The sequence below is a fragment of the Hymenobacter humi genome, assembly GCF_042665855.1.
GTDB classification, from domain to species: Bacteria; Bacteroidota; Bacteroidia; order Cytophagales; family Hymenobacteraceae; genus Hymenobacter; species Hymenobacter humi.
The window spans coordinates 170915-284838 of record NZ_JBHTEK010000001.1 but is presented as its reverse complement, the minus strand read 5'-3'; the positions used below and the strand labels follow the sequence as shown (position 1 = coordinate 284838).

Genomic DNA, 113924 nt, shown 5'->3' with positions numbered 1-113924 from the left:
GGCTATGAGAATAAGAAAGCCAGCCGCAGCAAAGCCATAGCATAACCGTCATTTGCAGCATACCAATGCTGCAAATCCTCAAAAAGCATCCTTCCCAATTTCTAACTTTGCCTCAATGGAAGTAAAGCAATACCCCATCGCGGGGCTGGTCGAGTTCGTTCCCCGTCTGTTTGCCGACGACCGGGGCTTCTTTTTCGAAACCTTCAGCGCCCGCCTCATGGCGCAAGCCGGCGCCACCGCCGAGTGGGTGCAGGACAATCAGTCGAACTCCAAAAAAGGCGTATTGCGTGGCCTGCATTTCCAGCGTCCGCCCCACGCCCAGGCCAAGCTGGTGCGCGTAGGCCAGGGCCGCGCCCTCGACGTAGCCGTTGATTTACGCAAAAACTCGCCCACCTTCGGCCAGCACCAAATGGTTGAGCTGACAGCCGAGCGCGGCAACATGTTCTACATCCCGGCAGGCTTTGCCCATGGCTTCATGGCCCTGGAAGACAACACCATCTTCCTCTACAAATGCAGCGACTACTACGCCCCCAGCGCCGAAGGCGGCCTGCGCTGGGACGACGCGGACCTGGGCATCAACTGGGGCACCGAAGTAGCGCCCCTGGTGTCAGGTAAAGACGAAGAACTGCCCAGGCTGAGGGACTTTGATAGTCCGTTCTAGCAACCTGTTCAGAACAAAAAAACTCCCCTCCTCAGCTGAGGAGGGGACGCTGGCGCGAAGTGCCGCCTGGGGTGGTTGACCTCGTTGAACGATGCCCGAAAGACTGGCGGCAGAACGGCGCAGGTAGCATCGCTCTATCATCGTTCAACAGCTCAACCACCCCGTTCGCGCTGAAGCGCGAACATTCCCTCCTTGGTAATAAGGGGAGCTTTACCAACGCTACAGCAGCTCCACCAGCGTCTCCAATGCCATGCCGCGGCTGCCTTTTACCAGCACTTGCTGGCCGCGCACGGGGTGTTGCTTGAGCCATTCAGCCGCCTCGGCTTTGGTGGCGAAATGTTGAGCACCGCCGGCTACGGCTGCCGCTGCGCTCATCTCCGGGCCGATTAGCAGCACGGTGGGCAACTTGAGCTCTGCCAATAGCTGGCCCAGCCTGCTGGTGCTCGGCGGGGCTGTCCTGGCCTAGCTCAAACATGTCGCCGAGGACGGCCAGCTTGGTTTGGCCGGCTGCTACCGGGCGGGCGGCAAAGCTGCGTAGGGCCGCCGCCATGCTGCTTGGGTTGGCATTATAGGCATCGAGTAGGAGGTCGTTGTGGGCCGTGCGTACCAGCTGCGAGCGGTTGTTTTGCGGGTTGTACTGGGCCAGCGCCGTGGCTACTTTATCAGTCGAGATGCCAAAGTGCAGGCCCACGGCCGCTGCCGCCGCCAGGTTGGGGAAGTTGTAGTCGCCAGTGAGTTGCGCGGCTACGTCGGTGCCGTCGGCCAGGCGCAGGGCCACAGCGGGGTCGGCAGCCAGCAGGGTGGCGGGGTAGGTGTCGGTTGGGCTGGGGTAGGTGAGGCGCGTGGGCACGGCGGCGGCCAGCCTGGGCAGTTTACTATCCAGGGTGTTGACGAAAGCGGTGCCGCCGGTGCGGGCCAGGTAGTCGAACAGCTCGCCCTTGCCCAGGGCCACGCCTTCGGGCCCGCCAAAGCCTTCGAGGTGGGCTTTGCCGATGTTGGTGATGAGGCCGTGGGTGGGCAGGGCCCATTCGCAGTAGGCAGCTATTTCGCCGCGGTGGTTGGCGCCCATCTCAATCACGGCGAAGTCGTGCTCGCCGGCCCGCAGGCGCAGCAGCGTGAGCGGCACCCCGATGTGGTTGTTGAGGTTGCCAATGGTGGCCAGCACTTGGAATTTCTGAGCCAGAACGGCCGTCAGCAATTCCTTGGTGGTGGTTTTGCCGTTGGAGCCCGTCACGGCGAGCACCGGGATGTCGAACTGCTGGCGGTGGTGCCGGGCCAGCTCCTGCAGGGCCACCAGCGGGTCGGGCGCGAAGGTGTAGCGGTCGGGTTCCGCCGCGGCCAGGGCGGCATCGTCTACCACAGCGTGGTGCGCGCCTTTGGCCAGCGCCTGCGGGGCAAAATCGGCGCCGCGGAAGCTGGGACCATTCAGCGCAAAGAACAGCGTGCCGGGCTGGGGCTGGCGCGAATCGGTGCTGACCTGGCCGTGGGCCGCCAAATAATGGGAGTAGAGCAACATGGGAGTGAGCGGTGAGGGCAAACCGGGTGTAAATTGCTGCAAAGGTGGGCGTGATTTTTCTTCCCATTCGCAAAATCTTACCCGAACCGTCTGCCCCAATTCGTGCCCATGCTTCGTACTTATACTTTTCTGCTGGTGCTGCTGGCGTTTTCCGGGTTTGCCCGCGCTCAGTCGGGGGCCGGGTTTGGGTTCGAGTACCGGCCGGCGGCCCCGGTGGTGCACGGCACCGATACCCTCCGCCACGCCTGGGCGGGCGGCCTCAACACCCCGCAGTTCAGCACCCTCGACCTGAATAACGACGGGCAGAACGACCTGTTTGCCTTCGACCGCGAAAGCAGCCGCACCTATACCTTCCTAAGCGTGCCCGCGCCGGGCACTGCCGCCGCCCGCCGCTGGGAATACGCCCCGCAGTACGAGTCGCTGTTTCCGGCTGACCTGTTGGGCTGGGCCCTGTTGCGCGACTACGACTGCGACGGCCGCCCCGACCTCTTTACCTACGTCAACAGCGGCGAAATTCGGGTGTTTCGCAACGTGCTGGCCAATGGCCGGCCCAGCTTCCAGCTCACCACCAATCAGATTCGCTTTTCGGGCTCTTTTTCGGGCACGGCCAACCTCACGGTGGGCGGCTACAACATGCCCGCCATCCAGGACGTGAACGGCGACGGCAAGCTCGACATCATGAGCTACGATTTCAGCAGCGCGTCGTTTATTGAGCTGTACCTCAACACCAGCCCGGGCACCTGCGGCAATGCCCTCACCTTCAGCCTAACCACCGACAACTGGGGCGGCATCCAGGCCTGCGGGGGCTGCGCGAGCTACATGTTCAACGGCCAGCCGTGTTTCCAGGCGCGGCCAAACCACACCGGCGGCCACAGCCTGCTGCTGCTCGACCTTGACGGCGACGGCGACCAGGACCTGCTCGACGGCCGCGACAACTGCGCCGAGCTCACGCGCCTGCTCAACCAGGGCACCGCCGCGGCGCCGGTGCTCACGCAGGCGGGCATCAGCACCAGTTTTCCGTCGGCGGCCACGCCGGTGCGCGTGCCGGTCTTTCCGGCTGGCTATTCTTTTGATGCCAACTTCGACGGCCGCCCCGACCTGGTGGTGGCGCCCAACATGCTCAGCAATGGCGAAGACCAGGTGAGTCTGCGCAACCACCTGCAGCTGTTTGAAAACACGGCCGCCAGCGGGGCGCCCGCTTTCACCTACAACCCCGGCGGCTTCCTGCAAAATGATATGATAGACGTGAGCGAAGGCGCCGCGCCCACTTTCGGCGACCTCGACGGCGACGGCCTGCCCGATATGCTCATCGGCAACCACGCCGACCGGGTCAGCAACGTGTACCGCGCCACCCTCACGCACTACCGCAACGTGGGCACCCGCACCCGCCCGGTGTTTCGGCTCATCACCGATGATTACCTGGGCCTGGCTGCGAAAAACCTCGAAGGCCTCAAGCCCGTGCTGATTGACCTGAACCGCGACGGCGCCCTCGACCTGGCTTACAGCGCCTGGGACCGCGCGGCCAGTACCAACACGCTGTACTACATCCTGAACACGGCCCCGGCCGGCCAGGCAGCGGCCTTCAGCATCGCCAATGCCGGGAGCTTCAAGCCCCAGGGCGCAGCCGCCTCCGGCGTGCTGCCCGCCACCCGCGCCGACATGCCCTGCTTTACCGATGTGGACAACGACGGCTACGTCGACCTGTTGCTGGGCACCAACGACACCCGCGAGCCCGGCATGAGTTTGCGCTACTTCCGCAACCGGGGCACGGGGCCGCTGGAAAATGCCTTTGTGCTGGCTAACGACGACTTCGGGCGCATCCGGACGGCCAGCGGCGCGCGGCCCGACAACCTGAGCGTCGTCGTGGCCGATATGAACGGCGACGGCCAGCCTGACCTTCTCACCGCCGATGCCAGCGGCCTGCTGCGCTTGTTCTCCAACTACCGCGCCCAGACCGGCCTTTTTCGGAGCGCACCGAACTGCTGTACAACCCCTCACCGGCCAGTACGAGCCCACCCGCCTGGGTTTGAACGCCCGCGCGCACTACGGCCTGGCCACCGCCGACCTGAGCGGGGACGGCGCCCCCGAGCTTTTGCGGGCACCCAGGCCGGGGGCATCTTGAGCTACGGCCCGCGCAACCGCACCGCCACGGCGGCCCAACCACAAGCAGCCCGCGCTCTTGCCCTGAGCGTTTACCCCAACCCCGCCATCGCCACTGCCACCGTCGAAACTGCCCAGCCCACGCGCTTTACCTTGTTCGACCTCACCGGCCGCGTGGTGCAAACCGCGGGCACCGCCCAGCGCCGCCACGCGGTAAATCTGGCTGGCCTGGCGCCGGGCGTGTACCTCGTGCAGGCCACGGGCGCTGATGGCGCTGCGGCTGTGCAGCGGCTGCTGGTGCGTTAGAGCTGTTTAGCATTACCGCTGGAGCTAGGCTGAGTCACCTCTAGGTGAACTTGATGCAGTGGTTAGGAAGTGTTAACAGTCACGGAGCCACAAAACGGTCGCCGCCAAATGAACAAAGGCCAAGAAATGCGCATCGAGCTTGTCGTAACGGGTGGCCACGCGGCGAAACTGCTTGAGGCGGCTGAAGAGTCGCTCGACGGGGTGGCGCTGGGCGTAGCGGGCCGCGTCGTAAGCCCGCGGGGTGCGGCGCTTGCACCGGGGCGGAATCACGGCGCAGGTGCCGCGGGCGGCGAGCGCGGCCACGAGCGGGTCGGAATCGTAGCCGCGGTCGGCGACGAGGTGCGTCGGGGCCAGCCCCTCGAGCAGCGGCAAGGCCTGCGGGGCGTCGTGGCGCTGGCCGGCTGTCAGCCGGCAGCGCACAAGCCGCCCCTGCGCATCGGCGGCCACGTGCAGCTTGCTGGTCAAGCCGCCGCGGCTGCGCCCGAGGGCTTGCGGTCCGTTTTTGCGCGCGCCGCTCGCGTGCTGGTGGGCCCGCACGGTGGTCGAATCGACCAGCAGCGTGTGCAGCGCGTCGTCCTGCTGCACGGCCGCCAGCACCCGGGCCCACACGCCGGACGCGGCCCAGCGCTGGAAGCGCGTGTACGTCGTGTGCCAGTTGCCCCATTCGGCCGGCAAGGCCCGCCAGCGGCAACCGTTGCGCGTCAACCAGAGCACCGCCTCCACGAAACGCCGGTTGTCGTGGCCCCGGCCCCCGCTCGTGCCTTCTCGACCCGGCAGCAGGGGCGCGATGCGTGCCCACTGCGCTTCCGTTAGCAGAAAATCCATGCTCCAATTTACTTCTCACTGTTAACACTTCCTAGCCCCATCAAATCTGCCAAGCAGAAGGCTCGGATTCTATCTTTCTTTGGTCCATGCTCCTGCCACCCATGCTACCCTGTTGCCTCCTGAACTTGGTGGCTGCCGCCATTGTCCCCACACTTCCCTTGCGTGCCCATACCGGACAGACCCCTCTGCAAGCCGCTCCGGCATCGAAGCGGCCGCCGTTCGGTATCGGAGACACCGTCTACGTGGCAACTCGCTTCCTAAATGTTCGACCACGCCCGCGCGCCGAGGGACCCGGAAACCCCAAGCTTTACGTGGGCCGCAACACCATGGGGACCGTTGTCGCCTTGCCCAACCGTAACTGGGCCCAGGTGGTGTTCATGAGCGAAGACGTGGGCATAGAAGGCTATGTATCGCAGTGGTACCTCGCCAAAGAGAAAACAAAATCAGGTAGGTAATAGGCACCTTTCCCTGAGCTACGAAACAACACGCGCTTCGACCCGGCCGAAGCTCCCTACGGGGGCAAACCGACTCGGTGGAGTTCACGAAACCCGTTCACGTTTCAAAGTTCACAGAATGCTACTTTTGGATGAGTTTCCTGAACTCTCCCACACATGAAGATTGGCTACGCCCGCGTTTCGACCCGCTACCAGAATTTAGCATTGCAACTCGACGTCTTAACCCAAGCCGGGTACACCCTCACTTACCAAGGACTGTTCAAAATTCGTAGTTCGTGCAAAAGTTAATCTTAGCGGTTGCGCTGGCCGTAATGGCGCATTCGGCCCAGGCTCAGGTAGCGGAAGCGCCTCAGGCAAAATCGAGCTACCTCGGGCTGGGGCTGACCAGCCTGAGCGGCTACTACACCGGTCCCAACGAATCGGCCGATGACATCGCCTTCGCCCCAACCGCGCTGGGCAGCCTGGGCTTGAGCCCAGCCGTGGCCGTGCGCGGGAGCGTGGCCTACCGGCGCAACCGGGTAGACCGGGACGAGAGCAGCGCAACGCAGCGCTTCGTGCAGCACCAGACGACGAATAACGTGGTAGTGCCGGTGCTGCTGCAGGTCACCCTCAACCCGGCCGCTTCCCGTTTTCATGCGGCATTAATCGGTGGCCTTACCTTCTGGCATATCAACCAGCAGGGCCAGCAAACGTACTATTATTACTACCCTTCCCAGCCTGCAACGGCGGTGCCCCAAAACCTGGACCAGCAGCGTTTGGATACTTTTCTGACCGGGGGCCTCAACGCCAGCTACCAGCTCACCCCGCAGTGGGTAGCCCTGGCCGACCTGACGATAAACGGCCGCATCGGAGGCGAGAAGAAGATGTACTACGAGTACCTGCCCAGCGCCGGGCTGATGATTGGAGCCGGCTACAAGTTTGGGCAAAGCCAAGTAGCCCCGCGCGCCGCCGCAAACCGCTAAAGCAAACATCAAGGGACCGGGCTTCTTTCGCAGGGTATTGCCTAGGCTTGGTCCCATTAAGTTGAAGCGGTTTGGAAATTCCAGAGAACGTCGTGCCGAACCAAAGGAGTTTGAGTACACCTGGAGCTAAAACGGGCTATTTGCGGTAGGTGCTATGCCTGTTCAGCGAAACGGTGGTGGCTGTTGCAGAACTCGCTGGAAGAGTGCTGTAACAGCCACGGTGGTTTAGGCAAGAAGGCAAGCCGTTTTACACGCTGCAAACGATGACCGTTTAAACTTGTAGGAACCACTCGCCCTGTTGGCGGGCTGAGCACGCTACTCCCCGCGAAGCTCAAACGCATCGCCGTCGTTCAACGCCGTGAACTTGGCGCGGAACTCGTCCAGTTCAGCGCGGCTCAGGGTGTGCGTGAACACGCCGGCGTGGTCCCCGGCTTCTACCAGGTAGTTGCCGCGGGCGTCGAGCAGGGCCGAGTCGCCGGCGTACTCGTGGCCCAGGCCGTCATGGCCGATGCGGTTTACGCCCAGGGCGCAGGCCACGTTCTCGATGGCGCGGGCGCGGAGCAGGGTCGACCAGGCGGTGCGGCGCACGGCGGGCCAGTTGGCCACGTACAGCAGCAGGTCGTAGGGCTCCACGGGCTGGTTGCGGCTCCATACGGGGAAGCGCAGGTCGTAGCACACCAGCGGGCAGATGCGCCAGCCGTGCCATTCCTCCACGAGGCGGGTACGGCCGGGCGTGTAGGTGTGCTGCTCGCCGGCCAGCGTGAAGAGGTGGCGCTTGTCGTAGTAGCTCAGGCTGCCATCGGGGCGCACCCAGAGCAGGCGGTTGTGGTACGCGCCGTTTTCTTCCACGATAATGCTGCCGGTTACTACGGCATTGTGGGTGGCGGCGTGCGCCCGCATCCACGCCACAGTAGGGCCGTCCATGGGCTCGGCCAGGGCCGGGGCGTCCATGCTGAAGCCGGTGCTGAACATTTCGGGCAGCACAATCAGGTCGGTGGGCCGGGCCAGCCCGGCCAGGGCTACATCCAGGGCCACGTCGAGGGTGGCGCGGTTGGCGGCAGGCTCTTCCCAGTGCAGCTTGGTTTGGACGAAGGAAACGGTGAGGTCAGACATGAGCGGTGTGGATAACTTTACTTCAAAGAACGTCATGCCGGGCGCAGGCGAGGCATCTGGCGTTGGGTGGTAATAACTCAATCGTCTATCACTAATCGTCTGTCATTAATCGACTGTCATGCTGAGGCACGAAGCATCTTATCGCCACGGAACGAGTCGTTGAGCCGTGATAAGATGCTTCCTTCGTCAGCATGACAGACGGCGCACGCGAGATGCCTCGGCTGCGCCCGGCATGACGTTTCTTGTTTTTCCGTTACCGCAGGCGGGCCGCGGCTTCGGTGAGCGTGGAGGGCTGTTTCGCAAAGCAAAACCGAATCAGGCCCTCGTCAAATCCATCGTGGTAAAAGGCCGACACCGGCACCACGGCCACGCCTTTCTCGCGGGCCAGAAATTGAGCAAAAGCCAGGTCCTTCTGCGGCGAAAATGCATCGTAGCGGGCCAGCTGGAAATAGCCGCCGGGCACGGGCAGCAGCTCCCAGCCGGCGCCCTCCAGCAAGTTGCGAAACGCGTCGCGCTTTTCCTGGTAAAATTGAGCCAGGCCGCGGGCGTGCGCATCGGCGGTATCGGCCTCGAGCACATCTGCCAGGGCGTGCTGGGTGGGCGTGCTCACGGCAAAGGTGAGGAACTGGTGCACGCGGCGCACCTCGGCGGTGAGGGCCGGCGGCGCGATGCAGTAGCCCACCTTCCAGCCGGTGGCGTGGTAGGTTTTGCCGAAGGACGAGAGCACGAAGCTGCGCTCGCGCAGCTCCGGTGCCGGCGGGCGCTCATGTGGGGCATCCCGTCGAACACGAGGTGCTCGTACACTTCGTCGCTGAGCACCAGGGCATCGGTGCCGGACAGCAGGCGGGCCAGGCTCGTTCCAGTCGTCGGCCGTGAACACGGCGCCGCTGGGGTTGTGGGGCGTGTTCACGAGCACCAGCCTGGTGCGGGGCGACACCACCCGGCGCACGGCTTCCCAATCGGGGCGGAAGTGCGGGGCGGGCAGGCGCACGTAGCGCGGCACGCCGCCCTGCAGCCGAATGGCCGGGCCGTAGAGGTCGTAGGCTGGCTCAAATACCAGCACCTCGTCGCCGGGGCGCACCACGGCGGCCAGCACGGCATACAGCGCCTCGGTGGCCCCGGCCGTCACGGTGATTTCGGTGGCCGGGTCGGGCACGGGCGCATCGGCGTGGAGGCGGCCTATCTGGGCGGCAATGGCTTCGCGCAGCCGCGGCAGGCCCGGCATGGGGGCGTACTGGTGGTGGCCGGGCGTGCGGGCGTGCTGGGCCAGCGCTTCGAGCAGCTCCTGCGGCGGGTCGTAATCAGGAAAGCCCTGCGCGAGGTTGATGGCGCCGGTTTCCTGGGCCAGCAGGGTCATTTGGGTAAAGATGCTGACGCCGACGTCGGGAAGTTTGGAGAGGAGCAAAGCGGTAGCCGAATGGGGTTGTTAAAGAAGGCGAAAGAGAAAAAACTCCCCTCCTTTTTTAAGGAGGGGATGTTTAAGCTTCAGCTTAAACGGGGTGGTGAAGTCGTTGAACGATACCCGAACGACCAGCGGCAGGACGGCGCAGTAATCCTCATTCGCCCATCGTTCAACGAATGCAACCACCCCAGTGTCCGCTGCGCGGCCACATCCCCTCCTTAAAAAAGGAGGGGATGTGGCTGTTCTTCTTCTGAATTACCTACAAATAAATCTGAAACGTGGTGCCTTCGTCAATCGCGCTGCTGACTTCCAGCCGGCCGCCGTGGTTCTGCACGATGCGGTTCACCAGGTACAGGCCCATGCCCGTGCCGTCGACGTGGGTGTGGAAGCGGCGGAACAGCTGGAACAGCTGCGGGCCGAAGCGCTCCATGTCGATGCCGATGCCGTTGTCCTGCACCGTAAGAATGGGGCGGCCGCTCACCGCATCGGGCGCGCTGCGGATGCGGATGCACGGCGGCCGGCCGGGCGCGGCGTACTTAAGCGAGTTGCTGATGAGGTTGAAGAGCAGGCTCTGCAGGTTGGGCCGCACAAAAGTGACCACGGGGCAGGTGGCAAAATCCAGCTCAAACGTGGCGTCGGCCTGCCGGGCCTGTTCCTGCAGGCTGCCGATGATTTCGGAAACCAGCGGCGCCAGCGCCACGTCTTCGGCGGGAATTTCCTGCTGCTCGCGCTGCCCGCGCACAATGGCGCTCAGGTCGTCGATGGTTTTAAAAATCTGGGCCAGCGACCGTTCAAAGTAGCTGATGAGCTTGATGGCTTCGGGGTCGCGGAAGTAGGCCGTGCGCGTGAGCTCCTCAAAGATGCCCGCCATGTTGTGGATGGGCTGCTTGAGGTCGTGCGAGGCCGTGTACACGAAGTTGTCGAGGTCCTCGTTGGTGCGTACCAGACGTTTGTTCTGGGCTTCGAGCCTGCTGCTGTACCTGCTTGAACTCGTGCACGTCGGTATGGGCACCCACCCAGAGCGACACCGCACCGGTATGGTCCCGGATGGCCTCGCCCCGTACCAGAAACCAGCGGTAATTGCCGTGCTGGTCGCGCCACCGGGTTTCGTCGGCGAAGGCGTCGCCGGTCGCCAGGCTGGCTTTCCAGTTGCGCATGGTGGTGAACAAGTCGTCGGGGTGCACAAACGGTTCCCAGCCCAACTCCTCCATCCCTTGGGGCGTTACGCCGGTGTAGTCGTGCCAGCGCTGGCTGAAATACGTGGCGATGCCGTCGGGGCTGGCCGTCCAGGTCATCTGGGGCAGGGTTTCGAGCAGCTGCTGGAAGCGGGCCTGGCTGGCAAGCAGCTGCTCCTGCAGCACGCGCTGCTGGTGCACGTCGGTGTTGGTGCCATACCACTTCAGCACCGCGCCGCCGGGCGCGCGGCGGGCCTGGGCCTGGCCCAAAACCAATGGTACTCGCCGTCGTAGCGGCGCAGGCGGAACTCGGCCTCGAAGTAGCGCTGGCTGGCAATGGCCTGCTGCCAGCGGGCCTGCATGGGGGCAAGGTCGTCGGGGTGCACAAAGTTGAGCCAGTGCGCGGCCCCGTTCTTCTCCATCGATTCGCCCACGTAGGCAGCCATGCGGTGGTTGAAGAAGTCCACGGTGCCATCGGGCCGGGCCGTCCATACCTGCTGCGGAATGCTTTCGGCCTGAATGCGCAGCTCTTCTTCGCTGGCGCTGAGCTGGGTCTGGAGCTGGCGCAGCTCGGTCACATCGGTGTTGGTACCAAACCAGCGCACCACCTCGCCGGTAGCCTCGTCGCGAATGGGCCGGGCCCGGCTCAGAAACCAGCGGAACTGCCCGTCGGCGCGCCGCAGCGGGAACGTGTCTTCCCAGAGCTGGCCCGCCGCAATGCTGGCGAGGTAGCGCTCGCGCACGCCCTCCACAAAGGCGGGGTCGTGCACCTGCTGCCAGCCCCAGCCCAGCATGGTTTCCAGGGTGGTGCCGGTGTAGTCGTACCACTGCTGGTTGTACCAGAAAATGGCGCCCGTAGGGTCGGCCATCCAGGCCAGCCTGGGCAATGTTGTCGGCCAGGGCGGCAAAGTCGGCGCGGCTGCGGGCCACTCCTCGGTGCGCTCGTGCAGCTCGTGGATTTTGATGGTGGCCGCGCTGAAGCCCGCCAGGTGGCCCGCCGCGTCGTAATAGGGCTGCACTTTGGTTTGGAACCAGCGCAGGCTCGCCGTCGCGGCGCCGGCACCGGAAGGTAGCCTCCCACGGCTCTCCGGCGGCCATGGCCGTTTGGGCCACCGCGCCCACCCGGGCCAGGTCTTCGGGCGATAGCGCGTTCCATGCGTCGTCGAGAGGGCCCGCGGGGTTCAGGCCGGTGTACTCGTAGAAGTACGGGTTGGTGTAGGTGATGTGGCCGTCCGGGCTGAAGTTGAAGATGAACACCGGCACCGACGCCGTAATGGTGCGCACCTGCTCGTCGCGGCGGTACATCTCGGCGGCCAGGCTCCTCGGCCTGCTGGCGGGCGCGCACCCGCTCGGTCACGTCCAGCGCAAAGCTCAGAATGCCGTTGATTTCCCCGTCCTCGTCGCGAAGCGCGATGTAGGAATGGTCTACGTACCGCAGGTCGGCATCTGTCGCCGCGTGCTGCAGGCGAATGGGGACCTCTTGCCCGGTATACGTTTCCCCGGTTTGGTACACCCGGTCGAGCAGGTCGATAAAGCCCTGGCTTACGACCTCCGGCAGCACCTGGGCCATGGGTTCGCCCAGGCGGATGCGCTGCCCTGCAACTTCATGGTACAGGGAATTGAAGAACGTGTAGCGGTGCTCCGGGCCCGCCAGCGTGGCCACCAGCGCCGGCGCCTGGTCCAGAATCTGGCTCAACTGCCGGTCCTTGGCCTCGAGGCGGCGCTGGGTGTCGCGCAGGCTCGTGCACATCAAGCATGAAGCCGTAGCGCTGGCGCAGGCTGGCCGGCGGCGTTGAGCTCCGGCACGGCCTCGGTCAGAAACCACCGGTACTGGCCGTTGGCCCCGCGCAGGCGCACTTCCACCCGGCCCAACTGGGCAAAGTCGATGCTTTTCTGAATGTGGTACGTGGCTTTTTCCCGGTCGTCGGGGTGCAGGCGCTCGGCCCACACGGCGTCCACTTCCTCCCAGGACCCGCCGGGCTTTTGCCCCGTAAACGCGTACCACTGCGGGCTCATGTACGTGGTGCGGCCCGTGTGGTCGGTGGTGAAGGTGATGATGGGCAGCACCTCGGCCTGGCGGCGCAGGCGGTCGTCGGCGGCGCGCACTTCGCCCTGCAGCACTTCGGTTTCGCGGCGGGCCAGCACCTGCTGGGTCACGTCGACCCCAAACGCCAGGATGCCCGTGGGCTGCCCCTGGTGGTCGTGCTGAAGCTGGTAGGTAAAATCGAGGTAGCGCTGCTGGCGCTGGCCGGTAGCGGCGTCGAGCAGGCTCGATGGGCAGGGCCTGGCCCACAAATGGCTTGCCAGTGCGGTACACCATGTCGAGCAGCGCCACAAAGCCTTGCTCGGCTACTTCGGGCAGGCATTGGGCGGCCGGCGCGCCCAGGCGGGGCGGTGCCCCATCAGGCTCGTTGTAGGCGGCGTTGGTGAAGGTGAAGCGGTGGTCGGGGCCGGCCACGGTGGCAATCAGGGCCGGGCTCTGGCTCAGAATCTGGCTGAGCTGCTGGTCTTTGGCTTCGAGGCGGCGCTGGGTTTCGCGCAGGCTCGTGAATGTCGAGGTCCGAGCCGAACCACTGGCGGGAGCGGCCCGCGGCCCGGGCTTCTTCCAGGGCTCGGGCACGCCCTGGCTTGTAAACCAGCGGTACTCGCCGTCGTGGCGGCGCAGGCGCAGGCTCGTAGCGCCAGGGCGTGCCGCTGGCCAGCGCGGCGGCGTAGTCCTGCCGCACCCGGGCCGCGTCGTCGGGGTGCACCCGGTCCTGCCACACGCGGTCGAGGTCATCGGCCGCGGTGGTGCCGGTGTAGGCGTACCACTGCGGGCTGACGTAGAGCACCTGGCCCTCCTGGTTGCTGATGAAGGTGATGGACGGCAGGCTTTCGGTGACGTGGCGCAGGCGCTGGTCGGCGGCCTGCGCTTCGGCCGCCAGGGCTTCGTTGCGCAGGCGGGCCTGCACCTGCTCGGTCACGTTCAGGCCGTAGGCTAGCACGCCCGGCCCTGATTCGCCCTGCAGGGGCAGGTACCCAAAGTTGTGGTAGTGCTCCTGCAGCTCGCCACTTTCCGGGTCCTGGATTTCGGTGCGCTCTTCGTGGCCAAAGTGGGCTTGGCCGCTGTCGCGGACTTGCTGCAGAAACTGCAGGTAGCCCTGGGCAGTGATTTCGGGCAGGCTTTCGGCCACGGTGCGGCCCAGGGCCACGCGCGGCCCCATTGCCTTGCGGGCCCGGTCCGACAGGAAGGTGAAGGTGAGGTCGGGCCCTTCCATCGTAGAGATGGTGAGCGGCAGCTGGTCCAGGATGCGCTGCGTGTGCTGTTGCTGCCGGGCCAGGCGCTGCTCCTGGCGGCGCTGCGGCTCGTCGAGGCCAAGCAGGTGCAGCAGGATGTAGCGCAGGCTCGCCGGTGCCCGGGGCGCTCACGGGCTGCAGCTTGGCTTCCCAGGCGCTCATCGTAAGCGCCGCGGCCGCAGCGGGCGGTGGTGTGGTCCAGTCGGGCGCGAGGACCTGGGCGGTGCCGGCCTGGGCGGCCCGCAGCCCGGCTGTCCAGGCGTCGGGCGGGGCCAGGGAGTGGCCTGCGGCGGTCAGGGCCCCGCGCAGCGCGCCGGCTGGCTGGCCTGGCAAAGTTGCTCGCTCGCCCGGATTCAGCAGCGCAGCCAGGGCCGCGTTTAGCGCCAGTACGGTGCCATCGGGCGCCAGCGCGGCAAAGGGCGCTGGCAGTGCTGCAAACAGCAGTTCAAAATCCAGAGCGGGCAGGGCAGGGGCAGGCATAAGGGGCAATGACATCGATACGCAACCAGACGCAAACCGCTTGCTGTATCAAAGATAAGCGGAAGCATGAAACGCCTCGGATGTAACCAAGAGAAAGCCCCGGCCAGGGTGGCCGGGGCTCGGGTGCTGCCAAAATCACGGCTGCGCGGCGCTTAGCGCGGCGTCTTCAGCTCCTTGGGAAAGGCTTTTTGCACGTGCTCCACTTTAGGCGCCGAGACGTGGGCGAGGTAGGGGTTTTCGGGGTGCAGGCGGTAGTAGCCCTGGTGGTAGGCTTCGGCGGGCCAGAACTTGCGGAACGGCACCACCTCCGTCACGATTTTGCTGCCGTATTGCTTCGAGGCGTTCACCCGGGCAATGGTGGCTTTCAGAATCTCCTTTTCCTCGGGCGTGCGGTAAAAGGCCGCCGAGCGGTACTCGGGGCCCGCGTCGGGGCCCTGGCGGTTGAGCTGAGTGGGGTCGTGCGAAGCCGTGAAGAAGATGTCGGCCAGCTTCTGGTAGCTGATGACCTTGGGGTCGTAGTAAATCTGCACCGTTTCGGTGTGGCCGGTGGTTTTGTCGGCTACTTCCTCGTAGGTCGGGTTGGCTTTGGTGCCGCCGGCGTAGCCGCTCACCACTTGCTTCACGCCCCTGAGCTGCTCAAAAGCTTCCTCCTGGGCCCAGAAGCAGCCGCCGGCAAACGTGGCCACGGCCAGGCCGCTCAGGTTGGCCGGGGCAAAGCCGGCGGTGGAGCGCGGCGGGTTCTGGGCATCGGCCGGCTGCTGCGTGCCGCAGGCAAACGTGAAAGCCAGCAAACTCAGGCTGAACAGGGATTTCAATCGGTTTTTCATGGACGAAGTAGGTTGAAGCGAAGGCCGGTGTCGGCAGACTGGTCCAGCCAGAAGCCGCCGGGGCGCAGGCCCCAAACCGGCGCCGGTGCCCTCGGGCTTACATACGAAGTAGGACTCCGTCTGGCTTTTCGGACTTGCAGCTCCACAAGCCGGAGGGCCCCGGTAAAGTTCGGCCTGGGCCACGGCAGGGCTTTGCGGGTAGCGCCCTTTGGCGGGCTGCCGGGGCCGCGTTACGTATTTGTTCAAAAACAATAAAGTGTACTAAAATGATTTGAGTCCGGTATTGGCTCAGAATACGTGCCGGGCCCGTATCCTTTTCTACGTACTTGACGTAGCAGCCCGCACTGCCTGCCCACCCAAGCTATGTCTCTGCAAACGTTACTCGAAACCCCCATGTTACCATTTCCTACGACCACCTGAACGAATGGCTGCACGCCGACTGGCACGGCAACCAGGACCTGGCAAGTGTGCAGCACGGATGCGGTGAAATGCTGCGGTTGATGGTGTTGCATCGCAGCCAGAAGGTGTTGAATGACAACACCCGCGTAACCAGCATGTGGAGCGAAGCCGCCGAATGGTGCGGCAACAAGTGGTTTCCGGACATGACCGCCGCCGGCCTCGCGTACTTTGCCTGGGTGTATTCGCCCAATGTGTACAGCCGTTTGTCTACCGACCTCACGCTGCAGTTTACGGTGAGCAGCCCGGTAGTGGCCACGTTCGACGACATGGAAACGGCCAAGGCCTGGCTGAAGCAGATGTAGCTTCCGGCAGCAGCCCGGCTGAACCTAATTGCTGTATTTTTGTCTGAATGCCTACGCGCGGCGCCGTTGCCGGGCACGTTTTCAGCTTGTTATGGCCCCAGCTCCTACCGCGTTTACCGTTGCCACGGCGGCCGAGCCGCACCGCGGGCGTACCCGCCATATCATTCGGGCTCATCCCGAAGTGAAGCAGCTGATGACGCGCAACCCCGCCACATTCCTCATCGGGGTGGGCTGCGTGGCGGCCCAGGTGGCGCTGGCCTACCTGCTCCGTAATCAAGCCTGGTACTGGACCATTCCGGTGGCCTACCTGGTGGGGGCGTTTTTCTCGCACACGCTGTTTGTGGTGATTCACGAAGCGGCCCACAATTTGGTCTTTCGGAAGCTGTGGCAGAACGTGGCCACCGGCATCCTGGCCAACTTCCCGTCGGTGTTTCCCACGGCCATCAGCTTCAAGAACTTCCACATCAAGCACCACGTGTTTCAGGGCGTGCACGAGCTCGACGCCGACCTGCCCGACTGGTACGAGGCCAAGCTGATTCACAACTACAGCATCGGCAAGGCCATCTGGCTGTTTTTCTTTCCGCTGTTTCAGGTCATCCGCACGGCGCGCTGTCGCGAGGTGGCCACCATCGACCGCTACGTGGTGGCCAACATCGTGGCTCAACTGGCCTTCGACGTGGCCGTGGTGTACTTCCTGGGCTGGACGGCCCTGCTCTACCTGTTTCTGAGCTTCTGGTTTTCGGTGGGGCTGCACCCGCTCGGGGCCCGCTGGATTCAGGAGCACTACCTCACCCTCAGCCCCGAGCAGGAAACCTATTCCTACTACGGCCGGCTCAACGGCATTAACCTGAATGTGGGCTTCCACAACGAGCACCACGACATGCCCAGCATTCCGTGGAACAACCTGCCCAAGCTCAAGCGCGTGGCCCCCGAGTTCTACGAGCCGCTGCTGGCCCACACCAGCTACACCAGGCTGTTTTTCCGGTTTCTGTTCGACCAGGAAATCAGCCTCTATTCCCGCATCATGCGCAAGGAGCGGGGCACCGCCACGCTCAAGGACCAGAGCGTGCCGGACAAGGACTTGCTCTCGGCTCAATAAACTGAATGGGAATGCAAAAAGGGGCTGCTTCGCGAGAAGCAGCCCCTTTTGCTGGAAAGCTGGATGGGGCCCAACGTTAAACGCCACGGGTGCCCGAGGCTTGATGGAGGTTAAGTCCCCGATTTTGATGGGCTTGCCGCTGTCGATGCTGTGGCGGGCGGCGATGCCCACGAGGCAGGCCATGGCGCCATCGCGGGTGCCGGCGGCTTGGCGCCAGGGGTCCTGGCCGTCGGAGGCGAAGATTTGCTTGCGCAGGCGCAGGTCGCCGCCGCCGTGGCCGGGCTCGTTGTTGGGCAGGCGGAAGAGCTCGCGCTTGCCGAAGTTGGTGGTGAGCTGGATTTCGTCGAAGGCTTCTTCCTCCCACGGCTGCCGCTCCTTTATCCAGGCCTCGATGCGGCCCTTGGTGCCGTTGAAGGCAATGCGGTAGCCTTCGTAGGGCGAGTAAGTGGTGAGCGAGTAGCTTACCTGCACCTGGTTGGCGTACTTGATTTGCACGGCCATCTTGTCGAAGATGTCGATGTCTTCTTCCACACGCAGCCGTCGCGCAGGTAGCCGTCGTACTTTTCGTTGTCGGCATAAATGGCCATCAGCCGCTTGTCCTGGGTCATGTCCCAGTAGAAGGCGCACTTGTCTTTGTGCGGGCAGGGGCGGCAGTGGGTGTGCCGGAACGAGTTGTTCTTGCCGTAGAAATTGAGCTGCCCGTTGGCGTACACTTCCTCGGGGTCCGATTCCAGCCACCAGTTCAGCAAGTCGAAGTGGTGGGTGGCTTTGTGCACCAGGAGCGAGCCGCTGTGCTCGCGCAGGCGGTGCCAACGGCGGAAGTAGTCGGCGCCGTGGTGCACGTCGAGGTACCAATGGAAATCGGCGGAGGTCACGTTGCCAATCACGCCGCTGCGCAGCAGCTCGTAAATCTTTTGGCGGTGCGGCGAGTAGCGGTAGTTGAACGTGACTTTGACCTTCTTGCCGGTGCGCTGCTCAACGTCGAGAATCTGCTGGCACTTCTTCTCGTCGGTGGTCATCGGCTTCTCGGTCACGATGTCGGCCCCGTACTCCAGGCCCTTCACGATGAATTCGTTGTGGGTGTCATCCACCGTAGTCACGATGAGGATGTCGGGCTTGGTCTCCCGCATCATCTTGTCGAAGTTGGTGTAGGTAGGGCACTTCACGCCCAGCATCTTTTTGCCGGTGGCCACGCGGCCGGGGTTGATGTCGCAAAGGCCCACAAACTCCAGCCGGTCGCCGTGTTCTTTCAGTACTTCGACGCCCCACATGCCCAGGCCGCGGTGTCCGGTGCCCACCATGGCCACGCGCTTCTTCTTAGCGGGGGCCAGGGCCGAGGCCAGTACGTTGTTGGTGAGCAGGGAGCCGGCCAGGGCCGTGCCGGTGAGCTGCGCGAAAGTGCGACGTTCCATAGCGTGGGAATTGGGGTGGATTTCAGCTGTAAGTTGGCCGCACTCGGGAAGAATACGAGCACAACTGGCGGACTTTAATTGCGCAATCGTTCCCGGCGAGCGGGTGAAACATCAGGCAGCAGGTCATGCGGCGCTAAGCCGGGACCTCACCCCCGACCCCACTCCCGCGGAGAGGGGAGCCACGGAGGCACGAACGTAGCGTGGACTTTTGGTCCGCGCCTGTACGTACGGGGTTGAATCGAGCGACTCGCGGACTTAAAGTCCGCGCTACAATCGTCAGGCTCTCCTCTCCGCGGGAGAGGGGCCGGGGTGAGGTCCCGGCTTAGCGCCGCATGCCGTTCTTTAGTGTTTAGTTTACTTGAGCAAAGGCTACTAGAAATACTTCATGCGTCGTTTGTTGCTGTGCGGGCTGCTGGGCCTGCCGGGATTGAGCCATATTCAAGCCCAAAGCCTTCCCGTCTTGAGCCAAAACCCGCCCGCCCTGCGCTGGCAGGAGGTAAGCACGCCACACTTTCGGGTGCTGTATTCGGGCGCGCTCGACTCGGCGGCGCAGCGCACGGCGGCGCGGCTCGAGCAACTGCACGGGCCCAACGTGGCCACCCTAGGCGTGAGCCCGCGCCCCATCAGCGTGGTGCTGCAAAGCCAGACCACCGTCAGCAACGGCTTTGTGACGTTTTTGCCCCGACACGCCGAGTTTTTCACCACGCCCCAGCAGGGGCTGGACCTGGGCACCGTGGACTGGCTCGACGGGCTGGCCGTGCACGAGTACCGGCACGTGGGGCAGTTCGACAAGGCCCGGCAGGGGATAGGCCGGGTGCTGGGCCCGCTGCTCGGCGATGGCGCGCTGGGCGTGGCCGCCGTGGGCGTGCCGCAGTGGTTCTTTGAGGGCGACGCCGTGGGCACCGAAACGGCCCTCACCCGCAGCGGCCGCGGGCGCATCCCCAGCTTCAACGTGAGGCTGCGGGCCAACCTGCTCGGCGGCCGGCGCTACTCCTACCAAAAGGCCGTGAACGGCTCCCTGCGCGACCACGTGCCCAACTGGTACGTGCTGGGCTACTTCATGACGTCGTATCTGAAAACGCACCACGGACCGTCCGCCTGGGCGTCGGTGCTGGACAGATACTACCGCTTTCCATTCTATCCGTTTTCGTTTTCCAACGGCATTCGGCGCAGCACCGGGCTCACGGTGGAGCAGCTGTACGACCGCAGCATGAGCGAAATCGACTCGACGTGGCGGGCGCAGCAGGCGGCCCTGCCCGCCGCCACGCCGGTGCGCGAGCCTGCGGGCTTCGGCTTCCGAAAAAGTATTCACCCAATACGAATACCCGCAGTACGTGACCGACAGCACGGTCCTGGCTCTAAAAACCGGGCTGGATAATATTCCCCAACTAGTGCTGCTCAGCCGGCACGGTGCTGAGCGGCGCGTGTTCGTGCCCGGCCAGCTCAATATCCCCGAAATGCTGTCGGTGAACGGCGGCAAGGTAGTGTGGCCCGAGTTTCAGCAGAACGCGCGTTGGCAGCAGCAGGTGGCCTCGGAGCTCAAGGTGCTCAACCTGGCTACAGGCCACCACGCGCCTAGGCAAAGGGGCGCGCTACAGCGCCGCGGCGCTCTCGCCCGATGGCCAGCGCCTGGTGGCCACGCGCACCGATGCCAATTACCACCACGCCCTGGTGCTGCTCGATGCCCAGACCGGCGCCGAAATCCAGACCCTGCCCAACCCGCAAAACGACTTTTACCAGCAGCCCCGCTGGCACCCCGACGGCCGCCGCGTGGTGGCCGTGAGCCTGCGCCAAGCCGGCAAAACCATTGTCGTCATCGACCTGGCCACCGGCACAACCCAGGACCTGCTGCCCGTAGCCAACGTGAACTTGGCCAACCCGCTGCCGTGGCGCGGCTTTGTGCTGTACAATTCTTCGCAATCGGGCATCGACAACCTCTACGCCGTGAGTGCCCGCACCGGCCAGACGTACCGGGTGACCTCGCGGCCGTTGGGCGCCTACCATGCCGCGGTGGCGCCCGACGGCCGCACGCTGGCTTTCCACGATTACCGGGCCACCGGGGCGCGGGTGGTCGAAATGCCGCTCGATACCACGGCCTGGATGCCCATTGCCACCGCTAAGGCCGACATTCCCGGCCCGTACGCGGCGGCCCTCACGGCTCGGGAACCTGCCGGCGAGCTGCTCACGCAACTCACGCAGCCCGAGGCAGCGGCGCCGCGCTACGGCGTGCAGCGGTACTCGCCGCTGCGGCACGCGTTCAACGTGTTCAGCTACGGCGTGGTGCAAAGCCCGATGGGCAACGCCGTGAGTCTGGGCATCCGCTCTCAGGATTTGCTGAACACTACCCAGGTGTTTGCCGGCGTGGGCTACGACCAGGTGGAGCGCACGGCCAGCGTGGTGGGTGCCCTCAGCTACCAGGCCCTGTACCCGGTGCTGGATGTGGACGTGACCTACGGCGGGCGCGACGCGGCCATCATTTTCCGGGGTCAGACCCTGCGTGACCAGTGGCAGTACACCCGCCTGTCGGCGGGCCTGCGCCTGCCGCTCAACCTCACGCATTCCAAGTATTTCCAAGGGCTTACCATCGGCACCTACTTTCTGCATGAGAAGGTATTCGACTACAACCTGCCCGTGCGTCGGCGCACCGAAACGGGCCCCAATAGCCCACTGAATGCCGTGCAAACCACCGTCAGCTACGCCTCGCAGCTCAAGCGCAGCGCCCGCGACGTGGCTCCGCGCTGGGGCAGCTCTTTCCTAGGCACGTGGCGCACCACGCCCTTCGGCAGCGGCCTGGAAGCCACGCAGTGGGCGCGCAGGGTAGTGTGTTTTTGCCGGGGGTGGGCCGCCACCATGCGGTGCGGCTGCGGGGCGGCTACCAGCGGCAAGACCAGGCGCAGTACCAGTTTGCACCGGCCGTGTCGTTTCCGCGGGGCGAGGGCTACGTGAGCTTCGACCGCCTGCGCGTGGCTAGCCTCGACTACCACCTGCCGCTGGCTTTCACGCACTGGGAGCTGGGCCGCTGGCTGTATGTGCAGCGCCTGCGCGCCACCGTGTTCGGCGATGCCGCGCAGGGCCAGAACACCCAGGGAACCGGCGTGCGCAACTACCGCAACGTAGGCCTCGATGCGCTGGTGCTGTTCAACGTGCTGCGCCTGCGCACGCCCATCGAAGCCGGCGTGCGGGTGGTGTACAACACCACCGTGCGGCAATGGGTAATTGAGCCGCTGGCGTTCGATATTCGGCTGTAAGGGCGCTGGGCAATTCTGAAGGGCAAAATCGGCTCCTTACCCCACGCCTTGGGCCCAGACCACAACGCCCGGCCAAAATGGCCGGGCGATGGTTTTTGCAGACGGAAAGGGGAAATGCCTTTATTGCGGGCCAGTCTTCCCGCAGGCGGTGGCCGAGATGTTGCTGAGCACCAGGCGCGGCACGGGGAGCGGAAAGGTATTGGCGGTGCAGAAGCGGGCGGCACTTTGCCGCGCGGGGTCGTTGCGGGAAGTGAAGTACACGCGTTGGCCCACTTGGTTTAGGCTGGCTAAGTCGGCAAAATTGACGGCGGCAATGACGTTGTCATGTCTTCCGGTGGGCTTGCCAATGGGGAAGGCCGCGTCCACGTCAATCAGCACGCCGTCGAGGCAGGCATCGCCCACCACCACGCCGGAGAGGCAGGGAGGCTGGGGCTGAGGTTCGTCGATGCAGGTTGTGGTGCCGCAGCTTGCCACGGTGAGCGAGAGCAAGGCAAGACCGAGGGTAGCGAGTAAGCGCATAACCAGAACAAAAGGTGGAAGAGGATGGACGAGGCGTTGTGTATTCTTGACCGACGACGGGAAGCAATGGTTGCGTCCGTAACAATGGTTTTTGGGTGCATTATTCAATTGCACAAGCAAAGCCAAAGCCAGCGGTGAGGTTGAGCCAGCTCAATATTTTCACACCACAGCCTTTTCGGCCACTTCCTGCTCGCGCACCGGCGTTTTGCTCTTGCCGATAATATAGCGCAAGCCCTTGTCCTGGGTGACGTAATTCCAGCCCCAGGTGAAGAACACCGAAAGGCGATTGCGGAAGCCCACCAGGGAAATGACGTGAATGAAACTCCAGGCCAGCCAGGCCAGAAAGCCCGTCAGGTGGAATTCCTGGCCGAAAAGCTTCACGTCGGCCACGGCGTGGTTGCGGCCGATGGTGGCCATGGCGCCCTTGTCGTCGTACGTGAACGGCAGCGGGTCCTGGCCGTTGAGCAGGCGCGCGATGTTTTGGCCCAGCAGGCGGCCCTGCTGCAGGGCGGGCTGCGCCACCATGGGGTGGCCGTCGGGGTAGGCGGGGCTTTGCATGGCGGCAATGTCGCCGATGGCAAACACCCGGTCGTAGCCCACCACGCGGCTGCACGCGTCCACGCAGTAGCGGTTGCCGGGCAGCAGGCAGGTGGGGCGCAGGCCCCCGATGGGCGCCCCTTCGACCCCAGCGGCCCAGATGAGCGTGCGCGTGATAAGCTTCTGGCCGGTGTTGAGCGTGACGGTGTAGCCGTCGTAGGACTTCACGCGGGCTTCCAGCCACACCTGCACTCCGAATTTGCGCAGCGACTCCAGGGCATGCTGCGAGGCGTGGGCCGACATGCCCTTGAGCAGCACCGGCCCGCTCTGAATCAGGTGGATGTCCATTTCCTTGAAGTTGAGCTCGCGGTAATCCTTGGGAAACACGTGCTTGCGCAGCTCGCTCAGGGCCCCGGCTATCTCCACGCCGGTGGGGCCGCCGCCCACAATCACGAAGTCGAGCAGGCTGTTGATTTGCTCCATGTCGCCGAGCTGCAGGGCCTGCTCGAAGTTGGAGAGCACGGTGTTGCGCAGCTCAATGGCGTCTTCCACGCTTTTCAGGGCAATGGAATTTTTGGCCATCTGGGCATCGCCAAAGTAGTTGGGCTCGGCGCCGGTGGCCAGCACCAGGTAGTCGTAGCGCACCCGCCCGATGGAGGTTTCCACCACGCGGCTCACCTCGTCGATGCCCTGCACCTCAGCCAGCCGGAAGTAGAAGTTCGTCTGCCCGTTCAGGATTTTGCGAAACGGCGACACCACCGAGTCGGCATCGAGCCCGGCCGTGGCCACCTGGTAGAGCAGGGGCTGAAAGGCGTGGTAGTTCTGCCGGTCGATGAGCACCACCTGCACCGGCACGTCGGCCAGGGCCTTGGCCAGCTCCAGCCCGGCAAAGCCACCGCCCACAATTACCACGCGTGGCTTGCCGAGGTCGTCTATTTTGGTTAAGCCTTCCATGCGGTAAAGATGCGGGGTAAAGCGAAGAATTCTTATGCTTGGGCTTTGCCTTGGGCCACGCCCAAAGCTGGGCAAAGCCGAACTCTTTCCAGCCCCGGCCGCGTTGGGCCCGTACTCTCTGGTATTCCACGTCTCTAACACCCTGGCTTATGAAGATGCTGTCGATTTGCTCGTTATTGATTGGTAGCAGCCTGTTGGGCGCTGCCACTCCGGCCGGCGAAACCGCCGCTGTCACGGTGGTCGTGTCGTCGCTGGTGTCCACCACGTCCACCGTCAAGCTGTATTTCTACAACACCCGCGACGGGTTTCTGAAAAGCGGCAAATGGGCGTTTTCGAAGGCCGTGAAGCCCGAAGGCAAGAACGAGTTTACGCTGCCCATCGACCTTCCTAAAGGCGAGTGGGCCGTGGCCATCACCCAGGATTTGAACAACAACGACAAGCTCGACAAGAACTTTATCGGCATTCCCACCGAGCCCTTCGCCTTTTCCAACAACATCCGCCCCACCGTGGCCGCGCCCGATTTCAACGAGTGCAAATTCACCGTAGACGGCCCCGGCACAGTGGTGAACATCGTGCTGAAAGATTAGAGCGGGGCAACTGAAGTAACCCGGCTGTATAGAATGACTTTGTAGAACGTCATGCTGAGCGTCGGCACCTCACCCCCGGCCCCTCTCCAAAAGAGAGGGGAGCTACGGCACAAGGGCTAGCTCAATTAATTGTTAAAACAGAAAGCCCCGGCTCAATTTAGAGCTGGGGCTTTTTCATGGAACGAACGTCAGGCTCCCCTCTCCGCAGGAGAGGGGCCGGGGGTGAGGTGCCGACGCTCAGCATGACGGGCTTTTTTACAGACTGTTTTTTAGAAGCATTACCTCTCAGTCACCCCGAAACGGGTGCAGCCCCCGTCCCAGGCGCTCAGCCAACTGCACGGCGCGGCGCACGCGGGTTTCGTGCTGCTTGGCCTCGTCTACCAGCCGGGCCATGGCGCGGCGGTGCGCGCCGCTGTACGCGTGAAAAGCCGTTTCGGCCTCGGGCCAGGCGGCGAGGGCTTCGGCTAATTCATCAGGTAGGTCTACGTGGTCCGGGTTGGGGTCGGGTGCAATGTCAATCGCCAGTTCCTGGCCCAACTCTATGCCCACGGCGCGGCACACGTCTTTGTTGAGCATGAGGTAGCGCCCGCCGCCTTCAAGCGGTAATAGGCCAAGGCGCAGCGCGTGCCCGTGAATGGTGCAGACGACGCGTTTTACTGCCTTGCCGCCTAGCTGCTCCAGCACCTCGGCCGGCACTACAAGGATTTGCGTGGGCATGAAGCTGGGGCCGCCCGGCTCGAGCGTGGCCCGGAAAGTAATGGAAGTCTCCATGTTTTTACGACGTTCTGATGTGGCCATCGCCGCGCACCAGCCACTTGTAGCTGGTCAGTTCCTGCAGGCCCATGGGGCCGCGGGCGTGCAGCTTTTGGGTACTGATACCAATTTCGGCCCCCAGCCCAAACTGGGCGCCGTCGGTGAAAGCGGTGGAGGCGTTGGCGTACACGGCGGCCGCGTCCACGGTGCGCAGGAACGTGTCGATGTGCGCAGCATCTTCCGAAACAATGGCTTCGCTGTGGCGCGAGCCGTGCTGGGCTATGTGGTCCATGGCCTCCTCGAGTGAGGCCATGGTTTTTACTGCCATTTTCAGCGACAAGAATTCCGTTCCGTAATGCTCCTCCGAAGCGAGGCTGAGCAGGGCCGCCGGGTAGTGCACCGCCAGCGCGGCGTGGGCCGGCGCATCGGCAAACAGCTCAACCCCGGCCGCTGCTAGCGGGGCGAGCAGCTCAGGCAAATCCGCGAGCCGGCTGGCGTGCAGGAGCAGGCAGTCGAGCGAGTTGCACACGCTCACACGGCGGGTTTTGGCATTGTGGATGATGGCCTGGCCCTTGCTCAAGTCGCCGGTTTCGTCGAAATAGGTGTGCACGATGCCGGCTCCGGTTTCAATCACCGGCACGCGCGCATTTTCCCGCACGTAGTTGATGAGTTGCTGGCTGCCGCGCGGAATCAGCACGTCGACGTAGCCCACCGCGGCGAGCAGGGCGGCCGTAGCGGCGCGGTCGGGCGGTAGCAGCGTGGCCACGGCGGCAGGCAGGCCGTGGCGTTCCAGCATGGGCCGGGCCACCTCCAGCAGGGCGGCGTTGGAAAAAGCCGCGTCGGAGCCGCCCTTGAGCAGGCAGGCGTTGCCGGTTTTCAGGCACAGCGCCAAGCTGTCGAAGGTCACGTTGGGCCGGGCTTCGTAGACGATGCCCACCACGCCGAGGGGCACGCGCACCTTGGTCAGGTGCAGGCCGTTGGGCCGGTCGGTTTCGGAAATAATCTGTCCCAATGGGGTGGGCAGGCCGGCTACGTTGCGCAGGTCGTCGGCCATGCCGCGCAGGCGCTCGGCGGTGAGGCGCAGGCGGTCGTGGCGCGGGTCGGTGGCGGGCATCTGGGCCAGGTCGCGGGCGTTTTCGCCCAGCAGGAACGGCGTTTGGGCTTCGGTGGCGTCGGCCAGGTCGCGGAGCAGGGCGTCGGTGGCGGCCGGCGCAAAGGCCGCCAGCGCACGGCTGGCCTGGCGGGTGGCTTCAAAATCGGGCGCAGCTCCACGGTCAGGCAAGGGTAGGGGTGAGAAACAAATAGTCGTAGTGCACCAGCGGCCGTTGGTGCTGCTGGCCCAAGCGTTCGAGGGCTTTGTCTGAGCCATATTCAGCAATGCCCAGGCCTAGTAAGTGGCCCTTTTCATCGGTGAGGCGGATGATGTCACCCTTGCGAAAGGTGCCTTCGATGGCCAGCACGCCCACTGGCAGCAGGCTGACGGCCTTGCCCGCAGCGGTGAGGGCCGCCACCGCGCCGGCATTCACTTGCACTGCCGCCTTGGCCGAGTCCTGGGAGTTGGCCAGCCACTTCTTTTGCCCGAGGCCGTTTTGCTGGGCCGGAACCAGGTGTGGGCCGCAGTCTCAGCCAGCACGGCGGGCAGGATGTCGGCCGTCTTGCCATTCGCAATGTGTACGCTGATGCCCAGCTTGGCTACTTTGTGTGCCATGTGGCACTTGGTGAGCATGCCGCCGCGCCCAAACTGCGAGCGTTGAGCCGTCACGAAGTTGGCAAAGCCCGTGGCCGTAGGCGCAATCTCGCGCAGGAGCCTGGGACGTTGGCAAGCGCGGGTCGCCGTCAAAAATCCCGTCCACGTTGGTCAGGATTACCAAGGCATCGGCGTCGAGCCTGCGCGGCAATCAGGCCGGCCAGTTCGTCGTTGTCGGTAAACATCAGCTCCGTCACCGCGATGACGTCATTCTCGTTCACAATCGGGATTACCTTGCGCTGCAGCAGCTCCTGGAAGCAATTACGCATGTTTAGGTAGTGCTGCCGGTCGCGGAAGTCTTCCTTGGTCACCAGCACCTGGGCGCACAGCAAGCCGTGCCGGCCAAATAGCTCAGCGTAGGTGCTCAGCAGCTTCACCTGGCCCACGGCGGCCAGCGCTGGCGCCCGCGCACGGCATCGGTCTTAGCCGGCACCGTGATAAGGCTGCGCCCGGCCGCCACCGCCCCCGACGACACCACAATCACTTCCCGCCCCTGCGCCTTGAGGGCCGCTACTTGGGCCACTAGCTGCTCCATTCGGGCCAAGTCGGGCAGGCCACTGTCCTGGGTCAGGACGTTGGAACCGATTTTAACGACAAGGCGGCGGTAGGCAAGGGGCATATCCCAAATATATAGCCGCCAGTTGGCGGGCCCTCTTGCATGCGCATTCTGAGAGGTGAAAAGACGTTATGCCGAGTGCGGCGAAGCATCTTTCCTCAATACTCCCCAGCTCTCTATAACAGGCATATGTCATGCTTATCTGGCGTCCGCCTGCGAAGCATCTTCTCAGGTCAGCACGACTCGTTCATCGGTGAGAAGATGCTTCCTTCGTCAGCATGACAGATGGAGCAGGCGGGATGTTGGTGTGAGTACTGACCTATCTCCATCCCGCAAGCCACATTACGCCGACGCGGGCTGCAGCACCACCAGCTGTTTGTTGATGAAATCAATCTCTTCAAACGACAGCTGCAGGTCGATGGCCCGGGCGTTCTGCACGGCCTGCTCGGGGTTGCGGGCGCCCACCAGCGCCACCGTAATGCCGGGCTGCGTCAGCGTCCAGCGCAGTACAAGCTGGCCCAACGTGGCGTTTTTGGTTTCGGCCAGCGGCCGGATTTTGTTTAGCATAGCATTCACCTGGGTCACGAATTCCGGGGTGAAGAAGCGGTGGCCGGCGCGCAGGTCGCCCTCGCCAAACGCCTGGTCGGGCTTGATTTTGCCCGTGAGCAAGCCCAATTGCAGGGGCTGTACACCAGAATGGCCTTGTGGTGGGCGAGGCAGTACGGCACCACATCGGCCTCGATGTCTCGCCGCACCATGCTGTAGGGCACCTGGTTCGATACAAGGTTGAGCGTTTTTTCGGCTTCCTGCATTTGGGCTACCGAGTAGTTGCTCACGCCGGCGGCGCGCACCTTGCCCTGCTCGATGAGGCGCGTCACGGCCTCCATCGTTTCGTCGATGGGGGTGGTGATATCGGGCCAGTGCTGCTGGTAGAGGTCGATGTAGTCGGTGCCGAGGCGGCGCAGGCTGTCCTCGCACTCCTTGATGATGCTGTCGCGGCCGGCGTATTTGTACACGTCGAGGTCGTGGCCGTCGTTGTCCTTGGTTTTCATGGCAAAGTCGCCCTGGGCCAGGTCCCAGCGCATGCCGAATTTGGTGAGGATTTGGACCTTGTCGCGCGGCAGACTTTTGATGGCTTCGACCACGATTTTCTCGCTGAAGCCCATGCCGTAGACCGGTGCCGTGTCGATGCTGGTCACGCCCAGGTCGTAGCTGGCCTGAATGGCGCCCACGGCGTCGTTCTGCTCGGTGCCGCCCCACATCCAGCCGCCGGCCGCCCAGCTGCCAAAGGTGATGCGCGAAACGATAACGCCGGAGCTGCCTAATTCTCGGTATTCCATAAGGAAAGGGGGATGTCAATGGGGAGGGAAGGGCCGCGCCGGTCGGGGAGCAGCCAGCGCAGCTAACTGCCGTTTCGAACCGAATGTTACGCCCCGGCGCGGAAGCTGAGCCGTAGCCGCGCCCCAAGCTGTACCGCAAGCAGAAAATAATTCTGACACCCAAAGCCTAAGAAAAAGGCCTTCAACCTGAGAATTGAGCTGTCGTAGGTTAGGGAGTCGCCGCGCTAACAAACAGGCTATTAACCCCCACAAAAGATTAACAGCTTCGGCGACTTGCCGTCCGGCGAAATGCAGGCCACGTGACACGTCATAAAGCTGGTGAACTGCCGGGCCGGCGCGCCCAGACACTGGCCGGGTTGTCACCTTTATTCAGCAGCCTTTCCCATTTTCCACCCTTATATACTTTGCCATGAATCAATTGCGAACCATGCGCGACCTGCTCGTGCACGACATTCAGATGATGTACAGCGCCGAAGAGTTGGGCCTGGAAGGCTTGGCTACCCTGGTCGAAAACGTGAGCGACGCCCGGCTGCGGGCTGCCTTCGAAAAGCACGGCGTCGAAACCAAGCGGCAGGTGGCCCGGCTCGAGCAAATCATGGAGCTGATGGAAATCAAGCCCAGCCGCGAAGTCTGCTCGGCCATGAAGGGCCTGCTGACGGATGCCGAAAAGCTGATGCGCAAAGAGTCGACGCCCCAGGTGCTCGACGCCATGCTGCTCGCGGCCGCGCAGAAAATGGAGCACTACGAAATCGCCTGCTACGGCACGGCCGTGCAAATGACCGAAGACCTGGGCATGACCCAGGCCGCCGAACTGCTGCGCCAGACGCTGGACGAGGAAAAGAGAACCGACGAAATCCTCACCGAGCTGGCCAAGCAGCGCGTCAATGTGAAAGCCGAGGTGCTGTAAGCGCAGGAATTGAGCTGGTTAAGACGGTACCGGACCGGGGGTTAAACTTTTTAGCGGGCCTCGATTGTTGTACCTACATCAATCCACTAGGATACCCTACTATGAAAGTTGAAATCTGGTCCGATATTGTTTGCCCGTTCTGCTACATCGGCAAGCGCCGCTTTGAGGAGGCCCTCGAAAAATTCCCGCACGCCGACCAGGTAGAAGTGGTGTGGCGCAGCTTCGAACTGACCCCCGACTACCAGCCCGTGCCCGGCCGCAGCGTGTACGAGTCGCTGGCCGAGAAAAAGGCATTCCCGTGGCGCAGGCGCAGGAAATGAGCGACTACATGGCCGGCATGGCCAAGGAAGTTGGGCTGACCTACGACTTCGACAATGCTGTGCCCACCAACACATTCCTGGGCCACCAGGCTCATCCATTTGGCGGCCAAGCACGGCAAGCAAGGCGAGGCCAAGGAGCGCCTCATGGCCGGCTACTACCTCCAGGGCCAGAACCTGAACGACCTCGACACGCTGGTGAAGCTGGCCACCGAAATCGGCCTCGACGCCGAAGAAGCCCGCACCGCCCTCACCAATGGCACCTATGCGGAGGCCGTGCGCTACGATGAGTACCAGGCCCAGCAAATCAACGTGCGCGGCGTGCCCTTCTTCGTGTTCGAAGACAAGTACGCCGTGTCGGGCGCCCAGCCCACCGAGCTATTCAACGAAGTGCTGGACAAAGTGTGGGACGAAACCAAGCCCGCTAAACCTGCCCCGGTAATGGTAGCCGACGGCCCCGCCTGTGGGCCCGATGGCTGCGAGATTTAAGCAATTAGCTTAGACCTCAGCTGACCTTAATAATAAGACCGTCATGCTGAGTGAAGTCGAAGCATCTCGCGTGCAGTCACTAATCCAATCGATTGAGTTACTGCCGCACGCGAGATGCTTCGACTTCGCTCAGCATGACGGTCTTTTTCCGGCGTTTTGGTTTAAGTAGCCCAAACGCTTCAGGCCCGCACCATGGGCATGTGCGGTATGCCGTCTTCTAGGTAGCCTTCGCCGCTCTGCACAAAGCCGAAGCTTTGGTAAAACCGCTCGAGGTACTGCTGGGCCCCAATCTTGATGGGCTGGGCCCCATACAGCACTTCGCAGTAGGCAATGGCCTGCTGCATAAGCTCCTGGCCCAAGCCCTTGCCGCGGTGGGCCGGCGACACGGCCACCCGCCCAATGGCCACCTCCTCGTAGCTGATGCCGGCGTCAAAGAGGCGCGCGTAAGCCCCGAGCTCGTCGTCTTCGGTGTAGCCCAATAAGTGATAGGCTTTATCGTCTTGCCGGTCAAGGTCCTGAAACGGGCAGTTTTGCTCCACCACAAACACTTCGATGCGCAGCCGCAGCAACTCGTATAGTTCGGTGAGGGTGAGCTCTTCGTAGGGTTTAACGGTCCAGTGGAGGGTCATAACGGCGGATTAATTTTTGGGCATGCGGGCCACGTCTTTCAGCGTAAGCACGCGGTAGGGAATGCCTAGAATGGCAGCATTTTGCTCCACGGTGGTCGAGAATCCGGCCTTCCGGCGGCGCTCGTTCACGCCGGCCGCATCCTTGATGGGCCACACAAACGGCGGCTGGGGCTCGCGCCGGCCGGTGGCGTGGTTGGTGGTGTTGTAGCCCATGGCCTGCGTGCCGTAGAGCTGCTCTTTGCCCTGGCGCATGAGCTCGCGGTCCAGCATTTGGGCGTATAGCCGGAAGGGCAGCTCGCCCTTTTTGGCCGCTTTTTTACGAGGGGCAAGTATTTTGTGATGTTGTCGGAATGCTGGATGACGTACCACGCGGCCTCGTTGGTGGGCTCGCCCACGAGCGTCTTACCGGGGTAGCCGTACTGCTTCAGAATGGCCCGCACCCGTACTTGGTTAGAGGAATCTGTGCGGAGCATTTGCTGGGCCAAATAATTGCCGAGCGCATCTTTCCTCACTCCCAAGGTTGTGGCCAACGAATCGGTTTTGTGCTCGGTGCGCGGGGAGAAGAGCAAGCTTCGCCACTTTTGGTCGACTACATAAATGCTATCCAATTCTTGCTTCAAGGCAGGATTGAAACGCGTTTGACCCACGGCGGAAAAAGCCATGGCCAAGAATAACAACGCAAGCACAATGTTTTTCATAAGCAAACGAAAAATGCACAACCCCCAACGGGCAAAAATAAACCCGGCCCGGTGCAGTTGCGCCGGGCCGGGTTTGCTTCAGGGAGTAGCCGCCGCTTATTTCTTGGGTTTGGGGCCGGCGGGTTCGGTTTTGCTCATGCTTTCGATGTTGCCGCTGCCGGTGGGCTTGCTCTGCCCGCGGGTTTTGGTGCCGGAGCTCGAGCGCGAAGCCCGGGTGGGGCCCGTGGCGGGAGTGGTATCGGTTTTGCGGCCGGTGCGCGTGCCTTTGCCTGCCGAGTAGTTGGGCGACACAGTAGTGGGGCTGGCCGGTGGGCTGGCCGAAGTACGGCCCGATTCACGCTCGGTGGCCGAGTGGGACCCGGCGCGGGACCGCGGCGTCTGGGCCGAAGCCGTGGTAATGCTAGCAGCCAATACGGCCAGAACAAGGAGCTCTTTCATAAAAACGGATAGGAGTGGAAATGCGAAAAGATTACTGAGTCTTACGGCATTCCGGCTCAACTGTTGGTAAAAATCCTGCCGCTCAGCTTACGCCGCTACGGCCTCCTCACTGCCCAGCTCACTGAGCACACGCTTGGCCTGCTGAATGGAGCGCACTTCATCAAACGTGACGATGAGCCTGCTCCTTTTTCTCCTTCAGGCTGGCCGTGCGCGAGTGCGTCTGCACGTAGTTGAGGATGGTGCCGCGTGGGACTAGTTACATAGTTCAGGTTGCATATAAAAGAGGCGTGAATTAAATTTAATAGGGGCTCTGCGATTGGAGATAGGTAATGCTTATTAGTATATTATCATGGTTCAGTCTTTCCTTCGTGCGTTGGTTGCCGGCGGTTGGCGCCTGGCTTTTTGTGTACTGCTGGGGCTGGCGGCAATTGGAAGGGCGAAGGGGCAGGCTGCTCCGGCTTGGCAAACGGCAGTCGGCTTCCCGGCTAGCACGATGGCTACGGCTGTCGATGATAACGGCAATGTGTACGTGGCGGGGTTCTTCCAGGGCACGGCCAGTTTTGGCAGCATTACCCTGACCAGCCAGACCGATGCCCCGGATGTTTTTGTGGCCAAGTGGAGTCCCTTCACAAATGCCTTTATCTGGGCCCAGCGGGCGGGTGGTGCCCATGCTGAGCGAGCCATGGCAATAGCTGTGAGTGGAACGAACGTGTACGTATTTGGTGAGTTTCTGAGCCCAACAGCCAGTTTTGGGGCCACGACTCTATTTAACAGCAGCAGCATTGTGCCTGGCTCAACGAGCTCCGATTTATTCGTGGCGAAACTCACGGACGAGGGTTCTACGTCCAGCTTTGTCTGGGCTCAGCGCGCCGGTAGTGCCTGGGGAGACTTTGCCACGGCAATGGCCGTGAGCGGGAGTAGCATTTACATCACGGGGTACTTCGAAGGCATTTACACGCTGCTGGGAACCAACCGTTTTCTAAACTTCGGCCCTGACAACACAACGGATGCATTCGTAGCCAAGCTCACCGATTCCGGGAGCAGTGCCAGCGTGGTTTGGGCCCAGCACATAAGGGGAGCTGCGGGTAGCGAGCAGAGCCTTGCGCTGGCAGCAAGCGGCAACAGCATATATGTAGCGGGGTGGTTCGGTGGCCCAACGGTGAATCTTGAGAGCCAAGGCCTCGCCAATGGCGGCGGCGCTGATGGCTTTGTGGGCAAGATTACGGATGCGGGAACCAGTGCCACCTTCGCATGGGCCCAGCGCATCAGCGGCTCCAGAGATGAGTTGGTCTCGGCGCTGGCGGTCAACGGAACCAACGTGTATGTGACGGGCTTTTTTAATACGGACATTCTACCACTTGGCAGCACCACCCTCGCCAATGCCGGCATTGGCACGGATGTGTTCGTAACCAAGCTTACCGACACCGGTAATTTCGTCTGGGGCCAGCACGCCGGCGGAACCGCCAACGATTATGCCCGGAGCATAGCCGTAAGAGGGACGGATGTGTACGTGGCGGGAGATTTCAGCAGCGACACGGCCAGGTTTGGCAGCACGACCCTTATCAATACCGGCAGTGGTACCCCCTGGCTCCGATGTCTTTGTAACCAAGCTTACCGACACCGGCAATTTCGCCTGGGCGCTGCGTGCCGGGAGCAATGGCAATGACGTGGGCATGGCCGTTGCCGCTACCAAGGCGCGCGTATATGTAAGCGGCAATGTGGGTGCACCGGCTGCCAGGTTTGGCGAGCTCACGCTTCCCGGTTCCGGTGGCTTCCTCGCAGCCCTGGCCGACCCTGTGCTGACCAGCTCAACTGCTGCCAGTCCGCTGCCGGGCGTGATGCTATACCCCAACCCGGCCCATTCGAGCACAACGGTTGTGGTACCGCCCGTTCCAGGCACTTCGCAGGCTACGCTTGTCCTCCGTGATGCAATGGGCCGGCTCGTGCGCTTTCGCGCCATTACACTGCCGGCAGCTGAAGCCCTGCGCCACGAGCTTTCGTTGGCTGGACTAGCTCCCGGCTTGTATGTGCTGCAAGTTCAGGCCGGGGCACGACGGGCCATAAGGCAGTTAGCTGTTTTTTAGCTCAGGTCGCCCGTCTGGCTCTCAACCAGCACATCCTTCAACGCTCAGGTTATACCGCTACGGCCTCCTCACTGCCCAGCTCACTGAGCACACGCTTGGCCTGCTGGATGGAGCGCACCTCCTCAAACGTCACAATCAGCTGCTCCTTTTTCTCCTTCAGACTGGCCGTGCGCGAGTGCGTTTGCACGTAGTTGAGGATGGTGCCGAACTGCTCGCCCTGGAAATAGGCTTTGTGGTCGTCGTCAGCCGGCAGGAAGCCTTTCAGCGTGTCGCGCTTGAGGGTGATTTTCGTGAAGCCCACGTGGCAGGCCTGCCAGCGCAGCCGCACGATGTCGGCCAGCCTGCTCCACTTCGGGCGGTAGCGGCCCAAACCGGTCCACCATGCTGGTGAGCAGCTTGCGCAGCTCCTCGGGCTTCTGGGCGCGGTCGAGCTTGGCGTAGAGCTGCAGGCGCTCCGACACGTTGCTCACGTACTTCTCCGGGATGAGCACCTGCTGGTCGGTCTCCACGTTGCATTCCTGAATGCGGCCCGCGCCGGCGGCCTGCTGCAGGCGCTGGTTGGAGTCGCCGAGGAACAAATCGCGGAACTCGGTTTCCTTGAGTTCCTGCACCGCCTCGTCCAGAATCTGGTGGTAGGTCTCGTAGCCCAAATCGTTGATGAAGCCGCTTTGTTCGCCGCCGAGCAGGTTGCCGGCACCGCGAATGTCGAGGTCGCGCATGGCCACGTTGAAGCCCGCGCCTAGGTCCGAAAACTCTTCCAGCGTACTCAGGCGCTTGCGGGCGTCGGCCGGAAGTTGAGCCACGGGCGGTGTGAGCAGGTAGCAGTAGGCCTTGCGGTTGGAGCGGCCCACGCGGCCGCGCATCTGGTGCAGGTCGGAGAGGCCGGCCAGGTGGGCGCGGTTGATAATGATTGTGTTGGCGTTGGGGATGTCGAGCCCGCTTTCGATGATGTTGGTGGATACCAGCACGTCGTACTCGCCTTCCACGAACTTCATCATGCGCTTTTCCAGCATCTCGCCCTCCATCTGCCCGTGGGCGTAGGTGATTTTGGCATCGGGCACGAGCCGCAGGATGGTGTTGGCCATTTCCTCAATGTCCTTCACGCGGTTGTGCACGAAAAACACCTGCCCGCCGCGCTTGAGCTCCCGCGACACCGCGTCGCGAATCAGGATTTCGTCATACACGTGCAGCTCCGTGCTCACCGGCTGGCGGTTGGGCGGCGGCGTGGCAATCACGCTCAAATCGCGGGCACCCATCAGCGAGAAGTGCAGCGTGCGCGGAATCGGCGTGGCCGAAAGCGTGAGCGTGTCCACGTTCACTTTCAGCTCCTTGAGCTTGTCCTTGGTTTTCACGCCGAACTTCTGCTCTTCGTCAATAATGAGCAGGCCCAGGTCCTTGAACTTGATGTCCTTGTTGGTGAGTCGGTGCGTGCCGATGAGAATGTCGGTTTTGCCCTCGGCTACGCGCTGCAGGGTTTCCTTTATCTGCTTGGTCGACTTAAACCGGTTGATGTACTCCACCGTCACGGGCAGGGTCGCCAGCCGGTCCCGGAAGGTCTTGTAGTGCTGCATGGCCAGGATGGTGGTCGGCACCAGCACGGCGGCCTGCTTGCCATCGGCCACGGCTTTAAAGGCCGCCCGGATGGCGATTTCCGTCTTGCCAAAACCCACGTCGCCGCAGATAAGCCGGTCCATGGGGTGGGGCTGCTGCATGTCCTGTTTCACGTCCTCGGTGGCCTTGGCCTGGTCGGGCGTGTCCTCATAAATGAAGCTCGATTCCAGCTCGGCCTGCATAAAGCCATCGGGCGAAAACGCGAAGCCCGGCGCGGTCTTGCGCTTGGCATACAGCCGGATGAGGTCGGCCGCGATGTCCTTGACCTTCTTCTTAACCGACCGTTTCTTGTTCTCCCACTCCGGCGAGCCCAATTTGCTCATGGTCGGCGGGGAGCCCTCGGCGCCGCTGTACTTGGCAATCTTGTGCAGCGAGTGAATGCTTACCGTGAGCAAGTCGTCGTCGCGGTATACCAGCCGAATGGCTTCCTGAATCTGCCCGTTGATTTCCACCTGCGTCAGCCCTGCGAAGCGCGCGATGCCGTAGTCCTGGTGCGTCACGTAGTCGCCGGGCTGCAACGTCTTCAGCTCGCGCAGCGTCAGCGCTTTCTTCTTGGAGAACTTCCGCGTTTCCTGGGCCCGGTAGTAGCGCTCAAACAGCTGGTGGTCGGTGTACACGGCCAGCTCAAGCTGCTCATCAATAAAGCCTTCGCGCAAGGCCAGCAGCAGGTGCTGAAACTTGACGTTGTTGTCGAGCCTCGTCGAAAATGGTCCGGAGCCGGTCGGCCTGGCGTACCGTGTCGGCGGTGATGATGGTGGTGAAGCCGCGGAGCTGGTTCTCCTTCAGGTTCTTCACCATCCGCTCAAACTCCTTATTGAAACTGGGCTGGGGCTTGGCCGAAAACTGAAAGGTCTCGGCGTTTTTGAAGTGAAAGCGCTTGCCAAATTCCACTACCGCGAATTCATCGAGTAGCTTCTTGAAATTCTTGCCCGACTCGAATAAGTCGGATGGCTTGCTCACGATTTGCATGCCGCCGGCCTCGCTCAGCATCTGCTGGAAGTTGGCCTCGGATTTTTCGTACAGTTCCGTCACCACGTCCAGCGTCTGGCGCACGTCTTTGGCCCAAATACAGGCCGTACGGGGCAGGAATTCGAAGAAGGCCTCCCGCGTTTCGGTCAGCATCTTGGTTTGTACGTTCGGGATGATGCTGATGCTGGGCCGCGGCTCCACCGAGAGCTGCGTCTCGGGATTGAACGTGCGGATGCTCTCGATTTCATCGCCGAATAGCTCAAGTCGAAACGGCAACTCATTGGCGTAGCTGAACACGTCCACAATGCCGCCGCGCACGGCGTATTGACCGGCTTCATACACAAAATCCGTCTTCTCGAAGTCGTATTCGCCCAGCAGCTCGCCCAGGAAATTCACGTCCAGCTTGTCGCCCACCTTGGCGTTGAAGGTATTCTTCACCAAGCTCTGCCGGTTGATAACCTTCTCGGTCAGCGCCTCGGGGTACGTCACAATGAACACGCTGTTGCCCGTGGCGGCCGCGCGGGTCGTGTTGAGCCGGTTCAGGGCCTCCGCGCGCATCAGCACGTTGGCGTTTTCGGTCTCGTCGAACTGGTACGGGCGCTTGTAGGAGCTGGGAAACAGCAGCGCCTCGGGCCCCTCCGGCAGCAGGTGCTGCAAATCGGACAGGAAATAGGCCGCCTCGTCTTTGTCGTGCAGCACGAACACGTGCGGGTGCTGGGCGTGGGCCACGGCCGCCGCCACTACCGCATCCTGGCTGCCCACCAAGCCGCGCAGGTGCAGGCGCACGCTGCCGGGGTCGGGCTTGGCGGCCGCGCGCAGGCGCGAAGCCAGGGTTTGCAGCTCCGGGGAAAGACGGTAGAGGCGAAGAAAGTCAGCTACTTGCACAGAATATAGGGACTGGTGCGGGACAAATAGAGTAGCCCGGCCAGGAGAAGTTCCGGTCGGGCTGCGGGGAGAATACAGCAGAGCCGCAACGAAGGTTTCCCCACTTGAGCTGGCTCGCCCGGCAAAGCTAAGAATCTTGGGAATCCCTGGTGCCCACCGTTCCGTTCGCCGGGCGCCGCGCTGCGTGCCGTGGGCTGGCTACCGCGGGCAGTAGCTTCGTATTCGTATTAGCTCAACTGTTTCCCTTTCATGCGCGGCTCTTCTCACCTGGCCATTGGCCTCATTACCGGCGTGGCCGTTGCGGGGCTGGTGCCCGGCATTCCGTTTTCGCTGCCCGGCATTGCCCTGGCTGGCTTTTCCAGCCTGGCCCCCGACCTCGACCACCCCGACAGCCGCCTAAGCAAGCGCCTGGGCTTTACTCAGAACTACGTGCGCTGGGCCTTTGCCGCCGGGGCGCTGCTGCTGGCCGCCTACGCCTACCTGCAGCTACGGCCGGGCTCCGAGCAGCGGTTGTACTATACCGTGGCGCTGGCCTTTGGACTAATCGGGGTGGGCATGCAGGGCGGCTCGGCCCGGCGGCTGGCGCTGCTGTTCACCGGGTTGGGCACCGTGGTAGCCGGCCTCTACACCGAGCAATTGTGGCTTAGTTTGCTGGGAACGTTTGTGGCGCTGGCGCCCTTCACGTCGCACCGCTCCTGGACGCACACCATCTGGGCCACGGCCCTCTGGACGTACATCGGCTACCTGGCCGACCAGCACCTCGGCTGGCACGGCGTGGCCTTGTTCGCCGGCAGCGGGTACGCATCTCACTTAGTGGCCGATAGTCTCACTAAAGCCGGGGTTAGATGGTTTTTGCCGCTGTGGGACTATTCGTTTAAAATTCCCCTTATCAGCACCGGCTCGGCTACCGGGAATATGCTGGAAATCGCCATTTGCGCCGGCTACGGACTGTTGGTCCTGGGTCTGGTAATCGGCCGGATGGGGTTTTAAGCGGCCGTGCCGTGGCGGTAGCACCGTATTGCACTCTTGCCTGAAGGGGCGTACTGTTGCATAAGTCAGCCAATACCATTAGCTTCGCAGCAGATATGCCAGTTTATTAAGGTAGTGTTAGTATTGATTCGGGTTATTATCCAGCGTATTCAATCAGCTAAGCCATCTGGCATTCAATAAGGTCAGCAATTAACGTAACATACCCCGGGAACTGCCACGCCATTAAGGCTGCGTTGCCGTCGAAGATAGTCCTATTCCGATTGTCATGAGCTTGAAATAGATGCAATTGCATCGTGGTTTCGTGTCGATTCTACCCATCCATCCTGTTTGTCCAACCTAAAACACTTTTCTAACTTTACTTACAACCATTACCATGAATCAGATGAACAGCCCCTTAATTCGGGTTGGTGTCTTCTATGACGGCAACTATTTCTTAAAAATTAGCGACTATTATTATTTCCAGCACGAACGCAAGGCCCGCATCAGCCTGGAAGGATTACACGAGTATATACGCCATCAAGTAGCTGAGGAAGAGGATGTGGACGTGCGCCTGGCGCAGATTACCGATGCCCATTTCTTCCGCGGCCGCCTCTCCGCCACCGAAGCCCGCGACAAGGACCGCCTGTTCCACGACCGCCTGCTCGACGACATTCTGATGAACCTGGGCGTGCAAACGCACTACATGGCCCTGAAAACCCGCGACGGCCGCCTGCAGGAAAAAGGCATCGACGTGTGGCTCTCCCTGGAGGCACTTGAGCTAGCTCTGCACAAAACCCTCGACGTAGTGGTGCTCATCGCCGGCGACAGCGACTACGTGCCCCTCATCCGCAAGCTCAACACCGTGGGCACCCGCGTGATGCTGCTCAACTGGGATTTCAAGTACGAAGACTTCAAAGGCGAAACCCGCGTAACGCGCGCCTCGCAGCAGCTTTTGGAGCAGGTAACCTACCCGGTGGCCATGCACGACGTCATCGACCGCGGCTTGCAGGCCCAGGACGAAGTAGTGGAAGCCCTGTTCGTGAACCAGTCCGAGCCGGCCGCTTTTGCCCCGAGCACGCCTTCGGCCCCCAAACTCGTGCGGCCCACCGGCCCCACCGCCGCCGGCCCCGTGGGCACCATGGGCATGAGCACCATCAAAAACCTGAAAAACGGTTTTGGCTTCGTAGTAATGCCCCCCAACAACCTGTTCTTCAGCTACGCCGACCTCACCGAGGGCGACTTCAACGACCTGCGCGAAGGCGACTGGGTGGAGTTCACCGTGGGCCGCAACCACCGCGACGAAGACTGCGCCCGCAACGTACGCAAAGTCACCGCGCCGCAGCTCAGCGACATTGAAGACGAGTACGAGCCCGTAAGCGTGCACGCCGCCACCGCGGAACTGTAAGTACCGCTACAATTTGATGAATGTAAAAGCCCGGCTCCTGATGGAGCCGGGCTTTTTTGTGGTCTGTGCAAATAGCTCAGCTTGAGCTACTGCTGCATCACCAGCTTGGCGAAGTCGCGCTTGTTGGCTGGGTAGCGGTTGAAGGTGCCCAGGCCGCGGGCCACGGCCACGTCGGCTTTGCCTTCGGCCACCCGGTAAATCACGCAGCTGCTCACCACCAGCTTGTTGCCGGCGTGGTCGACCAGAGCTTTGGCCACCAGTACATCGTGCAGATGCACGGCGTGCAGGTAATTCATTTTGAATTCAACCGTAGAGACGAACTCCAGGCTGGTGAAGGCCAGCGAGAGGGCCGCCGCGCCCAGGGCCGCGTCCATAAGGCCCGCGAGCACGCCGCCGTGGCAGGTGTTGGGCGAGGACAGGTGCTCGTCGCGGATGGTCATGCGGTACTCGGCCTGGCCGGCATCTTGCACGGTCAGGGTCATGCCGTTGACGCGGCCGTAGCTGTTCATTTGGTTGTAGGCCGCCACCATGGTAGCGAGTTCGGGCAGGGGGCGGGCAGAGGGTGGGGTTTCGGGCACGGGTGCGGGCTGAAAGGACTAAATGCCGGGTTGGGCTGGCAAGTTTGGTAAAAATCGGTGCCAATCCCCGAACTTGGGCCAGGCGCGGCCGGCCGTGCCGTTTATCCACCGCTTTTTGTTCTCTGCCATGTCTGCTTTGCCGCTCACTTTCGCCGAGTTTTATCCGCGCTACTTGCGCGAGCACAGCCGGCGCGGCACGCGGGTGCTGCACTTTGTGGGCACCACGCTGTTTCTGATTTGCCTGGTCATGCTGGTGGTTACCGGGCGGTGGGGCTGGCTGCCGGCGGGCATCGTGGCGGCATATGGCCTGGCCTGGGTGGGGCACTTCTTCGTGGAGCACAACCGGCCGGCTACGTTCCAGCACCCGTGGTTTTCGTTGCTTGGCGACTTTCGCCTCTACGCCGACCTGTGGCTGGGCCGCGAGAAGTTCTAGAAAGGAGTTTCAGAACGAGGTAGAGACGCATACTTGCGTCTCGTCGTCCGCGCCGTACGGGTATCATCTGGCCGTCATCGTTCAACGCCGAGACGCAAGTATGCGTCTCTACATTGTTCTTCCCGTCATAGCTGCTTGCGCATGAGAAAATGCGGAATCACGCCGAACAACGTGTGCGACGGCTCCACCACCGTGTAGCCCAACCGCTGGTAGAACCCTACGGCTGCCTCCCGCGAGTGCAGCACAATCTCGGTAAGGCCCGCCGCCCGCGCCTGAGCTTCCAGCGCGGCCATTATCCGGCGGCCCAGGCCCGTGCCGGCCGCCTCCGGCGCCACCGCCATAAAGCGCACCTGGCCCTGGTTGGCCGTGGTGGGCTGCAGCATGCCCACGGCCAGGGCTACCGGAGGCTCAGCGGCCTCGTTGGCCAGTAGCAGGGCGTGGATGGTACCGGGCTCATCATCGGCCGGCACGCGCTCCGAGCCCCGGGGCTGCTGCCACGGCTGGCGCAGCACGGCGTAGCGCAGGCTGGTAGTAGGCGTCCCACTCGGCGGGGGTACGGGGCGGGCGAACGGGGGCGGGTGCAGGCATGCGCAAGGAGATAGGGCCGTGACGCAACTCTGGTGGGAGCGGGGCGTTTACCTTTACGCCCCGGCCCACGCCGGTTACTCATTCCAAAACTACGCCCCACCCCGCTATGGCATCCTTCGACATCGTGAGCAAAGTAGACCCGCAAACCTTGGAAAACGCGGTGAATACGGCCCAAAAAGAATTGCAAACCCGCTACGACCTGCGCGACACCAAAGGCGGTATTGAGCTGAATAAGAAGGAAAACACTATCCTGCTATCCTCCGAAAACTCTATGCGCCTCAAGGCCCTGGAGGATATTCTGCTGGGCCGTGTGGTGAAGCAGGGCATCGACGGCACCAGCCTCGACTTCTCGGCCGACGAGCAAGCCAGCGGCACCCTGGTAAAGAAAACCATCAAGGTGCGTGCCGGCGTCGACAAAGAGTTTGGTCGCAAAATCATCAAGGCCATCAAAGACGCCAAGGTGAAAGTAGAAGCGCAGATGCAGGACGACCAGGTGCGGGTAACCGCCAAAAAATCGACGATTTGCAGGCCGCCATAGCCGTGCTGCGCAAGACCGACATTGGCCTGCCGCTGCAATTTGTAAACATGAAAAGCTAAAGCACGCTTTGCATAATGAGGAATGAAGAATTCCCCGTTCACAATTCTTCATTCCTCATTTTTCATTCCTCATTCCTCATTCTTTTTAGAAAACTGTGTACGATTTCGGAGCCTTCGCCCACGCCGCCACTTGGGTTAGCTTACTCACCCTCACGTTCATGGAAATCGTGCTGGGTATCGACAACATCATTTTTATTTCCATTGTCGTAAGCCGCTTGCCGGAAAGCGAGCAGGCCCGGGGCCGGACCATCGGCCTGATGCTGGCGCTGGTGTTCCGCATTGGGCTGCTGCTGAGCATCTCCTGGATTGTGGGCTTGCGGGACCCGTTGTTCGACCTGCCGTTTCCGTGGCTGGACGTGCCGTTTGGCGTGACCGGGCGCGACATCATTCTGATGGCCGGCGGCCTGTTCCTCATGTACAAGAGCACCACCGAGATTCATACCAAGCTGCAGGGCGAGGAGGAGCACGAAGACGGCGCCGGGCGCAAGGGCGCCACCATGGCGAGCATCATCCTGCAAATCATCATCATCGACATCGTCTTCAGCTTCGACTCGATTCTGACCGCCGTGGGCCTGGTAGACAACGTGCTGGTGATGATTGCGGCCGTGATTTTTGCCATGGGCATCATGCTGGCCTTCAGCGGTGCGGTGGCCAATTTCGTGAACAACAACCCCACCATCAAGATGCTGGCGCTGTCTTTCCTCATCATGATTGGCTTTATGCTGGTGATGGAAGCCTCCCACAAGGAAGTCGAAAAAGGCTACCTCTACTTCGCCATGGCCTTCTCGCTGACCGTGGAGATGCTCAACCTGCGCCTGCGCAAGAAAGCCAAGCCCGTGGTGCTGCGCGACTCGCAGTACGACTAGGGCCAATAACTGAACATTCTGGGGCAATTCCGAAGCCCAGTAGTTGCCCGCGAAGAGCCTAGCTGGCCGCGACAGCCGTTGCTAAGGTCACTACAGCGGCCGCTTGGTCGAGCACGCGCCGCTGGGCTAGCTCCAGCAACCGGCGGTTGAGCTCGGCGCGGTGCTGGCGGTAGAAGGCATATTCTTCGTCGGTGAAGCAGCCGGTTATTAGCCCAATTACCGTGTAGCGCAGCTTGGTATTGCGGCCCAGCAATTCGGCGAGTTGCCGCTGCTGGTCGGTTGGGCTGGCTTTGGCTAAGAGCATGTGGTGGTCGAGCACGAAGTCGGCCACTACGGCCAGGAGCAGGTTGTTCTGCAACTTGAGCACCGGCCGCAGGCTGGCGTGCAAGAATTCGCCCACGGTGGAGGCGGGGCCATCGGTGGGCTGGGCAGCGGCCACGGTGGGGCGCAAGGCTAGCAGCGCAGCTTCGGGCCGAGTGAAGGCGGCAGGAGAGGAGTCGGGGTTCATAGGATGATAACAGCGAACCGGCCCAATGTCACTAACGGGCCAACTCAATTTTACACCACGCCCAGCTTCACCAGCGCATCCCAGAGCACGACACCCGCGGCCACGCCCACATTGAGCGAGTGCTTGGTGCCAAACTGCGGGATTTCCACGGCCAGGTCGCAGAGGGCCAGCACGGCATCATCCACGCCAAAAACCTCGTTGCCGAGCACCAGCGCCAGCGGCCGGCCCGGCTCCGGCTGGAAGTTGGGCAGCGTCACGCTGCCCGTGGTTTGCTCCACGGCCACTACCTGGTAGCCGGCCTCTTTCAGCGCGGCTACGGCGGCCATGGTTTCCGGGGCGTATTCCCAGGCCATGGACTCTTCGCTGCCCAGCGCCGTCTTGGTGATTTCGCGGTGCGGCGGGCGCGGGGTGATGCCGCAGAGCCAGATTTTCTCTAGGGCAAACGCGTCGGCGGTGCGGAAAATGGCGCCCACGTTGTGCATGCTCCGCACGTTGTCCAGCACCAATACCACCGGGCTTTTGGGCGTACTTTTGAAGTCAGCTACCGCCACCCGGTTTAGCTCGGCCATCGTGAGTTTTCTCATGCCCAAAGGTACTTCGGTGCCGCGCCAACTACCCATCGGAACGCGTCCGGGCGCGTTGGGTGTTGGCAAGGGCAGCCAAGAGGACGCCGCTGGCTGGATATTCTTCTCACGAAAAGCGGCTGCCCAGTGGCGCGGCTTTTCTCCAACGATTGAACGCGCCGAGGCACGTTCCTACAGGTTTTTCGCTTTGTCTGCACCCGCCGCACCCAAGAAAGAGTTCGTTATCAAGTCCGTTGGGCCCGACCACATCACCCCGGGCTCGCCGGTCGATACGCCGCTGATGAAGCAGTACTACCTGCTCAAGCAGCAGCACCCTGGCGCGGTGCTCCTGTTCCGGGTGGGCGACTTCTACGAAACCTTCGGCGAGGACGCCGTCACGGCCGCCCGCATTCTCGACATCACGCTCACCAAGCGCGGCGGCGGCACCCCCAACGAAATTGCTCTGGCGGGATTCCCCACCACGCCCTCGACAACTACCTGCCCAAGCTGGTGCGCGCCGGCCAGCGCGTGGCCATCTGCGACCAACTCGAAGACCCCAAGCTGGCCAAGGGCCTCGTGAAGCGCGGCATCACCGAGCCTGGTAACGCCCGGTGTGAGCATGCACGACAACGTGCTCGAACGCCGGGCCAACAACTACCTCGCCGCCATCCACTTCGGCAAATCCGAAGCCGGCATTTCCTTTCTGGATATCAGCACCGGCGAGTTCCTGGTGGCCCAGGGCACGCTCGACTACCTGGGCAAGCTGCTGCAGAATTTTAGTCCCGCTGAGGTGCTGTTTTGCAAGAAAAGCCGCAGCGAGTTTGAGCAGCATTTTGGCCCCGATTTCTGCACGTACGCGCTGGATGAGTGGGTCTTCGGCAACGACTACGCCCACGACACCCTCACCCGGCACTTCAAAACCACTTCGCTGAAAGGCTTTGGGGTCGATACCCTGAAGGAGGGCATCGTGGCCGCCGGCTGCATCCTGCACTACCTCGCCGAAACCAAGCACTCCGACCTGGGCCACGTGGCCGCCCTGGGCCGCCTGGAAGAAGACAAGTACGTGTGGCTGGACCGCTTCACGGTGCGCAATCTGGAGCTGGTGCACGCCCAGCACCCCGGCGGCGTGCCCCTCATCGACGTACTCGACCAGACGTTGACGCCCATGGGTGCCCGCCTGCTGCGCAAGTGGATAGTGCTGCCCCTGAAGGAAGTAAGCCAGATTCAGCGCCGCCTCGATACCGTAGCTGCGCTCGTAGCCGACGAAGAGCTGCTGGGCGACCTCACCATGCACCTGCGCCAGATAAACGACCTCGAGCGTCTCATCAGCAAGGTGGCTGTGCGCCGCGTGAACCCACGCGAGCCTGCTGCAGCTGGCCCGCGCCCTGGAAGCCATTGCGCCCATGCGCGAGCGGCTGGCCGCCTCCGGTGTGAAGGCCCTCGTAAAGCTGGCCGACCAGCTCAACCCCTGCACCAACCTGCGCCAGGAAATCCTGGCCAAAATCAAGCCCGACGCGCCCTTGCTCACCAACCAGGGCGGTGTACTGAATACCGGCATCGACCCGGAGCTGGATGAATTGCGAGCGCTGGCCTTTTCGGGCAAAGACTACCTGCTGCAGCTGCAAGTGCGCGAGCAGCGCAATACTGGTATTTCGTCGCTGAAAGTGGCCTATAACAAGGTGTTCGGCTACTATCTGGAAGTGACGAACGCGCACAAAGACAAGGTGCCGGCTTCCTGGATTCGCAAGCAAACGCTGGTGAACGCCGAGCGTTACGTGACCGAGGAGCTGAAAACCTACGAGGAGAAAATCCTCAACGCCGAGGAGCAGCTTTTCGCCATTGAGCAGCGCATCTACACCGATTTGGTGCTGGCCGCGCTGGACTTTGTGCCCCACATTCAGCAGAACGCCCGCGCCATTGGCGTGATGGACTGCCTGGCCAGCTTTGCCCTCACGGCGCGGCAGCAGCGCTACGTGCAGCCCGTGGTGAACGACGGCACCGTGCTCGACATTCGCGCCGGCCGCCATCCCGTGATTGAGCGCCAGTTGCCGCCCGGTGAGAGCTACATCCCCAACGACATCTGCCTCAACCAGGACGAGCAGCAGATTGTGGTAATTACCGGGCCCAACATGGCCGGCAAATCGGCCCTGCTGCGCCAGACGGCCCTCATCGTGCTGCTGGCCCAAATCGGTTCCTTCGTGCCCGCCGATGCCGCTACGGTGGGCATTATCGACAAGATTTTCACCCGCGTGGGCGCCTCCGACAACCTGAGCAAGGGCGAAAGCACCTTCATGGTGGAGATGACCGAAACGGCCTCCATCCTCAACAACCTCTCGGACCGCAGCCTGGTGCTGATGGATGAAATCGGACGTGGCACCAGCACCTACGACGGCATCAGCATTGCCTGGGCCATTGTGGAGCACCTGCACAACAACCCCAAAGCCAAGGCCAAAACGCTGTTTGCCACGCACTACCACGAGCTCAACCAGCTGGCTGACGAGTGCCCCCGGGTGCGCAATTACAACGTGGCCGTGAAGGAGGCCGACGGCCGCATCCTGTTTTTGCGCAAGCTGCAGGCCGGCGGCTCTGAGCACAGCTTCGGCATCCATGTGGCCCGGCTGGCCGGCATGCCCCACTCGGTGGTGCTGCGGGCCAACGAAATCATGCACCACCTCGAAGTGGAGCGCACCAGCGCCGGCGCCGAAGACGCCCTTCCGACTGAGTTTGACGATCTGCTCGACGACTTGAGCAACGGCTCGCGCAGCGCCAAAAGCCGCATGGCGGTGCCAGCCGCCGGGTCAGAGCCCGAAGCTGAAGCTGCCATTCCGCGCCCGCGGGCTACCTCGGCCGTGGCCACGGCGCCACGGCCCACCGTGCAGCTCAGCATGTTTGAGCCCTCAGACCCGGCCCTGGAACGCATCCGCGAGCTGCTCCAGCACCTCGACATTAATACCCTGACCCCAATTGAAGCACTGATGAAGTTGAACGAATTGAAGCTAACCTTGGGCAAGGCGTAAATTTTAGAGGCTGAAAATGAACGGAAAAGGCCCGTGGAGTAAAAATTTCCACCCTTAGCACTTGCGTCGCCAAAAAATCACCTTACCTTTGTCGCACCATTCAGCGCTATGAAAGTAGCAATGAACCTCCCGCGAGAGTAGCTCAGTTGGTAGAGCGCGACCTTGCCAAGGTCGAGGTCGCGAGTTCGAACCTCGTCTCCCGCTCCAAGAATTCAAAAAAGGCTGCTCATCGAGCAGCGTTTTTTGTTTATAGCTTTTCCCCAATGGCTGCTCTGCGTAAAGCCACGCTTACCGATGAAGCGTTTGCCCAAGTGGTGGCTCAATCCTTATCGATAGCGCAGGTTATCCACCACCTGGGACTGGTCGCGGCAGGCGGAAACTACAAAACCGTTCGCACCCGCATCATGCGCCTGGGATTGTCTACCGGCCACTTTACCGGAAGCGCCTGGAACGTCGGGCCGCGTTTTCGACCGTTAAGCAAACCTTTTTCTTGGGAGGGGATATTGGTTGAAAACTCGACCTACACATCAAGCTTCCGTTTGCGCAACCGGTTGATTACGCACGAATTGAAAGAGCGCCGCTGTGAGCAGTGTCAGCTGGCCGAGTGGCAGGGTAGTCCTATCCCCTTGGAGCTCCATCATATCAACGGCGTGAATAACGACCATCGTCTTGCTAACTTGCGGTTGCTTTGCCCCAACTGCCATGCCCAGACTGAAAATTATCGGGGCAAAAACCAGGCAAGAGCCGGAGTGGTGGAATAGGTAGACACGCGACACTTAAAATGTCGTTTCCGTAAGGAAGTACGGGTTCGATTCCCGTCTCTGGTACAAGAAAAAGCCCCGTTTGCAATCTGCAAACGGGGCTTTTTATGTTTTAAGGCACTAGGAAGTGTTAACAGTGAGAAGTAAATTGGAGCATGGATTTTCTGCTAACGGAAGCGCAGTGGGCACGCATCGCGCCCCTGCTGCCGGGTCGAGAAGGCACGAGCGGGGGCCGGGGCCACGACAACCGGCGTTTCGTGGAGGCGGTGCTCTGGTTGACGCGCAACGGTTGCCGCTGGCGGGCCTTGCCGGCCGAATGGGGCAACTGGCACACGACGTACACGCGCTTCCAGCGCTGGGCCGCGTCCGGCGTGTGGGCCCGGGTGCTGGCGGCCGTGCAGCAGGACGACGCGCTGCACACGCTGCTGGTCGATTCGACCACCGTGCGGGCCCACCAGCACGCGAGCGGCGCGCGCAAAAACGGACCGCAAGCCCTCGGGCGCAGCCGCGGCGGCTTGACCAGCAAGCTGCACGTGGCCGCCGATGCGCAGGGGCGGCTTGTGCGCTGCCGGCTGACAGCCGGCCAGCGCCACGACGCCCCGCAGGCCTTGCCGCTGCTCGAGGGGCTGGCCCCGACGCACCTCGTCGCCGACCGCGGCTACGATTCCGACCCGCTCGTGGCCGCGCTCGCCGCCCGCGGCACCTGCGCCGTGATTCCGCCCCGGTGCAAGCGCCGCACCCCGCGGGCTTACGACGCGGCCCGCTACGCCCAGCGCCACCCCGTCGAGCGACTCTTCAGCCGCCTCAAGCAGTTTCGCCGCGTGGCCACCCGTTACGACAAGCTCGATGCGCATTTCTTGGCCTTTGTTCATTTGGCGGCGACCGTTTTGTGGCTCCGTGACTGTTAACACTTCCTAGGCCTTCCGGTTGGGCTGAACCATACTACTGCAGCTTAAAGGCGGCCATCTGCACGTCGCGCGAGTTGCCGCCCACAAATACCTGGAAGTCGCCGGGCTCGGCTACCCACTTCAGGTCGTCGTTGTAGAACTTCATGTCGTTGGGGGTGAGGCGGAAGGTGAGGGTCTTGCTTTCGCCTTTTTCAGCAGCACCTTCTGGAAGCCCTTGAGCTCCTTCACTGGCCGGCTGATGGAGCCCACCACGTCGCGGAGGTAGAGCTGAGCTACTTCTTCGCCGTCGTACTGCCCCGTGTTCTGCACCGTCACTTTCACTTCCAGCGTTTCGGCGGGGCCGATAGTGGCTTTGCTGAGCGCGGGCTTGCCGTAGCTGAAGGTGGTGTAGCTCAAGCCGTAGCCGAAGGGGTAAAGGGGCTCATTGCTCACGTCGAGGTAGCGCGATTTGTACTTGTCGAGCTTGTCGGTGCCGGCGTAGGGGCGCCCGGTGCTCTTGTGGTTGTAGTAAATGGGCACCTGGCCCACCACCTGCGGGAAGGTGGCCGTGATTTTGCCACTCGGGTTGTAGGCGCCGAACAGCGCATCGGCAATGGCGTGGCCGGCCTGGGTGCCCGCAAACCAAGTTTCGAGGATGGCGTCGGCGTTCTGGTTTTCCCAGGCCAGCGTGAGGGGGCGGCCGTTCATAAGCACGAGCACCAGCGGCTTGCCGGTCTTTTTCAGGGCCTTGAGCAGTTCCAGGCTGCTGGCCGGGCAGGCCGATGTCGGCACGGCTGGCGGCCTCACCGGTCATGCCCTGCGACTCGCCCACCACGGCCACTACCACGTCGGCGGCCTGGGCCACTTGCACGGCTTCGCGTATCATGTCTTCGGAAGAGCGTTTGTCGAGCTCCAGGTCGCCGCCGTGGGCCTGCAGGCGTTCCAGCATCTGGGCATCGTCGGCAATGTTGGCGCCCTTGGCGTAGGTGATTTTCAGGCCGGGTGCTGCGGCGCGCAGGCCCTGTTCTACCGATACGGCCTGCTTCCAGTCGCCGGCGCCGCTCCAGTTGCCAATGACGTCGCGCTGGCGGTTGGCCAGCGGGCCGATGAGGGCAATGCTGCTGTTCTTTTTCAGCGGCAGGGCGCTGCGCTCGTTCTTGAGCAGCACCAGGCTCTTGCGGGCAATGTCGCGGGCGGCGGCGATGAATTCGGGCTTCATCAGGGTGCTGGTGGCGCGCGCCGGGCTCACGTTACGGTAGGGGTCCTGGAACAAGCCGAGCTTGTACTTGGCTTCGAGAATGCGGCGGCAGGCGGCATCGAGCTGGGCCTTGCTCACGGCGCCGCTTTTTAGGTTCTGGGCTGCGTTTTTCAGGAAGATTTCGCCCACCATGTCTTGGTCGATGCCCGCGTTCAGGGCCAGGGCCGATACCTGGGCCGCGTTGCCCACGCCGTGCTCCATCATCTCGTTGATGGCGGTGTAGTCCGTTACCACAAAGCCCTTGAAGCCCCACTGGCGGCGCAGCAAGTCGGTCATCAGCCACTTGTTGCCGGTGGCGGGCGTGCCGTTGATGTCGTTGAAGGACGACATCACCGAGCCCACGCCGGCGTCGATGGCGGCCTTGTAGGGCGGCAGGTACTCGTTGTACATGCGCTGCCGGCTCATGTCGGTGGTGTTGTAGTCGCGGCCGGCCTCGGCGGCGCCGTAGAGGGCGAAGTGCTTCAGGCAGGCCATCACGGTGTTGTCCTTGGTGAGGTCGTTGCCGGGGCCCTGGTAGCCGCGCACCATGGCGCGGGCTATTTGCGAGCCGAGGTAGGGGTCTTCGCCGGCGCCTTCGGCCACGCGGCCCCAGCGGGCGTCGCGGGCAATGTCGACCATGGGCGAAAATACCCAATCCAGGCCGTCAGCCGTCGATTCCTCGGCGGCGATGCGGGCGCTTTGCTCAATGGCCTTGAGGTCCCGCCTGGCTGCCAGCCCCAGCGGAATGGGGAAAATGGTGCGGTGCCCGTGAATGACATCATAGCCAAACATGAGCGGAATGTGCAGCCGCGACTCTTTCAGGGCCATTTCCTGCAGCTTGCGCACCGCCACCGGCGTGAAGGTGTTGAACACCCCGCCTACCAGCCCCTTGCGGATGTTGGCGTCCACGTCCTTGCTCACCACCGGGCCGGTTACGTCGAACCCCACCGACACCAAGTTGAGCTGGCCGATTTTCTCTTCCTGCGTCATTTTGGCCATCAGGCCGTCAATGAAGGTTTTCATCTCTTGGTCGGCGGTGGGAGCGGGGGTGGGCTTTTTCTGGGCTTGAGCTGCTGGGCTAAGGGCCAGGGCGAGAGCGGCGGTAAGGGAAAGGAGCTTCATGCGGGAAAGAGAGAATTGGAGGTAGGGTGCGGGGCTTGTCCCCGCCCGTGCTTGAACGGTGATGTTATGGCAGCGTGAGCAGAGGGCAGGGACAAGCCATGCCGGGTACGACCCCGTGTCCTACTTAGCCAGCGTGACCGGGGTGCGCGTTGAAACGCCGTTTTCGTTAATGGCTTCGATGGTGAAATAATACGGCCGGTCCTTGTCCATGCCTTTGAAGTAGTACTCGTTGGCGCCGTGCACCATGATGCAATTGTAGAGCTTGTCCGGGGCCAGACCGGTGTAGATGTTGTAGGCGTAGGCGTTGTTCACCGGCGTCCACTTCAGCCAGGCGCTGCGCTTGTCTTTCTCGGTGCGCAGCACCACGAAGCCCTGTACCGACAGAGGCCGGACGCCGCTGCCGAGGCCAAATACGCGCAACCCGCTGATGGCGAATTTGCCGGTGGGCATGTGCACGTTTTCCAGCTTGAGGAAGCGGGTTTTGACGGGGGCGGCCAGCTCCACGTAGTCGTGCGGCACGTCGGTGCGGTTGCGGCTTTTGTCGACGAGTACCTTCCACTTTTTGCCGTCGAGCGAGTGGTAAAGCTTGTATTGATGGTAGAGGCCGGGCTTTTTGCCCAGGATGCCGGCTTCCTGGTCGGCGTAGTTTATCTGGATAGCGCGCACGGTGCCCACGCTGCCCAGGTCGGTCTGGATAAACTCGCCGGGGTTGGCGGTGGCGGCGCTCCAGTAGGTTTTGATGCTCTCGTCGACGGCGTAGTTGGGCAGGTAGCCGCCGAGGGTGCTCGACACCTGCACCGGGCGTTGGTAGTTGAGCAGCATCCAGCCCGTAAACTTGCTTTTGAGGTGGTCGGCCGGGCCGGTGGGAAGGTAGTGCGGGTAGTCGCCGAAGGTGGTGTTGGTGTAGAGCGTGCCCTCGGCATCGAAGCCGGCGGGCCACAGGCCCAGCCGGCGCTCGAAGTTGTTTTTCACCGAAACCACCATGGTCGAAACGTGCCACCAACTGTTCCAGGCGTCCTGGAAGGTGTTGCCGTGGCCGGCGCCCCGGGCAAAGCCGCCGGGCTTGTAGGCAAACGGGTTGTGCGGCTGCGGCGTAAACGGGCCCAGCGGCTTGTCCGCTACCTGCACGCCGTCGGCGTAGCCGCTGAATTCGGTGCCCGGCGCGCCGTACTGCAGGTAGTACTTGCCGTTGTGCTTGGTCATCCAGGCGCCTTCCATAAACGGGTCGAGGAAGGTGTTGTCCAGGTATTCGCCGAAGCGCTGCCAGCCAAACTGCTGGTCGTTGAGCTTAAACATGGCCTTGGCCTCGCCGATGGGCTGGAAGGTTTTGCGGCTGATTTGCTGGCCGTAGAGCGGGAATTCGTTGCTGCTGCCCCAGTAGAGGTACAGCTTGCCGTCGGTATCGAGGAAGAAGGCGGGGTCCCAGGCGCCAATCTGAAAGGGCTCCACGGCTTCCTTCCACTCGTTGGCTTTGGGGTTGGTGCTCATCCAGATGGGGAAGTCCTTGTTGTGAGTTGAGCCAAAAACCAGCAGCGTATCGCCGAGCACAAACACTGCCGGGGCACATAGGTCGTCGTACACTTTGTGCTGGGGCTTGAGAAACGAGCGAGACACAAACTTCCAGTTGCTCAAGTCCTTGCTGTGCCAGTAGCCCCACTGGTTGGTCGAAAACAGATAGTAGTCGCCCTTGTAGCGCGTGATAACCGGGTCGGCCGTGGCGCGATGCCGGCCGGCCGCGGCAAACTCCGGAATGGGGGTGTAGCCGTAGTCCAGATTGAGCGGGTTGCAGTAGGTGCGGCGGGCAGGCGCCACGGTTTTGGGCGCTGGCGCCGGCGTCTTCCTGGGTTGAGCTAAACTGGGCAAGCTCAGCAACCCCGCGAGACAGAAGAAGCAAATGATTCTGAGCATGATGGTGAGCTTCGTTCGTAACGGGGGCCGGGAGTTACTTCCTAATGATTTGGGGGCTTTCAAACCCCAGCTTCGTGAGCCCGCGCTGCACGTCGGGTGAGCTCATAAACAGCTTCCAGAGCAAGCCCGAGCGGTGGTTTTCTATCATGCCCACGATGGGGCCCTGGTCGATGGCCAGATAGGATTTGGCGTACCAGTTGTGCTGCTCGCTGAAGCCGTCCACGAAGCCGTATTCTCCCCAAATCTGGTCGCCCAGGTCGTAGTAGAAGTGCTTGAGGGCGCGCATGGACTGCTCGGGCGTGTAGGGAAACGCCGATAGGGCGGCCGTGGGCGAAATCACGCCCAGGTCCTCCTTGGGGTTGTGGGCGGCATAGCCCTTGTAGCTGTCCGAGGCCGTCAGGCCCCAGGTATTGGGCCCGTAGCCCTTGTATTTCTTGGGGTTGTCGACGCAGTAAGCGTAGTTGATGAGCGTGTGGTTCTGGTTTTGCTGCCAGTAGTCGGCGTACTGGTCCTTGAGGCCGTGGGGGTTCAGGCCCAGGAAGGAGTAGTGCGTGAAAAACAGCGGCCCACCCAAATCGGGGCCCAGCGGCAGCTTGATGCCGTAGTATTCTTTACCGTTCTTAAACTCCGGCCCTACGGCCCAGCCTTGGTCGTACACCGGCTTTTCGATGGCGTACTTCGGCGAGGAGGCGGCCAGCACGTAGGTAATCAGGCACTCGTTCCAGCCGTGAATCTGGTGGTTCATGCTCCAGCCGTTGTTGGGGCTCCAGTGCCAGTAGAGCACGTTTTGGCCGCCCTGGGTTTGCCAGTTCCACTCCACGTTTTCCCACATCCAGAGGATGTGGTTGCGCAGGTCGCGCTCCACCGGCGTGTCGGCGGTGAAGTACTGGCGGGCGCAAATCAGGCCCTGCATCAGAAAGGACGTTTCCACGATGTCGCCGCCGTCGTCCTTGGCCCCGAACTTGATGACCTTGCCGGTGGCGCCGTTCATCCAGTGCGGAAACACCCCGTGAAACGCGTCGGCCTTTTCCAGAAAACGCACAATTTTGTAGATGCGGGTGGCGGCCTGCTCGCGGGTTATCCATTTGCGGTCGGCCGCTACCACAATGGCCATGATGCCGAAGCCCGTTCCGCCGGTGGTCACCACCTCGTTGCCGTAGTCGTAGGCCACGTTGCTGCGCTCGCGGGACATGCCCGACACCGGGTGCCCAAAGTCCCAGAAATACCGGAACGTCTGTCGCTGCACCAGGTCCAGCAGCTGGTCGTCGGTTAGGTTGCGGGGCCGCTTGCGCGGGTCAAATTTGGCCGCCGGCGCGGCTTTTTCGGCGCTGGCTTCGGCTGAGCCTGGAGGAAACCCGGCAGCAGAAGCAGCAGGAAGAGGAGAAGTTTTGCTTTCATAGGTCAATATTCAAATGAAATGAAATTGAACGTCATGCTGAGCTTGCCGAAGCATCTCGACCACGAGAGTAACTAATTACTGCCCCGAGCGAGATGCTTCGGCAAGCTCAGCATGACGTTCTTCTCATCTTAGCAAAGCCGCAAACGCTAGTATCCCGGGTTCTGCGTCAGCTGATTGCCGCTCAGGTCAATTTGGGGCTGCGGAATGGGGAACAGCTCGTTTTTGCCCTTCGTAAACGTCTTGCCCTGGGCCGCGAACAGGGGCACTATCATGCCGGGCTGCACGCTTTCCTGGCGCACCAGGTCAAAGAATCGGTCGTGCTCCAGGGCCAGCTCCACCCGGCGCTCCTGCCAGATGTTGGCCAGCGTGGCGGGCTTGGGGCCCAGGCCGGCGCGGGTGCGCACGGCGTTGAGGTTGGTGGTAGCAGCAGCGGCGTTGCCGGTTTGCAGGGCAGCTTCGGCGTTAATGAGCAGAATTTCTCCGTAGCGCAGCACCCGAATGTTCTTGGGCAGGTAGTCGTTGTTGCCGCAATTGGGCTCCTTGGTGCGGCTGTGGTAGGCCTTGTAGCTGTAGCGGAAGTTCTCCACCGAGTCCTTGCTCGGGATGCGGAAACCGTCCCAGAGCACGGTGCCGGTGGAGCGTTGGCCAGCCGGAGCGGTGGGCTGAATGAAGATGATGGTGCCGGCCCGGCGCACGTCGTTGGGCTCATAAGCGTCCGCCGCCTGCTGCGTGGGCGTGTTAAAGCCAAAGCCCAAGTCAGCCCAACCGCCTTTGCCGCCCGAGCGGGGGCCCTGGCTCACCGAGTACAGGTTGACGGCCGAGTTGTTGCAAGCCGCGTTGACACCGGTTTGCACCTCAAACAGGGACTCCGAGCTATTGGCGCCCGCTGTGCGCCAGATGTCGGCGTAGTTGGGGAGCAGTGCGTAGGCACCCGACTTGCCGGTGATGATTTCGTTGGTCAGCTCGTACGCCTTCTGGTAGTTTTTCTGGTAGAGGTACACCTTGGCCAGCATGCCCTGGGCGGCGGCCTTGGTGGCCCGGCCGGTTTGGGTGGCCCCTTTCAGCGGGAGGTTGTCGACGGCGAACTGCAGGTCGCTGATAATGAAGGCGTAGATGTCGGCCGCCGAGGCGCGTTTCTGAAACTCGGGGCTGTTGATTTCCGACGCCAGCGGCACCCGGTCGAGCTTGGGCACGCCACCAAACAGGCGCACCAGGTTGAAGTAGAAGTAGCCGCGCAGGAAGCGTACTTCGCCCAACAGCCGGTTTTTCACTTGGTCGGCGGCCGGGCTGAGCGGGATTTTGTCCAGGGCCTGGTTGGCCCGGGAGATGCCCTGGAAATAGCCGTTCCACACGTTGTTGACGGTGCCGTTGCTCGCCGTCAGGGTAAAGTTGTCGACGGTGCCAGCATTGGCCAGGTAGTCGTTCGGGCTGCTGCCCTTATCCGAATCATCGGAAGCCACGTCGGTGAGGATGACAAACTGCAGGCCGTGCATGTCGGCATCGAAACCGCCCAGGTACATGGCGTTGTACACGCCATCGACCAGCTTCTGGGCTGCGGCGGGGTCGGTGCGAATGGCGTCTTCGCTGAGCTGCCCCTGGGGCGGCACGTCCAGAAAGTCTTTGCAGCCGCTGGCCAGGGCCAGGGTGAGGGCCAGCGCGGCCGTGCCGACGCGGCGGGGAAAGGCGGAGATAAAGGAATTCATCGACGTACGTTATTTAAAGTTGACATTCAGCCCCAGCGTGACGGTCCGGCTGGTGGGGTACGTGGTGGCTTCGATGCCCGAATCGAGGGGCCCACCGGCTAGCTCCGGCGTGAAGCCGGTGTAATTGGTGACCGTAAACACGTTTTGGGCGGCGGCAAACACGCGCACCGTGCCCAGGTGGGCCCGCTCCAGCAGGGCCGTGGGCAGGGTGTAGCCCAGCACCAGGTTGGTCAGGCGCAGGTAGGAGCCCGACTCCAGGAAGTAGGTCGAGTTGGGCATGTTCGGCACCATGGCTTTGGGGTTGGTATTGGAGGGGTTGGAGGCCGTCCACCGGTCGTTGGCGAAGCTGGCTTCCACGTTGTCGGTGTTGGAGGTGCGCAGCTGCTTTTTGGCGTTGTACACCTTGTTATTCAGGTTGCCCGAAAACACGAACGAGAAGTCCACATTCCGGTAATTCAGGCCCCCGTTGATGCCGTAGTACACCGGCGGCTGGTACGAGCCGAAATAGCGGCGGTCGAGCAAGTCAATCACGCCGTCGCCGTTGCTATCGGCGTATTTCAGGCTGCCAATTTCGCGGGGACCCACCGTGGAACGGGGCGAGTTGGCAATTTCGTCGGCGCTCTGGTACACCCCAATGGCATCGAGCAGGAAGAAGCTACCAGCGGCCACGCCGTTGTCGGACTTGGTCACCAGGTTGGCGCCGCCAAACAGGGCCTGCCCGCCGTTGAGGTTCTCGATGCGGTTGCGGTTGAAGGTCACGTTGGCCCCGAGGCTGTAGCTCCAGTCGGGGCTTCCGCCGAGGGCGGTGCGCCAGGTCAGGGCCGCTTCCACGCCGCGGTTGGTGATGTCGGCGGCGTTGGTGATGTACTGGTTTTCGGGGTCGCCGAAGATGGCCGGGATGTTCACCGGAATCAGGGCGTCGGTGGTGCGCTTGTCGTAGTAAGTCAGCTCACCGGTCAGCCGCTGGTCGAGCAAGCCAAACTCCACGGCCGCGTCGTATTCGGTGGTGGTTTCCCAGGTCACGTTGCGGTCCTTAATCTGCCGGATGGCAGCGCCCAACGTAGGTGTGCCGTTGAAGACGTAGGGAATGTTGGCGTCGGCCGTCAGAATGTAGGTGTCGGCCGGTATCTGGTCGTTGCCGAGCTGGCCAAAGCTGGCGCGCAGCTTCAGGTAGCTCAGGGTGGTGTTGCCTTTCAGAAACTCTTCTTCCGAGACCACCCAGCCCAGGCCGAGCGACGGGAAAAAGCCGTAACGCTCGTCGCGGTTGAACTTCGACGTGCCGTCGTAGCGCAGGTTGGTGGTGAAGAGGTAGCGGTTGTTGAAGGCGTAGTTGATGCGGCCCAGCAGCGAGAGACGGCGGTCCTTGGCGGCGGAGGCATTGTTTTCGGCCGTGTTGGGGTCGCCCGTGTTCAGGTACCACTGGTCGGGGTCGGCGGATACGTTCTTGCGGATGCCCGAAAACTCCGTGCGCAGGCCTTCTTCGGTCACGGTGCCCACGAGCAGCGTCAGGTTGTGCTTGTCGTTGAAGTTGCGCTGGTAGGTGGCCGTGTTCTCCCAGAGGTAGCGGTAGGCATTCACCTGGCTCACGCCCAGGTTGCTGCGGTCGTTCCGCTGGTTGCCGCCCGTCACGAGGAAAGTGGTGGCATTGTTGGCAAACTGGTAGTTATAAGTACGCCGGTTGTCGGCGTTCAAATCCACGTTGATGGCCGAGCGCAGGGTCAGGCCTTCGATGGGTCGCACGTCGAGGCCGATGTTGCCCTGCAGGCGGTTTTCCAGCGACTTGATGTCGTTCTTCTCAATGTCGAGGATGGGGTTGCCCACGTTGCCAAAGGCCGAGGTGTTGCCGTACAGGCCATTGAGTTTGGAGGGAATGACGGGCGCCGCCCGGTAGGCGTTGCCGTAGGCCGTGCCGATGTTCACGTCGCGCGTGTCGGCGTGGCTGAAGGAGGCCTGCGAGCTAATCGTGACCTTTTCCGACAGCTTGAACGAGGTGTTCGAGCGCACCGTCAGGCGCGAGAACTTGTTGTTGATGACCGTGCCGTCGTCCTGCAGCAGGTTGCCCGAGAAGTAGTACCGCACGGCTTCGTTCGCGCCCGACACGGCCAGGTTGTGGTTTTGGTAGGTGCCCCGGCGCAGGATTTCGTCGTACCAGTTGGTGTTACCCGTCGTGGTGGGAATCACCGTGGTGGGCGAGACGTCTTTGAGGTAGCTGGTGTACTGGCTCGCATCGGCCATTTCCACCAGGCGGGCGGCCTGCTTGAAGCCGGCCGTGCCGCTGTAGCTCAAGACGGGCTTGCCCAATGCGCCTTTCTTCGTGGTCACGATAATGACGCCGTTGGCGCCCCGTACCCCGTAAATGGCCGCCGCGGAGGCGTCTTTCAGCACGTCAATAGAGGCGATGTCGGCGTTGCTCAGGTTACGGATGTCGGTGGTTTGCACCCCGTCCACCACGTAGAGCGGCTCGGCCCCGCCCAGCAGGGTGCCCGTGCCCCGGATACGCACCTTGGGCTGGGAGTTCGGGGTGCCGTCGCTGATGATTTGCACGCCGGCCACCTTGCCCTGCAGGGCCTGGGTGGGCGTTTGCACGGGCTGGTTCACGATTTCGGCGCCGTCGACGCGGGCCACGGCGCCGGTCAGGTCCTGCCGGCGCTGGGTGCCGTAGCCCACTACCACTACCTCGCTCAGGGCTTTGGCATCAGGTACCAGCGCCACGTTGATGGTCGTCTGCGTGCCCACCACCACTTCCTGGGAGGTGTAGCCCACGAAGGAAAACACCAGCGTGGTGTTGTCGGGCACCGAGATGGTAAACTTGCCATCCATGTCGGTCTGGGTGCCATTGGAACCGCCTTTGATGACGACATTGACGCCGGGCAGGCCCACGCCTTTTTCGTCCACCACGCGGCCCGTCACGGTGGCGTCAGCCGGTGCTTCGGGCCCGGCCGTGGCCACGGCTGGCCGCAGAATGATGCCGTCGTTCACAAGCTTGTAGCTCACTTGCAGCGGCTCCAGCAACTGGTTGAGCAGTTGAGCCAGCGGCTGGCCCACCGCGTTTACTGACACCCGCCGGCCTGCGCCAATGAGCTGGCGGCTGTACTGAAAGTGCACGTTGGCCTGGGATTCGATTTTGGCCAGGACAGCAGCCATGCGTTCTTCTTTGACTTGCAGCGTGATAGGCTGGTCAAGCACTGGTTGGGCTGGGGCAGCATAGGCCGTTGTCGCGCCGGCCAACAAATACCAAAGCAGAGCCGGCAACACTGCCAAGCGCTTCAAGCGCAGCAGCGATGGTGGGAATTGTAAGAGAGAATTCATACGAAAAGAGGTTAATTATTCAGGGATTACTAGTAGCCAGCAGGCCCCAAGCGACTGGAGCGCGCATGGGGAGCAGCGGTGGGCGGGCGGGGGCCAGTACCGGAATCGATTGCAGGAGTTCATTGGGTAAAGTGAGTGGGTGGGATGAAGTGAAATACGCGTTATTCGGCCAAACAGGGCTGGGCGTGAAACAGGATGCGCCCGTCAGACTTTTCATAGGAAGCCCCCAGGATTTCGCAGATGATGTCGAGTTTCTCAAACAAGGGTTCGGTACCCAGGCTCAGGTTGAGCGTGCAGTTCCGCAGGGCGCTGGTATCGAACTCAATAGCGACCCCATATGCTTTGGCAAGGGCTCCAAGGACTTCCGTCACGGGCCGGTCGTTGAACACGAAAGACTGCGGGGCCAGCAGTACCGGCTTAGCTACCAGTTCGCGCCGCAGCTGTTGCTTAGCCGCGGAGTACACAGCCTGCTGGTTGGGCAGCACCAGCAGGCTGGCGGCGCCGGAGGTTGATGCAGGAGTACGCGGCTGCACTCGCACCTTGCCCGTTCGGACCTGCACCTGTGCTTCCGTTTGCCCGGCGTAAGCCTCTACCCGGAAGCTGGTACCCAGCACAGTGGTAACCACTTGGGCGGTGTACACCAGGAAAGGATGGCTGGCGTCGTGGGAAACTTCAAAAAGCTGCTCCCGTCAGGTAGACGGTGCGGCGAGCCCCCGCAAATGCACGCGGGTACTTGAGCTGGCTGGCCGGCGCCAGGCTCACGACGCTGCCATCGGGCAGGGCCACCCTTACTTCGCTCCGAGAAGTGTTGGCTAAGACCTTCCATTCGGAGTGCTTATTAGGGGCGACTTTGGCGGTGGGCTCGCCCGGGCTCACAGGCTGCTGCCCGAAGTAGAAGCCGGCGACGCCGGCTCCCAGGCCCAGGATGACCATCGCGGCCCAACGCCCGCCCGCCCAGGACTGCCCGCGTGGGGCGCCTGGGGGCCGGGCCTTGGTTTGGTCGGTAATGCGCTGCCAGGTGGTGTCTACCAGCGTGGCCCGCTCCGCCGGCGTTAGCTCAAGTGGCTGCCCGGAGCCCAAGCGGCTGTACCATTCTTCTACCCGTTGGTGTTCGGCGGGCGTGCACTCCCCTAGCTGGTAGCGGTGCAGCAATGCGCGCAATTCCGACTGGTTCGTGGCCATGCTTGAGTGGAGGTTCTGGGCCTATAGTCAAGCAACTCGCCGGCATCCCTAGTCCTTCACGAAAAAGAAGGAAACCGAGGCAGGTTACTGGTTGGAAAACCACAAGGGGGCTTGTGCTAATTGCCTATAAGGAAGTGGATTATGCCAGTGCTAGCAGAACAAGGGGCACCAAAAAATCTTTGAGCGATACGCGCAGCATTTTTAGGGCGCGGGTCAGGTGGTATTCCACTGCCTTGGGCGAGAGACTTAGGCGGAGGGCAATTTGCGGCACGGTTTGGTGCTCGAGGCGGCTGAGTTGAAAAACCGTGCGGGTGTGGGTTGGCATGTGCGCCAGCCCGTTGTTCAGGGCGAGCGACAAGTCGCTGGCCGCTAGTTCTTGCTCGGTGCGGTGGTCGGCTTCGCTCAAGCCACGGGAGTAATCCAGGTAGCAGGCGTGCGTCAACTTGTTTTTTATATGGTTGATAATCCGGTACTTCACCGATGACCACAAGTAGGATTTCAGGCTCTGAATGTCGGCCCTTTCGTGTTTGTGCCAGAGGGCAGCAAACAAATCCTGCACGATTTCCTCGGCCACCTCGCGCGAATTCACCTTCCGGAACGCCTGCTCCAGGAGGGGATATCCGTACCGGTTATAGATTTCTGCAAATGCCAGTTCATCACCGTGCTGCAGGGCTTTCACCAGCGCAGCATCGTCCCAGAGGCCTGCGGCCTTGGGGGAGCAGTGGCATTATTGCTGGCAGAGCGCATCATCTTTCGATAAGTACGGCTCCACTCCAATAAAGTGATACAGGTATTATAAATAGTAAGGATTTTGTTCGGGCAGCTATGGTTTTAGGCCATTAGCTACGCTGGCCAGAGCACCTCGAAGGCTTGAAAGGATTTCGAAGCTAACCGGGCGCAAGTATCACAGGGGCCGCCCGGTGCTGGTTTCGAGATTGCACTACCACGGTTCGTTTGCCGGCCTGGCAGCTGTTTCAGCCCGGTTTCGGCACTGGGAAAAAGCTCCCTTCTCAGAAAAATCTCCTGTGAATAAGCCTTGCACTCAAGCTTTGACGCCCGGCCCAAATCCCGATTTGAAGAGTACCACCAGCGCTGCTACCGGCAGCGGACTCACCACAAAATCCAGCAACTGACGGCTCAACTTGTAGGCCCAGTCCGTGTTGCCCGTGAGCTTGTTCAGGATTACGATGGCCACGTACACGGCCAGCGTGCCCGCGTAGCACTGCAGCACCAGGCGGAACTGTACAGGCGAGGGCAGCAGCATGCGCAGCAGCAGCAGGCAAACGCTCAGGTAGAGCATGGCATAAGTAGCAACTGCCGGGAGCAAGCGTTTGGTGATGCCGCCGTTAACTCCTTGCTGCAGAGCGTCGGCGTACTGCCGCAAGCCGACGGCAGCCAGCATTTTCTGCCAGGAAACCGTGAGAAACTGCAGGATGGACTCGTCGAACACGCCAATGAGCAGCAGCACCACTACCAACAGCCCAACTACTGCCCACTGCGCATGTCCCGCCCAGGCGGAGCTAGTTGAGCTAAACCGAGACTTAAACATTCAAGGCGTTGGGCAGGGCTGGGGAATCGGCAGTGCGGGACGGCAGCGCCAGGCGCCGGGCCCACAGCATCCACAGCCCAAAGATGAAGGCATACACCACGAACGTGAAGGTGTAGTGGTGGTTGAAATCCACCGACTGCTGGGAGTACTGATGGTTGATGGCCAAGGCAGCGACGCGCAGCACGTTGAGGCACCAGATAAGTACAATGCCCGCGGGAATGTACCAGAGCTTGCGCTGCCAGGGTCCCGGAAATGCCACCACAAAGCCCGCAAACAAGACGTAGAGCACCAGTCCGTTGCAGGGCGAGCCGATGATTACGGCCGGCTGTGCGTTCATCATTACCAGGGTGGGGTACTGAGAACTCACCGCGGCTTTGAAGCCCAGCAGCCTGCAGCAGGGCCACGCCCGCCGAGGTAATCTGGCCGCACAGGATGGCATCGAGCCGGCCGTCGGGTTTTAGCCACAGCTCATACCCAAAAAACCACGCGAGAAACAATGCCCCCGCAATCAGCAAAAAACGGTACAGGAGCCGGTTTCCGGCCGGAGCGGGGCTGACAGAAGCAGTAACGGGCATAGACTATTCTAGAAATAACACACAAATTTTATACAAAAAAGCGGCTCTTCCTTTCGGGAGAGCCGCTGGCTATTTTTCTGCTAATCATTAAGCCTTGCGCCGGCGGTTGCGCAGGTGCTTGAGGCCGTAGGCTACGCCGCCGGCCAGCAGCAGGGAAACGCCGCCGTCGATGGGAACGGCCGTGGGGTCTGGAGTGGTACCGGGCGCCGGGCCGCCACTGCCTTGAGCTACAGCTACTGCCGTTGCACCAAGGATGAGTATTAAACTGGGTAGAAATTTATTTAGCAGAACTGATTTCATATAAGCGAACGGAAAGGTTGGGGTAAAACGAACGACGTCTGGTAGAACAAATATAGAAAGAAACTCTAGCAAGCCCAGCCATAAAGGCCAGAGAAACAAGCGCTACTCAAACCAGATATTTTCCAACTACGGTATTGTTGAGCATTTGGTTCTTAAGGTTCTACTGAAATATAGGAGCGTATAAAACTCGAGGTCTCCTGGCGCTGGGGCCGGGCCCTGGCGTGGGGCTTTGCTGGTGCCGCACCCGGGCTACGTGCTACCTTGCGTCTGTCCTTATTGCCCGTTCCTGCCCATGCTTCCCGCTTCTGACCCTTCTGTTCCCTCGGCTGCTCCCGTCGATTACCACCCGCTCATTCGCCAGGTATTTGCCGAGATGGGCAAGGTGGTGGTGGGCCAGCAGCAGCTGCTCACGCGCCTGCTCATCGGCCTGTTTACGGGCGGGCACATTCTGCTCGAAGGCGTGCCGGGCCTGGCCAAGACCCTGACCATTTCCACCCTGGCCAAGGTGCTGCACCTCAACTTTCAGCGCGTGCAGTTCACGCCCGACCTGCTGCCGTCGGACCTGGTGGGCACCATGATTTACAACCAGAACCAATCGGTATTTGAGGTAAAGAAGGGGCCGATTTTCGCCAACCTCGTGCTAGCCGACGAAATCAACCGCTCGCCGGCCAAGGTGCAAAGCGCCCTGCTCGAAGCCATGCAGGAAAAGCAGGTGACCATCGGCGAAACCACTTACCCGCTGGATTTGCCGTTTCTGGTGCTGGCCACGCAGAACCCCGTGGAGCAGGAAGGCACCTACCCGCTGCCCGAAGCCCAGGTCGACCGCTTCATGCTGAAAGTGCACGTCGATTACCTCAAGAAAGCCGACGAACTCGAGGTGATGCGCCGTATGGCCAACCTCAGCTTTGTGGAAGACGTGCAGCCCGTGCTCACCCAGGCCGATATTTTCGGCATCCGCCAGCAAATCAACCAGGTACAGATTTCTGAGACGTTGGAGAAGTACCTCATTGAGCTGGTATTTGCCACCCGCCGCCCCGCCGACTACGACTTGCCCGAGTTTGGCCAAGCCGTGCAGTTTGGGGCCAGTCCGCGGGCCAGCATTGCCCTGCACCGCGCTTCCAAAGCCGTGGCCTACCTCGAAGGCCGCGACTACGTGCTACCCGAAGACATCAAAGAAGTGGCCGCCGACGTGCTCAACCACCGCATCCTGCTCACCTACGAAGCCGAAGCCGACGGCATCCGCACGCAGGACCTGATTGAAGCCATTCTGCGGAAAGTACCCATCAGCTAAGTCGTTCAAAGTGTTGCTAAGAAGTTGTTGGCAATGAAGCCAATAGAAAGGGCTGACCAAATGGTCAGCCCTTTCTGTTTTTTGAAATTATAGAAGTGCTTAGTCTATCACCACGCGCTTTACGACCAGGTCGTCGCCGGCTTTTAGCTGCAGCGAATACACGCCGGTGGCCAGACCGCTCACGTTGAACTCGGCGTTGCCGCCCGCGGCGGGCAAGTTGGCTGGCGCTGCTGTACCACTTGGCCCAGGGCATTGCTGAGCGTGGCCGTTGCGGTGTGGAGCCGGCCAGCGGGCACGCCCAGCGTGAAGCGGCCGTGCGCCGGATTGGGCGATAAGCTCACGGTGGCCGCCAGGGCCTCATTGCGGGTGGCCGTCACGACGCGCACCTGCACGTTATCGATGCCGATGTCGTCGTCGCCGAAGTCTGAGGTGGCCAGGAACCGCACCACAGTAGTGGCGGAGCTGCTGGCAATGCTCACCGTTTTGTTGGTGAAAGTGCTGTTGTTAAGCGCCTTCAGGACGGACTTGCCGAAGGTGGCCCCGCCGTCGGTGCTCACGCGCACAACCAGCGAGTCCTGCCCGCTGGGGTTGATGTAGTCGAAGCTGAGCACCTTGTTGCCAGTGCCGCTCATGTTGAGGTACAAGTCGAGCTTGCCCTGCAGCCCTTTTTCGGCCCCGAAGGTGTGGAAGCGCGCCGAGTGGGCGCCCACGCTGGACCGAATCACATACGGAGGCGTGGGGAAATCCGGCGTGGGGGATTCGTTGGGCTGGTATTGCCAGCCGCCTGAGGCAAAGCCGTCGTCTTCGCGGCGCCAGGAGTCGTCGCCCGTGGCCGGGGTGTTGCGCCAGTTGGCCGTGGGCAAGTCCCGCGTGCTGAGCCCGTTGACCCACGGCCCTTCGAAGCTCTCGGTGTAAGGCAGCGCGGCATAGGCCGCCGCCTGTGGCGTGCCCGTGGTGAGGGCCCGCCCGGCCAGCAAGGTGCTCGTGATGCCCCCGGCGCACACGCTTTGCAGCGTGATATTATACACGGTGCCGGGCGTGAGGCCCGTAATGGTAATCGGCGAAGTGGTCGGGCCCGGGCTCAGCGTTTGCGGCGCGCCGCCGGCGCTGTAGGCCACGCTGTAGCTCACGTTGTTGACCCCCGGCGTGAAGGCGAGCTGAATGGTGGTATTGGTGGTGGTCACGGTCACGGCCGTGGGGCTGCCGCAGGGGGCGCCGGCACAAAGCGGTAGGTGCGGCCGGCATCGGGCGGCACCGTGCCCCGGTAGTTATGGGCCGAAGTGGTGTAGTTGCCCGTGATGAACGTGGTAGCGCTCCACGCCGCGCTGGAGGTTTTGTTGGACAAGACGGTTTCGCCGTCGGCCGTGCCTTTCAGCCCCACTACTGCAAACCGGAAGTCGTCGGGGTTGGGGCCCTTGGTGGTGGGGCCGTACACAAACTCCACCACGTTGGTGGTTTCGTAGAGCTTGAGCTGAAAGTTCATCGAGCTGTACTGCAGGTCGTACTCGAGCGTCTTGTCGGCCACATTTTTCCACTGAATGGTGCACACGCGGTTGGGCGACGTGCCTGTGGTGGCCACGCGGTACTCGGCGCCGCCGGTGGCTGAGCCGGCCGTGAGGTCGAAGTTGAACGGCGCCAGAATGTTCACATCGGCCGGGTTCGGGCTGGCAATGGGGTCAATTTCGGGCGCATTGACATCTTCCGGCAAAAACATGTTGGCGGCCGACGGCGCCGTGGCCCCCAGCTTCACAAAGCCGTTGGTGTTGAGCACGAACTGCGTGAAGTTCTGGCCGTTGTAGCTGAACGTGAAGCCAATGGGCTGCGCCGCCGAATTGGCGTTGTCGGTATTAGCCGTGGCGATGGCCGTGCCCGAGGCTGCCAAATCGGTGTAGGTGGAAGCCACCGTCACCGCATTGGCGGGGGCATAATTGTTGGGCTTGCGCCGCGAAGGGCAGCAGCGCCACCGGCATCCACCGGCTGGCGTTTTTCAGCCGGGCTTGTAAACGTGTAAGCATGGAAAGAGGAGAAGTGGAAAATAGCAGGGCAATGGAAGGAACGCCAAATAATCCGCGCCGCACAAAGGCGGCCGGAAGAGCCTGACGCGCAGACAATATAGGGTATTCGCCGGCAACGCCCGGCTCGGGCGCGGTGCCTGAAACGCCAAAGCGAAACCGTCTGGTTTAGTTGGGCTGGAGGCTGGCTTGCAGCAGGGCCGCGGCGTTTTCCAGCGGGTCGCAGGAGCTCACCGGCACAAAGGTGCGGGCGGGCTCGCCGGGCCGTTGGGCCAAGCCGTAGGTATAGGTCTTGTCGTAATAATCGAGCACCAGCTCCACCATCAGGGGAAGTCGCGGGCGGTCACGGCGTCCAGGGCCTGCTGGGTGGCCAGGCCGCCCAGGCGTTTGTGCAGCCGCTCGATGGCGGCGGCCAGCTCGGCCGGGTCTTCGGCGCCGTACTCGGCGGCCAGCTTGGCCACCCGGGCGGCGCGGGGCACCTCCAGCACCCAGCGCGAGGCCGTGCGCAGCTGACCAAACAAGGCCGGCGGAATGGTGAGCCGCCCAATCTGCCGGCTCTCGTCTTCTACCCACACCGGGGCATCGGTGGGCAGGGTGGCTATCACGGCCGCCAGGTTGTTCTCAAACTGTTCCTGTGTGGGTTGAGCCGGCTGCCCGATGGACCCAAACGCGGAGCCTTTGTGATTGGCCAGGCCCTCGAGGTCGAGCACGGGCTCGGCGTGGGGCGCGGCCGCCAGCGCGTGCAGCACGTCGGTTTTGCCGCTGCCGGTGAGGCCGCCCAGCACGCGCCAGTCGCGCGGCGCGTCGAACGAGGCCAGCACGTCGCGCCGGTACTCCTTGTAGCCTTTATCCAGCAGGTGCACCCGGAAGCCGGCCAGCTCCAGCAGCCACATCACGGCCCCGCTGCGCATGCCGCCGCGCCAGCAGTGCAGGCGCACTTCCTTGCCCTGGGCCAGCTTCTGGGCCTGTTTGGCCATCGCCGACATCTTCGGGCCGAAGAATTCCAGGCCCAGGTGCACGGCCCGGTCCTGGCTCACCTGCTTGTAGGTGGTGCCGATGCGGGCGCGTTCCTCGTCGGTAAACAGCGGCAGGTTGAGCGCGCCCGGCACGTGGCCCTGGGCAAATTCAATCGGGGCCCGCACGTCGAGAATGGGGTAGGGCAGGGCCTGAAATTCGGCCAGGGTAAGACGGGGCATAGTTGTAATAAATAGTTATCAGTGAGCAGTTAACAGTGAGCAGTGAAAAATTGGCCACCCACTGTTAACTACTCACTGATAATTGATAACTTATTTAAGCTGACGCTTATAGAGTTGAATGGTATTCTCAAGTCCCAGGTAAATGGCGTCGCACACCAGCGCGTGGCCGATGCTGACCTCGGCCAGCTCGGGCCTGCTGCTTGAGCCAGGCCAGGTTGTCGAGGTCGAGGTCGTGGCCGGCGTTCACGCCCAGACCCAATTGGCCGGCGCGGGCGGCGGCGGCGCGGTATGGTACTACGGCCCGCTCGCGGTCGGCGAAGTACTGCTGGGCGTAGGCTTCGGTGTACAGCTCAATTCGGTCGGTGCCGGTGGTTACGGCGGCTTCAACCAGAGCCAGGTCCGGGTCGAGGAAGATGCTCACCCGGCAACCCAGCGACTTGAGCTCGGCCACCACGTCGCGCAGGTAGTCCTGGTGTTTGATAACGTCCCAACCTGCGTTGGAGGTGATGGCGTCGGGCGCATCGGGCACCAGCGTCACCTGCTCGGGCCGCACCTCGCGCACCAGGTCCAGGAAATCGGGCGTGGGGTTGCCTTCCACGTTCAGCTCGGTGGTCACGATGGGCTTGAGGTCGCGCACGTCCTGGTAGCGGATATGGCGCTCGTCGGGCCGCGGGTGCACCGTGATGCCTTCGGCGCCGAACCGCTCAATGTCGCGGGCCGCCTGCAGAATGTTGGGCCGGTTGTGGCCCCGGGCGTTGCGCAGGGTGGCCAGTTTGTTGATGTTGACGCTGAGCTTGGTCATGGATTTAGGGTGTGGGGGCAGGAGGGCAGGAGGGTGCGGGGTAGAAGTGCAGCAGGGTAGGAGGAGCGTTTGTCATCCTGAGCGTAGCGAAGGACCTTCTTACGATGAAACTGTTTGCAGTATCTCAACCGGCGCAGCCGTAATAAGGTCCTTCGCTACGCTCAGGATGACAACCGGGGCCGTAGCTTCGGGGCGAAATTACGCCTTCCCCACGCCTTCCTACCCGCACACCCGCACACCCTCATACCCTAACTAACGTCTCATGCTCAAAGACACCATCGACGCCGCCATCAAGCAAGCCATGCTGGCCAAAGACAAAGTGCGCCTCACCACCCTGCGCAGTATCAAGTCGCAGATTATGCTGGCCGAAACCGCCGAAGGTGCCCACGGCACCACCCTAACCCCCGAGGCCGAGCTGAAGATGCTCAACAAAGCCGCCAAGCAGCGCCGCGATGCCGCTGCCATCTACAAAGAGCAGTTCCGCTCCGAACTGGAAGAAAACGAGCTGGCCGAGCTGGCCATCATCGAAGAATTCCTGCCCCAGCAGCTTTCCGAAGCCGATTTGGTGGAGCGCCTCGTGCACATCATCCAGCGCGTAGGTGCCCAAGGCCCTTCCGACTTGGGCAAGGTGATGGGCGTAGCTGCCCGCGAGCTGTCCGGCCAGGCCGACGGCAAGCGCATCTCCGACGTGCTCAGCCACTTGCTCAACAACACCAACCTGTAATCAATGAGGAATTGGGAATGAGGAATGAAGAACTGGCCCAACGACTAATTCTTCATTCCTCATTCCCAATTCCTCATTCAACAATATGACTGCCCTCGACATTCTGCTTCTACTCCCTATTGGCATTGGGGCAGTCAAGGGCTTTCGGCGTGGCCTGGTGCTGGAGGCGGTTTCGCTGCTGGCCTTTGTGCTGGCGGTGGTGGGTGGGCTTAGCTTGCTGTCGGCGGCCGTGCCGCTGGTGCGGCACTACGTGGGCAGCGCCTTCGGCATGCTGCCGTTGGTGTCGTTTGCGCTGGTGTTCGTGGCCATTATGTGGGGCGTGCACCTGCTTGGTGGGCTGCTGAAAACCGCCGTGCACCTCACCCCGCTGGGCATCCTGGACAATTTGCTGGGCGGTGCGGCCGGCGTCGTTAAGTGGGTGTTGGGCCTGAGCCTGCTGCTGCACGGCACCGGGCTGGCAGGCCTGCACCTGCTCTCGCCCCACCTCGTGGCCGACTCGCAGGTGCTGCCCATCGTGCAGCAGGCCACACCAGTAGCGCTGGAGCTCACGGGCTACGTGCTGCCTTTTGCCCAGGGCCTGCTGGTGAAAATCAAAACCGCGTTTGTGAAGGGTTGAACTTTGAGTGATGAGTGTTAAATGAATTCCTCCGACATTCTACTTTAACTCAGCATTCAACCCTCAAAATTCAACCCTTCAGGAATGCGCCTGCTGCTGCTCGACAATTTCGACTCCTTCACCTTCACCCTGGCCGATTACCTGCGTCAGCTCGGGGCCGAGGTGGTGGTGCGCCGCAACGACGTGCCCTTGCTTGAGCTACAGGTGCTGGAGTTTGACGGCATTGTGCTGTCGCCCGGCCCCGGCACCCCCGCGCAGGCCGGGGTGATGCCCGCCGTTATTCAGGCCTATTACCAGCTCAAGCCCATGCTGGGCGTGTGCCTGGGCCACCAGGCGCTGGGCGAGTTCTTCGGGGGCACCGTGGTGCGGGCGGCGCGGCCCATGCACGGCAAAGTAACCGAGATGCGCTGCGATACCAGCGACGGGCTTTTTGCGGGGCTACCAGCTACCCAGCAAGTCACCCGCTACCACTCGCTTATTCTCAGCGAGCCCCTGCCGGCCGAAGTGCTCCCGCTGGCCCACACCACCGGCCCCATGCCCGAACTGATGGCCTTGCGTCACCGCACGTTGCCGCTCTACGGGGTGCAGTTTCATCCCGAAGCCCTGCTTACCCCGCACGGGCTGGCAATTTTGGCCAATTGGCTCCATTGTTGTATCATTGCCAAAACGCCGGGATTTGACGAGAAACGAGATGGAATTGCACCGCCAGCACCAGCAAGGGTATGAGTTTGTAGACGAGGGCCGTGGCCCCGTGCTATTGCTGCTGCATGGCCTGTTTGGTGCCCTGAGCAACTGGGAAGACGTAGTGCAGGAGTTTGCCCAGGACCACCGCGTCATCATCCCGCTGCTGCCCATCTACGACATGCCCCTGACCCAGGCCGGGGTGCCAGGCCTCGTCGCTTACGTCGAAGGCTTCGTGGCGGCCCTGCGTCTGCCGGCGGAGTTCACGGTGCTCGGCAATTCGCTCGGCGGCCACATTGCCCTGGTTTACGCCCTGAAAAACGCCGAACGGGTCAACCGCCTGGTGCTCACCGGCAGCAGCGGCTTGTTCGAAAACAGCATGGGCGCGTCCTTCCCCAAGCGTGGCAACTACGCTTATGTGCAGGAGCGGGTGGGTTTTACCTTCTACGACCCTACCGTGGCCACCCAGGAGTTGGTAGACGAAGTGTTCAACGTCACCAATTCCAATTCCAAGTGCCTGCGCATCATCGCCATTGCCCGCTCCGCGCAGCGCCATAACCTGAGCAAGGAGCTGACCAAAATCACGGTGCCCGTGCTGCTGGTGTGGGGCCTGAACGATACCATCACCCCGCCGCCCGTCGCCCACGAATTTGCGCGCCTGTTGCCCCAGGCCGAGCCTGCGCTTCCTCGACCACTGCTGCCACGCCCCCATGATGGAGCGTCCGGCCGGGTTCAATGCCCACTTGCGCCGGTTTCTGCGTACTACCGAAACGGCTCCCGCCGTGGCCGCCTAACAGCCGGTTATCATTCTGCCGGCTCAGTTGTTGTTCTCTATGCCGCCGCCCGTTTACGGCGGGCCTTATGCCTTTCCACTATCCATTTTGCCACGCTAGCTCTATCCCCCGGCATTCCTAATTACTGAAGTATATGCCCGCCCTGCTCGCCGAAGATTTACTCAACGAAATGATTCCGCCTCTGAAGGGCACCGATTCGGCGGGCAAAGCAGCACGCTGGCTCGAGGAATTTCACGTGGCTCAACTGCCCGTGCTCGACAACCGCCACTACCGCGGCCTCGTCACCGAATCCGACCTGGCCGATTTCGACGACCCCGAAACCCTGCTCTCCGAGCTTTCGCTGGGCTACGCCGACGCTTACGTGCGCCCCGACCAGCACTTTTACCGGGTAATGGAGCTGGCCATCGAAAATAAAATTCAGCTGGTGCCCGTCGTGGATGAGCGGCAGGAGTACGCCGGCGTCGTGACCATTGCCGACGCGCTGGCCGCCTTTGGGCAGCAGCCGGCCGGCGGGCAGGGCGGCATCATCGTCCTCTCCATGGAAGAGCGGGACTATTCGCTTACCCAAATCAGCCGCTACGTTGAAGAGAACAACGCCAAAATCGTCAGTGCCCTCGTGGCCCAGGACGAAGTAGACCCCTACCGCATCCGCCTCACGCTGAAGCTCAATACCGATAATGTGGCCCGCATCATCGCTACCCTGGAACGGTTTGGGTACGTAGTAACGGCCCAGTTCAACGGCACGGCCGTGGCCAACGAAGACGAGCAGGAGCGTTACGACAGCTTACTGCGGTACTTGAATGTTTAGTAGCGGGTGCTGAGAGTTCTGTTGTCGTTGCAGCTGCTGTTGGCCAGTGTTGGGATTGGGCTGGCCCAGTCCGCTGACACGTTGACTGTTCCGTTGCGCCCCATCGTAGCGCCGGCCGATACGTTGGTGCGCATCGTGCCCTGCCCAGGAGTGCTTCGGGCGGCGGTGGGCACCATCATATTTGCGGGCAATGCCGTAACCAAGGAGCGTATCCTGCGCGCCGAGCTGGATTTTGACGAGGGCGACACCCTTACGCTTGCGGACCTGCCCGCCCGGCTCGAAGCCAACCGCAGCCGGTTGTTCAACCTGCAGCTTTTCCACGCGGTGGTGGCTCAAGCCAGCCTGCGCTACGGGCCGGCTCATCGTCGTGTTTGGGGTTCAGGAGCGGTGGTACACCTTTCCCGTGCCCATTTTCTCGCTGGCCGACCGCAACCTGCGCTCGTGGAGCGAGCGCACTGACCGCTGGCGCCGCGTCGACTACGGCCTGCACGTGGTGCGCAACAACTTCCGGGGCCGCAACGAGCAGGTAATGGCCAACCTCCAGTTGGGCTTCAACCGCAAATACGAGCTGTTTTACGAAGCGCCTGGCCTGGGCACCTATCGCCGCATCGGGCTGGGAGTCGGGGCCTCGTTTTACCAGAGCCGCACCGTCGACTACATCACCCGGGCCGACCGGCTGGTGCCCGCAGCATCCGACACCGGCTTCCCGATTCAGCGGTTTTACGCCACGGCTGGGCTCCGCTTTCGGCATACCGTCCAGTTTCGCACGGCCCTCGATGCCTCGTACCACCGCGAACGAATTACGGATTCCATCAACTATTACAACCCCAACTACTACCAGGGCCGTACCCAGCGCGAGTTCCTCGACCTGACCCTGACCAGCACCCGCAACCAGCGCAACACCTTCGCTTACCCGCTCACCGGGCAGTACGCCCAGGTACGACTAACGCACCGTGTTTTTCTGGATGCCGTCACGCCCAGCCTCACCACGTTGCGGTTGAGCTACGCCCGCTACCGGGCCTTGGGCCATGGCTTCTACTACACGCTCGGACTCCGGGGCCAGGCCCGCCTTACCCGCCGCCTGGCCTATGCCGACACCCGGGCGCTGGGGTATGAAGACCTGGTGCGGGGCTACGACGAATACGTAATCGATGGCCGGCACTACGGCCTGGCGCAGCAAGGCTTGTCCTACCGCCTGTTCCACCCCGAGCCCATCCGCGTGCAATCGGTCGACAATCCCAAAATCAACACTATTCCGTTAGCGCTCTACCTGAATATCTTTGCCGATGCCGGTTATGTAGTAGCGCCCGGCGCTTTGCCTCAAAACCGGCTTCCTAACCAATTCTTGCGCTCCATTGGCCTGGGGCTGCACCTGGTCACGTATTACGACCGGGTATTCACCGCCGAATACACCTTGAACGGGTTGGGCCAAACCGGGTATTTTTTCCGGGCTGAATTCCCGATTTAACCGTTTGGCCGCGCCCATTCGGTTATCAATTTGTTACGTAACCTTATTCTTCGCTGCGTACTCTGCCTCACCTCTCCGCATGAAAATCGCCATCCTCGGCAAGCCGTTTGACGACGAAGCAGCCCCGGCCATTCAGGCATTGCTTGATGACTTGGCCTTCCGCCGGGCCGAAGTGCGCATCGGCGAAGCCTTTCGCACCTTCCTGGACAACCGCTTGCGCCTGCCGGAGGGCACCACCGAATTCCGCCGCGGCGACTCCTTGCGCGGCGTGCAGTACGTGCTCAGCATTGGCGGCGACGGCACCCTGCTCGACACCGTGACGTATGTGGGCAGCCTCCAAATCCCCATTCTGGGCATCCACACCGGCCGGCTGGGCTTTCTGGCCACCATCACGCCCGACCGCATAGCTCAAGCCATTGATGCCCTTTACAAAGGCCATTTCAACATCGAAGAGCGCAGCCTGATTCGCGTTGACACCGACCCCGACGTCTTCGGCAGCCTCAACTTTGGCCTCAACGAATTCAGTGTGCTGAAGCGCGATACCTCGTCCATGATTGTCGTGCACACGTACATCGACGGCGAATATCTGAACTCCTATTGGGCCGATGGCTTGGTCGTGGCAACTCCTACGGGCTCAACCGGCTATTCCCTGAGCTGTGGGGGACCCGTGATGCTGCCCCAGACCAACAATTTTATCATTGCGCCCGTATGCCCCCACAATTTGAATGTGCGTCCCCTGGTGGTGTCAGATCAGAGCGTGATTTCCTTTGAGATAGAAGGCCGTAGTACCAGCTACATGCTGGCCCTCGACTCGCGCTCCCTGCCCGTAGAAGCCTCCGTTCAGATTGCCGTGCGCCGCGAAACGTTCAATGCGCGCTTGGTTAAGCTCAACCATGTAAACTTTCTCAGTACGTTGCGTAGCAAGTTAAACTGGGGCCTTGACCGACGGAATCCAGCTGGGATACAATTGTAACTATGCTATTTCTTGTTTAAAATATCTTCGAAAGTTTTTTTAGTTCCCAATAACGCCTACTTTTGTCACTGTCTGAAACTGCGCATCTACTGTTCGGTTCCCAACATCGAAACCTCGCATTCACAATTTTGCTGCCTTATGAAAAATATTTTCACGTATTCTACGGCCTTTGTGCTCGGGTTGGCCTTGGTGGCTACGCCGGATGCAGATGCCCAACAGTTCAGTAAACGGAAGCAGTATAACTCCGTGGGCTTTAGCCTTAATGCAGTGAACTATTTCGGTGACGTAACCCCAGTTACTAACTTCACAAGTTTGCGTTTAGGTGCTACTCGTGTGGGTGCCGGCGTTTCTATTACCCGTCGTTTCTATCCACGTTTGTCCGGGCGGTTTGCTCTTTCGTACGGCCGTATCTCCGGTGATGACAAGTTGGCTGCTGACCCCAATGACCCTGATGCTCGTTACCGTTACAACCGGAATATGAGCTTCCGAAATGATATTGTTGAAGCTTCGGGGGTTGCTATTTTCGACCTGATTGAAAATCGCAACAACTATCTGAAGCGCCCGGACTTCGTGCCCTACGTATTTGCTGGCGTTGCCGGTTTCTACCATAATCCCAAGGGCCTCGCCGGTCCTAATGCTCCGGGCTTGAAAAATGGAGAATACGTCGCCCTGGCTCAGTTAAAGACTGAGGGACAAGCCAGTGCATATGGAAAAACCCAGATTGCTATCCCATTTGGTGGTGGTATCCGTTACCGAATTAACCGCAACTTCGATGCGAGCTTGGAAATTGGATGGCGTAAAACCTTTACTGATTACCTGGACGACGTAGGAGGCCGTTACGCGTCTAAGTTTTCAACGCCTCAGCAAGCATACTTTGGTGGCGGCAATCCTACCGCTTCGGCAACTGTTGGCGGCGGCGGTACCTATGAGACTGGTGGTGGTCTGACTCGTTCAAGAACTGATTTCCCAGGTTTTGACACCCCCGGCGAATTGCGTGGCGACAAGGGCAATAAAACCGACTGGTACATCGTTACCGGTGTAAGCTTGAACTACATCTTGACGCCCCGCATCAAGAACCCCAAGTTCCGCTAGCCTATCTTGCTGGCTGATTTTATACACTACAGTCAGTTTGAATGACAAATTCTGTTTTCCACAGCGCACTCCTCGTTTGCTTGACGCAAGCGGGGAGTGCGTTTTTTTGCCCTGCCGCTTCAGCTCAGAATACCAGTGAAATTGGTATTGGAATTGGGACGACCAACTACCGTGGAGAGGTTTCTCCTGAATATCAGCTGAAGAATAATCGGCCGGCGTTCACTGCGTTTTATCGCAAGGACGTTTCGGTGCCCATCACCCTGCGGGGCGCTTTCACCGCGGGCCTGCTACGGGCGGCTGATGATAATGTCAGAGGCGTCGATGGAGAGGTGCCGCCTTTGCATAATTACCGGCAGGTGAACACCAAAGGTTCCTTGCTGGAAGCCTCGGCGGTCATGGAGTATAACTTCATGGATTATCATTACCGAACGAACAAAATTCACTTTACTCCCTATGTTTTTGTGGGCGTTGCGGCATTCTATGCCAATACCACGACGGTGAGTAACAACGCTGCCCTAAGAGAAGCCTTTAATCAGAAAGGTTCCATGCTGGGCTTTGCCATTCCGGCAGGAGTAGGCTTCAAGTATGCTTTATCGCGGCATATCAACTTAGGCCTGGAGGCCGGGGCCCGCAAAGCCTTTACCGACCAGCTCGACCATTTATCAGAACAAGACCCCCTGCTGGTGAACCGTCATAACCAGGACTGGTATTATTACAGCGGGATAAGTTTGTCCTATACGTTTTATAAGATACGGTGCCCGGAACCTTATAAAAACAACCCTGAGCTACTTAGGTAGCAGCAGCGCGGGGCAAAGAAGGGTGGATGGCAGTGGCTGGATGCGCGGTGTTAATGCACCTGCGCCGCCGCTAAATGCAACCATTTCCGTAACTTGCGTCCTCTTTTAGCGAAACCGCAAGGATGACCGGCAAGGCCGAAATAGATACTCAGAATATTCCCGCCCACGTGGCTGTTATCATGGATGGTAACGGGCGTTGGGCCAAGCAGCGGGGCGGCTTGCGCGTGTTTGGGCACCAAAGCGCCATCACCGCCGTGCGCGAAACTGTGGAAGAAGCAGCCGAACTCGGCGTGCGCTATCTCACATTGTATGCTTTCTCCACAGAGAACTGGAACCGCCCGGCGCTCGAGGTCATGGCGCTGATGCAACTGCTGGTGCATACCATTCGCCAGGAAACCGCGACGCTGCTTAAGAACAGCATTCGCTTGGAAGCCATTGGCGACATCAGTACCCTGCCGGCCAACTGCCAGCGCGAGCTGGCGGAGGCCAAGGAGCTAACCAAAGCCGGTACCCGCATGACGTTGGTGCTGGCCCTGAGCTACAGCGGGCGTTGGGACTTAACCCAGGCCGCCCAGCGCATGGCGGCAGACGTAGCCAGCGGCAAACTGCAGCCCGCCAACGTAACCGAAGGCACCGTAGCAAGCTATCTGGTAACGGCCAACATGCCCGACCCCGAACTTCTTATCCGCACCAGTGGCGAGCAGCGCATCAGTAATTTCCTGCTTTGGCAACTGGCTTATACCGAGCTTTATATCACCGATTTGCTCTGGCCGGACTTTCGGAAGCAGCATTTCCAGGATGCCATTCGGGCTTACCAGCGCCGGGAGCGGCGATTTGGCAAAACCAGCGAGCAAATCGCTGTATCTTAAATTTTTGTAATGATTGTTGTGCGTAATCTTTTTGTAAAATGTGTGCTGACCCTGGCGGTGCTGGGTGGCTTGGTGGCTCGTCCGGTACTGGCGCAGCAGCCCATCCCCGGCGCGGCCGATGAGCCCAAGCGTTACGTGTTGGGGGGCATTACGGTAAGCGGCACCCGTGACCTGGACCCCAACACCCTCATTGGCCTGACGGGCCTGCGAGTGGGCGACCCCATCACCATTCCTGGCGAAGAGATTGGCAAGTCTATCCGGAAGCTGTGGGCTCAGGGCATTCTTGGCGATGTGAGCGTTACCATTGCGCGCACCGAGGGCAATAAGATTTTCCTGGATTACAACCTGAAGGAGCGGCCCCGCTTGTCCAAGTTCACCTTCACGGGCATCCGCAAAAGCCAAACGGAGGACCTGACCAAGAAGATTACCCTGATTCGCGGCAAGGTGGTGACCGATGCGCTGGTGAACAACACGCGAACGCAGGTGCGCAAGTTCTTCGTTAATAAGGGCTACTTGGACGCTAAGGTGAACATCATCCAGGTGCCGGATTCGTCCTTGTCAAACAGCGTGGCTTTGCGCATCGATGTTGACAAGGGCTCGAAAGTCCGCATTCACGATATTGCTTTTGAAGGCAACACGGCTTTTTCGGACCGCAAGCTGAAAGGCAAGCTCAAGAAAACTAAGGAGCGCAAACCGTACAAGTTGTTGACGGCCGGCAAGTTCCAGCGCAACGAGTACGAAGAAGATAAAAAGAAGGTACTGGAGTTCTACAACGCGGAAGGCTACCGTGACGCCGTCATCGTAAGCGACACGCTGGTGCGCGACGACGAAGGACTGGCCCTGCGCATTCGGGTAGACGAAGGCCCGAAGTATTATTTCCGCCACATCACCTGGAGCGGCAACTACCTCTACGACGACAAGACGCTGGCCAACGTGCTGGGCATCAAGTCTGGCAGTCCGTACAGCAAAGAAATTCTGGACAAGCGCCTAAACTACAACCCGACCGGGCAGGACATTTCCTCGCTGTACCTCAATGACGGCTACTTGTTCTTCACCATCGACCCGGTCGAGACCAAAGTAGAAGGCGACTCCATCGATATTGAAATGCGGCTGAGCGAAGGCGTACAGGCCCACATCAAGGATATCAATATCGCCGGCAACACCAAGACCAGCGACCACGTGCTGCGCCGTACCCTGCGCACGCTGCCCGGCGACAAGTTCAACCGGGAATTGCTCATTCGTTCGCAGCGGGAGATAGCCACGTTGGGCTATTTTGACCCGGAAAAGATTGGCATCAACCCGGTGCCTAATCCGGTGGATGGTACCGTAGACATCAACTACACGGTGGTAGAGAAGCCCTCCGACCAGGTAACGCTGTCGGGCGGCTGGGGTGGTTACGCCGGCTTTATCGGAACCGTGGGCCTGGTGTTCAACAACTTCTCGCTGCGCAAAGCCGGTACGCTGCGCAACTGGACGCCCGTGCCTTCGGGCGACGGCCAGCGGCTCGCGCTCAATGTGCAGGCCAACGGCGTGCAGTACCAGGCTTACTCGCTGTCGTTCACTGAGCCGTGGCTGGGCGGCCGCCGGCCCAACTCGTTCTCGTTCAGCCTCAACCACAGCGTGCAGCGGGCCGGCCAGGCCTTGGATGCATCGACCAGCAGCTTTATCAAAGTAAACAGTGCCTCGGTGGGCCTGGGCCGCCAGCCTGCGGGTGCCGGACGACTACTTCACGCTCAGCAACTCGTTCTCGGTGAGCCAGTACCAGACGCAGAACTACGGCCTGATTCCTGGCTTCTCGACGGGCTATGCTACCAACATCACGCTCAATACCACCTTGGCGCGCAATAGCATCGACAACCCCACGTACACCCGCCGGGGCTCGTCACTGAGCCTGAGCATGAGCTTGACGCCGCCGTATTCCCGACTTAACCCCGACCATCCCAACTCCAACGAGCTAATCGAATTCCACAAATGGATGTTTGATGCCTCGTGGTTTACGCCCATTGTCGGCAAGCTGGTGCTGAACACCCGGGCGCACTTTGGCTACCTGGGCAACTACAGCTCCAAGCGCGAGATTGGGCCGTTCGAACGGTTCAAGATGGGTGGCGCGGGCCTGGGCTACAACGGCGGCGGCAACTTCCTGGTGGGCACCGACTACGTGGGCCTGCGCGGCTACGACGACCCCCAGAGCACCTTCGCCATTCCCACGGCCCAGCAGGGTCAGCCGGGTGGGGTAGCTTTCAACAAGTACGTGCTGGAGATGCGCTATCCGGTCAGCCTCAACCCAGCGGCGACGGTGTACGTGCTGGCCTTTGCCGAAGCAGGCAATTCCTATAGCTCGTACGCCAACTACAACCCCTACAAACTGTACCGTTCGGCTGGTGTTGGCGCGCGTATCTTCATGTCGGCCTTTGGTTTGCTGGGCTTTGACTTCGGCCACGGTTTCGACCAGGTGATTCCGAGCACGGCGAATCCGGGCAAACAAGACCCGAATCACTTCCACTTTATCATCGGACAGCAAATTCGCTAGGAGGGCACTACCGGGCGAGATTTCACGTTTCCTCAGCTATGAAGAATATCCGTGGCCTGCTGGCCTTATTGTTGCTTACCGTAGCGTCGGGTGCTCAGGCACAGAAATTCGGCTGGGTCGATTCGGAGTTTATCATGGCCAAAATGCCGGAATACGCCAAAGCCCAGGTTGAGCTAAATACGTTTTCGGATACGTGGCAAAAGGAAATCGAAGCCCAGAAAAAGGACCTAGAGAAACTTTACCGGAATTATGCTGCCGAAGAAGTGGTGCTAACCGAGCCCATGAAGAAAAAGCGGCAGGACGAAATTCTGCAGAAAGAACAGGACATCAAAGCTTACCAAAACAAGCAGTTTGGCTACGAAGGCCAGCTGTTTAAGAAGCGCCAGGAACTCAATAAGCCCGTTCAGGATAAGGTATTTGAAGCCTGCGAAAAGGTGGCCAAGAAAAAGCAGCTTGCCGTGATTTTCGATAAATCGGGGGACCTGACCATGCTATACACCAACCCGGCGCACGATTACACCGAATTCGTGTTGGAGGAGCTGGGCCTGGGCGCCGAAGACCGCAACCAGCCAGGGCCTAAGGGCGTGGTAAAAACCGTAGCACCACCGAAAACGCCGGTGGATGCCAACTTTGAAACCGATTCGGGAACACCTGAGCCGGCTCCGGCTGGCAAGCCTGTTCGCCCCACCAAGAAGAATTCTACCAAGAAGAGCTTGAAGTAATTACATTTGTCTTAATATTTTTCTGACCTTTTTTCCTTTGATGAACCTCGTGAAAATCTTTCGTCTGACGCTCGCCGCCGCTCTGCTGACCGCCGGAACCTTGGCTGCCACTTCTGCGCAGGCCCAGGCCCCCTGAAAATTGGCTACACCGACGTCCAGTACGTGTTGGCCCAGATGCCCGAAAGCAAGCAAATTGAGTCGCAGCTGAAAACGTACAACGACCAGCTGGGGTCTCACCAAGAGCAAGACTACTGAATTTGAAACCAAGCTGAAGGCTTATCAGCAAGGCGGCCCGACCATGACGGACGTAGTAAAGGCCGACAAGGAGAAGGAACTGCAAAACCTGCAGCAATCCATCCAGGAGTTCCAGCAAAGCGCCCAGCAGTCGCTGCAGCAAAAGCAGCAAACGCTGCTGAAGCCCGCCCTCGACAAGCTGCAAAAGAACATCGACGACGTAGCCAATGAGAATGGCTTCACCTACGTGTTCAACTCTGATGGCGGTGGCAGCCCGCTGCTGCTGCACGCGCCCAAAGAAGGCGACATTTCGGACCTCGTGCTGAAGAAAATGGGCATCACGCCTGGTGCCGCAGCCCCCATCAAGTCGGGTCCGGCGGCTCCCGCTGCCGCTCCGGCCGCAGCGCCCTCCAAGACCAAAACTAAGACCAAGAAATAAGCGGCTTCTGCCGCTCAGTAGCAGAAAAGCCGGAGCGTTTGCTTCGGCTTTTTTCATGTACCAATGCGTTAAACATGATAAGCGACGAAGTGAATGCCGAGGACATAGAAGGGGAGGACCTCGACCTTGCGGACGGCAGCGACGAACTGTACGAGCACCACCGCATCGTGGTAGACCGCGGGCAGGAATTGCTGCGCATCGACAAGTTCTTGCAAGCCCGCCTGCGCAATACCTCGCGCAACAAGGTGCAGGAAGCCATTCGCGCGCTGGCCGTGGAAGTGAACGGCGCACCCGTAAAGCCCAACTACCGGGTAAAGCCGCAGGATACCATCACCATCACCCTGCCCGAGCCCCCGCGGGAGGACCGGGTGGTGGCCGAAGAAATGGAGCTGGATATCCGGTACGAAGACCCGGAACTGCTCATCGTGAACAAGCCCGCCGGGCTGGTGGTGCACCCCGCTTATGGCCACTGGCAAGGCACGCTCGTGAACGGACTGGCCCACCACCTTGCCAATCTGCCCACGGGCCGCAACGGCGAAATCCGGCCGGGCCTGGTCCATCGAATCGATAAGGACACTTCGGGCTTGCTGGTCATTGGCAAAACTGAGTTCGCGATGACGCACTTGTCGAACCAGTTTTTCCACCATACCATCAAGCGGAGCTATTTGGCATTGGTGTGGGGCATGCCCCCTGGCCCAACGGGTACCATAACAGGCCATATAGGCCGCAGCCTGCGCGACCGCAAGGTGCAGGCCGTATACCCCGGCGGCGAGCAAGGCAAGCCCGCGGTGACGCACTACGAGGTGCTGGAAAGCTTCGGCCCGGTAACGCTGGTGCGCTGCGTGCTCGAAACCGGCCGCACTCACCAGATTCGGGCGCATATGCAGCACATTGGGCACCCGCTATTCTCCGATGCCACGTATGGCGGTGACCGTATTCGGGTGGGCCAGAATACGGGAGCTTACCGGGCCTTTGTAGAAGGAGCCTTTCAGCTTATGCCCCGGCAGGCCCTCCACGCCCGGTCGCTGGGTTTCGCGCACCCTACTTCAGGCGCGCAGGTTTTCTTCGAATCTGAGCTGCCGGCTGACTTCGCTGCGGTGCTGGAACGCTGGCGGAACTGGGCCCAAACGGGAGAGTAAGTCCCCGGCTCAATGGAGCAAAAAAAGCCCCGACGATTAGACGTCGGGGCTTTTGCATTCAGCTCAATTCTACTATTTCTTCTTCTTAACTGCGGAAGATTTCGCGGGAGCTTTAGCCGGGGTACGCGGCTTGGCTTTGAGAATGGCAATGTTGTTAGCAGCGCCCTTATTCTCAGGGTCAAGGGCCAGCACTTGCTCAAAATTGCTCAGTGCCGTAGCCTTGTCGCCTTTCTGGAAGTTGTACACCCCCAGGTAACCATAGGCTTCTACCAGACCTTCGCGGAACTTAGCAGGGTCAGCACCTTCAGCTTTCGACAGCTCAATGTACTTTTCGTAGTGAGGCTTGGCCAAGCCTTGCTTCGCCTCGGGGTCGAGGTTGGCATTGGCTTTAGCGCGCGCCAGGTAAGCCGGCCCGTAAGTAGGACGAGCCGTGATGATGATGTTATAAGTGCTGTCGGCCTGTGCATACTGCTTGTTGCCATTGAAGGCCGTAGCTAAGCGGAATTGGTCGGTCAGGTCGCCTTTGCCACCGGCAAGCTTTTTCTTGAATACCGAAATGGCCGATTTGTAGTCCTTCTTGGCCATGTAAGCCGTGGCCAGGTCGTTCTGCAGCTCGGAGGTTTTAGCCGGGTCAGTTGACGAAGCAATAGCCTTGTTCAGGATAGCAATGCCTTCATCGGCACGGCCCGCGCGGGCCAGAATACGACCCTGATAAGAGTAGTCCTCGGGAATAATCTTATCGGCCGGCGCCGTTTTCATGTACGTGTCCATGGCCGTAGCGGCACCGTTGAAGTCGCCGGTTTCATACAGCAAGTAGGCGCGCAGGCGGTTCATGGTCAGGTTCTTCGGGTCGGCTGCAAGCACCTTATCTACCTCAGCCAGTGCCTCGGGATACTTTTTGGTCAGATACAGGAACGACGCATACTGCGCATCGGTAGCCGGCGACTTCTCAGCCAAGCCGATGTACTTCTGGAACGTACTCAGCGCGAGGTCGTACTGACCAGCGTAGTAATACATATCGGCCAACTCACGATAAGCAGGAGCGTAGCTGGGGTCCAGCTCAATGGCCTTGCTGAGGCTCTCACGAGCCGCGTTGAAGTTGCGCGAACGTACGTTCAGCACGCCTTTTTTATAGTAGGCCTGGGCGTAGCTGGGGTTGGCTGCGATGGCACGGTCAAAGCTGGTCATGGCTTCGCCACCGCCTTGGTCCGAGTGCAGAAAAACATCGCCGCGGGCTACCATAAGGGCCGGGTCGTCCTTCTTGTAAGCCGTTTGCGCAGCGGTCAGATAATTCTGGGCTTTGCCTGTGTCCTTCACGTCCGACTCCCCATAGGCCTGGGCAATCATGGTCAGCAACTTGGCGTCTTTGTTCTTGGTGGCTTTGGCAGCAGCTTCAAACTGTGCTTCGGCCGGGCCTACTTCACCTTTGGCCAGCAGGGCACGGCCGGCGGCTACTTTGCCAAAAGGCGTAGTGCCCGAGGCCCGGTTGAAGTAAAAGGCAGCCGAATCCGGCATGTCACGCATTTGGTACAGGCGGCCGAGCTCGAAAGCTGCTTCGGGCGAGGAGCCGGGACGCAGTATGGCGCGGGCTTCGTTATAACGGCCCAGTTCGATTGCGCGATGGGCTTTCTGCACGTCTTGGGCGGTGGCTGCCGTAGTGCCGGCGGCCATTGCGATGGCAACGAGCAGCGGCTGATTCCAGGGCTTGAAACTCATAGTAAGAGAAAAAGGATGAAAAAGCGTGTTGAAGATGCGTACGCGCGAAGGGCGCTTACAGTTTAGGGGTAGTCACAATGCGAGCCTGCATCTGAGCGGGCATCAAGCCCGACTTCTGAAATATCAGCTGCCCGTTCTTACCTGCGACGAAGGATGCAAACCCCGTGCCCAACCCTGCGCGCGCCTCGCGGCTGATGACGTAAAGGTTGCGCCGGAGCGGGTAATTCTGCAAATCTGGGTATTCCACCGCCTGCTGTGGCGTTTTTTCAGCCAGATAAACTTGGTAGGGCTGAATGTAATCACCGGGCTTGGGGTTGGGCCGGGCCGTAATCCGGGCAACACGGACTTTGTTCAGGAACTTCATGGCTGCCGGGTCGTCCTGGTCCGAAATCCAGTTCACCCCCACGATTCCAATTGCGTTGGGATGAGTGGCGACATAATCTAGCAGTGCCGGATTCGAAGACGCGGCAAACACCCGGGTGGTCAGCGCCGCGCCACGGGTCACCGAGTCGCGCACAAAGCGGGCAGTGCTGCTGCGGTTTGCGTCAAATACTACGTTGATATCTGCCAGGGCCTTTTTGCCGCTCAACTGAGACCAGGATTTGGTTTTGCCGGTAAAAATATCAGCCAATTGAGCGACCGTCAGCATCGAGTCGGGATTGGCCCGGTTCAGCACAATAGCCAGGCCATCGATACCAATGTGCGTGGCACGTGGCACAATATTCTGTCTATCAAAATCGGCTTTTTCCTCGGCGTTGAGTTCCCGCGATACCACAGCCAGCTTCACTTTGTCGTTGATGAGGTCAAGCATCACCTTTTCCTCGGGCTGAAAGGTCGTCTTCACGTGCGCATTGGGATAGAGCTTCGAAAAGGTATCAATCTGCGCCTGCAGGATGGGGGCGAAGGTCTCGTCCGCGCTCACGGCCACCGTGCCGCTGGTGGGGGTGTCCTGAGCACCGGGCGACCCGGGGCCGTTGCAAGACGCCACAGTCAGGACTCCCGCCAGTACCGCCAGGGCACCAGTGGTCAATAGGTGTGTGCGCTTATTCATGGTCGTTGAGGGTTTTTTTGCGAAAGTAGGTTTGGTAGCCCCGGCCGAACCGGACCACCCCGTACAGAATGAAGACCGAGCCCAGCACCCGCCGGCCAATAGGTCCCAACTGAAGCAGGCCGCCACCCGTGGGCTGGGTAGCCGACCACCAAAGCCATACACCCAGGCCTATATATACCAAGGCCATTGCCAAAACAAAGTAACGCACCAGCCGTTGGGGCGATTTACCAAGCCTTTCTTCGGTTGTGGGAATGTTGAGCATAAACAGAAGAATGCAAGAATGAGGATGTTATACAACCAAAAAACGCCGCCGAAAGGTTCGTGCAGATAATTGGCTATATATGATACTAAACCACAAAAAAGCCTAAAATTAGCCGCTTTTCATAGCAGCTTCTAACTTTCAACCGTAGTCCTGTACCTACTACATTGTTAGCCAAGGCTCCAAGTGGGAATTTGTATGGTAAAGTGACAAGTGAGGTGAGCCTAATCGGTTTTGAAAGGAGACTATTAACGCGGGTGGCCAAGCTACCACTTTGTTTTATGGCCTCCTGTATGCCTCCAGGGCCGGGTAAGATTCTCTGCCTATAGCTTGCTTCCGCACAACGGTGAAACACTCCCTACTGGTATGCGCCCATGCAAAGCCACCCTGGCATAGTTGGCCTAAGAGCTACCGAACGAAAAACCCCGGACCGGGCCGCGAGGCCCAATCCGGGGTTTTGAGTTATTCCGGCTTGTGCCAGAACAATGCTTTACTGAATCTTGAAGGTAATCGGGACCGTGAAGGATACGCTTACCGCGCGGCCGTTCTGCTTGCCGGGGATGAACGTAGGCAGGGTTTTTACTGCCCGAACCGTCTCCTCATCCAAGCCGGAGCCCAGACCCTTTACCACTTTTACGTCAGAAACCGCTCCCTGAGCATTCACCGTGAAGCTAACGAAGATGCGGCCTTCTACCTGGTTGCGAAGAGCCAGCGGAGGGTATTTAACAGCCTTCTGGATGGCTGCTACGATGGCTGCATTACCACCGCCACCGGGTAGCGAAGGCATCTGCTCTACGTAGGTGTAGACTTTGTTTTCTACAACCTCCTCAACCACTTTATCGCCTTCGCCCGAAAGCTCGCTCAGGTCCGGAGCGTCCGTGTTGCCTTTTACGGTTACGGTTGCTACGGTTTTGTCCTTGAGCTCTTCCACGTCCGGAACCTCTTCCTTTTTCACCTCTTCATCCTTCTTCACCACCGGAGGGGTAAACTTGATGGTGGTGAGCTTGGGGGAGGGGGTGGCGGTGCCTCGGGGGGCGGTGGCGGGGGCGGCGGCTTGGTTTCGTCCAGGGGAGGAGCGTCCATCAGCACGTTCTCCTGCAAGTTTTTCTTGGGCTCTTTCGGCATCTTATCTTTCAGATACTGCTGAATGAGCGGAAAAGCAATTAACAGCAAGAACACCGCCGTGGCGATAATCAGTGCGCGCGTGACGTGCCGCTGATACAAGCGACGCAGCACGTACGCACCGTATGCCTTATTGCGGCCCTCAAAAACGATGTCGTTTAAGCTGGCCTTGGCAATTTGCGAGTTATCCATCATAGCGCAGATTCTTTAATAAGGTCCAAATCGACTTGGGGAGCCTTCACCAGCGCGTATTTCTTCTGACCCGTGATGTTCATCTCGTCCAGAATGTCCACCATGTTTTTATACTTGGCGTCCGGGGTTGGCTTGATGAGGATGATGGGCTCGGGGCGCTGGCGCTGGCGTTCCAAAAGGACTTGCCGGATGCCATTGGCCGAGAAGTTCGTCACCTTCATTTCGGGCTTTGGTACGGTTTTGTCGGTCGGCGTGTTCAGGCCGTAGTAATAGTACGCCTTGTTGTCTTTGCCGAGCAGGATGGTCATGGCTTGCGAGGCCTTGATTTTCGTGTCTTCTACGTCATCAGTCTTCTTCACCGGCATCGTGAGCTGCATCACGTTGGGCTTGGCGAAGGTGGTGGTCAGCATGAAGAAGGTGAGCAGTAGAAAGGCCAAGTCCACCATCGGGGTCATGTCGATTTTGGTCGACATTTTCTTGGCCCGCTTTTTCCCACCTTTCCCACCGGAATCGGCTTTTCCTTGAATTTCTGCCATGGGATTTACTTAAGTGAATGGATTGGGAAATGCTTGGCTTGTGCGAGGTGCTACGTTTTATTTAGCAGCTGCTACGGGCCGATTCTCCAAGTCCGTGATGAGGTTGAAACGGTTGATGTCGCGTTCCTGCAGAAGCTTGATAACCTGCTGCACCGTCGGTACGTCGGCGTTGCCGTCGCCTTTGATGGCGATGTAGGTGGGCTTCTTGAAAAGGGCCTGGTTGGCCCGGCGAGCTTCCAGCACCCAGTCAATAAGCTGGTTGTTGAGCGAGTCGATGGGAACACCCGGCTGCTGGGCATTCAGCTGCTTGCGTTCTTCCTTTTCAACGTTGAGGTAAGAACCCAATTGGTTGATGGGAAGACCAAAGTTGGGCAGGTTGCCAAACTCCTTGGCCTGAGCCGCAGTGAAGTTAACGCCGTATTTGGCACCCACCCGCTGCAAGGCCTGTACCTTGGTTTTGGGGTCGTCAACGCCAAAAAACACGCGCTTTTTGTTGTCGATGGTCAGCGTAATAACATTGCTTTCGGGCAGTTTAAGCTCCGAGACAGACGATGGCGTGTCCACCACCACCGTCTCTTCAGGAGCAAACTTGGTGGTGAGCATGAAGAACGTCACCAGCAAGAAGGCCAGGTCCACCATCGGCGTCATGTCGAGCGACGGCGAGGTACGGTGCGGTTTTACTTTAGGCATTGCGAGGTGTGATTAAAAGGGGGCCATTCGTTCTGTTCTCCTGAACGAATCGCCCCACATTTTAGTGCATCAGTGAAAAACGGAATTAAACCGTCCGAACCGGCTGGTTCGCATTCGCGTTGCTGCCGTGCTGGCCAGCAAAGGTCTGGATGATGCTGAAGCCTGCCTCGTCGATGCTGTAAGTCAGCTCGTCGATTTTGCTGGTGAAGTAGTTGTAGGCTACAATGGCGAGTGCCGAAGTACCGATACCGAGAGCCGTGTTAATCAGAGCTTCCGAGATACCGTTTGCCAGAGCTACTGCATCGGGGCTACCGGCCTGCGCCAGAGCGGCGAAGGCGTTAATCATGCCGAATACCGTGCCGAGCAGACCCGTCAGCGTGGCGATAGAAGCCAGGGTCGAAATGATAACCAGGTTCTTTTCCAGCATCGGCAGTTCAAGCGCGGTGCTTTCTTCGATTTCTTTCTGGATGGCGAGTACACGCTGGTCGGTGCCCATGCTGGTTTCGCGCGACATCTCGTTGTATTTCATCAAGCCGGCTTTCACCACGTTAGCTACCGAGCCTTTCTGCTGGTCGCAGGCGGCGAGGGCGCCATTGATGTCGTTGGCGTTGAGTTTCTGGCGCACGGTGCGCACGAAAGCTTCAATGCTCTTGCTGCCTTTGGCTTTGCTGATGGTGAGGAAACGCTCAATCGAGAACGTGATTACGCAGAGCAGCATGGTCATCAGGACGGGTACGATAACACCGCCCTTGTACACAATGCCGAGGTAATCACCGGCCATTGGGTTGTTTTTGTTGTCGCCCCCTGGAAGTGGCTGCCGTCACCTAAGACAAATTTGTAAACGACAACGCTAACTATGAAGGCTAGGATGATAACCAGGACGGAGAACAGCGAGGCTCCACCGCTGCTTTGGGCTTCGGCTTTGGCGGCCGTTGCGGCGGGCCGGGGGCTCGTATTCATGGCATTTTTCTGTTCCATTGTTCCGGAGTGTTTGGGGTTGGTTGTTGAGTGAAGTAGTTGAATTGAATGGGTAAATAAAAAGCTAAAATTTGGTTAGCGCCGCAGAACCCGGCAAAAGAACAATCGATAATCCCGTAATGGAGGATTAAAATGGTACTTACCGAAGTACAAGCTACACACCGAGCCGTCTTAGCTGGGCAAACCTAACCAAAAAGCGTGGTCCGACCAAAGAATGCTTGGCCGGAGCCAGTAGAAAAGAACGGAAACGCGGTAGAAATGGGACAACGCTAATTTGGGCCTTTGGGTTGGGTTGGGCGGCGTTTGGCTTCTTCCCAGTACATGTCCATTTCAGCTAAAGTAAGGTCAGCCAAGTGCTGGCCGTTGGCCGTGGCGGCGGCTTCGAGGTACTGAAACCGGCTGATAAACTTGCGGTTGGTGCGCTCGAGGGCTTCCTCGGGGTTGATGCCCGCAAAGCGGGCAAAGTTGACCAATGAAAATAGCAAATCGCCGAACTCATCGGCGGCTTTTTCGGCATCCATTTTCTCGGGTTGGCCGTGGCTGTACTCGTCGCCAAATTCTGCTAATTCTTCTTTTACTTTCTCCCACACCTGCTCGGGCTGCTCCCAATCGAAGCCCGCGCCGCGCGCTTTCTCCTGAATGCGCATGGCCTTTACCAGCGCCGGAAGCGAGGTGGGCACGCCTCCCAGGACCCCGGTTGTATTGCCTTTTTCCTTCAACTTGAGCTGTTCCCAGTTGCGTTTTACGGTGTCTTCGTCGTCGGCCTGCACATCTCCATAGATGTGCGGATGCCGGTAAATGAGCTTTTCGCACTGCGCGTTCAGCACGTCGGCGATGTCGAAGGCACCTTTTTCGGCGGCAATGCGGGCATAAAACATCAGGTGCAGCATCACGTCGCCCAATTCCTTTTTCAGGTCGGGCAAATCATCGCGCAGAATGGCATCGCTGATTTCGTAGGTTTCCTCGATGGTGAGGTGGCGCAGGGTCTGCAGCGTTTGTTTTTTATCCCAGGGACACTCGGTGCGCAGGCGGTCGAGCACGTCGAGCAGGCGGCCAAATGCTTCGAGCTGGGCCGGGCGGCGCGCACTGGTAAGCAGAACACTAGGGGTAGAAACGGTATTTTCCATTGTTCCAAAGATAAATATTGGTGTCGGCAACCGGCCGCCAATGCCTAAATTTGTTCTTTCAAAAAACTTTACCCCGTGACTTTAATAAAATCTATTTCCGGCATTCGCGGCACCATTGGCGGGCCCGTTGGGCAAGGCCTGACCCCGCTCGACGTGGTAAAGTATGCCGCTGCCTACGGTACGTGGGTAAAAACACAAGCTACTGACAGCAAGCTCATCATCATTGGCCGCGACGCCCGGATTTCCGGCGAAATGGTCAGCCGGCTCGTTTCGGCTACCCTGCAGGGGCTGGGGCTGGATGTGTGCGACCTCGGGCTGAGCACAACACCGACGGTGGAAATGGCGGTTCCCGCCAAAAAAGCGGCCGGTGGCATCATCCTCACCGCCTCGCACAACCCCAAGCAGTGGAATGCGCTGAAACTGCTCAACGCGCACGGCGAGTTTATTTCCGAAACCGACGGGCAGCAGGTGCTGGCCCTGGCCGAGAGCGAAGACTTCGAGTTTGCGCCCGTTACGAAGCTCGGGCAGTACACCACCGATGCGACCTTCCTCAAAAAGCACATCAAAGCCATTCTGGCCCTGCCGCTGGTCGACGTAGAAGCCATTCGGGCCCGCAACTTTCGGGTGGTGGTCGATGCCGTCAATTCCTCGGGCGGCTTTGCCGTACCGCAGCTATTAGAAGCTTTGGGCGTAAAAACCATTGAAAAGCTGCACTGCGAGCCCACCGGCGACTTTGCCCACAACCCCGAGCCGCTGCCCGAGCACCTGCGCGACATTGCCAAAGTGCTGGAAAAAGGCGGCTTCGACCTCGGCATCGTGGTAGACCCCGACGTAGACCGCCTCGCCCTCGTGAGCGAAAACGGTGAAATGTTCGGCGAAGAATACACGCTGGTGGCCGTGGCCGACTACGTGCTCAAGCAGATGGGCGGCGGCAACACTGTGAGCAACCTGAGCAGCACCCGTGCCCTGCGCGACGTAACCGAGAAAGCCGGCGGCCAGTACTCCGCTGCGGCGGTAGGCGAAGTGAACGTGGTGACCAAGATGAAGGAAACCAACGCTGTGATTGGCGGCGAAGGCAACGGCGGCATCATTTACCCGGAGCTGCACTACGGCCGCGACGCCTTGGTGGGCATTGCGCTGTTCCTGACCCACGTGGCCAAATCGGGCCTGACCATGAGCCGGCTGCGCAATTCTTACCCGGGGTACTTCATCTCCAAGAATAAAATTGAGCTGACCGCCGACATCGACACCGACGACGTTCTCACGCAAATGGAGAAGCGCTACGCCAAGCAGCCCGTAAATACGATTGACGGCGTGAAAATCGAGTTCGACAAGGAGTGGGTGCATTTGCGCAAGTCTAACACCGAGCCCATTATCCGCATCTACGCCGAGTCGGATTCCAACGCCACAGCTAATTATTTGGCGCAGAAAATCATCGGCGACATCAAAGAAATTATTGCGGTGAAAGCCTAAGGCTTTTGGCGGGCAAAGGCGGGATGCGAAGCGCCACTGCGCAAACGGCAGCGAATCGTAGTGTGGCGGTTTCGGTCAAATGTCCGACGTTTGTATAATGATGCCTCAGAACTGTCGGGCGCACCCACGTCCGGCAGCTTCTGTTTCCTTCTTCTTTATATGAATCAAACTTCCCCCTCCACCCCCGCCTACGTTTATTTCGACAACGCCGCCACCACGCCCCTCGACCCCGAGGTGCTCGATGCCATGCTGCCCTTTCTGAGCCAGCACTACGGCAACCCGAGCAGCCTGCACGGGCCCGGCCGGCAGGTGCGGGCCGCCATCGAAAACGCCCGCAAAACGGTAGCACACCTTATAAATGCCGCGCCGGCCGAAATCAGCTTCACCAGTGGCGGCACCGAGGCCGATAACTACGCCACCTTCGGCAGCATCCGCACCTTTGGCCTGAAGCACGCCATCACGTCGCCGCTCGAGCACCACGCCGTGCTGCACCCACTGCAGGCCCTGGCCAAGCAAGGCGAAATTGAGCTGCACTACGTGAAGCACGACGCCCAGGGCACGTTGGACCTGGGCCATCTGGAGGAGCTGCTGGCCACCCAGTCGCGCACCTTCGTGAGCCTGATGCACGCCAACAACGAAATTGGCAACCTGAACGACATCGAGGAAATCGGGACGATTTGTGCCCGGTACGACGCCATCTTCCACACCGATACGGTGCAGACCATGGGCCACTACCGGCACGACGTGCAGCAGCTCAAAAACCATTTTCTGGTGGGCTCGGCCCACAAGTTTCACGGGCCCAAGGGCGTGGGTTTTCTCTACACCCGCAGCGGCGTGCAGGTGAGCCCGCTCATTCACGGGGGCTCGCAGGAACGGAACGTGCGCGCCGGCACCGAGAACGTGTACGGCATTGTGGGGCTGGCCAAGGCACTGGAAATTGCGCTTCGAGATGTGGCCGCGCATCAGGCTTACGTTCAAGGGCTTAAGACCCGCTTTATTGAGAAGCTGCGCGCCGAAATCGAAGACGTGCAGTTCAACGGCTGCTCGGCGGTGGCCGATAAAAGCCTGTACACAGTGCTCAGCGTAAGTTTGCCGCCCTCGGCCATCAACGAAATGCTGCTGTTTAACCTCGACATCAGCAAGGTAGCGGCTTCGGGCGGCTCGGCGTGTACCAGCGGCGCGCAAGCCGGCTCACACGTGCTCGAAGCCTTGGGCTGCGACCCCGAACGGGCTACCGTGCGCTTCTCCATGAGCAAGATGAACACCGCCGCCGAAGTTGATTACGCCGTGGCTCAACTCGCCAAGCTGTACCGGCCCGTGGCAGTATAAGGCGCCGCGCAAGCGATTATTTGGGTGAATTGTAGATGGCTGAGCAAGGCGCAGTGCGCTGGGCGTAAAGGCGTCTGAGCATCAGCCCGGCAGCCGTGAATAGGGAAGGGCTGGGCGGCAACAGCGGCGGCTGCTTCGGCTTGATTAGAAGACTTGTTGGCTCAACCTCGGCCTAACGCATTCCTGGCGTTTGCCGTAAGCCTGGGCAAGTTTCACTATCCTCTATTCACTCATGGACCAATACCAATCTTCTTCTGCCACAACGGCTGGCACCGGCAATTCTTTAAGCAATCAAGCCCAACGGTGGTTTTCGCAGGGCAACATGTCTCAGATGCTGGGGCAACTGCCTACTTCACTAAAAAAGTTGGGAATCAAACCGTAAGCGGTTTCAATAAGCTGAGCACGACCCAGAAGGTGTTGGGTGGCGCTTTGCTCGTGCTGGGCGCGGGCTACCTCACGCGGCGTGGCAAAAATGGCCGGGCCAAAGCCGGCACGCTCAACGAGCCTGCTGTACTTCGTGAACGACCGGATTGAAGGCTACAAGCGGGCCGTGGAGGAAAGCAAGGACCCGCAGCTGCGCAGCTATTACCAGCGCCTGGTGACGCAAAGCCAGCAATTCGCCAACCAGGCTCAACGCCTACCTCAGCCAGGAAGGCGGCAGCCGCCAGACCAGCACCACCGCCAAAGGCAAGCTGTACCGCGCGTGGATGGACGCCAAAGCCGCCATCACCGGCCGCGACGAAAACGCCATTCTCGACTCCAACATCTACGGCGAAGAGTGGGCCCTGAAAGCCTACGAAGACGCCCTCCACGAAAACACGCTCACGGGCGTTATCCGCCACACCGTGGAGCGGCAGTACGCGCAATCGCAGAAAACCTACAACGAGCTCAAAAACTTGAAAAATAAGCAATAGAGCGGCCATTGCTCCTTAAGCCCCGTCGGACGTGCCCATTGTCAAAGGTCACATTCGACGGGGCTTTTGCGTGCCCGGTACCTGCTGGTTGAGCTGAAGTAGAAAACGCCAGCGAGGGCCTGGGCCGCTTGACCGCCCCTTTCATAAATTGAGAAAATTGAATGCTTATATCCGTGGCGCATGACTACTTTTCGCGCTGTTTCGTAAGACGGGGCAACAACTTATTTCTGCATGGCTGATATCAATATTCAACGCAAAAAATCCGCGCCGAGTCCGTGGATTCTGGTGTTGCTGGCGGCGCTGGCGCTGGCAGTAGCGGCCTATTTCTTCCTGCGCACCGACCCCGCCGATGAGCCAGCGACGGCTCCTCCCGTGGGCATGGAAGCCGCGCCGGCCGATACCGTGGCCCCCGGCAGCCCAACGGAGGACGCCCGTGCCACCCCGCCCGCGCCCGCCGCCGATGACCTGAGCAATGCCACCGCCGAATCATTGGCCGCCCAGGCCGCCAGCGACCCCGCCGCCCCCAACTATGCCCTGAACGGCCTGCAAAAGCTCTCCGGAATCCTGGTGGCGCTGGCAGACCGCGACGACCTGCGCGTGCCCACCATTCTGGAGCAGCGCGACAACCTGACCAGTGCCACCAACCGGCTGGGCGAACCCAACGCCAGTCTGCGCCCCGGGTTTGTTGCCGCGGCGGCCCTGATTCAGGCTATGCAGCAAAAGGCGTACCCCGCGCTGGAAGGCACGGTGAACGAGCTGGTCAGCCTCGCAGGCCAGATGTCGGGCCGCAGTGCCACGGCGGCCGACCAACAACAGAACAAGCAATTCCTGACCCTGGCCGCCGACGCTGTGCGCGTGCTGAGCGAGCCGGCTCAATAACTCAATTTCAACAAGCCATGGAAGCTCCGTTGCTGCGCCGCCTGCGCGACCTGACCGATTTTGAAGTGGCCGATGGCAACCCCGACGTGCGCGGCTGGACCGTGCGCGGCAACGACGGCCACGCCCTGGGCGTGGTGCACGAGCTGATAGTGGAGCCCGAGGCCCTCAAGGTGCGCTACCTCGACGTGGAGCTCGATGCCCGGTTCAAGCGTAGCAAGCACGAAACCCACATCCTGTTGCCCATCGGCGTGGCCTCGCTGGACACCGATGGCGACAATGTGTTCGTGCCCGCGCTCAACGCCGAATCGGTGCAGGCGTACCCACCCTACAGCGAAGTCCAGATTACCCGCGACTACGAAGAAGCCATGCTTCGGGCCCTGGGCATTGGGCCGGCCGTGGATGACAACCAGTTCTACGAGCGCGACTCGTACGATGCCGGCGCGTTTTACCGGCGGCGTATCTAGGAGGCTATATGGCCCAGCATTAGCTCCGCCGAATCATGGCGGTTACGGCATCTACCCATAGCGGCTCCGAGTTCAGCGAAGGCACCAGCCGCCAGTGCTCGCCGCCGACTTCTTCAAACAGCTCCTTGAACTCCTCGCCGACTTCGATGGTGGTTTCCAGGCAGTCAGCCACGAAGGCCGGGCTGAAGGCCAGCACGTTTTTGATGCCTTTAGCGGGCAGGTCCTTCAGGGCAAAGTCGGTATAGGGTTTGAGCCACGGGTCGCGGCCCAGGCGGCTCTGGAACGACACCGTATACTGCTCGGGCGTGATGCCCAGCCCCGCCGCCACCAAGCGCGAGGTCTCGAAGCACTGGGCGCGGTAGCAGTAGCGGTTTTTGTCGTTCAGGGTGTCGCAGCAGCTCCCGAACTGGCAGTAGTTGTGGAAGCTGCCCTTGGTGATGTGCCGCTCCGGAATGCCGTGGTAGCTGAATACAATGTGGTCGTACTGGTGCTTGGCCATCTCGCGCTTGCCCAGCTCCACAATGGTGCCGATGAAGCCCGGGTCGTCGGAAAAAGCGCTGATGAAGCTGATGCTGGGCACAATCCACCACTTGCCCACAATCTCCATTACCTTTTCCTGCACCGAGCCCGTGCTGGCCGACGCATACTGCGGAAATAGCGGCAGCACAATAATGCGCTCCACGGCCGCTTCGCGCAGCTCTTCCAGGGCCTTCGCGATGCTGGGGTTTTGGTAGCGCATGCCAAAGGCCACCACATATTCCGGCCCAAGCTCGGCCTGCACCTTTTTCTGCAAATCGAGTCCGTGATACAGCAGGGGAGAGCCCCGTTCGGTCCAGAGCTGCTGGTAGATTTTAGCCGATTTGGGCGCCCGCAGCGGGATGACGATGCCCTGAAACAACGGGTAATGTACGACGGCCGGCAGGTTGTCAATCACCCGCACATCGGTGAGGAACTCATTGAGGTAGCGGCGCACATCTGGCGTTTTGGGCGAGTCGGGCGTGCCGAGGTTGACGAGCAGTACGCCGATGCGGCGGGAGGGAGTAGCAGGAGCAGAGGAATTCATTAATACAAAGGTCAGAAGCAAGCCGCACACTGCGGGGGCCAGCGAGGAGATTTACTGCGTTCGGCCCAGAGCGCGTGAGGCAAACAGCCGGGCACGACCTTGGGTTTGCCCGTTGGGAGCGCAAACGGCGCTGGGGTGATTTCTGCCTGCGGGAATGCGCTGGCACCGGATTCAGCTGGGGCAACAACTACTTCAGTAGCAGGCTAATTCCGGGGCATCGTAGCTATTGCCCTTCAAAATTCGTACCTTTGCGCCCCTGATTATCAAACCCATCCATCGTGAACCCCGAAACTAAACCCCACCGCGCCGGCTTCGTGAGCATCATCGGCAAGCCCAACGTGGGCAAGTCCACGCTCATGAACGCGCTGGTGGGCGAGCGGCTCAGCATCGTCACCAGCAAGGCCCAAACCACCCGCCACCGCATCCTGGGAATTCTCAACGGCGAAGATTTTCAACTGATTTACTCCGACACGCCGGGCATCATTCAGCCCAAGTACGAGCTGCACAACGCCATGATGTCGTTTGTGTACTCGTCGCTGGAAGACGCCGACGTGGTGCTGTTCGTGACCGACATTTACGAGAAGCACGACGAAGAGCCCGTGGTGGAGCGCCTGCGCAAAATGGTGGACACGCCCATCATTCTCCTGGTCAACAAAATTGACCAGGCCGACCAGGCGGAAGTAGAAGCCAAGCTGGCCTACTGGAAGGAGCAACTGCCCAATGCCGCCGAGGTGCTGCCCATCTCGGCGCTCAATGCCTTCGGCACCGAAGGCGTGCTGCGCCTGGTGCTCGAGCGCCTGCCCATCCACCCCGAGTACTACCCCAAAGACGAGCTGACCGACAAGCCGGAGCGCTTCTTCGCTGCCGAAATGGTGCGCGAGAAAATCTTCAAGCTCTACAAAAAGGAGATTCCTTACAGCTGCGAGGTCGTTATTGAGGAGTTTAAGGAGGAGGAAACTATTATCCGTATTCGCGGCATTATATACGTAGAGCGGAGTAGCCAGAAAGGCATCATCATCGGCGCGGGCGGCGAGGCGCTGAAGAAAGTAGGCACCTGGGCGCGCGAGGAGATGGAGAAGTTCTTCCAGAAAAAGTGTTCCTGGAGCTCCACGTCAAAGTCAACGAAAACTGGCGCACCGACCCCAAGGCCTTGAGCCGCTTCGGGTACCAATAGCGTAGCGCGGACTCTGAGAGTCCGCGCCTGTTCCGCATCAACCGCAAACCATGCGCGGACTCTCAGAGTCCACGCTACATCATTTCCGACCATCTTTTTATTTAAATAACCCCGGGCACTGCCGAATCTAGGTCGGGTCGGCGGCTGGGGCCAAATAACATGTCAACGCAAAACACTATCGCCATCGTGGGGCGGCCCAACGTGGGCAAATCCACGCTATTCAACCGCCTCGTAGGCCAGCGCAAGGCCATCATGGACAACGAGAGCGGCGTAACCCGCGACCGCCACTACGGCTACGGCGACTGGATTGGGAAGAACTTCACCGTGATTGACACGGGCGGTTACGTTCACAATTCGGAAGATATTTTCGAAGGCGAAATCAACAAGCAGGTGAAGCTGGCCATCGAGGAGGCCGACGTCGTCCTGTTCATGGTAGACGCCGATGCCGGCGTGCACGGCCTCGACGAGGAGTTTGCGCACGTGCTGCGCCGCTACATCGGCAAAAAGCCGATTTACCTGGTAGCCAACAAGGCCGACACCAACCTGCGCGCCAACGGCGTGGGGGAGTTCTACTCGCTCGGCCTGGGCGACGGTGAAATCTACGCCATCAGCAGCGCCAACGGCCACGGCACCGGCGAATTGCTCGACGCCGTGGTGAGCCATTTCGACGAGCCCGGCGTGGAAGAGCCGGAGTCGGACATCCCGCGCATTGCTGTGGTGGGCCGCCCCAACGTGGGCAAGTCCAGCCTCGTGAACCTGCTGCTGGGCGAAGACCGCAGCATCGTGACCGACATTGCTGGCACCACCCGCGACTCGATTTCGGCCCGCTACAATGCCTTTGGCAATGAGTTCATTCTGGTCGACACAGCCGGTTTGCGCCGCAAGGCCAAGGTGAGTGAAGACGTGGAGTTCTACGCCAACATGCGCAGCCTGCGCGCCCTGGAAGAGTGCGACGTCTGCATCGTGATGCTCGACGCCAGCCGCGGCATCGAAGCCCAGGACGTGAACATCATCTCGCTGGCCGACAAGAACCGCAAGGGCATCGTGATTCTGGTGAACAAGTGGGACCTGGTGGAGAACAAGGAGACGAACACGGCCAAAGATTTCGAGGCGAAAATCCTGGAAAAGATTGCGCCGATTTCGTACATCCCCGTCATCTTCATCTCGGTGCTGAACAAGCAGCGCGTGCACAAGGCCATCGAAACGGCCATCGAAGTGTACCACAACAAGCGCCGCAAAATCCCGACTTCACAGCTCAACGACGTGATGCTGAAGGAGATTGAGAAGTACGGACCGCCGGCACTGAAGGGCAAGATGATTCGCATCAAGTATGCGACGCAGCTGCCCACGCACAACCCCGTGTTTGCCTTCTTCTGCAACCTGCCGCAGTACGTGCAGGCCAACTACACGCGCTACCTTGAAAACCGGATGCGCGAGCATTTCGACTTTACGGGGGTTCCCATCGGCATCGTGTTCCGCAAGAAGTAACGCAGGGAGCAGCTTATAATTTCTTGAAAAATCTTGCTGAGGGTGGGTTACCTTCTTTAAGGACGGGTATAAAGCCCTGAATTTGAAAGTTTGCTTTAGGTAAGCTCTCGAGTCTTGATTGAATTTCAACCCACATTTAAACCAACCCCAAGATGAAAAAGGTATTGTTCCTCGCCCTCGCCGCTGCTTCGTTCTCTTTCACCGCTTGCGAAAGCAAGAAAGAAGAGGCTGTTGAGCAGCAGGCTGAAAATGTAGAAGCTCAAGGCGAAGCCAAAGCTGATGCCATGGAGAACGCTGCTGACTCGGTACGTGAGAACGCCGATGCTAAGGCCGACAAAATGGAAGACAACGCCGACAAAATGGCTCCTGCTACCGAGACTCCTTCGGAAGAAGTTAAGAAGTAATTCTTAGCCTTACGGCACAAAAAAGCCCCACCGCTTGCGGTGGGGCTTTTTTATGTCCTTTAAAGGGTGGTTTCCGGCGCGCCCAGCCGGCGGTTGAGCAGGCCGTCGACCACTTCGAAGAGGCGGCGCGGCTCGTATGTGCGCCAAGGCAAGTCGTCGAGCCTGGCCCCCGAAGTTCACGTAATTGTCGACGTTGTACTGGCGCATTTCGCGCTGCACGTGTTCCTGGAAATTCACGCCCGCAATCCAGCCCTCTTCCACGTCCTCAAACCATTCTTCGTAATAGTCGTCGTCGGAGCCGTGGAAGTTGAACACGTTTTCGCCCACCAGAATAAACTTGCGGATGCCTTCGTGCACCAGCACGTCCACAATGTTGCGCTTGAGCTCCATGATGTCGTTCTCGATGGCGTCGTTCCACTCGCCTATGAACTCCAGAATGGCAATGCCGTCCTCGTAGTCGGCAAATAGAATCTTGAAGAACAGCGTATCGGAGCCCAGGCTATCCCACTGCGGGTGAATGTAGTAGCCGTAAATGGTATTGGTGTAGGCTTCGAGGCTGTTCTCGGCCTCGAACAGCGGCGAGCGCGGGTCTTCGGAGGCAGAGTACTGGTCTATCCAGTTGTAGTGGGGCTCGATGGTGTGCATAAGCAGGCAGAAGGCGTTTGAGTAGAACGCACCTCGGCGCGCTCGGTTTCCAGCTCAACTTAAATTGGGCTGGGTTCTTTCTAACGCCAAATGGGCTGCAGCGCGTTCCTGCCCGGGGTTAGCGGGCCATGAGGGCGGCGCGCACGCTGCCGTGCAGCTTGAGGAGCTGCGCGGCTTCGGCCTCCTCAATGCCGAGCTCTTCCATCAGCATGCGCTCGCCGCGCTCGATGAGCTTCACGTTCGAGAGCTTCATGTCCACCATCTTGTTGCCGCGCACAAAGCCCAGGCGAACAAAGGTGGCGGTGGTCAGCATGTTGAGCACCAGTTTCTGCGCCGTGCCGGCCTTGAGGCGGGTGCTGCCGGTAATAAACTCCGGCCCGGTCACCACTTCCACCGGAAACTCGGCCGCGGCCGCTACCGCCGAGCCGTCGTTGCACACCACGCAGCCAGTGGCCACGCCAGCCGCCCGGGCCTTTTAAGCCCGCCCACCACGTAGGGCGTGCGACCCGAAGCCGCAATGCCCACCAGCACGTCTTTGGCGTTGATGTCGTGAGCTTGCAAGTCTTTCCACGCCTGGTTGGCGTCGTCCTCGGCGCCTTCCACCGCCACCCGGATGGCCGAGTCGCCGCCGGCCATGATGCCCACTACCAGTTCCGGCGGCACGCCAAAAGTGGGCGGGCACTCGGATGCATCGACCACACCCAGCCGCCCGCTAGTGCCGGCTCCGATGTAAAACAGCCGTCCGCCGTCCTTAAGCCGAGCCACGATGGTTTCGACCAGCCGCTCGACTTGGGGCAGTGCCTTGGCCACGGCCAGGGGCACGGTTTGGTCGAGCCTGGTTCATGCCGGCCAGAATTTCGGCGGTCGACAGGGTTTCGAGGTCGTTATATTCGGAGGGAGATTCGGTGGTCATGCAAGCAGAATTAGGTGAGCAAACCTATGACGGGGAAATTATCGAATACGTTGGCCGTGTGGGGCGCGTCTTTTTCTAGTTCGGCGGTCAGGTCCTGGCCAGCCCAGTGTTCATAGTGGTTGCCGCGGCGCCACAGGCGCGAGCGGCTCACGTCGTAAATATTGCCCCGGTACGCCACCCAGATTTCGTCGCGGTCCTGGCCGTTGCGCAGAGCCGCCTGGTTTTTGGTGTACGTTTTCAGTTGCTCGTTGCTGGTTTCTGGGTTGTAAGGCATCGAGCAGTTATTTCAAACGAGCAACAAGAAACGAGCAACGATTAACAAGAAACCAGCAACTACCCTAACAAGGCTTGCAGCCGAATCCAGCGCTGGGGCAGGTCGCCCTGGGAGGCATTCATGTAGTCTTCGTAGGTGCAGGGCACCACGCGCTTCACGGCGTTGTCGCCCAGGCGTTCCACTTCCATCCACCACTTGTCGGCGCGGCGCGATTTGTAGAACACCAGCTTGTCGGGGTTGCCGGGCAGCACCACGGTGTAGGTGAGGAAGCGGAAGGTGCCGAAGCCGGTTTCGGGGCGGCGGTGGTAGAAACCTTCCACAAAGTACCAGAGCATGGTGGCCACGGTGGCAGCGGCCATGCCGTGCGGGTCCTGGTCGGCGCGGTAGCCGTAGAGGCCAAAGGAACTGAGCTGCTCGTTGTGCCCGGCGTACCAGCACAGCTGGGTGGCTTCTTCGTTGCCCAGGCCAAACGGATTGGCCGGGTAGTAGCCCGGGGCGTCCTGCCAGCGTAGGGCGGCAATGTCCACGCTCATGAACTCGGCCTGCCGAATGAGTGGCTCCGCCAGGCGGCGGTCGGCCCGCACCTCGCCCACGCTCATGGTTTCAAAATGCAGCTTCTCGAGCGCCACCAGCACTTCGGGCGGCGTGAGGTACTGCTGGTGGGCCAGGTGGGCCAGGCTGAACACAAAGTTGGGCTCGTGCACCAGCAGGCGGCGCAGGTGGCTGTCTTCGGGCGGAGTGCCGGGGCCAGGCTCGGCCATGTCGGGGCGGGCGTCTACCACCGCAAAGCTGATGGCGCGGTCCTGGCTTTCGTAGGCCAGAAACTGGCCGTAGTCGAGGTCGTGGCTGCCGCCCAGCAGCACGGGCACGGTGTTTTCTTCGAGCAAAGCCCCAATGATTTCGCGCAGGCGCTGGTAGGTGTCTTCCAGGGTGAGGCCGGGGCGCAGGTTGCCCAGGTCCACAAACCGGACGGTGCCGGTGCCTTTCTGCAATTGGTAGAAGCGCTGGCGCACTTCATTGGCCCCGTGCCGCTGGGCGTCGGGTGGGCCGGCGGCGCTGCCTCGCCACTCGTCCAGCCCAATAAGGGCGAGGTCGGCGTTGCGCCAGTCGGGGAAGGTTTCGGTGAAGCGGGTGGCGTAGGCAGCTAGCGTGGTGGGCGCGGGCACAGCGGCGGTCAGCGTTTCCGGCAACGGGTCAAAAAACAGGGCCAGGTTCATTGGGGGCGGAAAGGCAAGTGCCCAAAATTACGCAGGAAAAGCCCGCACATACGGTTTTTTTGGGCGTTTTGCTGGTTGTTATGGTTTTTGTCGGTAACCCCGTCGCCACGCCTGAGTGGCCCCGGTGTGGGATGGCCCGAAAAAAGCTCTTTATTTAAGCTGAATTTCACCCTCAGCATTACCGAAACCCACCCATGGACGTTCGTCGCACATTCGATATCCTGCCCCATCAACTGGCCAGCTTCCCCAAAAAGGATGCCTTGGCTGCCAAAATTGATGGCCAGTGGGTACCCACGAGTACCCAGCAGGTGCAGGACGAAGCCAACCTCGTGAGCCTGGGCCTGGTGGCCCTGGGGCTGAAACGCGGCGATAAAGTGGCCATCATTTCCATGAACCGCCCGGAGTGGATGCTGACCGACTTTGGCATTGCCCAGATTGGTGCCGTGAGCGTGCCCATGTACCCGAGCATCACGGTGGAGGACTACAAGTACATCTTCGCCGATGCCGGCGTGCGCGCCGTGTTTGTGGCGGATAGCGCGCTGTTGGATAAAGTAAAGCAGGCCACGGTTGGGCTGGATATTCCGGCCGAAAACATCTTCACCTACAATCATGTGCCCGGCACCCGGCATTTCAGCGAACTGCTGAACCTGGGCAAAAAGGGCAACGTGGCCGACCTGGAGCCGCTCAAAGCAGCCGTAGAACCCGACGACCTGCTCACGCTCATTTACACCAGCGGCACCACCGGCAGCCCCAAAGGCGTGATGCTCACCCACGACAACATCCTGAGCAACTGCCGGGGCTCGCAGCGCTTTGTGCCCGTGAATAAAAACGACCGGGCGCTGAGCTTCCTGCCGCTGTGCCACATTTTCGAGCGCATGGTGACGTATCTGTACATGATAAACGGCGTGAGCATCTACTACGCCGAGAACATGGACGTCATTGCCGACAACCTGCGGGAAGTGAAGCCGCAGATTTTTACGACGGTGCCGCGCCTACTCGAGAAAGTGTATGATAAAATCGTGGCCAAGGGCCACGAGCCTGGAAGGCGTGAAGAAGAAGCTATTTTTCTGGGCCCTGGACCTGGGCTTGAAGTACGACACCCAGAAAGACCAGGGCATCCTGTATAATGCTCAGCTTGCGCTGGCCAACAAGCTTATCTTCAACAAGTGGCGCGAGGCGCTGGGTGGCAACCTGCGCTGCATCGTGTCGGGTGGCGGGGCCCTGCAGCCGCGCCTGGCCCGGGTGTTCTGGGCCGCGGGCATCCGTGTGATGGAAGGCTACGGCCTGACGGAAACGTCGCCCGTGATTGCTGTGGGCGGCTTCGAGCCGGAAAACAACATGATTGGCACCGTGGGCCCGGTGATTGACAACGTGCAGGTGAAAATTGCGCCGGACGGTGAGATTCTGACCAAATCGCCCTCCGTAATGAAGGGCTACTACAACAAGCCTGAGCTCACAGCCCATGAGTTTGACAAAGAAGGCTGGTTCCACACCGGCGACATTGGCGAGATGGTAAATGGCAAGTTCCTGAAAATCACTGACCGCAAGAAGGAGATGTTCAAGACCTCGGGCGGCAAGTACATTGCCCCGCAGGTCATCGAAGGCAAGCTCAAGGAAGACCCGCTTATTGAGCAGGCCATGGTAGTGGGCGCCGACCAGAAGTTTCCGTCCGTGCTGATTATTCCGTCTTTCGCCGACCTGCGGGGCTGGTGCAAGCGCAACGGCGTGCCCGACGCCTCCAACGAAGAGCTCATCAAGAATGAGAAGATACAGGAACTGTACGACGGCTTGGTGAAGAAGTACAACCAAAGCTTCGCGCAATGGGAGCAGGTGAAGCGCTTTGTGCTTCTGCCCCAGCTCTGGACCGTGGAAAGCAGCGAAATGACCCCCACCATGAAAGTGAAGCGCAAAGTCATTACCGAAAACAACAAAGACATTATCGAAAGCCTGTACCGCCAAACCGAGAAACGGTAAGCTTTAAAACGAATAAGAAGCAGGAGCTTTGGGGTCAGAGAAATAGGGTTATACCTTTATGGCAAACTCTCATTTCTTTTCTTATTTAAATGAAACGCTCTCTACTCTTCTTGTCTGCCATCTGTATGGGGGTAGTACTTGATGGCTGCAAAGGCAAAGACGGTGACCCTGGGCCTGCGGCTTCAGCCGTTACAGGTAACATCAATGGATTCGTTAATGCTGTTGATCAAAATGGTACAGCACTAAACAAAAGCGGCATAACCGTTAGCCTTGAGGGTGCAAATACGGCCATTACGACAAGTACAAACGCAGATGGAAAATATGAATTTCCTAATGTAAAGGCAGGGACGTACAACCTGAGTTACACCAGAACTGGTCTTGCGCCTTTCCGTCGCTTTGGGGTAGGACATGTAGGTGGCGACCAACCCACTTATTTGGGAACATTGACGCAGTCCCAAGTTTCGACATTGACAGTGCCCTCATTACAAGCATTCAGCTCACCTAGCACATCGTCCGTCACATTCGACCTCAATGTGTCCAGTCCCGCCCCAACTACTACGTTTAGGTATGCGATGTTTGCAAGTGCTACTCCTAACGTTTCGCCAACCAGTGCGACGCTAGTCTTCACTGGAAGTGCTTTTGTGACGAGTCCTACCACCTTTTATTCGTTTAGTACCAGCGTTGCGCGTACTACCCTAACGAATGCGGGATTTGCATCAGGTTCTACCGTGTACATGGCTGCTTTTGGCTCGTCGGCATTCCTTGCCTCTTATTCAGACCCTGCTACCGGTAAGTTCGTTTATCCATCGATAAATCCCGCAGCTTCTCCTGTTGTTTCTATTGTAATGCCCTAACGCGTAGGTCCTGAATATTCAACACAAAAAACGGCTGGCAACTCCAGCCGTTTTTTTGTGGTATATAGTATGCAAGCCTAACAAATTATTCGTAAGTTTACCGCACTTACAGCCCCGATATGAAACCCGAAGAAACCGTCGATTATAACATAAAAGTGGCCTGGCACGCCATCTCGCGGATGTATAACACCCAGGCGGCGCAAAACGACATCACGACGAGCATTGGCTTCGTGTTGCTGAACATCGACCAGGAGAAGGGCACGCCGGCCACCAAAATCGCCCCGCTGCTGGGCCTCGAAACCCGCAGCCTCACGCGCATTCTGCGGAGTATGGAGGAAAAGGGGCTGATTTACAAGCAAGCCGATGCGGTGGACAAACGCTCGGTGCGCATTTTTCTGACCCCGCTGGGGCTGGAGAAAAAGGAAGTGTCGCGGCAGACCGTGCGCCACTTTAATCTGAAAATCAGGAGAAAATTCCGCAGAGCCAGCTCGACACTTTTTTCAAAGTAGCAGCCCAAATCACCAGCATGATTGAGGGCAAGGGGCTGTTCGAAAGATTTGAGCTCAAGCCCTTGCGGCACGAAACCTCGGCATAGGGCGCGGCGCCCAGCGCGCTGGGCATGTGCCTCTTTTAGTTACCAAAAACCCACCATCGTTCACTGAAACGCGAAGCACGGCTTCGCGCTACCGCTTATGAATCGAACCATCAAGAAAGTTGCCGTGCTGGGCTCCGGCGTCATGGGCTCGCGCATTGCCTGCCACTTCGCCAACATCGGCGTGCAGGTGCTGCTGCTCGACATCGCGCCCAAGGAGTTGCTGCCCGACGAAGAGAAAAAGGCCTGGCGCTGGATGCGCCGGCGGTGAAAAACCGTCTGGTAAACACCGCCCTGCAAGCGGCCATTGCCTCGAACCCGTCGCCACTCTACCGCAAGGCCGACGCCAGCCGCATCAAAACCGGCAACTTCGACGACAACCTCAAGGACATTGCCGGCTGCGACTGGACGATTGAAGTGGTGGTTGAGCGGCTTGATATCAAAAAGAGCCTGTTTGAGCGCGTGGAGCAGTTCCGCAAGCCCGGCACGCTCATCACCAGCAACACCAGCGGCATCCCGATTAATTTGATGACGGAGGGCCGCTCCGACGATTTCAAGAAGCACTTCTGCGGCACGCACTTCTTCAACCCGCCGCGTTACCTGAAGCTGCTCGAAATTATCCCGACGCCGGATACCGATAAGTCGGTGGTTGATTTCCTGCTGCACTACGGCGACCTGTATCTGGGCAAAACCACGGTGCTGGCCAAGGACACCCCGGCCTTCATCGCCAACCGCGTGGGCGTGTTCGCCATCATGGACGTGCTGCGCATCATGCAGGAGCTGGGTTTGACGGTGGAGGAAGTGGACAAGCTCACCGGCCCGGTGATTGGCCACGCCAAGTCGGCCACCTTCCGCACTTCCGACGTGGTGGGCCTCGATACGCTGATGAACGTGGCCAACGGCCTGGCCCAGGGCTTGCCCAACGACGAGGCCAAAGCTGTATTCCAGCTGCCCGACTTCCTCAAGAAAATGGGCGAGAACAAGTGGCTAGGCGACAAAACCGGCCAGGGATTCTACAAGAAAGTAAAAGGCGAAGGCGGCAAGTCGGAAATCCTGGCGCTGGACCTGAACACCCTGGAGTACAAGCCCGGCAGCAAGGTGAAATTTGCCACGCTGGAGCTGACCAAAACCATGGATGCCCTGGCGCCGCGCTTCGCAATGCTGGTGAGCGGCAAGGACAAAGCCGGCGAGTTCTACCGCAAGAGCTTCGGCAGCCTGTTTGCCTATGTGACGAACCGCGTCCCCGAAATCACCGACGCGCTCTACAAAATTGACGATGCCCTCCGCGCCGGCTTCGGCTGGGAAATGGGCCCGTTTGAGACCTGGGATGCGCTGGGCGTGCAGAAGGGAATTGAGCTGATGCAGGCCGAAGGCAAGCAGCCCGCCGCCTGGGTGACGGAGATGCTGGCCGCCGGCCATACGACCTTCTACAAGGTGAACGCCGCCGGCAGCAAGGAGTACTACGACGCCGAAAGCAAGAGCTACCAGCCCATTCGCGGCGTGGAGAACTTCATCATCCTCGACAACCTGCGCACCACCGGCAAGGTGCTGTGGAAGAACGCCGGGGCTTCGGTTATTGACCTGGGCGACGGCATCCTGAACGTGGAGTTCCACTCCAAGATGAACTCGCTGGGCCAGGACGTTATCCAGGGCGTGCTGAAGGGCGTGGAAATGGCCGAAGCCGGCTACCGCGGCCTAGTAATTGGCAACGACGGCGCGCAGTTCTCCGCCGGCGCCAATCTGGGTTTAGTGTACATGCAAGCCGTTGAGCAGGAGTTCGACGAGTTGAACATGATGATTGCGCAGTTCCAGAACGCCATGATGCGGATGCGGTACAGCTCAATTCCGGTGGTGGGTGCCCCGCACGGCCTCGCGCTGGGCGGCGGCTGCGAAATCAACCTGCACTGCGACCGCGTGGTAGCAGCTGCCGAAACCTACATGGGCCTCGTGGAATTCGGCGTTGGGCTGATTCCGGCCGGCGGCACCAAGGAAATGACCTTGCGCACTGCCGCCAAGTACGAGGAAGGCGAGCCCGAGCTCAACCTGATTCGTAATACCTATATGACCATCAGCACGGCCAAGGTTTCGACCTCCGCCGCCGAAGCCTTCGACCTGGGCTTTATGCGCCGGGGCGACGAAATCGTGGTGAACAGCAACCGCGTGATTGCCGCTGCCAAAGCCGCCGCGCTAGACCTGGCCGATGCCGGCTACACCCAGCCTACGCCCAAAACCAACATCAAGGTGCACGGCAAGGGCGCGCTGGCCATGTTCAAGACCGGCGTTTACGCCATGCAGCAGGGCAACTACATCTCGACCCACGACCAGCTAATTGCCGATAAACTGGCCTACGTGATGTGCGGCGGCGACCTCTCGTCGCCCACTGAGGTGAGCGAGCAGTACCTGCTCGACCTCGAGCGCGAAGCCTTCCTGAGCCTCTGCGGCGAGCGCAAGACGCTGGAGCGCATTCAGAGCATTCTGACCACCGGCAAGCCGCTGCGCAACTAACTCAATTTGTCATGCTGACGAAGGAAGCATCTTATCACGGCGGCCTTTGTTAGTCTTTATAACCTCAGCGGCGCGGGCGTGATAAGGTCCTTCGCTGCACTCAGGATGACAATTTAAAATACCATGTCTAACACTGCATATATCGTAGCCGGCTACCGCACGGCGGTGGGCAAAGCGACCCGCGGCGGCTTCCGCTTCACCCGGCCCGACGACCTCGCGGCCACCGTTATCAAGCATTTGGTGGCCCAGGTACCTGCCCTGGACCCTACGCGCATCGACGACGTGCTGGTGGGCAATGCCGTGCCCGAAGCTGAGCAAGGCCTCCAAATGGGCCGCCTGATTTCACTGCTGGCGCTGCCCATCAACGTACCCGGCCTCATCGTGAACCGCTACTGCGGCTCGGGGTGGAAACCATTGCCATGGCCGTCGGCAAAATCACGGCTGGCATGGCTGACTGCATCATCGCGGGCGGCACCGAGAGCATGAGCATGGTGCCCACCGTGGGCTGGAAAACCGTGCCAAACTACAACCTGGCCACCAAGCACCCCGATTACTACATGGGCATGGGCCTCACGGCCGAAGCCGTGGCCAACGACTACAAAATCAGCCGCCAGGACCAGGACGAATTCTCTTACAACTCGCACCAAAAGGCCATCAAAGCCATCGAGGGCGGCAAGTTCAAGAAGCAGATTGTGCCCGTGACCGTGGAGGAAACTTACGTGGACCAGGCCACCGGCAAGAAGAAAACCCGCTCCTTCGTGGTGGATACCGACGAAGGCCCGCGCGCCGACACCTCCGTGGAAGCCCTGGCCAAACTGCGCCCCGTGTTTGCGGCCAACGGCACTGTCACGGCCGGCAACTCGTCCCAGACTTCGGACGGCGCGGCCTTCGTGCTCGTGATGTCCGAGCGCATGGTGAAGGAACTGAACCTGGAGCCCATTGCCCGCATGGTGAACTACGCCTCCGAAGGCGTCGACCCGCGCATCATGGGTATGGGCCCCATCAAAGCCGTGCCGAAAGTACTGAAGCAAGCCGGTCTCAAACTCGAAGACATGGACCTGATTGAGCTGAACGAAGCCTTCGCTTCGCAGAGCATCGCGGTAGTGCGCGAGCTGGGCATCGACCCCGAGAAGCTGAACGTGAACGGCGGCGCCATTGCCCTGGGCCATCCGTTGGGCTGCTCGGGCGCCAAGCTCAGCATCCAGCTATTTGATGAGTTGCGCGAGCGTGGCAAGAAGTACGGCATGGTCACGGCCTGTGTGGGCGGCGGCCAGGGCGTGGCGGGCATCTACGAGCTGCTCAAGTAATACAAAGGCATAGGCGGCCACCGGATATTCTAAGAACCAGCCGCTGCCTCAAACTGTTATCAATCAACGCAGAAAACCCCATTCATCCGGGGTTTTCTTTCCCCTAAATAGTAGGCGTGCCTAACAAATCTGCCTCAATTTTCTTAACTTTACTACCCCACCTTCAACCTAGCCCAACGTCATGGAAGTAACGCAGAATGCGGCCCTCAAGGGCGGCGAATTCATCATCAAGCCCACCAATGCGCAGGACGTTTTCACCCCGGCCGATTTTACCGAGGAGCAGAACTACATGTACCAGACCTGTCTGGACTTCCTGGCGGCCGAGGTGCACCCCATTCTCGAGCGCATCGACAATCATGAGGAAGGGCTCATGCGCAGCCTCATGGAGAAAGCCGGCCGCCTGGGCCTGTTTGGCGTGAGCGTGCCCGAGCAGTTTGGTGGGCTGGACATGGACTTCCCGACGTCGCTGCGCGTGACTGAGGGCGTGGGCGGTGGCCACTCGTTCCCGGTAGCCTTCGCGGCCCACACGGGCATCGCCTTGCTGCCCATTCTGTACTTCGGCAACGACGAGCAGAAAGCCAAATACCTCCCCGGCCTGACCAACGGTGAGCTGATGGGCGCCTACTGCCTCACCGAGCCCGGCTCCGGTTCGGACGCGCTGAGCGCTAAGACCAAGGCCGTGCTCAACGCCGAAGGCACGCACTACGTGCTCAACGGCCAGAAAATGTGGATTACCAACGCCGGCTTTGCCGACGTCTTCATCGTATTTGCGCAGGTTGACGGCGACAAGTTCACGGGCTTCATCGTGGAGAAGAACACGCCCGGCCTGAGCCTCGGCAACGAGGAGCACAAGATGGGCATCCGCGGCAGCAGCACGCGCCAGGTGTTCTTTTCCGATGCGCTGGTGCCCAAGGAGAACGTGCTGGGCGAGATTGGCAAAGGCCACCTCATCGCCTTCAACGTGCTCAACATCGGCCGCATCAAGCTGGCTGCGGCCTGCCTGGGCGGTGCCAAAGCGGCCGCTACGCAGAGCGTGAAATACGCCAACGAGCGGGTGCAGTTCAAGCTGCCCATCTCGAAGTTTGGCGCCATCCGCTTCAAGATTGCGCAGCAGGCCATCCGCCTCTACGCCGTTGAATCAGCCATTTACCGTGCTGGTTCCGACATCTACCGCATGGAGCAGCAGCTCATGGCTGAAGGCAAAAGCGCTAACGAAGCCCTGCTGGGCGCCGCTCGCGAGTTTGCCGTGGAGTGCGCCATCCTGAAAGTAGAGGGCTCGGAAGTGCTCGACTATGTGGTAGACGAAGGCGTACAGATTTATGGTGGCTATGGCTTCTCGGCCGACTACCCCATGGACCGCGCCTACCGCGACTCGCGCATCAACCGCATCTTCGAAGGCACCAACGAAATCAACCGTCTGCTGGCCGTGGACATGATTTTGAAGAAGGGCCTGAAAGGCGAAATTGACCTGATGGGCCCGGCCATGGCCGTGCAGCAGGAGCTGCTGAGCATCCCCAGCCTGAGCCAGGAAGAGGAGACCGGCCTGTTCAGCAAGGAGTTCAAGACCATTGCCAACCTCAAGAAAGCCATCCTGATGGTGGCCGGTACGGCCGTGCAGAAGTACGCCGCCACGCTCGCCAAAGAGCAGGAACTGCTGATGAACATCGCCGACATGGCCATCAAGGTGTACACCGCCGAGAGCGTGTTGCTGCGCGTGGAGAAAGAAGCTGCCGCGAAGGGCGCCGAAGCTATGTCGGTGCAAGCCGACATGGCCCGCGTGTACCTCACCGACACCATCGATACCCTGGAGAAAGCCGGCAAAGACGCCATCGGCAGCATGACCGAGGGCGACGAGCAGCGCCTGCTCACGATGGGCCTGAAACGCTTCACCAAAGCCGAGCTGCTGAACGTGCGCGACGCCCGTCGCCGCATCGCCGCCGTGGTGATTGAAGCCAACGAATACGCTTTCTAGACCACGGATTAGCTCGGATTTAACCGGATTTCACGGATTTTGTGGATGACGAAAAAGAGCCGCTCCAGGTTGGGGCGGCCCTTTTTGTTGGCTCAACTTTACTGCTTATCGGCCTCGGCCATTCGGCCTACCCAGGTGCCTCGGCTTCCCATGGCGCTATTTTACCACAATCTTCTCCAACTGCAGGGCGGCCGATTTCTTGTTGGGCCGGCTCACGCCGATGATGGTCTTCTCGTTGAGCCAGGCCGTGAAGTCTTTCACGTAGGCCCTGCTGGTCGTCGGCCACGTTCAGCTTCAGGCGCTCGGGCTGGCTCACTACGCCGGTTTGGGCATTCACGCGGCGCAGGTAGAGGTCCGATTTCTTGTTGATGTTTTCCAGCGTAACCAGCTGCACAGTATTGCCAAATACAGCCGCCCGGAAACCGATGCCGGTGTAGGCATCTACCGCCGGGGCTTTCTGGGCTTTGGCCACGATGCTGTGCCACGTGGGCTGCCCGTACTCGTTGTAGCCGAATACATGCAGCTCGCGGGCGTGCACCGGCGAGCCTCGCCGCCTTCCTCGTAGTGCTTTTCGGCTACCACCACCAGCCTGCTTTTCCGGCGTCAGCAGCAGCTCATCCAGGTACACGTCCTGCAGGCGTTTCACCTCCGCGCCGCTGGCCTTGCTCACCTCGGCAAGGTAGGCCGGAGTGAAGCGGACTTCCGGCGAGAATTTCATGTCGCCAGTCCCACTGAAGTCGTACTTCACCACCTTTAGGCTGTAGTACTCGCCGCTTTGGTACTCGGCGCACAGGGCCGCCGCATACAGGCTGCCGTCGTTCAATACCTTAAACTTGGCATCGCGAATGGTAACCGCTTTGCCGCCAAATGTGCCGCCTACGGGCACGCCCAGAACTTTGATTTCGGTGGATTTGTCGGCTGGGTAGCGGCGCACGGTCAGCTTCGTCATACGGTCGCTCACCATGGTCACGTACTGCGTGCCGTCGTTGGCCACGTGCACCGCCGGCGAGAAAAAGTTGCCCAGGGCCCGGAAGTCGTAGTTTTTCTGCTGCAGCTTGGTCAGGCTTTGGTCAAACAGCGTGGCCGCGATGCTTTTCACCTGCTGCTCGTGGGTGAAGTAGCGGAACGCCAGCAGGCGTGTGCCATCGGGCGAGATGGAAACGCCCGGCCGGCGGTCCCGTGCCGGAGCACTCATCACCACTTTCGCTTCGCCCTTCTGGCCGTTTTGCAGGTTTACGGGCACCACGCTCAGGTTCTGGCTGCCCGCATCCTTATGGTGCAGCACCACCAGGGCCTGCTGGGGGCCGCGCCCGAAGGCCTCGAGCGTTTCGCCCGGGCCTACGGGAATGGTGGTACTCCACTGCTTTTTGAGGTCAGCATCGTAGCGCTCCACGGCATAGCCGCCCGCGCTTTGGTGGGCCAGAATGACGAAGCTCGTGCCATCGGCCAAAGGCAGGGTTTTCTGCGGCACCCGCATGTCGTACCGGTCTGGGCCTTGCTCGGGCAAGTAGCTAAAGGGAGCAGACTTTACTTTCTGAGCCATTGCTGAACCAGCATGAGTCACGAAGGCCCAGCTCAATAACCCAACCAGTAGTGCGCGATTCGACATAAGGTTCTAGTGTATTTGAAATATTAAATTAACAGGTTCGGGCCGCCATCCATGCCCAAAAGTATCGATTAACAAACGGTGCCGCCCACACCCGACCCCGCGCTTAACCTAAACAATAGGCTCTTCGAATAAAAAAGTATTTTAACCATAACACTTCCTCAACACATTACGTAGAGGGACACCGCTAACTTTGTATTAAGCAGTAAGGCCACTTTAGCTCCTCTTTTGGAGTACTTGAATATCCCTGATTCGACGCGCTAGCCTTCTGTTTAGTCGCGTGTTTTCACCAGTTCACCCCGTTTCTCTCTGCCAGCCCTTCATCCTCGTCTACCTTTGCCCAAGCGTTACGTTATAGATATCATGAAATCACTTCTCAAATTTACCCTTTTATCTGCCCTCATAATTAGTGGTAAACTTGCAAAACAGAATGCTGCTCCCGCTGTAGCTCAATCCGTTGAAACCACAAGCGTACCCGATACCTCTTTGGTATTTGAACATCAAGTGATACCGGCAGAACCCGCAAAGTCCTCCCAGGATAAAGCTCAGCTGCAACCAAGCACTCCTGACCTTTTAGCCAACTTGTTCTAAGCAAAGAATATCGACTTTTTTATTAAAGTCTTTTTTGCCTTAACTGTATCCGTTAGCAAGCGCCTTATTAGCTAATCCTACTCCAGTTTACCGCCGTTGCAGGCAGGCTCTCGATGTGCCGCCGGATGTTGCCGTTTTCGGGGCGCTCCAGGTTGGGGTCATCGGTGAGCAGGGCCTGGGCCGCGGCCCGGCTTTCGGTTAGGATGCGGCCATCTTTGGCCAGGTCGGCAATCAGGAGGTCGAGCACCCCACTTTGCTGGGTGCCCATGAGGTCGCCGGGACCCCGCAGCTTCAGGTCGATGTCGGCAATCTCAAAGCCGTTGTTGGTCCGCAC

At 60.5% G+C, this 113924-nt stretch carries 100 protein-coding genes, 2 tRNA genes and 21 pseudogenes (2 of these 123 running past the window's edge); 58 read left to right on the top strand and 65 right to left on the bottom strand.

What is annotated here, in order from left to right; translation table 11 throughout:
* A protein-coding gene (locus ACFQT0_RS01585) for a hypothetical protein (RefSeq protein WP_380206144.1) crosses the window boundary here: on the top strand, nt 1-45 show its final stretch. The gene continues 87 nt to the left of window position 1, outside the view; only the last 45 of its 132 coding nucleotides appear in the window; its start codon lies beyond the left edge, outside the window; it ends in the stop codon at nt 43-45.
* 70 nt (nt 46-115) lie between these two features.
* Nucleotides 116-661 carry a dTDP-4-dehydrorhamnose 3,5-epimerase gene (rfbC, locus tag ACFQT0_RS01580; RefSeq protein ID WP_380199818.1) on the top strand — a complete coding sequence of 182 codons (546 nt, stop codon included), beginning with the start codon at nt 116-118 and terminating at the stop codon, nt 659-661.
* 310 nt (nt 662-971) lie between these two features.
* On the opposite strand, the gene ACFQT0_RS01575 is transcribed toward rfbC, so the two are convergent.
* A complete protein-coding gene (locus ACFQT0_RS01575; RefSeq protein ID WP_380199816.1) occupies nt 972-2177 on the bottom strand; it encodes a UDP-N-acetylmuramoyl-tripeptide--D-alanyl-D-alanine ligase in 1206 nt (401 codons plus the stop codon).
* A gap of 108 nt (nt 2178-2285) precedes the next feature.
* Here ACFQT0_RS01575 and ACFQT0_RS01570 point away from each other — a divergent pair, with 108 nt between their 5' ends.
* Entirely contained in the window at nt 2286-4583 is a 2298-nt protein-coding gene (locus tag ACFQT0_RS01570) for a T9SS type A sorting domain-containing protein (protein ID WP_380199814.1), read from the top strand.
* Nucleotides 4584-4655: 72 nt separating this feature from the next.
* Here ACFQT0_RS01570 and ACFQT0_RS01565 read toward each other — a convergent pair whose 3' ends face one another.
* Complete coding sequence (locus tag ACFQT0_RS01565) at nt 4656-5408, bottom strand: IS5 family transposase (protein ID WP_380199736.1); 753 nt, start codon at nt 5406-5408, stop codon at nt 4656-4658.
* 242 nt (nt 5409-5650) lie between these two features.
* On the opposite strand from ACFQT0_RS01565, the gene ACFQT0_RS01560 reads away from it, so the two are divergent.
* Together ACFQT0_RS01560 and ACFQT0_RS01550 are read left to right on the top strand one after the other, a co-directional pair.
* Nucleotides 5651-5863, top strand: coding sequence for a hypothetical protein (locus ACFQT0_RS01560; RefSeq protein WP_380199812.1), 213 nt, complete (start codon nt 5651-5653; stop codon nt 5861-5863).
* Between the two features lie 275 nt (nt 5864-6138).
* Complete coding sequence (locus tag ACFQT0_RS01550) at nt 6139-6825, top strand: hypothetical protein (RefSeq protein ID WP_380199810.1); 687 nt, start codon at nt 6139-6141, stop codon at nt 6823-6825.
* Between the two features lie 315 nt (nt 6826-7140).
* On the opposite strand, the gene ACFQT0_RS01545 is transcribed toward ACFQT0_RS01550, so the two are convergent.
* From ACFQT0_RS01545 to msrA, 10 genes and pseudogenes are all read right to left on the bottom strand, one after another.
* The gene (locus ACFQT0_RS01545; RefSeq protein WP_380199808.1) at nt 7141-7938 is read right to left on the bottom strand and encodes an amidohydrolase; all 798 of its coding nucleotides are present in this window, start codon (nt 7936-7938) and stop codon (nt 7141-7143) included.
* Nucleotides 7939-8191: 253 nt separating this feature from the next.
* Complete coding sequence (locus tag ACFQT0_RS01540; protein ID WP_380199806.1) at nt 8192-9343, bottom strand: methionine aminotransferase; 1152 nt, start codon at nt 9341-9343, stop codon at nt 8192-8194.
* A 256-nt stretch (nt 9344-9599) separates the two neighbouring features.
* Nucleotides 9600-10253, bottom strand: coding sequence for a sensor histidine kinase (locus ACFQT0_RS01535; RefSeq protein ID WP_380199804.1), 654 nt, complete (start codon nt 10251-10253; stop codon nt 9600-9602).
* The gene (locus ACFQT0_RS01530; protein ID WP_380205881.1) at nt 10195-10785 is read right to left on the bottom strand and encodes a PAS domain-containing protein; all 591 of its coding nucleotides are present in this window, start codon (nt 10783-10785) and stop codon (nt 10195-10197) included. The genes ACFQT0_RS01535 and ACFQT0_RS01530 overlap by 59 nt, the downstream gene beginning before the upstream one ends.
* Complete coding sequence (locus ACFQT0_RS01525) at nt 10740-11534, bottom strand: PAS domain-containing protein (protein WP_380199802.1); 795 nt, start codon at nt 11532-11534, stop codon at nt 10740-10742. The genes ACFQT0_RS01530 and ACFQT0_RS01525 overlap by 46 nt, the downstream gene beginning before the upstream one ends.
* Before the next feature lie 31 nt (nt 11535-11565).
* Nucleotides 11566-11820 (bottom strand): annotated as a pseudogene (locus ACFQT0_RS01520) (PAS domain S-box protein); the annotation flags it as partial.
* Between the two features lie 94 nt (nt 11821-11914).
* Nucleotides 11915-12265, bottom strand: a pseudogene (locus ACFQT0_RS01515) (PAS domain-containing protein); the annotation flags it as partial.
* Nucleotides 12265-12810: a PAS domain-containing protein gene (locus ACFQT0_RS01510; RefSeq protein ID WP_380199800.1), complete on the bottom strand. Its 546-nt coding sequence runs from the start codon at nt 12808-12810 to the stop codon at nt 12265-12267. The gene ACFQT0_RS01510 and the pseudogene ACFQT0_RS01515, both read right to left, overlap by 1 nt.
* 107 nt (nt 12811-12917) lie before the next feature.
* Nucleotides 12918-13793, bottom strand: coding sequence for a PAS domain-containing protein (locus tag ACFQT0_RS01505; protein ID WP_380205880.1), 876 nt, complete (start codon nt 13791-13793; stop codon nt 12918-12920).
* Between the two features lie 630 nt (nt 13794-14423).
* Nucleotides 14424-15098: a peptide-methionine (S)-S-oxide reductase MsrA gene (msrA, locus tag ACFQT0_RS01500; RefSeq protein ID WP_380199798.1), complete on the bottom strand. Its 675-nt coding sequence runs from the start codon at nt 15096-15098 to the stop codon at nt 14424-14426.
* Nucleotides 15099-15598: 500 nt separating this feature from the next.
* Between msrA and ACFQT0_RS01495 the strand changes: the two genes are divergently transcribed.
* Both ACFQT0_RS01495 and ACFQT0_RS01490 read left to right on the top strand, forming a co-directional pair.
* Nucleotides 15599-15859: a hypothetical protein gene (locus ACFQT0_RS01495; protein ID WP_380199796.1), complete on the top strand. Its 261-nt coding sequence runs from the start codon at nt 15599-15601 to the stop codon at nt 15857-15859.
* Between the two features lie 91 nt (nt 15860-15950).
* Nucleotides 15951-16958 (top strand): fatty acid desaturase, encoded by a 1008-nt coding sequence (locus tag ACFQT0_RS01490; protein ID WP_380199794.1) that lies wholly within the window; start codon nt 15951-15953, stop codon nt 16956-16958.
* A gap of 180 nt (nt 16959-17138) precedes the next feature.
* Here the strand turns inward: ACFQT0_RS01490 and ACFQT0_RS01485 are convergent.
* Nucleotides 17139-17459 (bottom strand): annotated as a pseudogene (locus tag ACFQT0_RS01485) (gfo/Idh/MocA family oxidoreductase); the annotation flags it as partial.
* The gene (locus tag ACFQT0_RS01480; protein WP_380199792.1) at nt 17420-18370 is read right to left on the bottom strand and encodes a Gfo/Idh/MocA family protein; all 951 of its coding nucleotides are present in this window, start codon (nt 18368-18370) and stop codon (nt 17420-17422) included. The pseudogene ACFQT0_RS01485 and the gene ACFQT0_RS01480, both read right to left, overlap by 40 nt.
* A gap of 385 nt (nt 18371-18755) precedes the next feature.
* Here ACFQT0_RS01480 and ACFQT0_RS01475 point away from each other — a divergent pair, with 385 nt between their 5' ends.
* Entirely contained in the window at nt 18756-19748 is a 993-nt protein-coding gene (locus tag ACFQT0_RS01475; protein WP_380199790.1) for a hypothetical protein, read from the top strand.
* A 10-nt stretch (nt 19749-19758) separates the two neighbouring features.
* On the opposite strand, the gene ACFQT0_RS01470 is transcribed toward ACFQT0_RS01475, so the two are convergent.
* A complete protein-coding gene (locus ACFQT0_RS01470; protein ID WP_380199788.1) occupies nt 19759-19941 on the bottom strand; it encodes a hypothetical protein in 183 nt (60 codons plus the stop codon).
* 61 nt (nt 19942-20002) lie between these two features.
* On the opposite strand from ACFQT0_RS01470, the gene ACFQT0_RS01465 reads away from it, so the two are divergent.
* Together ACFQT0_RS01465 and ACFQT0_RS01460 are read left to right on the top strand one after the other, a co-directional pair.
* Complete coding sequence (locus tag ACFQT0_RS01465) at nt 20003-21316, top strand: TolB family protein (protein WP_380199786.1); 1314 nt, start codon at nt 20003-20005, stop codon at nt 21314-21316.
* Nucleotides 21286-21618: a hypothetical protein gene (locus tag ACFQT0_RS01460; protein ID WP_380199784.1), complete on the top strand. Its 333-nt coding sequence runs from the start codon at nt 21286-21288 to the stop codon at nt 21616-21618. Before ACFQT0_RS01465 ends, ACFQT0_RS01460 begins: the two co-directional genes overlap by 31 nt.
* Nucleotides 21619-21738: 120 nt before the next feature.
* Here the strand turns inward: ACFQT0_RS01460 and ACFQT0_RS01455 are convergent, their stop codons facing one another.
* Nucleotides 21739-22137, bottom strand: coding sequence for a hypothetical protein (locus ACFQT0_RS01455; RefSeq protein WP_380199782.1), 399 nt, complete (start codon nt 22135-22137; stop codon nt 21739-21741).
* 159 nt (nt 22138-22296) lie between these two features.
* The gene (locus ACFQT0_RS01450; protein ID WP_380199780.1) at nt 22297-23628 is read right to left on the bottom strand and encodes an NAD(P)/FAD-dependent oxidoreductase; all 1332 of its coding nucleotides are present in this window, start codon (nt 23626-23628) and stop codon (nt 22297-22299) included.
* Between the two features lie 149 nt (nt 23629-23777).
* On the opposite strand from ACFQT0_RS01450, the gene ACFQT0_RS01445 reads away from it, so the two are divergent.
* Nucleotides 23778-24215, top strand: a complete 438-nt coding sequence (locus ACFQT0_RS01445; protein ID WP_380199778.1) for a DUF2141 domain-containing protein — start codon at nt 23778-23780, stop codon at nt 24213-24215.
* A gap of 285 nt (nt 24216-24500) precedes the next feature.
* On the opposite strand, the gene ACFQT0_RS01440 is transcribed toward ACFQT0_RS01445, so the two are convergent.
* The 7 genes and pseudogenes from ACFQT0_RS01440 to ACFQT0_RS01410 all read right to left on the bottom strand — a co-directional run bounded on the left by ACFQT0_RS01440 (nt 24501) and on the right by ACFQT0_RS01410 (nt 28533).
* Nucleotides 24501-24986: a YdeI/OmpD-associated family protein gene (locus ACFQT0_RS01440; RefSeq protein WP_380199776.1), complete on the bottom strand. Its 486-nt coding sequence runs from the start codon at nt 24984-24986 to the stop codon at nt 24501-24503.
* Nucleotides 24987-24990: 4 nt separating this feature from the next.
* Nucleotides 24991-26250: a glutamate-5-semialdehyde dehydrogenase gene (locus ACFQT0_RS01435; RefSeq protein WP_380199774.1), complete on the bottom strand. Its 1260-nt coding sequence runs from the start codon at nt 26248-26250 to the stop codon at nt 24991-24993.
* Nucleotides 26243-26500, bottom strand: a complete 258-nt coding sequence (locus tag ACFQT0_RS01430) for a PUA domain-containing protein (protein ID WP_380199772.1) — start codon at nt 26498-26500, stop codon at nt 26243-26245. Before ACFQT0_RS01430 ends, ACFQT0_RS01435 begins: the two co-directional genes overlap by 8 nt.
* Nucleotides 26491-26808: a hypothetical protein gene (locus ACFQT0_RS01425; RefSeq protein WP_380199770.1), complete on the bottom strand. Its 318-nt coding sequence runs from the start codon at nt 26806-26808 to the stop codon at nt 26491-26493. The genes ACFQT0_RS01430 and ACFQT0_RS01425 overlap by 10 nt, the downstream gene beginning before the upstream one ends.
* A complete protein-coding gene (locus ACFQT0_RS01420; protein WP_380199768.1) occupies nt 26805-27101 on the bottom strand; it encodes an amino acid kinase family protein in 297 nt (98 codons plus the stop codon). The genes ACFQT0_RS01425 and ACFQT0_RS01420 overlap by 4 nt, the downstream gene beginning before the upstream one ends.
* Entirely contained in the window at nt 27089-27334 is a 246-nt protein-coding gene (locus ACFQT0_RS01415) for an amino acid kinase family protein (RefSeq protein ID WP_380199766.1), read from the bottom strand. The genes ACFQT0_RS01420 and ACFQT0_RS01415 overlap by 13 nt, the downstream gene beginning before the upstream one ends.
* Nucleotides 27335-27613: 279 nt before the next feature.
* Nucleotides 27614-28533: pseudogene (locus tag ACFQT0_RS01410) on the bottom strand (aldo/keto reductase).
* 487 nt (nt 28534-29020) lie between these two features.
* Here ACFQT0_RS01410 and ACFQT0_RS01405 point away from each other — a divergent pair.
* Together ACFQT0_RS01405 and ACFQT0_RS01400 are read left to right on the top strand one after the other, a co-directional pair.
* Nucleotides 29021-29518: a YciE/YciF ferroxidase family protein gene (locus ACFQT0_RS01405; protein ID WP_380199764.1), complete on the top strand. Its 498-nt coding sequence runs from the start codon at nt 29021-29023 to the stop codon at nt 29516-29518.
* Nucleotides 29519-29619: 101 nt separating this feature from the next.
* A pseudogene (locus ACFQT0_RS01400) lies at nt 29620-30324 on the top strand (DsbA family oxidoreductase).
* Nucleotides 30325-30503: 179 nt separating this feature from the next.
* Here the strand turns inward: ACFQT0_RS01400 and ACFQT0_RS01395 are convergent.
* The 3 genes from ACFQT0_RS01395 to ACFQT0_RS01385 form a co-directional block, all read right to left on the bottom strand.
* Entirely contained in the window at nt 30504-30953 is a 450-nt protein-coding gene (locus ACFQT0_RS01395) for a GNAT family N-acetyltransferase (RefSeq protein WP_380199762.1), read from the bottom strand.
* A gap of 9 nt (nt 30954-30962) precedes the next feature.
* Nucleotides 30963-31223, bottom strand: a complete 261-nt coding sequence (locus ACFQT0_RS01390; protein WP_380199760.1) for a hypothetical protein — start codon at nt 31221-31223, stop codon at nt 30963-30965.
* 524 nt (nt 31224-31747) lie between these two features.
* Nucleotides 31748-32089: a hypothetical protein gene (locus tag ACFQT0_RS01385; RefSeq protein WP_380199758.1), complete on the bottom strand. Its 342-nt coding sequence runs from the start codon at nt 32087-32089 to the stop codon at nt 31748-31750.
* A 493-nt stretch (nt 32090-32582) separates the two neighbouring features.
* Between ACFQT0_RS01385 and ACFQT0_RS01380 the strand changes: the two genes are divergently transcribed.
* Together ACFQT0_RS01380 and ACFQT0_RS01375 are read left to right on the top strand one after the other, a co-directional pair.
* Nucleotides 32583-33755 carry a hypothetical protein gene (locus tag ACFQT0_RS01380; protein WP_380199756.1) on the top strand — a complete coding sequence of 391 codons (1173 nt, stop codon included), beginning with the start codon at nt 32583-32585 and terminating at the stop codon, nt 33753-33755.
* Nucleotides 33756-33762: 7 nt separating this feature from the next.
* On the top strand, nt 33763-34173 hold the full coding sequence (locus tag ACFQT0_RS01375; protein WP_380205879.1) for a T9SS type A sorting domain-containing protein: 411 nt from the start codon (nt 33763-33765) through the stop codon (nt 34171-34173).
* 49 nt (nt 34174-34222) lie between these two features.
* Here the strand turns inward: ACFQT0_RS01375 and mfd are convergent.
* Nucleotides 34223-37638: pseudogene (gene mfd / locus ACFQT0_RS01370) on the bottom strand (transcription-repair coupling factor).
* 249 nt (nt 37639-37887) lie between these two features.
* Between mfd and ACFQT0_RS01365 the strand changes: the two are divergent.
* Nucleotides 37888-38628, top strand: coding sequence for a metal-dependent hydrolase (locus ACFQT0_RS01365; RefSeq protein WP_380199754.1), 741 nt, complete (start codon nt 37888-37890; stop codon nt 38626-38628).
* A gap of 373 nt (nt 38629-39001) precedes the next feature.
* On the top strand, nt 39002-40012 hold the full coding sequence (locus tag ACFQT0_RS01360) for an NYN domain-containing protein (RefSeq protein ID WP_380199752.1): 1011 nt from the start codon (nt 39002-39004) through the stop codon (nt 40010-40012).
* 86 nt (nt 40013-40098) lie between these two features.
* On the opposite strand, the gene ACFQT0_RS01355 is transcribed toward ACFQT0_RS01360, so the two are convergent.
* A complete protein-coding gene (locus ACFQT0_RS01355; protein WP_380199750.1) occupies nt 40099-40590 on the bottom strand; it encodes a PaaI family thioesterase in 492 nt (163 codons plus the stop codon).
* Between the two features lie 127 nt (nt 40591-40717).
* Between ACFQT0_RS01355 and ACFQT0_RS01350 the strand changes: the two genes are divergently transcribed.
* Entirely contained in the window at nt 40718-41023 is a 306-nt protein-coding gene (locus tag ACFQT0_RS01350) for an Mpo1-like protein (protein WP_380199748.1), read from the top strand.
* Nucleotides 41024-41148: 125 nt separating this feature from the next.
* On the opposite strand, the gene ACFQT0_RS01345 is transcribed toward ACFQT0_RS01350, so the two are convergent.
* Nucleotides 41149-41535, bottom strand: coding sequence for a GNAT family N-acetyltransferase (locus tag ACFQT0_RS01345; protein WP_380199746.1), 387 nt, complete (start codon nt 41533-41535; stop codon nt 41149-41151).
* Nucleotides 41536-41717: 182 nt separating this feature from the next.
* Between ACFQT0_RS01345 and ACFQT0_RS01340 the strand changes: the two are divergent.
* Nucleotides 41718-42208 (top strand): annotated as a pseudogene (locus ACFQT0_RS01340) (YajQ family cyclic di-GMP-binding protein).
* 95 nt (nt 42209-42303) lie between these two features.
* Entirely contained in the window at nt 42304-43074 is a 771-nt protein-coding gene (locus tag ACFQT0_RS01335) for a TerC family protein (protein ID WP_380199744.1), read from the top strand.
* A gap of 58 nt (nt 43075-43132) precedes the next feature.
* Here ACFQT0_RS01335 and ACFQT0_RS01330 read toward each other — a convergent pair whose 3' ends face one another.
* Together ACFQT0_RS01330 and ACFQT0_RS01325 are read right to left on the bottom strand one after the other, a co-directional pair.
* Complete coding sequence (locus ACFQT0_RS01330; RefSeq protein ID WP_380199742.1) at nt 43133-43582, bottom strand: hypothetical protein; 450 nt, start codon at nt 43580-43582, stop codon at nt 43133-43135.
* A 50-nt stretch (nt 43583-43632) separates the two neighbouring features.
* Nucleotides 43633-44166 carry an RNA methyltransferase gene (locus tag ACFQT0_RS01325; protein ID WP_380199740.1) on the bottom strand — a complete coding sequence of 178 codons (534 nt, stop codon included), beginning with the start codon at nt 44164-44166 and terminating at the stop codon, nt 43633-43635.
* A 280-nt stretch (nt 44167-44446) separates the two neighbouring features.
* On the opposite strand from ACFQT0_RS01325, the pseudogene mutS reads away from it, so the two are divergent.
* The 5 genes and pseudogenes from mutS (at nt 44447) to ACFQT0_RS01300 (ending at nt 48831) form a co-directional block, all read left to right on the top strand.
* Nucleotides 44447-47162 (top strand): annotated as a pseudogene (gene mutS, locus ACFQT0_RS01320) (DNA mismatch repair protein MutS).
* A 131-nt stretch (nt 47163-47293) separates the two neighbouring features.
* Nucleotides 47294-47369 (top strand) — tRNA-Gly (locus tag ACFQT0_RS01315).
* 56 nt (nt 47370-47425) lie between these two features.
* A complete protein-coding gene (locus tag ACFQT0_RS01310; RefSeq protein ID WP_380199738.1) occupies nt 47426-47923 on the top strand; it encodes a hypothetical protein in 498 nt (165 codons plus the stop codon).
* A tRNA-Leu gene (locus ACFQT0_RS01305) sits at nt 47906-47989 on the top strand. The genes ACFQT0_RS01310 and ACFQT0_RS01305 overlap by 18 nt, the downstream gene beginning before the upstream one ends.
* 89 nt (nt 47990-48078) lie before the next feature.
* On the top strand, nt 48079-48831 hold the full coding sequence (locus tag ACFQT0_RS01300) for an IS5 family transposase (RefSeq protein WP_380199736.1): 753 nt from the start codon (nt 48079-48081) through the stop codon (nt 48829-48831).
* 34 nt (nt 48832-48865) lie between these two features.
* Here the strand turns inward: ACFQT0_RS01300 and ACFQT0_RS01295 are convergent.
* The 12 genes and pseudogenes from ACFQT0_RS01295 to ACFQT0_RS01240 form a co-directional block, all read right to left on the bottom strand.
* Nucleotides 48866-49530, bottom strand: a pseudogene (locus ACFQT0_RS01295) (fibronectin type III-like domain-contianing protein).
* Between the two features lie 73 nt (nt 49531-49603).
* Nucleotides 49604-51037: pseudogene (locus ACFQT0_RS01290) on the bottom strand (glycoside hydrolase family 3 N-terminal domain-containing protein); the annotation flags it as partial.
* Between the two features lie 252 nt (nt 51038-51289).
* A complete protein-coding gene (locus ACFQT0_RS01285) occupies nt 51290-53077 on the bottom strand; it encodes a family 43 glycosylhydrolase (RefSeq protein WP_380199734.1) in 1788 nt (595 codons plus the stop codon).
* 34 nt (nt 53078-53111) lie between these two features.
* Nucleotides 53112-54482: a glucoamylase family protein gene (locus tag ACFQT0_RS01280; protein WP_380199732.1), complete on the bottom strand. Its 1371-nt coding sequence runs from the start codon at nt 54480-54482 to the stop codon at nt 53112-53114.
* Nucleotides 54483-54622: 140 nt separating this feature from the next.
* Nucleotides 54623-56179: a RagB/SusD family nutrient uptake outer membrane protein gene (locus tag ACFQT0_RS01275; RefSeq protein WP_380199730.1), complete on the bottom strand. Its 1557-nt coding sequence runs from the start codon at nt 56177-56179 to the stop codon at nt 54623-54625.
* 9 nt (nt 56180-56188) lie between these two features.
* The gene (locus tag ACFQT0_RS01270; protein WP_380199728.1) at nt 56189-59449 is read right to left on the bottom strand and encodes a TonB-dependent receptor; all 3261 of its coding nucleotides are present in this window, start codon (nt 59447-59449) and stop codon (nt 56189-56191) included.
* Between the two features lie 200 nt (nt 59450-59649).
* Nucleotides 59650-60129 carry a FecR family protein gene (locus ACFQT0_RS01265; RefSeq protein ID WP_380199726.1) on the bottom strand — a complete coding sequence of 160 codons (480 nt, stop codon included), beginning with the start codon at nt 60127-60129 and terminating at the stop codon, nt 59650-59652.
* A gap of 31 nt (nt 60130-60160) precedes the next feature.
* A complete protein-coding gene (locus tag ACFQT0_RS01260; RefSeq protein WP_380199724.1) occupies nt 60161-60670 on the bottom strand; it encodes a hypothetical protein in 510 nt (169 codons plus the stop codon).
* Nucleotides 60671-60809: 139 nt separating this feature from the next.
* Nucleotides 60810-61349, bottom strand: coding sequence for a sigma-70 family RNA polymerase sigma factor (locus ACFQT0_RS01255; protein ID WP_380199722.1), 540 nt, complete (start codon nt 61347-61349; stop codon nt 60810-60812).
* Nucleotides 61350-61712: 363 nt separating this feature from the next.
* On the bottom strand, nt 61713-62219 hold the full coding sequence (locus ACFQT0_RS01250) for an XrtX-associated membrane protein (RefSeq protein WP_380199720.1): 507 nt from the start codon (nt 62217-62219) through the stop codon (nt 61713-61715).
* Nucleotides 62212-62586: an exosortase X gene (gene xrtX, locus ACFQT0_RS01245; RefSeq protein ID WP_380199718.1), complete on the bottom strand. Its 375-nt coding sequence runs from the start codon at nt 62584-62586 to the stop codon at nt 62212-62214. Before xrtX ends, ACFQT0_RS01250 begins: the two co-directional genes overlap by 8 nt.
* A gap of 295 nt (nt 62587-62881) precedes the next feature.
* Nucleotides 62882-63094, bottom strand: coding sequence for a PID-CTERM protein-sorting domain-containing protein (locus ACFQT0_RS01240; RefSeq protein WP_380199716.1), 213 nt, complete (start codon nt 63092-63094; stop codon nt 62882-62884).
* Between the two features lie 292 nt (nt 63095-63386).
* Between ACFQT0_RS01240 and ACFQT0_RS01235 the strand changes: the two genes are divergently transcribed.
* The gene (locus ACFQT0_RS01235) at nt 63387-64385 is read left to right on the top strand and encodes an AAA family ATPase (protein ID WP_380199714.1); all 999 of its coding nucleotides are present in this window, start codon (nt 63387-63389) and stop codon (nt 64383-64385) included.
* 179 nt (nt 64386-64564) lie between these two features.
* Here the strand turns inward: ACFQT0_RS01235 and ACFQT0_RS01230 are convergent, their stop codons facing one another.
* The 5 genes and pseudogenes from ACFQT0_RS01230 to ACFQT0_RS01210 all read right to left on the bottom strand — a co-directional run bounded on the left by ACFQT0_RS01230 (nt 64565) and on the right by ACFQT0_RS01210 (nt 68395).
* Entirely contained in the window at nt 64565-65575 is a 1011-nt protein-coding gene (locus ACFQT0_RS01230) for a hypothetical protein (protein ID WP_380199712.1), read from the bottom strand.
* Nucleotides 65572-66294 (bottom strand): hypothetical protein, encoded by a 723-nt coding sequence (locus tag ACFQT0_RS01225; protein WP_380199710.1) that lies wholly within the window; start codon nt 66292-66294, stop codon nt 65572-65574. The genes ACFQT0_RS01230 and ACFQT0_RS01225 overlap by 4 nt, the downstream gene beginning before the upstream one ends.
* 271 nt (nt 66295-66565) lie before the next feature.
* Nucleotides 66566-66721, bottom strand: coding sequence for a hypothetical protein (locus tag ACFQT0_RS01220; protein WP_380199708.1), 156 nt, complete (start codon nt 66719-66721; stop codon nt 66566-66568).
* Entirely contained in the window at nt 66721-67593 is an 873-nt protein-coding gene (gene mnmH, locus ACFQT0_RS01215; protein WP_380199706.1) for a tRNA 2-selenouridine(34) synthase MnmH, read from the bottom strand. Before mnmH ends, ACFQT0_RS01220 begins: the two co-directional genes overlap by 1 nt.
* 90 nt (nt 67594-67683) lie before the next feature.
* A pseudogene (locus ACFQT0_RS01210) lies at nt 67684-68395 on the bottom strand (pyridoxine 5'-phosphate synthase).
* 262 nt (nt 68396-68657) lie between these two features.
* On the opposite strand from ACFQT0_RS01210, the gene ACFQT0_RS01205 reads away from it, so the two are divergent.
* The 16 genes and pseudogenes from ACFQT0_RS01205 to ACFQT0_RS01130 all read left to right on the top strand — a co-directional run bounded on the left by ACFQT0_RS01205 (nt 68658) and on the right by ACFQT0_RS01130 (nt 82281).
* Complete coding sequence (locus tag ACFQT0_RS01205; RefSeq protein ID WP_380199704.1) at nt 68658-69119, top strand: GatB/YqeY domain-containing protein; 462 nt, start codon at nt 68658-68660, stop codon at nt 69117-69119.
* Between the two features lie 85 nt (nt 69120-69204).
* The gene (locus ACFQT0_RS01200) at nt 69205-69735 is read left to right on the top strand and encodes a CvpA family protein (protein ID WP_380199702.1); all 531 of its coding nucleotides are present in this window, start codon (nt 69205-69207) and stop codon (nt 69733-69735) included.
* 84 nt (nt 69736-69819) lie between these two features.
* The gene (locus ACFQT0_RS01195) at nt 69820-70461 is read left to right on the top strand and encodes an anthranilate synthase component II (protein ID WP_380199700.1); all 642 of its coding nucleotides are present in this window, start codon (nt 69820-69822) and stop codon (nt 70459-70461) included.
* Nucleotides 70427-71210, top strand: a pseudogene (locus tag ACFQT0_RS01190) (alpha/beta fold hydrolase). The gene ACFQT0_RS01195 and the pseudogene ACFQT0_RS01190 overlap by 35 nt, the downstream one beginning before the upstream one ends.
* 133 nt (nt 71211-71343) lie before the next feature.
* On the top strand, nt 71344-72018 hold the full coding sequence (locus ACFQT0_RS01185; protein WP_380199698.1) for a CBS domain-containing protein: 675 nt from the start codon (nt 71344-71346) through the stop codon (nt 72016-72018).
* Nucleotides 72019-72045: 27 nt separating this feature from the next.
* Nucleotides 72046-72477: a POTRA domain-containing protein gene (locus ACFQT0_RS01180; protein ID WP_380199696.1), complete on the top strand. Its 432-nt coding sequence runs from the start codon at nt 72046-72048 to the stop codon at nt 72475-72477.
* Nucleotides 72422-73486: a hypothetical protein gene (locus tag ACFQT0_RS01175; RefSeq protein ID WP_380199694.1), complete on the top strand. Its 1065-nt coding sequence runs from the start codon at nt 72422-72424 to the stop codon at nt 73484-73486. Before ACFQT0_RS01180 ends, ACFQT0_RS01175 begins: the two co-directional genes overlap by 56 nt.
* 79 nt (nt 73487-73565) lie before the next feature.
* A complete protein-coding gene (locus tag ACFQT0_RS01170) occupies nt 73566-74459 on the top strand; it encodes an NAD kinase (RefSeq protein WP_380199692.1) in 894 nt (297 codons plus the stop codon).
* Nucleotides 74460-74597: 138 nt separating this feature from the next.
* Nucleotides 74598-75551 carry a DUF6089 family protein gene (locus ACFQT0_RS01165; protein ID WP_380199690.1) on the top strand — a complete coding sequence of 318 codons (954 nt, stop codon included), beginning with the start codon at nt 74598-74600 and terminating at the stop codon, nt 75549-75551.
* A gap of 41 nt (nt 75552-75592) precedes the next feature.
* Nucleotides 75593-76348: a type IX secretion system protein PorG gene (gene porG / locus ACFQT0_RS01160; RefSeq protein ID WP_380199688.1), complete on the top strand. Its 756-nt coding sequence runs from the start codon at nt 75593-75595 to the stop codon at nt 76346-76348.
* A gap of 122 nt (nt 76349-76470) precedes the next feature.
* Complete coding sequence (locus ACFQT0_RS01155; RefSeq protein ID WP_380199685.1) at nt 76471-77217, top strand: isoprenyl transferase; 747 nt, start codon at nt 76471-76473, stop codon at nt 77215-77217.
* A gap of 42 nt (nt 77218-77259) precedes the next feature.
* Complete coding sequence (gene bamA, locus ACFQT0_RS01150) at nt 77260-79065, top strand: outer membrane protein assembly factor BamA (protein WP_380199683.1); 1806 nt, start codon at nt 77260-77262, stop codon at nt 79063-79065.
* Nucleotides 78968-79747, top strand: coding sequence for a hypothetical protein (locus ACFQT0_RS01145; protein ID WP_380199681.1), 780 nt, complete (start codon nt 78968-78970; stop codon nt 79745-79747). Before bamA ends, ACFQT0_RS01145 begins: the two co-directional genes overlap by 98 nt.
* A gap of 38 nt (nt 79748-79785) precedes the next feature.
* Entirely contained in the window at nt 79786-80469 is a 684-nt protein-coding gene (locus ACFQT0_RS01140) for an OmpH family outer membrane protein (RefSeq protein ID WP_380199679.1), read from the top strand.
* A 250-nt stretch (nt 80470-80719) separates the two neighbouring features.
* Nucleotides 80720-81142, top strand: a pseudogene (locus tag ACFQT0_RS01135) (OmpH family outer membrane protein); the annotation flags it as partial.
* A 74-nt stretch (nt 81143-81216) separates the two neighbouring features.
* Nucleotides 81217-82281, top strand: coding sequence for an RluA family pseudouridine synthase (locus ACFQT0_RS01130; RefSeq protein WP_380199677.1), 1065 nt, complete (start codon nt 81217-81219; stop codon nt 82279-82281).
* Between the two features lie 72 nt (nt 82282-82353).
* Here ACFQT0_RS01130 and ACFQT0_RS01125 read toward each other — a convergent pair whose 3' ends face one another.
* From ACFQT0_RS01125 to mazG, 9 genes and pseudogenes are all read right to left on the bottom strand, one after another.
* Nucleotides 82354-83997, bottom strand: coding sequence for a tetratricopeptide repeat protein (locus ACFQT0_RS01125; RefSeq protein WP_380199675.1), 1644 nt, complete (start codon nt 83995-83997; stop codon nt 82354-82356).
* 55 nt (nt 83998-84052) lie between these two features.
* Nucleotides 84053-85048, bottom strand: coding sequence for a PstS family phosphate ABC transporter substrate-binding protein (locus tag ACFQT0_RS01120; protein ID WP_380199673.1), 996 nt, complete (start codon nt 85046-85048; stop codon nt 84053-84055).
* Nucleotides 85041-85235: a hypothetical protein gene (locus ACFQT0_RS01115; RefSeq protein ID WP_380199671.1), complete on the bottom strand. Its 195-nt coding sequence runs from the start codon at nt 85233-85235 to the stop codon at nt 85041-85043. The genes ACFQT0_RS01120 and ACFQT0_RS01115 overlap by 8 nt, the downstream gene beginning before the upstream one ends.
* Before the next feature lie 562 nt (nt 85236-85797).
* Nucleotides 85798-86280, bottom strand: a complete 483-nt coding sequence (locus ACFQT0_RS01110; protein WP_380199669.1) for an energy transducer TonB — start codon at nt 86278-86280, stop codon at nt 85798-85800.
* Nucleotides 86277-86624: a hypothetical protein gene (locus ACFQT0_RS01105; protein WP_380199667.1), complete on the bottom strand. Its 348-nt coding sequence runs from the start codon at nt 86622-86624 to the stop codon at nt 86277-86279. Before ACFQT0_RS01105 ends, ACFQT0_RS01110 begins: the two co-directional genes overlap by 4 nt.
* Nucleotides 86621-87157 (bottom strand): ExbD/TolR family protein, encoded by a 537-nt coding sequence (locus ACFQT0_RS01100; RefSeq protein WP_380199665.1) that lies wholly within the window; start codon nt 87155-87157, stop codon nt 86621-86623. Before ACFQT0_RS01100 ends, ACFQT0_RS01105 begins: the two co-directional genes overlap by 4 nt.
* Before the next feature lie 57 nt (nt 87158-87214).
* Nucleotides 87215-87847, bottom strand: a complete 633-nt coding sequence (locus tag ACFQT0_RS01095) for an ExbD/TolR family protein (RefSeq protein ID WP_380199663.1) — start codon at nt 87845-87847, stop codon at nt 87215-87217.
* Between the two features lie 85 nt (nt 87848-87932).
* Nucleotides 87933-88825, bottom strand: a pseudogene (locus ACFQT0_RS01090) (MotA/TolQ/ExbB proton channel family protein).
* A 269-nt stretch (nt 88826-89094) separates the two neighbouring features.
* Nucleotides 89095-89952 carry a nucleoside triphosphate pyrophosphohydrolase gene (gene mazG / locus ACFQT0_RS01085; protein ID WP_380199661.1) on the bottom strand — a complete coding sequence of 286 codons (858 nt, stop codon included), beginning with the start codon at nt 89950-89952 and terminating at the stop codon, nt 89095-89097.
* A 75-nt stretch (nt 89953-90027) separates the two neighbouring features.
* On the opposite strand from mazG, the gene glmM reads away from it, so the two are divergent.
* From glmM to ACFQT0_RS01060, 5 genes and pseudogenes are all read left to right on the top strand, one after another.
* Nucleotides 90028-91425 (top strand): phosphoglucosamine mutase, encoded by a 1398-nt coding sequence (glmM, locus tag ACFQT0_RS01080; protein ID WP_380199659.1) that lies wholly within the window; start codon nt 90028-90030, stop codon nt 91423-91425.
* Between the two features lie 159 nt (nt 91426-91584).
* Nucleotides 91585-92754 carry a cysteine desulfurase family protein gene (locus ACFQT0_RS01075; protein ID WP_380199657.1) on the top strand — a complete coding sequence of 390 codons (1170 nt, stop codon included), beginning with the start codon at nt 91585-91587 and terminating at the stop codon, nt 92752-92754.
* A gap of 623 nt (nt 92755-93377) precedes the next feature.
* Nucleotides 93378-93668: pseudogene (locus ACFQT0_RS01070) on the top strand (PA2169 family four-helix-bundle protein); the annotation flags it as partial.
* 231 nt (nt 93669-93899) lie between these two features.
* Complete coding sequence (locus ACFQT0_RS01065) at nt 93900-94547, top strand: hypothetical protein (RefSeq protein ID WP_380199655.1); 648 nt, start codon at nt 93900-93902, stop codon at nt 94545-94547.
* A 17-nt stretch (nt 94548-94564) separates the two neighbouring features.
* Entirely contained in the window at nt 94565-95011 is a 447-nt protein-coding gene (locus tag ACFQT0_RS01060) for a PRC-barrel domain-containing protein (protein ID WP_380199653.1), read from the top strand.
* A gap of 19 nt (nt 95012-95030) precedes the next feature.
* Here the strand turns inward: ACFQT0_RS01060 and hemH are convergent, their stop codons facing one another.
* The gene (gene hemH, locus ACFQT0_RS01055) at nt 95031-96074 is read right to left on the bottom strand and encodes a ferrochelatase (RefSeq protein ID WP_380199651.1); all 1044 of its coding nucleotides are present in this window, start codon (nt 96072-96074) and stop codon (nt 95031-95033) included.
* A 275-nt stretch (nt 96075-96349) separates the two neighbouring features.
* Between hemH and era the strand changes: the two are divergent.
* From era to ACFQT0_RS01040, 3 genes and pseudogenes are all read left to right on the top strand, one after another.
* Nucleotides 96350-97248 (top strand): annotated as a pseudogene (gene era / locus ACFQT0_RS01050) (GTPase Era).
* 159 nt (nt 97249-97407) lie between these two features.
* On the top strand, nt 97408-98736 hold the full coding sequence (gene der, locus ACFQT0_RS01045) for a ribosome biogenesis GTPase Der (RefSeq protein WP_068189275.1): 1329 nt from the start codon (nt 97408-97410) through the stop codon (nt 98734-98736).
* A 152-nt stretch (nt 98737-98888) separates the two neighbouring features.
* The gene (locus ACFQT0_RS01040) at nt 98889-99140 is read left to right on the top strand and encodes a hypothetical protein (RefSeq protein WP_380199649.1); all 252 of its coding nucleotides are present in this window, start codon (nt 98889-98891) and stop codon (nt 99138-99140) included.
* A gap of 9 nt (nt 99141-99149) precedes the next feature.
* On the opposite strand, the gene ACFQT0_RS01035 is transcribed toward ACFQT0_RS01040, so the two are convergent.
* The 4 genes and pseudogenes from ACFQT0_RS01035 to ACFQT0_RS01020 form a co-directional block, all read right to left on the bottom strand.
* A complete protein-coding gene (locus ACFQT0_RS01035; RefSeq protein ID WP_380199647.1) occupies nt 99150-99785 on the bottom strand; it encodes a hypothetical protein in 636 nt (211 codons plus the stop codon).
* Nucleotides 99786-99903: 118 nt separating this feature from the next.
* A pseudogene (murQ, locus tag ACFQT0_RS01030) lies at nt 99904-100698 on the bottom strand (N-acetylmuramic acid 6-phosphate etherase).
* Between the two features lie 10 nt (nt 100699-100708).
* The gene (locus ACFQT0_RS01025) at nt 100709-100972 is read right to left on the bottom strand and encodes a cytochrome b5 domain-containing protein (RefSeq protein WP_380199645.1); all 264 of its coding nucleotides are present in this window, start codon (nt 100970-100972) and stop codon (nt 100709-100711) included.
* Nucleotides 100973-101031: 59 nt separating this feature from the next.
* Nucleotides 101032-102189 (bottom strand): arginase family protein, encoded by a 1158-nt coding sequence (locus ACFQT0_RS01020; RefSeq protein WP_380199643.1) that lies wholly within the window; start codon nt 102187-102189, stop codon nt 101032-101034.
* A gap of 194 nt (nt 102190-102383) precedes the next feature.
* Here ACFQT0_RS01020 and ACFQT0_RS01015 point away from each other — a divergent pair, with 194 nt between their 5' ends.
* The 7 genes and pseudogenes from ACFQT0_RS01015 (at nt 102384) to ACFQT0_RS00985 (ending at nt 111393) form a co-directional block, all read left to right on the top strand.
* The gene (locus ACFQT0_RS01015; protein WP_380199641.1) at nt 102384-103316 is read left to right on the top strand and encodes an AMP-binding protein; all 933 of its coding nucleotides are present in this window, start codon (nt 102384-102386) and stop codon (nt 103314-103316) included.
* A complete protein-coding gene (locus ACFQT0_RS01010) occupies nt 103198-104163 on the top strand; it encodes an AMP-dependent synthetase/ligase (RefSeq protein ID WP_380199640.1) in 966 nt (321 codons plus the stop codon). The genes ACFQT0_RS01015 and ACFQT0_RS01010 overlap by 119 nt, the downstream gene beginning before the upstream one ends.
* An 89-nt stretch (nt 104164-104252) precedes the next feature.
* Nucleotides 104253-105017 carry a carboxypeptidase-like regulatory domain-containing protein gene (locus ACFQT0_RS01005; protein ID WP_380199638.1) on the top strand — a complete coding sequence of 255 codons (765 nt, stop codon included), beginning with the start codon at nt 104253-104255 and terminating at the stop codon, nt 105015-105017.
* Nucleotides 105018-105136: 119 nt separating this feature from the next.
* A pseudogene (locus tag ACFQT0_RS01000) lies at nt 105137-105612 on the top strand (MarR family winged helix-turn-helix transcriptional regulator).
* Between the two features lie 97 nt (nt 105613-105709).
* Nucleotides 105710-108114: pseudogene (locus tag ACFQT0_RS00995) on the top strand (3-hydroxyacyl-CoA dehydrogenase NAD-binding domain-containing protein).
* Between the two features lie 123 nt (nt 108115-108237).
* Nucleotides 108238-109421 (top strand): annotated as a pseudogene (locus tag ACFQT0_RS00990) (acetyl-CoA C-acyltransferase).
* A 181-nt stretch (nt 109422-109602) separates the two neighbouring features.
* The gene (locus ACFQT0_RS00985) at nt 109603-111393 is read left to right on the top strand and encodes an acyl-CoA dehydrogenase family protein (protein WP_380199636.1); all 1791 of its coding nucleotides are present in this window, start codon (nt 109603-109605) and stop codon (nt 111391-111393) included.
* A gap of 127 nt (nt 111394-111520) precedes the next feature.
* Here the strand turns inward: ACFQT0_RS00985 and ACFQT0_RS00980 are convergent, their stop codons facing one another.
* Nucleotides 111521-112900: a hypothetical protein gene (locus ACFQT0_RS00980; protein WP_380199634.1), complete on the bottom strand. Its 1380-nt coding sequence runs from the start codon at nt 112898-112900 to the stop codon at nt 111521-111523.
* A gap of 462 nt (nt 112901-113362) precedes the next feature.
* On the opposite strand from ACFQT0_RS00980, the gene ACFQT0_RS00975 reads away from it, so the two are divergent.
* Nucleotides 113363-113590, top strand: a complete 228-nt coding sequence (locus ACFQT0_RS00975) for a hypothetical protein (RefSeq protein ID WP_380199632.1) — start codon at nt 113363-113365, stop codon at nt 113588-113590.
* 67 nt (nt 113591-113657) lie between these two features.
* Here the strand turns inward: ACFQT0_RS00975 and recG are convergent.
* A pseudogene (recG, locus tag ACFQT0_RS00970) lies at nt 113658-113924 on the bottom strand (ATP-dependent DNA helicase RecG); it runs 1833 nt beyond the window's last position.

Excerpts from the sequence above, each read along its gene's own strand:
- mazG (WP_380199661.1), bottom strand. The coding sequence starts at position 89,952 with ATGGAAAATACCGTTTCTACCCCTAGTGTTCTGCTTACCAGTGCGCGC.
- ACFQT0_RS01220 (WP_380199708.1), bottom strand. The coding sequence starts at position 66,721 with ATGGTGGAGCTGGTGCTCGATTATTACGACAAGACCTATACCTACGGC.
- msrA (WP_380199798.1), bottom strand. The coding sequence starts at position 15,098 with ATGAAAAACCGATTGAAATCCCTGTTCAGCCTGAGTTTGCTGGCTTTC.
- ACFQT0_RS01005 (WP_380199638.1), top strand. The coding sequence starts at position 104,253 with ATGAAACGCTCTCTACTCTTCTTGTCTGCCATCTGTATGGGGGTAGTA.
- ACFQT0_RS01035 (WP_380199647.1), bottom strand. The coding sequence starts at position 99,785 with ATGCACACCATCGAGCCCCACTACAACTGGATAGACCAGTACTCTGCC.
- ACFQT0_RS01575 (WP_380199816.1), bottom strand. The coding sequence starts at position 2,177 with ATGTTGCTCTACTCCCATTATTTGGCGGCCCACGGCCAGGTCAGCACC.
- ACFQT0_RS01060 (WP_380199653.1), top strand. The coding sequence starts at position 94,565 with ATGGAAGCTCCGTTGCTGCGCCGCCTGCGCGACCTGACCGATTTTGAA.
- ACFQT0_RS01025 (WP_380199645.1), bottom strand. The coding sequence starts at position 100,972 with ATGCCTTACAACCCAGAAACCAGCAACGAGCAACTGAAAACGTACACC.
- hemH (WP_380199651.1), bottom strand. The coding sequence starts at position 96,074 with ATGAATTCCTCTGCTCCTGCTACTCCCTCCCGCCGCATCGGCGTACTG.
- ACFQT0_RS01380 (WP_380199756.1), top strand. The coding sequence starts at position 32,583 with ATGGCTACGGCTGTCGATGATAACGGCAATGTGTACGTGGCGGGGTTC.
- ACFQT0_RS01205 (WP_380199704.1), top strand. The coding sequence starts at position 68,658 with ATGCTCAAAGACACCATCGACGCCGCCATCAAGCAAGCCATGCTGGCC.
- ACFQT0_RS01065 (WP_380199655.1), top strand. The coding sequence starts at position 93,900 with ATGGCTGATATCAATATTCAACGCAAAAAATCCGCGCCGAGTCCGTGG.
- ACFQT0_RS01195 (WP_380199700.1), top strand. The coding sequence starts at position 69,820 with ATGCGCCTGCTGCTGCTCGACAATTTCGACTCCTTCACCTTCACCCTG.
- ACFQT0_RS01010 (WP_380199640.1), top strand. The coding sequence starts at position 103,198 with ATGATAAAATCGTGGCCAAGGGCCACGAGCCTGGAAGGCGTGAAGAAG.
- rfbC (WP_380199818.1), top strand. The coding sequence starts at position 116 with ATGGAAGTAAAGCAATACCCCATCGCGGGGCTGGTCGAGTTCGTTCCC.
- ACFQT0_RS01445 (WP_380199778.1), top strand. The coding sequence starts at position 23,778 with ATGAAGATGCTGTCGATTTGCTCGTTATTGATTGGTAGCAGCCTGTTG.
- ACFQT0_RS01310 (WP_380199738.1), top strand. The coding sequence starts at position 47,426 with ATGGCTGCTCTGCGTAAAGCCACGCTTACCGATGAAGCGTTTGCCCAA.
- ACFQT0_RS01015 (WP_380199641.1), top strand. The coding sequence starts at position 102,384 with ATGGACGTTCGTCGCACATTCGATATCCTGCCCCATCAACTGGCCAGC.
- ACFQT0_RS01105 (WP_380199667.1), bottom strand. The coding sequence starts at position 86,624 with ATGATGGATAACTCGCAAATTGCCAAGGCCAGCTTAAACGACATCGTT.
- ACFQT0_RS01455 (WP_380199782.1), bottom strand. The coding sequence starts at position 22,137 with ATGCGCTTACTCGCTACCCTCGGTCTTGCCTTGCTCTCGCTCACCGTG.
- ACFQT0_RS01365 (WP_380199754.1), top strand. The coding sequence starts at position 37,888 with ATGCGCGGCTCTTCTCACCTGGCCATTGGCCTCATTACCGGCGTGGCC.
- ACFQT0_RS01260 (WP_380199724.1), bottom strand. The coding sequence starts at position 60,670 with ATGGCCACGAACCAGTCGGAATTGCGCGCATTGCTGCACCGCTACCAG.
- ACFQT0_RS01250 (WP_380199720.1), bottom strand. The coding sequence starts at position 62,219 with ATGTTTAAGTCTCGGTTTAGCTCAACTAGCTCCGCCTGGGCGGGACAT.
- ACFQT0_RS01100 (WP_380199665.1), bottom strand. The coding sequence starts at position 87,157 with ATGGCAGAAATTCAAGGAAAAGCCGATTCCGGTGGGAAAGGTGGGAAA.
- ACFQT0_RS00975 (WP_380199632.1), top strand. The coding sequence starts at position 113,363 with ATGAAATCACTTCTCAAATTTACCCTTTTATCTGCCCTCATAATTAGT.
- ACFQT0_RS01570 (WP_380199814.1), top strand. The coding sequence starts at position 2,286 with ATGCTTCGTACTTATACTTTTCTGCTGGTGCTGCTGGCGTTTTCCGGG.
- ACFQT0_RS01040 (WP_380199649.1), top strand. The coding sequence starts at position 98,889 with ATGAAAAAGGTATTGTTCCTCGCCCTCGCCGCTGCTTCGTTCTCTTTC.
- ACFQT0_RS01170 (WP_380199692.1), top strand. The coding sequence starts at position 73,566 with ATGAAAATCGCCATCCTCGGCAAGCCGTTTGACGACGAAGCAGCCCCG.
- ACFQT0_RS01285 (WP_380199734.1), bottom strand. The coding sequence starts at position 53,077 with ATGCTCAGAATCATTTGCTTCTTCTGTCTCGCGGGGTTGCTGAGCTTG.
- ACFQT0_RS01360 (WP_380199752.1), top strand. The coding sequence starts at position 39,002 with ATGAATCAGATGAACAGCCCCTTAATTCGGGTTGGTGTCTTCTATGAC.
- ACFQT0_RS01415 (WP_380199766.1), bottom strand. The coding sequence starts at position 27,334 with ATGCCCCTTGCCTACCGCCGCCTTGTCGTTAAAATCGGTTCCAACGTC.
- ACFQT0_RS01140 (WP_380199679.1), top strand. The coding sequence starts at position 79,786 with ATGAAGAATATCCGTGGCCTGCTGGCCTTATTGTTGCTTACCGTAGCG.
- ACFQT0_RS01545 (WP_380199808.1), bottom strand. The coding sequence starts at position 7,938 with ATGTCTGACCTCACCGTTTCCTTCGTCCAAACCAAGCTGCACTGGGAA.
- ACFQT0_RS01395 (WP_380199762.1), bottom strand. The coding sequence starts at position 30,953 with ATGACCCTCCACTGGACCGTTAAACCCTACGAAGAGCTCACCCTCACC.
- ACFQT0_RS01440 (WP_380199776.1), bottom strand. The coding sequence starts at position 24,986 with ATGGAGACTTCCATTACTTTCCGGGCCACGCTCGAGCCGGGCGGCCCC.
- ACFQT0_RS01200 (WP_380199702.1), top strand. The coding sequence starts at position 69,205 with ATGACTGCCCTCGACATTCTGCTTCTACTCCCTATTGGCATTGGGGCA.
- ACFQT0_RS01390 (WP_380199760.1), bottom strand. The coding sequence starts at position 31,223 with ATGCTGGACCGCGAGCTCATGCGCCAGGGCAAAGAGCAGCTCTACGGC.
- ACFQT0_RS01350 (WP_380199748.1), top strand. The coding sequence starts at position 40,718 with ATGTCTGCTTTGCCGCTCACTTTCGCCGAGTTTTATCCGCGCTACTTG.
- ACFQT0_RS01165 (WP_380199690.1), top strand. The coding sequence starts at position 74,598 with ATGAAAAATATTTTCACGTATTCTACGGCCTTTGTGCTCGGGTTGGCC.
- ACFQT0_RS01405 (WP_380199764.1), top strand. The coding sequence starts at position 29,021 with ATGAATCAATTGCGAACCATGCGCGACCTGCTCGTGCACGACATTCAG.
- ACFQT0_RS01130 (WP_380199677.1), top strand. The coding sequence starts at position 81,217 with ATGATAAGCGACGAAGTGAATGCCGAGGACATAGAAGGGGAGGACCTC.
- ACFQT0_RS01300 (WP_380199736.1), top strand. The coding sequence starts at position 48,079 with ATGGATTTTCTGCTAACGGAAGCGCAGTGGGCACGCATCGCGCCCCTG.
- ACFQT0_RS01565 (WP_380199736.1), bottom strand. The coding sequence starts at position 5,408 with ATGGATTTTCTGCTAACGGAAGCGCAGTGGGCACGCATCGCGCCCCTG.
- ACFQT0_RS01125 (WP_380199675.1), bottom strand. The coding sequence starts at position 83,997 with ATGAGTTTCAAGCCCTGGAATCAGCCGCTGCTCGTTGCCATCGCAATG.
- ACFQT0_RS01235 (WP_380199714.1), top strand. The coding sequence starts at position 63,387 with ATGCTTCCCGCTTCTGACCCTTCTGTTCCCTCGGCTGCTCCCGTCGAT.
- ACFQT0_RS01495 (WP_380199796.1), top strand. The coding sequence starts at position 15,599 with ATGGTGTTGCATCGCAGCCAGAAGGTGTTGAATGACAACACCCGCGTA.
- ACFQT0_RS01240 (WP_380199716.1), bottom strand. The coding sequence starts at position 63,094 with ATGAAATCAGTTCTGCTAAATAAATTTCTACCCAGTTTAATACTCATC.
- ACFQT0_RS01075 (WP_380199657.1), top strand. The coding sequence starts at position 91,585 with ATGAATCAAACTTCCCCCTCCACCCCCGCCTACGTTTATTTCGACAAC.
- ACFQT0_RS00985 (WP_380199636.1), top strand. The coding sequence starts at position 109,603 with ATGGAAGTAACGCAGAATGCGGCCCTCAAGGGCGGCGAATTCATCATC.
- ACFQT0_RS01375 (WP_380205879.1), top strand. The coding sequence starts at position 33,763 with ATGGCCGTTGCCGCTACCAAGGCGCGCGTATATGTAAGCGGCAATGTG.
- porG (WP_380199688.1), top strand. The coding sequence starts at position 75,593 with ATGACAAATTCTGTTTTCCACAGCGCACTCCTCGTTTGCTTGACGCAA.
- mnmH (WP_380199706.1), bottom strand. The coding sequence starts at position 67,593 with ATGCCCCGTCTTACCCTGGCCGAATTTCAGGCCCTGCCCTACCCCATT.
- ACFQT0_RS01095 (WP_380199663.1), bottom strand. The coding sequence starts at position 87,847 with ATGCCTAAAGTAAAACCGCACCGTACCTCGCCGTCGCTCGACATGACG.
- ACFQT0_RS01115 (WP_380199671.1), bottom strand. The coding sequence starts at position 85,235 with ATGGCCTTGGTATATATAGGCCTGGGTGTATGGCTTTGGTGGTCGGCT.
- ACFQT0_RS01185 (WP_380199698.1), top strand. The coding sequence starts at position 71,344 with ATGCCCGCCCTGCTCGCCGAAGATTTACTCAACGAAATGATTCCGCCT.
- ACFQT0_RS01480 (WP_380199792.1), bottom strand. The coding sequence starts at position 18,370 with ATGGAACGTCGCACTTTCGCGCAGCTCACCGGCACGGCCCTGGCCGGC.
- ACFQT0_RS01475 (WP_380199790.1), top strand. The coding sequence starts at position 18,756 with ATGCGTCGTTTGTTGCTGTGCGGGCTGCTGGGCCTGCCGGGATTGAGC.
- ACFQT0_RS01020 (WP_380199643.1), bottom strand. The coding sequence starts at position 102,189 with ATGAACCTGGCCCTGTTTTTTGACCCGTTGCCGGAAACGCTGACCGCC.
- ACFQT0_RS01450 (WP_380199780.1), bottom strand. The coding sequence starts at position 23,628 with ATGGAAGGCTTAACCAAAATAGACGACCTCGGCAAGCCACGCGTGGTA.
- ACFQT0_RS01275 (WP_380199730.1), bottom strand. The coding sequence starts at position 56,179 with ATGAATTCCTTTATCTCCGCCTTTCCCCGCCGCGTCGGCACGGCCGCG.
- ACFQT0_RS01490 (WP_380199794.1), top strand. The coding sequence starts at position 15,951 with ATGGCCCCAGCTCCTACCGCGTTTACCGTTGCCACGGCGGCCGAGCCG.
- ACFQT0_RS01120 (WP_380199673.1), bottom strand. The coding sequence starts at position 85,048 with ATGAATAAGCGCACACACCTATTGACCACTGGTGCCCTGGCGGTACTG.
- ACFQT0_RS01325 (WP_380199740.1), bottom strand. The coding sequence starts at position 44,166 with ATGAGAAAACTCACGATGGCCGAGCTAAACCGGGTGGCGGTAGCTGAC.
- ACFQT0_RS01330 (WP_380199742.1), bottom strand. The coding sequence starts at position 43,582 with ATGAACCCCGACTCCTCTCCTGCCGCCTTCACTCGGCCCGAAGCTGCG.
- der (WP_068189275.1), top strand. The coding sequence starts at position 97,408 with ATGTCAACGCAAAACACTATCGCCATCGTGGGGCGGCCCAACGTGGGC.
- ACFQT0_RS01385 (WP_380199758.1), bottom strand. The coding sequence starts at position 32,089 with ATGAAAGAGCTCCTTGTTCTGGCCGTATTGGCTGCTAGCATTACCACG.
- ACFQT0_RS01155 (WP_380199685.1), top strand. The coding sequence starts at position 76,471 with ATGACCGGCAAGGCCGAAATAGATACTCAGAATATTCCCGCCCACGTG.